We start from the raw sequence: 112090 nt of genomic DNA, 5'->3' as shown, positions 1-112090 counted from the left end.
GGAGGCGGACGTGGCCGACGGCTCCTTCACCGGCACCATCGCCGACGAGGACGTGCACACCGCGCTGGAGCGCGGCCTGCTGGAGCGGCTCGGCCCCGACCTGGGCGGCAAGCTGCGGGCCGGCCGGTCCCGGAACGACCAGGTCGCCACCCTCTTCCGGATGTACCTGCGGGACCACGCCCGGATCATCGGCGGTCTGATCGCCGACCTGCAGGACGCGCTGGTGGGTCTCGCCGAGACCCACGCGGACGTGGCGATGCCGGGCCGGACCCACCTCCAGCACGCCCAGCCGGTGCTCTTCGCGCACCACGTGCTGGCCCACGTCCAGTCGCTGTCCCGGGACGCCGAGCGGCTGCGCCAGTGGGACACCCGCACCGCGGTCTCCCCGTACGGCTCCGGCGCCCTGGCCGGCTCCTCGCTCGGGCTGGACCCGGAGGCGGTCGCCGCGGACCTGGGCTTCGAGCGCGGCTCCGTCGGCAACTCGATCGACGGCACCGCCTCGCGCGACTTCGTCGCCGAGTTCGCCTTCGTCACGGCCATGATCGGGATCAACCTGTCCCGGATCGCCGAGGAGATCATCATCTGGAACACGAAGGAGTTCTCCTTCGTGACCCTCCACGACGCGTTCTCCACGGGCTCCTCGATCATGCCGCAGAAGAAGAACCCGGACATCGCCGAGCTCGCCCGCGGCAAGTCGGGCCGCCTCATCGGCAACCTGACCGGCCTGCTCGCCACCCTCAAGGCGCTCCCGCTCGCGTACAACCGGGACCTCCAGGAGGACAAGGAGCCGGTCTTCGACTCCTGCGACACCCTCGAGGTGCTGCTCCCGGCCTTCACCGGGATGATGGCCACCCTCACGGTCAACCGGGACCGGATGGAGGAGCTCGCCCCGGCCGGCTTCTCCCTCGCCACGGACATCGCGGAGTGGCTGGTCAAGCAGGGCGTCCCGTTCCGGGTGGCGCACGAGGTCGCGGGCGAGTGCGTGAAGGTCGCCGAGTCGGAGGACAAGGAGCTGGACGAGCTCACCGACGACCAGTTCGCGAAGATCTCCGAGCACCTCACCCCCGAGGTCCGCACGGTCCTCAACGTGCCCGGAGCACTGGCCTCCCGCAACGGCCGCGGCGGCACCGCCCCCTCGGCGGTCGCCGTCCAGCTCAACGAACTCAAGGCGGACCTGGTCATCCAGCACGCCTGGGCCCAGCACAAGCAGTAGCGGGCAGCGGCACGCGGCAACACCACAGGACCCCCGAGGGGGCGGCCGGGGCGGACGGGCCCCGACCGCCCCCTCGGCGCGTTCCGCTCCGCCCTACACCGCCCAGGCCGCCAGCGCGTCGAAGTCGGCCCGTGTGAGGCCGATCCGCTCGTCGATGTGCATCAGCAGGGTCTTCGCGGGGTGCCGGTGCTCCACGTACTCGCGGCGCTCATTTTCTCGGTCGTGTGGGTCTCTGCTGCCTCGAATGAGACGTCGGTGTCTCATTCGAGGTATGCTTGTCTCATGGCCATGGATCGTGACCAGGTGCTGCGCGCTGCCGCCGCCCTGCTCTCCCGCAAGTCGACCGCCACGATGGACGAGGTGGCGAAGGCCGCCGGCATCGGGCGGGCGACCCTGCACCGGCACTTCGCCGGGCGGGACGCCCTCGTCCGCGCGCTGGAGGGCCTCGGCATCCGGGAGTTCGAGGGCGCCTTCGACCGCGCCCGGCTGGACGACGGCTCCGCCGTCGACGCGCTGCGCCGGCTCGTCGCCGAGTCCGAGCCCAACGCCCAGCTGCTCGCCTTCCTCGTCACCGAGAACCAGCTGTTCGAGGGCGACCAGGTCAACGAGGGCTGGTCGCGGCTCGACGCCAGGGTGTCCGCCCTGTTCAAACGGGGCCAGGAAGAAGGCGACATCCGCATCGACCTGAGCCCGGCATGGCTCACCGAGGCCCTCTACGGCCTCATCGGAACCTGCGCCTGGGCCGTCATGGACGGCCGGGTCGCAGCCAAGGACTTCCAGTACATGATCACCGAGCTGCTGCTCGGTGGCGCCCGACGGAGTGTGGAGAAATGAGCGGGACCCAAGCACTGACCAGCCCGAGCGGGACGGAGGTCAAGAGCCCCGGACGCTGGCTGGCCCTGTCCGTACTCGTGCTCGCCGTGCTGCTGGTCGCCGTCGACGCGACCGTGCTCGGCCTCGCCACGCCCTCCCTCTCCGAGGACCTGGAGCCCTCCGGCAGCCAGCTGCTCTGGATAGGTGACATCTACTCCTTCGTCATCGCCGGCCTGCTCGTCTCCATGGGCTCCCTCGGCGACCGGATCGGCCGCAAGAAGCTGCTGCTCACCGGTGCCACCGCGTTCGGCGCCGTGTCCGTCCTCAACGCGTACGCGACCAGCCCCGAGATGATGATCGTGGCCCGGGCGCTGCTCGGCGTGGCCGGCGCGACCCTGATGCCCTCCACCCTGGCGCTGATCCGCAACATCTTCCACGACCCCAAGGAGCGCAGCCTCGCCATCGGCATCTGGGGCGCCACCGCCTCCGCCGGTGCCGCCGTCGGCCCGGTCATCGGCGGGTTCCTGCTCCAGCACTTCTACTGGGGCTCGGTCTTCCTGATCAACCTTCCCGTGATGGCCGTGCTCGTCCTCGTCGGCATCAAGCTGCTGCCCGAGTCGAAGAACCCGGTCACCGGCCCCTGGGACCTGGTGAGCGTCGCGCTCTCGCTGGTCGGCGTCATCGGCGTCGTCTACGCCGTCAAGGAAGCCGCCACGCACGGCCTGACCCGGGAGGTCTGGGCCGCCGCGGTGATCGGCGCGGGTGCCCTGTACGCCTTCGTACGGCGCCAGTACACCCTCGCCTCCCCGCTGCTCGACATGCGGCTGTTCCGGCACCGCGGCTTCTCGGGCGCCGTCCTCGCCGACCTGCTGACCGTGTTCGGCCTCTCCGGACTGGTCTTCTTCCTCTCCCAGTTCCTGCAACTGGTCCAGGGGCGCGAGCCGTTCGAGGCCGGCCTGGCCGAACTCCCCGCCGCCATCGGCGCCGTGGTCACCGGTCTCATCGCCGGCCGCTACGCCCGGAAGTACTCGGTGCGCACGATCGTCTCCGGCGGTCTGGCCGCCATCGGCCTGGCCCTCGGCGCGCTCACCCTGGTGCACAAGGAGACCGGCTACCCGCTGCTCGGCGCGGCCCTGCTGGTCGTCGGCCTCGGCGCCGGCTTCTCCTTCACCGTCACCGCCGACGTGATCCTCTCCAGCGTGCCCAGGGAGCAGGCCGGTTCGGCCTCCGCCGTCTCCGAGACGGCGTACGAACTCGGCGCCGCGCTCGGCATCGCCCTGCTCGGCTCCATCGTGACCGGTGTCTACCGGGGCTTCACCGCCCCGGCCGGAGTCCCGGCCGACGCCGCCCGCGCCGCCCACGAGTCACTGGGCGGAGCCGTCGAGGCCGCGCACGGCCTGGACCCCGCCACGGGCGCCACCATGGTGGAGGCCGCCCAGGAGGCCTTCACCGACGGCCTCCGCCTCGCCTCCGGAGTCGGCGCCCTGGTCCTGCTCGCGACCGCCGTCGCGGCCTGGTTCCTGCTGCGCGGCCAGAAGCTCCAGGACGGCGTCGAGCACTGACCGCCCCTGCGGACGGGGCACCGGCGAAATCCGGACGCCCCGTCCGCCGGACGGTCCGGGTCCGTGGTTGACACCATGATCACGGGCGCGACACCATCCGGCCAATGGAGATCACCGATCTGACTCCGGCCGAGCGCCGCCTCTGGGACGCCTTCCCGCGCGGTGAGGGCGTCGACTTCCGCGAGGACCCCGAGGAGCCCTCCACCGAGGGGGCCTCCTGGGGCCCGGAGCGCACCGTGCGCGCCGAGGTGCTGCGGGCCCTGCTGGTCAGCGGCCCGGCCACGGACGGCCATATCGCCGGGCTGAAGGTCTACGGCGCCCGCATCACCGGCAAGCTCGATCTGAAGTACGCCGTCGTCGACCACCCGATCAGGCTCCGCGGCTGCTGGTTCGAACGCAAACCCCTGATGTACGGCGCACAGTTGCGCACCCTGGTCCTCGCCGGCTCCACCCTGCCCGGCCTCACCGCCGCCACCCTGCGGGTGGAGCTGGTGCTCCGCCTCTCCGACTGCCGGATCGACGGCCCCGTCCGGCTGGCAGGTGCCAGGATCTCCGGGGGCCTCTTCCTCCAGTGCGCGGTGATCCGGCCCTCGGCCGAGGCCGACGAGGCCCACGAGCCCCCGCTCCAGCTCAACCACGCCGACATAGGGACGGACATCATCGCCAACGAGCTCACCGTCCACGGTGAGTTCCGGATCAACGGCAGCACGGTGGCCGGGCAGGTCAACCTCGATCGCGCCCGACTGCTGAACCCCGGCGGCTCGGCCCTGCACGCCGAGACCCTCGCCGTCGGCACCGACCTGCGGGGCCACCGGATGGAGGCCGAAGGGCTGGTCAACCTCGCGGGCGCGCGCGTCCCCCGGCAGCTCGACCTCACCCGGGCCCGGCTCGCCAATCCCGGAGGCGTGGCACTGCGCCTGAGCAGCGCCGGCATCGGCGAGTTCTGGCTGCGCAACTGCGATCCCATCCAGGGCATCGTCAACCTGCGGCGCAGCCAGCTGGACATGCTCTACGCAGAGCCCGGCGTATGGCCCGAGAAGGTCCGCATGGGCGGACTCACCTACCGGGTGCTGCATCCCACCCTGCCCGCCGCGGCACGGCTGCCGCTGCTGGACCGCGAGGACGACGGCTACCTGCCGTACTCCTACGAGCAGCTCGCGGCCGGCTACCGCACCGTCGGCGACGAGGCCGAGGCCCGCACCGTCCAGCTCGCCAAGCTCCGCCGGCACCGGCGGACCCTGCCGCGGCACACCAGGCTCTGGGGGCTGATGCAGGACGTCACCGTCGGCTACGGCTTCCGCCCCCTGCGTGCCGCGGCCTGGCTGCTGGCGCTCCTGCTCATCGGGACGGTGGCCTTCTCGGCCCATCACCCCCGCCCGCTCAAGGCCGACGAGGCCCCCGACTTCAACCCGGTCTTCTACACCATCGACCTGCTCCTGCCGATCATCGGATTCGGCCAGGAACAGGCGTTCGCGCCGTCGGGCTGGCAGCAGTGGCTGTCCTACCTGCTGATCGTCACCGGCTGGATCCTGGCGACCACCACGGCGGCCGGAGTCAGCCGCTCCCTGCGCAGGTCATAGCAGGAGCCCCGGGGCGCACCCCGGGGCTCCGTCGTGACCGGTGCGGTCCGCGGCTCAGGCCGCCTTCGCCTTGGTCGCGTACATGTCGACGTACTCCTGGCCGGAGAGGCGCATGACCTCGGCCATCACCGAGTCGGTGACCGCGCGCAGCACGTAGCGGTCGCGGTCCATGCCCTCGTAGCGGGAGAACTCCTGCGGCTCGCCGAACCGGACCGTGACCCGGCCCGGACGCGGCATGCCGGCGCCGCCCGGCTGCAGCTTGTCCGTGCCGATCATCGCGAACGGCACCACCGGCGCGCCCGTCATCAGGGTGAGCCGGGCGATGCCGGTGCGGCCCCGGTAGAGGCGGCCGTCGGGGGAGCGGGTGCCCTCCGGGTAGATGCCGAAGATCCGGCCCTCCTCCAGCACCCGGCGGCCGGTCATCAGGGCCGCGACACCGCCGTTCGCGCCGTCCCGGTCGACCGGGATCATGCCGGCGCCGGTGAAGAACCAGGCCATCAGGCGGCCCTTGAGGCCCTTGCCGGTCACGTACTCGTCCTTGCCGATGAAGTGCACCGTACGGTCACAGACCAGCGGAAGGATCATGGAGTCGATGAAGGTCAGGTGGTTGCCCGCGAGGATGACCGGACCGGTGCCCGGGATGTGCTCGGCCCCCTCCACGCGGATGCGGAACATCATGCGCATGACGGAACCGACAGTGGCTTTCAGAAGCCTGGTACGGAACAACGGTGAGCCCTCCGGCATCGACAGGCGGGTGCGCACCGCGCGCGGGCCGTGCAGGGGTACGGGTGCGGCAGTGCAGGTGTGGACGATACTCGCGGGTCAGTCCGGCGCGCACATCGGGTTCACGTGATGGATACGTCGTGTTGACGCACGTTTCCGCCATGTTCCGGCGGGGGTGGCCCGTTCGACACACCCCGCTGCCTACGATCGCGGCGCCGATTCGGGCCCGAGGGTCGCGGTGGGCCGGTGATCCCGGCACCTCCGGACCGCGGGCGGACAGGGACGACCGGGAGACGACGATGACACAGGGCGGGGCGGCACGGCGCACGGTACTCGGGGCGGCGGTGCTCGCGGCGGGCGGCGGCACGCTGGGGCTCGGCGCGGGTACGGCGCACGCGGACGGACCGGCCGCGGCCGGCGCGGGTGCAGCGGGCGCAGAGGGTGCAGGGGCCGGGGCGGCCGGCGTGGCCGAAGCGGGCCGCGGGCCCGGCGGGGGAGGCTACCGCGACCTGCCGTACCCCACGGTGATCGGCCATCGCGGCGCCAGCGGCTACCGCCCCGAGCACACCATCGGCTCGTACCAGCTGGCCCTGGACCTGGGCGCCGACGTCATCGAGCAGGACCTGGTCCCCACCCGCGACGGCCACCTCGTGTGCCGCCACGAGAACGAGATCGGCGGCACCACGGACGTCGCCGACCACAAGGAATTCGCCTCCCGCCGCACCACCAAGACCGTCGACGGCGTGGCGGTGACCGGCTGGTTCACCGAGGACTTCACCCTCGCCGAGCTGAAGACCCTCCGGGCCAAGGAGCGCATCCCCGCCCTCCGCCCGCGCAACACCCTCTACGACGGCCGCTGGCCCGTGCCCACCTTCGAGGAGGTGCTGCGCTGGGCCAACCGGGAGGGCCGCCGCCGCGACCGGCAGATCTGGCTGCACGTCGAGACCAAGCACCCCAGCTACTTCCGCTCCCTCGGCCTCGGCCTGGAGGAACCGCTCGCCCGGCTGCTGCGCCGCCACGGCCGCGACCGCCAGGACTCGCCCGTGTTCCTGCAGTCCTTCGAGCCCTCCAGCATCCAGCGCCTCTCCCGCCTGGTCTCCGCACCCCGGGTGGTCCTGCTCTCCCAGGCGAACACCCGTCCCTGGGACTTCGAGCAGGCCGGGGACCCCCGCACGGTCGCCGACCTGGTCAGGCCCGAGGGCCTCAAGTGGATCGCCGGCTTCGCCCAGGGCATCGGCCCCACCCTCGACCTCGTCATCCCCAAGGACGCGGACGGGAAGCTCGGCACGCCGACCACGCTGGTCCGCGACGCCCACGCGCGCGGCCTGGTGCTGCACCCGTGGACCGGACGCAACGAGAACGCCTTCCTGCCCGCCGACTTCCGCAAGGGCACCGACCCGGCCGCCTACGGAGACGTGTTCGGCGCCTACCGGACGTACTTCGAGCAGGGCATCGACGGCATCTTCAGCGACAACCCGGACACCGCACTGCTCGCCGCCGAGGACTTCCGCCCCGGCCGCCGCCCCGTCAACCGGTAACCGGATCCTCCCGTACGAGTGGGGCGCGGCCGGCGGGGAAACCACCGGCCGCGCCCGCCGCGTCCCGCCGGGCATGAAACCGGTGAAGGTGGAAGAAGCCGCTCCGGGACCGGCGCCCGCGGGGCAGGCGGACCTGGTGACGGAACTCGGCCCGCTGCTCTCCGCGGAAGCGGAGGCGGAAGCCCAGGCCGCGGGAATGGACCCGGCCGACATCGAACAGGAGGTCTGGGTACGCCTCCTGGAACGGGGCCCGGCCCGCCCGCAGGAACCCGCCCGCTGGCTGCGCGGTGCCGTGCGCGCCGAGGCCCGCCGCGCCCGGCGCCGGGCCCGCCGGGAGGTCCCGTGCCGCGAGGTGCCGCACCGCGAGGACGCGTACGGCACCCCGCCGGGCGCCCGTACGGTCCCCGAAGAGGAGCTGCTCGACCGGGAGACGGGGCTGGTTCTCCGAACGGCGGTCGCCCGATTGCCGGGACGGTGTCCGGAGCTGATTCGGGCACTTCTCTCGCCCAGGGACCTTACCTACCGTGAAATCGCAGGAGAGTTGGGTATCTCACAAGGAAGTTTGGGGCCCATACGTTCCCGTTGCCTGGGATGTCTGCGCAGAATGCTGGCTGCAGAGGTTGCGGCACCCGGTCCGTGGGGAAGGGAGCCGTAGAACGACGGGCCATCAGGGTGAGCGGAGGCATGCGCACATGGGCATGAGCGTGACCATTTCGTCGGCGGCCGCCGAGGACGCGGAACAGATCTTCAAGCTCCAGTACCTCGCCTTCCAGAGCGAGGCCGAGCTGTACGGCAACTACCGCATCCAGCCCCTCACGCAGACCTTCGAGTCGCTCAAGGAGGAGCTGGCCTCGGACACCGTGCTCGTGGCCCGGCTCGGCGACGAGGTGGTCGGCGCGATCCGCGGCAGGACCGACGACAAGGGCACGGGCAGCATCACCAAGCTCTGCGTCCACCCGCGCATGCAGGGCCACGGCCTGGGCAACCGCCTGCTGCGCGCCATGGAGGACTCCCTGGCCGGCACCGCCAAGGCCGCCCGCTTCCGCCTGCACACCGGCCGCAAGAGCGAGTCCAACCTCCGCATGTACCGCAAGGCGGGCTACGTCGCGGTCGGCGGCCGCACCGCCTCCGACGGCATCGAGCTGGTCATCCTGGAGAAGGACGCCAAGGACGCCGCCGACTACGCGGTCAGCGCGTAACGGCAGAACCGGGAAGCAGGACCGGGAAGGGACCGGGAAGGCGAACCGGGAAGACGGAAGAGGAAGGGGCCGGCCCGTGGCGGGCCGGCCCCTTCCTCCGGTTCTCCGGGTGTTCGGTCCGTCGGCTCTTCAGCCGCGCGCCCGGCGCAGCCACAGCATCCCGGTGACCGGAAGGATCACCGGGATGAACAGGTAGCCCATCCCGAAGTCCGACCACACCGTCGCGTCGGGAAACGCCTCCGGGCGCACCAGCGTCCAGGTGCCCACCGAGAGCACGCCCGCCAGCTCGGCACCGCAGCACACCAGCGCCGCCCTCCGGGCGGTCTCTCCGCCGCGCACCAGCGAGTACGTGATGAAGGCGTAGACCAGGGCGGCCGCCGCCGACAGCGAGTAGGCCAGCGGCGCCCGGTCGAACTCCGTGGCGATCTGGTAGACCGAGCGCGACAGCGCGCCCACCACCATCACCCCGTACAGCCACACCAGCAGCAGTCCGGGTCCCGACACCAGACGTTCCGGCCTTCCGGCCGCGTCCGCCGCCGGCGCCCGCCCGTCCTGCGGGGTCGCGGCCGCCCCGGGCGCCCCTGCCCCGCCGGATGTCGTCTCAGGCACCGGTGCCTCCCCAGATGTCGTGCAGCCGTACTTCGAGGACGGCCAGGACCACCGCGCCCGCGGCCACGGTCACCGACCCCCACTTGGTGCGCTCGGACAGCGAGAGCATCCCGGCGGCCGGGACCGCCGCGAACGCGCCGAGCAGGTACGCGGTGAAGATCACCCCGCCCTCGTCGGGCTTCTCGCCCTGCGCCAGCTTGACCAGCCCGATCACCAGCTGCGCCAGGGCCAGCACGGTCACCACGGCCATGCCGATGAAGTGCCAGTCCTTGGTCGGCTGGTCGCGGTAGGCGGCGAAACCGCACCACACGGCGAGGGCCAGTGCGGCCGTGCCGAGGGCGATCGTCAGGGCGTCGAGCATGCAGCGAGAGTATTACGGCCCCGGGGACCTGCTGCGGCCGCCCCTGGCCCGCCTCCCCGCACACCGTGGTCTTGACCACACGGCATCCGGCCGACGGCCTCCGCGCGGGCCCGGCCGCAGACGGGTCCTATACGGCCTCCGGGCGGTGTCCGCGCAGGTCAGGACGGGAAGACCGGGGACCGGGCCCTTCGGGTGACAACGTCCCCGGTGTCCGGAATGTGGCCGCCATTCGTCCGCTATCCGGACATTGTTGATCGGTCAGCGATTCCTTCTGCTTTACTGGGGCCCATGACCACGACGAGCAGCCGCACCCTTGCGACCGAGGCGATGATGACGCCCGGTGCTCGTTGTATGTGTCGAATGTGCGCCTTCTGAGGGCCCTTCTCCCACGCGCCTCGCGCCCCGAAGCGAGACCCCGGCCGAGCCTGTCCGCATCCCGGACGGCTCCTGCCCGCGTCCCCCCCCCCAGATGATTCGCCCCGTGCCCGGCTGCCCGCCCGCGCCGCGCACTCGACAGCGACGGAAATCCTGTGATCACCACATCGGGCCTCACGAAGGTCTACCAGTCCCGTGGCCGCGAGGTCACCGCCCTGGACGGCATCGACCTGCACGTCCGAGAGGGCGAGGTCTACGGAGTCATCGGCCAGAGCGGCGCCGGCAAGTCCTCCCTCATCCGCTGCGTCAACCTGCTGGAACGCCCCACCACCGGCACCGTGACCGTCGACGGAGTCGACCTCACCGCCCTGGCCGGCCGCGGCCGGCGCGCCGGCAAGGAGCTCCGCAAGGCCCGCAGCCGGATCGGCATGGTCTTCCAGCACTTCAACCTGCTGTCCTCGCGGACCGTGCAGGACAACGTCGAACTGCCCCTGGAGATCCTCGGCGTCTCCGGCCGCGAGCGCTCCCGCAAGGCCCTCGAACTCCTGGACCTGGTGGGCCTCGCCGACAAGGCCAAGGCCCACCCCGGCCAGCTCTCCGGTGGCCAGAAGCAGCGCGTCGGCATCGCCCGCGCCCTGGCCGGCGACCCCAAGGTGCTCCTCTCCGACGAGGCCACCAGCGCCCTGGACCCCGAGACCACCCGCTCCATCCTCCAGCTGCTGCGCGACCTCAACCGGCAGCTCGGCCTGACGGTCCTGCTCATCACCCACGAGATGGACGTCGTCAAGTCGATCTGCGACTCGGCCGCCCTGATGAAGAGGGGCCGCATCGTGGAATCCGGCCGGGTCTCCGAACTGCTCGCCACCCCCGGCTCCGAACTCGCCAGGGAACTCTTCCCGCTGACCGGCACCGCCACCGGCGCGGAGCACACGGTCATCGACGTCACCTTCCACGGCGACAGCGCGACCCAGCCGGTCATCTCCCAGCTGGCCCGCACCTACAACATCGACATCTCGATCCTCGGCGCCGCGATGGACACCGTGGGCGGCCGGCAGATCGGCCGGATGCGCATCGAGCTGCCCGGCCGCTACGAGGACAACGTCGTCCCGGTCGGCTTCCTGCGCGAGCAGGGCCTTCAGGTGGACGTGATCGACGCGGTTGACGCGGTGGATGTGACCGACGCAGACAGCGAGCTCGCCGAGCTCGTCAAGGACGGTGCCCAGTGACCTGGTCGGAAATGCAGCCCCTGCTCAACCAGGGCACGTACGACACCCTCTACATGGTCCTCTGGGCCACCGTGGTCACCGTCCTCGGCGGCCTGCCGCTGGGCGTGCTGCTGGTCCTCACCGACAAGGGCGGCCTGCTGCAGAACCGTCCCTTCAACAAGGTCCTCGGCGTGGTCGTGAACATCGGCCGCTCGCTGCCCTTCATCATCCTGCTGATCTGGCTGATACCGGTGACCAAGTGGGTGATCGGCCTGATCACCGGCATCCCCACCTACATCGGCCCCACCGCGATGATCGTGCCGCTCTCCATCGGCGCCATCCCGTTCTTCGCGCGCCTGGTGGAGACGGCCGTCCGCGAGGTCGACCCCGGACTCGTCGAGGCCGCCCAGGCCATGGGCGGCGGCATCCCGACCGTCGTGTGGAAGGTCCTGCTCCCGCAGGCCCTGCCCTCCCTGGTCTCCGGCCTCACCACCACCGTCATCGCCCTCATCGGCTACTCGGCGCTCGCCGGCGCCGTCGGCGGCGAGGGCCTCGGAAGCCTCGCGATCACCTACGGCTACCAGCGCTTCGAGGGCGACTTCATGCTCGTCACCGTCGTCGTCCTCATCGTGATCGTCACCGCCGTCCAGCTGATCGGCGACGGAGCGGTACGGCTCCTCGCCCGCCGCGGCCGGACCGCCTGACCCGGGGACCCGCCACCCGGACCCACCACCCGGCGGCCCCCGCCACCGCGCGGATCCAGCCACCCGGCGGACCCCGCCACCGTGCGGATTCCGCCGCCCCACAGACCACACCCCACACACAGCCCGCACTTGTCGTGCTCGGGCGTAGACCGCACCACCCAAGAAAGAGGCACTCTTCGTGCGCAACAACATCAAGCTCACCGCCGTCGCCGCCGTCACCACCGCGCTCGCCCTCGGCGTGACCGCCTGCGGCAGCTCCTCCGACCCGGCCTCCGCCAAGAAGGCCGACGGATCCGTCGACACCAGCGCACCGCTCGTCGTGGCCGCCTCGCCGACCCCGCACGCCGACATCCTGAAGTTCGTCAAGGACAACCTCGCCGAGAAGGCCGGCCTCAAGCTGGACGTCAAGGAGTTCACCGACTACGTCCTGCCCAACAAGGCCACCGAGGACGGCCAGGTCGGCGCCAACTTCTTCCAGCACAAGCCGTACCTCGACGACTTCAACGCCAAGAACGGCACCCACATCGTGCCCGTCGTCAACGTGCACCTGGAGCCGCTCGGCCTCTACTCCAAGAAGGCCAAGGCCCTCGCCGACATCAAGGCCGGCCAGACCGTCGCCGTCCCCAACGACAACACCAACGAGGGCCGCGCCCTCCAGCTGCTCGCCGAGAACAACCTGATCACCCTCAAGCAGGGCGTCGGATCCACCGCGAAGCTCTCCGACATCACCGACGCCAAGGGCCTGAAGTTCAAGGAGCTGGAGGCCGCCACCCTGCCCCGCGCCCTCGGCGAAGTCGACGCCGCCGTGATCAACGGCAACTACGCCATCGAGGCCGACCTCAAGCCCAAGGAGCAGGCCCTGGCGCTGGAGAAGGCCGAGGGCAACCCGTACGCCAACTTCCTCGCCGTGAAGAAGGGCAACGAGAACGACCCGCGCGTGGTGAAGCTCGCCGAACTCCTGAACTCGCCCGAGGTCAAGAAGTTCATCGAGGACAAGTACGCCGGCTCCGTCATCACCGCCTTCGGCAAGCCGCAGTCCTGACCCGCGGCACCCCGGGGGACCGGCGGCCCCGCACCCCACGAGCCAGGGGTGCGGGGCCCAGCCATGCACACCGCCCGGCGCATGCTGCATGCTGTGGCTCTACGGCCGCACAAACCGTCCCGCAACGCTGTCTCACGGCATGGAGCTGCGCATGACTACCACCTTCCCGGACGTCTCCATCAGCACGGACCGGTTGGTGCTGCGCCCGTTCGAGGAAGCCGACGCCGCCGCGTTCGCCGAGATGATGAACGACGAACTCGTCACCGCCTGGACCAGCACGCCACACCCCTGTACCCGCGCCGACGCCCGCCGGTGGGCCACCCGCGACGCCCACGCCGAACGCACCGAGGGCCGCGGCATCGTCTTCGCCGTCGCCGAGTTCCTCACCCAGAGACTCGTCGGCGCCGTCCACCTGCAGAACACCGACTGGCGGACCCTCACCACCGAAGTCGGCTACGTCACCGCCCCCTGGGCCCGCGGCGAGGGCTACGCCAGCGAATCCGTCCTCGCCGTCGCCCACTGGCTGTTCCGCGACCGGCACTTCGAACGCCTCGAACTGCGCACCGCCGCCGACAACACCGCGGCCCAGCAGGTGGCCCAGAAGATCGGCTGCATCAGTGAGGGCGTCCTGCGCAACGCCTGGATAGTGCGCACCCAGTCGGCCGACGGCCAGTGGACCGAGGTCCGCACCGACCTGATCGTCTGGAGCCTGCTCCCCGAGGACCTCGACGACCCGGACGAGCTCGACGGGTACCGCGGCCATCCGGCCGAAGCGGGCGGCTACGCCGTCTCCACGCACTGGAACTGACCCGGTCACCGGGTAGTCTCGTTCGGCTGCGACCGTGACCGTCACCGCGCCCCGGGTGACCGCACTCCCACCCCCACCAGGATCTGGAGACTGACGACGATGGCCGACCGGGTCACGGTGATCGGCTGGGACGGCTCGCCCCTCACCGCGGCCGCCCGGTCCGCGCTCTCCGCCGCCACCCTGGTGGCCGGCGCCGCCCACCACCTGGCCCTGCCCGAGGTCCCGCCCTCCGCCGAACGCATCCGGCTCGGCAGCCTCGGCCTCGCGGCCCGCCGCATCGCGGGTCACCGCGGCACCGCCGTCGTCCTCGCCGACGGCGACCCCGGCTTCTTCGGCATCGTACGGACCCTCCGCGCGCCCGAACACGGCCTCGAAGTCGAAGTCGTCCCCGCCGTCTCCTCCGTCGCCGCCGCCTTCGCCCGGGCCGGGATGCCCTGGGACGACGCCCAGGTCGTCGTCGCCCACCGGCGCACCCTGCGCCGCGCCGTCAACGTCTGCCGCGCCCACCCCAAGGTCGCCGTCCTCACCTCGCCCGGCGCCGGCCCCGCCGAACTCGCGCTGCTCCTCGACGGTGTCCACCGCACCTTCGTCATCTGCGAGGAGCTCGGCACCGACCGGGAACAGGTGACCGTACTCACCTCCGACCGGGCCGCCGACCACACCTGGCGCGACCCCAACGTGGTCATCGCCATCGGCGGCGGCGGGCAGGTCGGACAGGACGCCAACGAGGCCGGCTGGCTGCTCGGCCACCCCGCCCGCGACACCCCCCGGGGCTGGGCCCTCCCCGGCCCCGACACCACCGAGGGCGGCTCCGCCCAGCTGCGCGCCGCCCAGCTCGCCCGCCTCGGCCCCCGCACCGGCGACCTCCTCTGGGACATCGGCACCGGCTCCGGCGCCCTCGCCGTGGAAGCCGCGTCCTTCGGCGCCGCGGTCATCGCCATCGACTCCGACCCGCGCGCCTGCGAACGGGCAACTGCCGCCGCCCGCAAGCGCGGAGTCCAGCTCCAGACCGTGCACGGCACCGCCCCCCACGTCCTGGAGTCCCTGCCCGAACCCGACGTCGTACGCATCGGCGGCGGGGGAGTCCCCGTGGTCCGCGCCTGTGCCGACCGCCGCCCCGAACGGATCGTCACCCACGCCTCCACGCGCGACGAGGCGGAGGCCCTCGGCCGGGCCCTGGCCGAAGGCGGATACACGATCGAATGCTCACTCCTCCAGTCCGTCGGCCTCGACCCCCGCACCTGGGACGAACAGGACCGTTCCGTGGTGTTCCTGCTGGCAGCGGTCCGCCCCGCGCCCCGCTGACCGCGCCGCCCGGGGTAGGCTGGCCGATCGTCGTACCGGGAAGACGCCTGACGTGGCACGTGGCACGTGGCACGTGGCGCAGTCCACAGTGGACCGGGGCGGTAATGGCCGACACCGCGCCGAACGGGCGCGACAATGCTTAGTGGTTGTCGGCGGTGGGGTGCGCGAGCGTCCGCGCCGCGCGGCGACCGCGCTCGTTCGCCGTGGCCTGCCGGCCATGGCGCCCGGCCCTGCCGGCCGTGCGGGCGCCGGGCGACGGAGGAAGTACAAGCGATGGGCGAGGGGTACGCATGACCGACACCGGCCGGGTTCCGGGCGAGGGCCTTCCGGACAACGCGGACATGATGGATCAGCAGGGCATCCCCGCGCCGATTCCCCCTCAGGCGTCCGTCCCTCCGCAGTCTCCCCTTCCTCCGCAGGCACCTGCACCTCTGTCTCCACAGGCACCTCTCCCTCCCCAGGCACCTCTTCCTCCGCAGGTGCAGGCGCCGGTTCCCGGTGCGTACGCCTTCCAGGACCTCGCGGACAACCCCGAGGACGAGGACGAACTGCTGCTGATGCCCAGCGGCCAGGGCGTGGGCGGCTCGTGGAGCGACCCGCAGGTGGTGCCGCAGGCCCCCGCCTACCCGGCCGAGGGCTACGCCGAGGGATACCCGGTGGGCGCCTACCCGGAGGGGTACCCGGCCGAGGGCTATGCCGCTCCCGAGGGCTACCCCGTTCCCGAGGGTTACCCGGTGGAGGGCTACGCCGAAGCCCCCTATGTGGACGGGGCTCACGAAGCGGGCGGCCGGGACTCCGGTTCGCTCGACCTCGGCGGTGTCCACCTCCCCCAGTCGCCGATGGCCCCGCCCGCCCCCGCCGCTCCCATGGCCCCGCCCGCCCGGCGCCCGCTGCACATGGGCCCGCCGATGCCGGAGGCCTCCGGCGGCGTCGTACGCTCCCTGGCCGACCGCGGCCCGGCCCCCACGCCCGCGCCCGTCGCTCCCGCGGCGGCCGCCCCGGCTCCTCAGCCCGGAGCGGGCCCGGAGTACCTCGACGTACCCGTCCAGCCGGGGGTGCCGTGGTCGGCCGCGCCGGTGGAGTCGGGTGTGCCTTCGGAGGCTGCCGTGCCTTCCGAGTCCTCCGTGCCCGTGGTTGTCGCTCCCGAGTCGGTAGGGGAGCCGGTCGCGCCGGTCGTGGATGCGCCGGCGGAGGCTGCCGCGCCCGTGGAGTCCGACGTGCCCGTGGTGGCGTCGGCGCCGGATGCTGCAGAAACGGTGGTGCAGGAGCAGCAGGCGGAGGTGGAGCAGCCGGTGTCGGTGGATGCCGCCGTGCCGCCGGTTGCGCCGGTCGCACCCGTGGACGTCGTTCCGGGCGAGCCCGTTGCTGCCGAGGCCGTTCCTGTGGAGCCCGCTGTTGCTGCCGCGCCGGTCGAGGGCGTTGTCCCGGCCGAGGGTGTCGTCCCGGCCGAAAGCGGCGTTCCGGGTGAACTCCCGGTGACCGAGGCCGAGATGCCCGTTGCGCCCGTGGGGGAGCAGGCGCCGGAGTCGGCCGTCGCCCCGGCCGTCGCCCCGGGCGCGCCCGAGGAGGCCGTCCCGGCGGTCGCCGAGCCGGTTGCGGTCGCCGAGCCCGCCGTTGCTGCCGAGTCCGTTCCGGTCGTCGAGGCGGTCCCGGTCGTCGCCTCCGTCCCGGTCGTCGAGGCGGTCCCCGCCGAGGCCGGCGGTCTGTTGGCCGCCGCCGTGCCGGCCGCTCCCGTCGGACCGCAGGTCCCGGTCGCCGAGCAGGTCGTCGAGCAGGTCGCCGAGGCGTCCGCCGCGCCGCTCGCCGAGCAGGCGGCGGCACAGGCCGCCGAGAAGGCTGCCGAGAGCGCAGCCCAGAGCGCCGAGGCGACCGACGCCGTGCCGGTGGCCGAGCAGGTCGCCGAGGCCGCGGCCCCGGAGGTGCCCGAGGCGCACCCGCAGCCCGACCCGGCTGCCGCTGCCGTCCCGGCCGAGGGTGTCGTACCGGCCGAGGGCGTCGTACCGGACGGCGCCGCCGTCGAGGCCCCCGCCGTACCCTCCGCGCCCGAGGCCGTTCCGGCCGTCGGCATGCCTGCCGAAGCCGTGGCGGTCCCGGAGGCCCCCGAGGTCCCGGAGGCCCCTGAGCTCCCTGAGGCGCAGGAGCTCACCGAGGCTCCGGAGACGGCGCCGGAAGAGGCGGAGACGGAGCCGCAGGCCCCGGTCGGTGAGCCCGCGCCCGGTTACGCCGACGCCGAGCGCGAGGCCGTCCTCCGCGTCATGCGCGAGCGCCGCGACATCCGCAACGGCTTCCGCAAGGACCCCATCCCGCACGAGGTGCTGCTGCGCGTCCTCGAAGCCGCGCACACCGCCCCGAGCGTCGGCCACTCCCAGCCGTGGGACTTCGTGGTCATCCGGTCCGCCGAGACCCGGCGGACCATGCACGAACTGGCCGAGCGTCAGCGCGAGGCGTACGCCAAGTCCCTCCCCAAGGGCCGGGCCAAGCAGTTCAAGGAAATGAAGATCGAGGCCATCCTCGACACCCCCGTGAACATCGTGGTCACCGCCGACCCCACCCGGGGCGGCCGCCACACCCTCGGCCGGCACACCCAGCCGCAGATGGCCCCGTACTCCGCCGCCCTGGCCGTGGAGAACCTGTGGCTCGCCGCCCGCGCCGAGGGCCTCGGCGTCGGCTGGGTCTCCTTCTTCGACGAGCGCGAGATGGTCCGCGCCCTCGGCCTGCCCGAGCACCTGGAGGTCGTCGCCTACCTGTGCGTCGGGTACGTGGACGAGTTCCCGGACGAGCCCGAGCTGATGCAGGCCGGCTGGTCCAAGCGGCGCCCGCTGTCCTGGGTGGTCCACGAGGAGACGTACGGCCGCCGGGCCCTGCCGGGCGAGGAGCCGCACGACCTGCTCGCGGAGACCGTCGGCAGCATCCGCCCGCTCGACGCCAAGGCGCTCGGCGAGGCGTGGGAGCGGCAGAAGCGCATGACCAAGCCGGCCGGCGCGCTCGGCATGCTGGAGATCATCTCCGCGCAGCTGGCCGGTCTGTCGCGGGTCTGCCCGCCGCCCATCCCGGAGCCGGCGGCCGTCGCCATCTTCGCCGGTGACCACGGCGTCCATGCCCAGGGCGTCACCCCGTGGCCGCAGGAGGTCACCTCCCAGATGGTGGCCAACTTCCTGGGCGGCGGGGCGGTCTGCAACGCGTTCGCCAACCAGGTGGGCGCCGAGGTCTGCGTGATCGACGTGGGTGTCGCCGGGGACCTCCCGGCCACTCCCGGGCTGCTGCCGCGCAAGGTCCGGCCGGGCACCGCCGACCTCGCCACCGGCCCGGCGATGACGCACGAGGAGGCCGTCGCCGCGATCGAGGTGGGCATCGAGACCGCCCGCGACCTGGTCGCGGCCGGCAACAAGGCGCTGCTCACCGGCGAGATGGGCATCGCCAACACCACCGTCTCCGCGGCGCTCATCTCGGTGTTCACCGGGGTGGACCCGGCGGAGGTCACCGGTCGCGGCACCGGCATCAACGACGAGACCCACGCCCGCAAGGTCGACGTGGTGCGGCGCGCGCTGGAACTGCACCAGCCCGACCCGGCGGACCCGATCGGCGTCCTCACCGCGATCGGCGGCCTGGAGCACGCGGCGATCGTCGGCCTCATCCTGGGCGCGGCCTCGCTCCGTACGCCGGTGATCCTGGACGGCGTCAGCGCCGGTGCGGCGGCGCTGGTGGCCCGCGCCATCGCCCCGGAGTCCCTCTCGGCCTGCATCGCGGGCCACCGCAGCGCCGAGCCGGGCCACGTCGCGGCCCTGAACAAGCTCGGCCTGCGCCCGCTGGTCGACCTGGACCTCCGCCTCGGCGAAGGCACGGGCGCCCTCCTCGCCCTCCCGCTGGTCCAGAGCGCGGCCCGCGCGATGCACGAGGTGGCGACCTTCGACTCGGCGGGCGTCACGGAGAAGTAGCCGGGCGCGGGGCGCCACGCCGGGGAGCCGTACCACGGCCCCGGGCGTGGCGCCCTGCTGCATTTTTGAGGTCTGGTGGGTGGTTGGGGGCTACGGTTCCGCTCTTGCGGCCCGCTCCACCCCCAGAGCCCTGACGGGCTCGGACGGGGGTTGCCCGCCCGCCCCCCGGCACCGTGCGGACTGGGCGGACGACGCGGTGGGGCGGGTCGGGGCAGCGAGCGGACTCCACCGGAGGCCGACGTGTCGGCGGGCGGGGGCGGGGCAGCAACCGGACTCTTGTCGAGTGGGACCGGTCGGCGGGTGGGGGGTGTGGGTGTGCCGGGGCGTTGCCTGGGCGGCGTCACGGGGGTGCCCGGGGGCTGCCCGTCAGTCCCAGTGTCATTACGGGTCCGTCAGTCCTGTCAAGGGCGCTCCTTCGTCGCGTCGCCCGGAGGGCGATGGCCCTTTGGGCCACCCTTGACAGGCCTGACGGCCCCGGAACGACAAGGACTGTCGGGCGGCCCCCGGGGGAATGGCATGGGGGACCGAGGATCCATCGACTTTGGCGTTGGCGGGCACGGGCAGCGGCTGCCGCTCGGCCGGCCGCCCTCCGGGCGGGAAGCAGGATCGCGGTGAGGGGATGACTGCACGCCAGCGCGTCCAGGGCGCGTCAGATCGCTACGTGCTCCTGTTTCTCAGCGGATTGGGCCCGTCAGTGGCCGGACATAAGCCGCCATCGATCGCTACACGGTTCGGGCCGTCTCGGCGGCCGACGGGCTGGTGGGTCTGATGCATGCAGATGGCGGCAGACGCCCACGATCGCTACGCGGTTCGGGCCGGTCTCGGCGGCCGACAGGCCGATGGGGCTGGTGCATGGCAGATGGCAGATGGCAGATGGCAGACGGCGGCGCGGGCGACCGCTACTCGCTTTGGTTTGTCGGCGGATGCGGCCTGCCAGGGGTTGGGGAGATGACGCAGATGATCGCCGTTTGCTGCTGCCGGGACGGCGGCAGACAAGCCGACCCGGGCCGGGGCCTTCTGAGGCCCGGGGCAGAGACGCACGCGCAGTGGCCGCAAAACGCGGAAGCGCGCGCGGAAGCGACACGCCCGCACCGGCACGGCGCAGCCGCGCGGCCTCGGGAGCCCCCCGGTCCCCGAGGGCGCGCAGGCCGCGCCGTATGGTTGAGCTCGCAGGACAACACCGCACGTCAGTAGCACCCCCCAACGACATCAGCACCCCTCGGTACCACCCCCAGCACGACCCTCAGTACCCCCGCCGCTCCAGTGCCGCAGCGGCAGCCGAAGCACCACCGCCGCCCTCAGGAGCCGCACCGTCATGGCCGAACACCCCGCCTACCCCGTAGGGCTTCGTCTCGCCGGCCGCCGCGTCGTCGTCATCGGCGGCGGGCAGGTCGCGCAGCGCCGTCTTCCGGCCCTCGTTGCGGCCGGGGCCGACGTGCTGCTGATCTCGCCCTCGGCCACCCCCTCCGTCGATGCCATGGCCGAGACCGGTGAGATCCGCTGGGAGCGCCGCCGGTATCGGGAGGGTGACCTCGCCGACGCCTGGTACGTGCTCATCGCCACCCAGAACCGCGACGTCAACGACCTGGTCTCGGCCGAGGCCGAGCGCAACCGGGTCTGGGCCGTCCGTGCCGACGACGCCTCCGCCGCCACCGCCTGGACACCGGCGACCGGGCGCAGCGAGGGCGTCACGGTCGCCGTGCTGACGGGGAACGACCCGCGCCGCTCCGCCGCCGTGCGGGACGCCGTGGTGGAGGGGCTGCGGGACGGTTCCCTCAACGCCCCCGCCCAGCGCCGGTCGCACGCCCCCGGCGTGGCGCTCGTCGGCGGAGGCCCCGGCGACCCGGACCTGATCACCGTGCGCGGACGCCGGCTGCTCGCCCAGGCCGACGTGGTCATCGCCGACCGGCTCGGCCCCCGCGACCTGCTCGACGAACTCCCGCCGCACGTCGAGGTCATCGACGCGGCGAAGATCCCGTACGGCCGGTACATGGCCCAGGAGGCCATCAACAACGCGCTCATCGAGCACGCCAAGGCCGGCAAGGCCGTGGTCCGGCTCAAGGGCGGGGACCCGTACGTCTTCGGGCGGGGCATGGAGGAGCTCCAGGCGCTCGCCGAGGAGGGGATCCCCTGCACCGTGGTCCCCGGCATCTCCAGTTCCATCTCGGTGCCCGGCGCGGTCGGCATCCCGGTCACCCACCGGGGCGTCGCCCACGAGTTCACCGTGGTCAGCGGGCACGTGGGTCCGGACGACCCGCGGTCCCTGGTCGACTGGGAGTCGCTGGCCAAGCTCACCGGCACGCTGGTGGTCCTGATGGGCGTCGACAAGATCGGCCGGATCGCCGAGGCGCTGGTCCGCCACGGGCGCTCCGCCGACACCCCGGTCGCCGTCATCCAGGAGGGCACCACGGCCACCCAGCGCCGGGTGGACGCCACGCTGGCCACCGTCGGCGAGACCGTGGTGGCCGAGGAGGTCCGGCCGCCGGCCGTCATCGTGATCGGTGACGTGGTGAACGTGCACCGGGCCGGGGACACCGCGTCCGGAGCCGGCGCCGCCGGCTGACCGGAACGGCATCCGTCGACCGCACCACCGGCCACCGGGCCGTTGGCACCGCACCCAGGACAAGGCAGTATCACCCTGTGGCAGATCTCATCACCGTCGAGGACCCCGACGACCCGCGCCTGCGCGACTACACGGGCCTGACCGACGTCGAACTCCGGCGCAAGCGCGAGCCCGTCGAGGGCCTGTTCATCGCCGAGGGCGAGAAGGTCATCAGACGGGCGAAGAACGCCGGGTACGAGATGCGGTCCATGCTGCTCTCCTCGAAGTGGGTCGACGTCATGCGGGACGTCATCGACGAGCTCCCGGCACCCGTCTACGCCGTCACTCCGGAGCTGGCGGAACGCGTCACCGGCTACCACGTGCACCGGGGCGCCCTCGCCTCGATGCAGCGCAAGCCGCTGCCCACGGCGCAGGAACTGCTCACCGGTGCCCGCCGGGTGGTCGTCATGGAGGCCGTGAACGACCACACCAACATCGGGGCCATCTTCCGCAGCGCCGCCGCGCTCGGCATGGACGCGGTGCTGCTGTCGCCCGACTGCGCCGACCCGCTCTACCGGCGCTCCGTGAAGGTGTCGATGGGAGCGGTCTTCTCCGTTCCCTACGCCCGGCTGGAGACCTGGCCCAAGGGGCTGGACTCGGTCCGCGAGGCCGGGTTCAAGCTGCTCGCCCTGACCCCGCACGAGAAGGCCTCGCCGATCGACGAGGCGGCCCCGCAGGACCTGGAGCGGGTCGCGCTGATGCTCGGTGCCGAAGGGGACGGGCTGTCCAGGGAGGCCCTGGTCGCCGCCGACGAATGGGTACGCATTCCCATGGCGCACGGGGTGGACTCGCTGAACGTGGGCGCGGCGGCGGCCGTGGCCTTCTACGCGGTGGCCGGCCCCGGCCGTCCCACCGGCTGAACGGAGCCGGCGCGGCCACTCGCCGCGCCGGCCCCTCCGGCTCGGGCACCCCCGTCTCAGAACGTGAAGGCGCCGGACCGCACCTTGGCGAAATGGTTCATGACCCGGATCCCGGGCGCGGGGGCGGCACCGTCCGTGTAGGCCACGGCGGTGCCGAGGCCGTCGGCCAGGGTCCTCAGTTTCTGCAGCACCACCCGGTCGTCGACGAGCTCCTCGACCGGAAAGCTCCGGTAGGTCTGCTGCAGGACCTCGATGTGCTGGTCGAGGCGGCGCCCGGCGGCCTCGCGGTCGTTCTCGTACAGGTCGTCGAGCGCGCGGTACGTGACCTCGCTCGTCCGCAGCCCCACCGCGTGCACGATCACGGTCTCCTCGGCCAGCGTGGTCCCCTCGGACAGCGCGAGCTCCCGGCTCCGGCTCTGCCGCGCGAGCGTGTCGGCGTACTGGACGGTGGCCGTGCCGAGTCCGTCCGCCGGCTCCCACCCGTCCGGGACGCGGACTTCGAGCACCACCCAGTACGTCTCGCCGAAGGCCAGGTCCGGGGCGAAGATCCGGATCCCCTTGTCCCCGGTGATCAGATCCGGCAGCACCTGCGTGCCGTGCTGCTCCCGCGCGATCCGGGCGGCCTGCGCGGCCTCCCGGTACACCCGGATCCGCTCCCTGGGGTCGGAGACGAGGTCGTGCCCGTACAGGTGCCACACCTCGACCTCGGGATCGAGGTCGATCCTGAGCTGGATGTCGATGGCCGCCAGGTGGTCCCGTCGTTCCAGGTCCTCCAGCAGCCCGGCGCCGACGTCCTCGGGGCGGGTCACGAACACCGAGCTGCCGCCGGCCGTCCCGGCGAGCGCCGACAGCTCGGTCATCCGTGCGTCCGCGCCGAAACCGAAACAGGAGAGGGTCAGGTCACCGCGGAGCCTCGCCGCGAGGTTCCGGCGGATCACCGTCCAGTTCAGCTCGCCCGAGGTCGGGTCGCCGTCCGAGAAGAGGTAGAGCCGGTTCACGGTACGGGCGGTGCTCGCCCGGCGGCCGATCTCGGCGATCCCGTACTGGACTCCGCGGTTGATGTCCGTGCCGCCGCCGACCGCCATCCCCGACACGATCCGGGCGAACCGCTCCTCCGGCAGGTCGGCCTTGCGGGTGCCGGGGAGCAGCGTGGCCACCTCGGTGGCGAAGGTGACGATGCCCAGGCAGTCGGTGGGGCGCAGGTTCCGGTAGATCTGCTGGAGCGCGGCCTTCACGGTGTCGAGTTTCGCGCCCGCCATGGAGTAGCTGGTGTCCACGACGAAGACCAGGTTGACCGGCAGCGGCTCCTGGACCGGGGCCTCCCCGGGGGGAGCGGCAGCCGACTTCAGGGCGATCTCGACGAAGTGGGTGGTCGCCTCGCGGGCTTTCGAGTCACCGGGCACGGCCGCGATCCCGTGGCTGACGGCGACGGCCTCGTCCGCGGGCGGCCCGGGTACCTGGTCGGTGCGGGAGGCGACGAAGTCGTCGAAGCGGATCTGGTCCTGCCCGATGAGCACGCCGTTCTCGATCAACTCGGGGATCCCGAGCAGCGACCGCGTGCCGTAGGCGGTACTGCGGCGGATGAAGAGCCCGTCGTGGGGGAGCGGACGACCGGGGTCCCGGCCGGGGCCGGCGCCGACGGGCGGGACCCGGGCACTGCGCATGGCATTGCCGGGGGCGCCCCGGTAGCCCGAACCCACCATGCCGGTGTTGGCGGCGCCGCCTGAAATGTGCACGCCGTGGCTGTCCCCGCCGAGGGCTACGGAGCGATCCCCGGTGGCGGTCACGGGGCCGGTGGCACGAGGACGCGGTGCCGGGTCCGGGTCCACTGTGTCCTCGTGCAGGAAATCGGGCACGTCGACGTTGCCGATCCGCAGCCCTCCCCCGAGCCTGCGCTCGTACGCGCGCTCCTCCTCGGCCTCGCGCAGCTGTTCCAGCAGCCTGCTGCGCCGTTCGATGTCCAGACGTCGGTGGTGCTCGCGCTCCAGATGTTCGTGGTGGTCGCGCTGCGCCTCCATCGCCCGCTCTTCGATCTCCCGGATCCGCCGGGGCTCCTCGGCATCGGTCGGCCGCACCCGGTGTGTGGAGTGGATGACCGTCCCGCGCTCCAGCCAGCGCCACAACGGGCTCCGACGGTGCGGGCCGGAGCCCGCGCGGCTGCGCCCCAGCCAGCGCCGGAGCACGCTCCGGTCGGCGGGGACCCGCCCGTCCGGGCCGAGGCCGGGGCCGGCGGCGAAGGCCTCGCGGTGGATCACCACCGTGACCCCGGGATCGAGGGGGTCGGCGTCGAGTTCCCGGTCGACGAAGCGCTCGTACGTCGCCAGGTCGTGCACGACCTCGCACTCGTGGGCCAGGTGTGCGGCGTAGCGCCGGCAGGCCTCCTCGCGCCGGGCCTGCAGGTCCTGCCGTAGCGGGCCGAACGGGTCGAACGGGTCCGCAGGCAGCAGCACCGCCCGGCGCCCCGACCAGTCGTCGCGGACGGGCCGGTCCGCTCCGGTCCGCTCGTCGCAGAGCCGCAGCGTGGCACCCAGCGTGAGGAGGTCTTCGAGGAGGTCATGGTCCCTCCGCGCCAGCCTTTCCCCGGGCGTCCCGCCGCCGAGCGAGGGCCGGACGAGCACCGCGGCGCCGGGATACCGGTCGAGTAAGTCGTCCACCTCCTGCGGATCGCTGACCGCCTTCCTCGCAAGGCACAGCCCCCGGCTCCGGGCCCGCTGCCGGATCCCGTCCTCCGTGGCCGTGGAGTCCGCGGGGTCCCCCGGAACCGGCGGCGGCAGGTAGAGCAGGGTCCGGAACCCGTTCGTGCCGTCCCAGAAGTCATCCGTCATGCGCGTTTCCTCCGGTATCGGTGTGTCAGCGGGACGCGGCACGGCCGTGCCGGGCCGGCAGCGGGCAGCGTTCGTCCAGGTGGGTGTTGGTCCGTACGCCGACCTCGAACATGCCCTCCGCGCGCAGGCGCCCCAGCCACACGTCCAGCTCTCCGTCCAGGCCTTCGGACGCCTCGGAGAGCTGCACCGCCCGGCCGAGGTCGGCGGGATCCTGGGAGACGAGCAGGATCCTGATCTTCAGTGCGATCCCGTGCGGATTGCGCGGCTCGCGCCGCAGGGCCTCCTCCACGTACCCCGAGGCCACCGCGGTGTTCCCCCTGACCAGGGCGATCCTGGCCATCCAGTACCAGAACTCCTCCGACTCCCGGTCCGTCCCGGGTGCCTCCAGGGCGCGTTCGGCCTGCGCGGGCTCGCCGGCCGAGACCAGCCTGGCCACGCGCGGGAAGGTCCGCTCCTCCACGGGCCCCCGGAGCGCCGGGCTCATGAACCGCACCGCCACCACCAGGACCGCCAGCAGGAACAGCAGCACCGTCCCGACCATGACCATGAAGTTCAACGCCCCGGCGCCGTCCGCGAGCGTGGCGAAGATGCCCAGCACCGCGATGGCGAAGGTGAAGGTGATCACGGCCCCGAACAGGCCCGTGGCCTGCGCGGGCGTGAGCGTCCGGAACATCTTGGTGCGTATGAGGTTCCGGATGAAATCCCGGTAGATCATGAACAGGACGCCGAGGGCCACGCCCCCGAACCCGGCGATGGCGCCCAGGATCTGAAAGTCCAACATGCCACGGACTGTAGGACCTTGGGCCACGGCGACGCAGGTATACGGCCGGAGAATCCCCTCCGGAGGGAGTCCGGCGTGATCGGGAGGGAGCCCGGCGGGATCCGCAGGGCGCGGCCTAGAACTGCTGCGCCGCCGCGATGCCCAGTGCCACGATCAGGGTGACGACCACGAACACGATCAGCCGCTGGCGCAGCAGCCGCCGGTCGGGCCCTGCCGGCCGGCGCCCGCCCGTGGTGCTCCGGGGCCCGGGCCGCCCGTTGGTCCGGGGACCGGTACGCGGCCCCGTGCGCGCGGTGTCCCGGCCGGTGCCCTGCCGCACCTGACCGCCGTCCCGGACCGGGTTGCGGGTGCCGCTGGGGGTGCCGCCCTGCGACCGCGGGGCGGGGGTGCCCGCGGGGCGCCGCTCGGTGCGCTGTTCGGCGTACTGCTCCGCCAGCCGGCCGGTGGGGCGCTCGGCCCGTTCCGGGCGGTCCGTCCGCGGGCGCCGTTCCGGGATCCGGGCGTCGGTCAGGCCCTGTGCCTCGCGCGCCGCGATCTCCTTCAGCCGCATGGACAGCTGGAGGGTGCTCGGCCGGTCCTCCGGGTCCTTGGCCAGACAGGCCCGGATCAGCGGGGCGAGCGCGTCCGGGACCCCGTGCAGCTGAGGTTCCTCGTGCACCACGCGGTACAGCATCACCTCGGAACTGCCGTGTCCGAAGGGGGAGTCGGCGGTCGCGGCGTAGGCGAGGGTGGCACCGAGGGCGAACACGTCGGTGGCCGGGGTGACCGCGGCGCCGCGCACCTGCTCGGGGGCGAGGAATCCGGGCGATCCCACGGCCGTCCCCACGTGCGTGAGGGTGCTCGCGCCGGTCGCCCAGGCGATGCCGAAGTCGATGATCCGCGGGCCCTTGGGGGACAGCAGGATGTTGGAGGGCTTGAGGTCGCGGTGGACCACGCCGGCCTCGTGCACGGCGACCAGGCCCTCGGAGAGCGCGGCGCCCACGGCAGCGATCTGTGCCGCGATCAGCGGGCCGTCCTCCGCCACCCGGTCGTGCAGCGAGGGGCCGGGAACGTACTGGGTCGCGAACCAGGGGCGCTCGGCCTCCAGGTCGGCGGCCACCAGGCGGGCCGTGCAGCCGCCGCGGATCCGCCGGGCGGCGGACACCTCGCGGGCGAACCGGGACCGGAACTCCTGGTCCTCGGCCAGATCGGGCCGGATCACCTTGAGCGCGACCCGCTGGCCGCGCCGGTCCGAGCCCAGGTAGACCACACCCATCCCGCCGGCGCCGAGCCGTCGGTGCAGCCTGAACGAGCCGACGACACGCGGGTCCTCGCGCCGGAGCCGCATCATCGCCATGTCCACCCCGCTGACTGACCGGTCGTCCTGTTGACGTGGCACAGCTTACGGACCATCCGCCACGTGCGCTCAGAGGCCGCGCCCTCATCGGGAGATTCGATTGTCAGTGCGGTGTACGACACTTGAGGGGTGTTCAGAACTCGTCGGCCGGGGCCGTTCCGGTTCCGTCCGCGAGGTCAAAGGTCCATCACGCAAGGGGGATTGGCGATGAAGGGCGACAAGGTCGAGATCGTCGTGGACGCGGGCGACACGACACGGACGTACGAGGTGGCGGCGACCAGGGCGGGACGCCGGGTGGAGACGGCGGTCCGCCGAGGAGTGGTCGAAGTGAGCGAAGTCACTCGGTCGGGGCGTGCGGTGCGTACGGCGCGTTTCATGGCGAACCGGGTGGTCGCGCTGGTGGAACAGCCCCTTCCAGGGGAACCCCTGGGGGATGACCCCCAGGAGGGGTGAGGGATCTACACCCAGGGGAGTACACGGGCGGTGCGCCCGTCATCCTCCTGGATGCCCGCCAAAGGGTACGAAGGCATGAGGCCCCGGCGGTTGCGCGCTCCTAAGGTTGAAGTCAGGCGGTGGGCGGACAACTCGTCCCCCGAGGTCAAAACGTCCACCGCCGCAGACGACAGGGAGAGGACGATGGCCGACACCGCACGGCAGGGACGCAAGGCTTTCGCCTTCCATGCGCACCAGTCCGCGTCCGGTACGCGCCACCCACTGGTGGCCGCGGCCATGGTCCTCCCCCTGGCCACCCTGCTCGTCTTCCTCTTCGGAGGCTGGGAGCAGGTGGTGACACAGGCGTCGTCCGTGGGTGCGTTGCTGGGGCGCTGAGCGGCGCCCCGGGTCCGGGAGAGCGGCCCGGGCCGGGACACGGCCCATACCCCGTGGGGACGGGGGTGCGGCGGACGGCTGAGAAAGGGTGCCGGCCGTACGACTGGGGAGTCGTACGGCCGGCACCCTTGCCCTTTTCCCCCTCGGTACGATCCCGGGGGCGGCAGGCGCCCGTACGAAACCCCGGGGGGCCATGTGACAGAGACGCTGAGCGCGGCGCTGGCCCGCGGCGCGCGCGAGGTGGCCGGGGAAGCGGCCGGGGGCCCGTCCGGAGTCGGGGCCGGGGGCGGTTCCGGGCGGTCGTACGCCGTCCTCGCCGACCGCGACGACGGCGTGGTGGTGCGGTACGGGGACGTGGTGGCGAAGGCCCACCCGGCCGACGGCGACCCGGTGGAGCTGGACCAGCGGCTCCGCACGGCCGCGGCGCCCGAGCTGGCAGGCGTAGTGCTGGCGCCGCTGCGGCCCGCCGCCCGGGAGCTCGGGGGCAGGGCCGTGACCTTCTGGCCGTACGGCGTCCCGGTCGACCCGGAGCGGCCCGGGGACGCCCCCTGGGAGGACGCCGCCCGGCTGCTGGCCGCGCTGCACCTGACGCCGGTGGACCGGCTGCCGGGGCCGGTCCCGCCGATGCGCGGGCCCGCCAAGGTGGCCCGGGCGCTGCGCCGCATGGCCGGGGCCACCTCCGGGGAGGCCGCTGCACGGCAGGCAGCCGCCCGGCAGGCCGGCACCCGGGAGGGCGCCGTGGGCGGCGCCGCCGCCGCGTCCGCCCCGCCCGGCGCCGTACCGGTGCAGGACCCGGCGGGGGCGGCCGCCGTCGTGCTCGCCGCCGCCCGGACCCTCCCGGCCTGGGCCATGGGAGCCGCGCCCGCGCCCCCGTCCCGGGTGCTGTGCCACGGGGACCTGCACCTCGGCCAGCTGGTCCGCCCCGTCGGAGGCGTCGGGGGCGCGGGCTGGCGCCTGATCGACGTGGACGACCTGGGCGTCGGCCTGCCCGCCTGGGACCTGGCCCGCCCCGCGGCCTGGTACGCGGCCGGACTGCTCGCCCCCGAGGTGTGGTTGCGGTTCCTCGACGCCTACCGGGCGGCCGGCGGCCCTGCCGCGGGACCGCCCGGCACCGACCCGTGGCCGGAACTGGACCTGGCCGCCCGCGCCTTGACCGTCCAGACCGCCGCGCTGGCCGTCGCCAAGGCGTGCGCGGAGGGCCGCCGACTCGACGACGTGGAGCGGGCGATGACCGATTCTTGTGGCCGAATAGCGACAATCCCGCATGAGTTGGAGCGGGGTGCTCCGGCGTAAGGTGAGCTCACGCCACCGGCACTGCCTGTCGGCGGCACGTCCGACCGGCGAGGAGTGAGCCGATCATGCAGTGTCCGAAGTGTCACGCGATGATGCATACGTACAACCGCAGCGGTGTCCAGATCGAGCAGTGCAGCGGCTGCCGCGGCATCTTCCTGGACTACGGCGAGCTGGAGGCCCTGACCCGCCTCGAATCCCAGTACGGCCAGGTTCCGCCGCCGCCCGTGCCGCCGGCCTACCCGGCGCAGCACTCCGCGCCCGCGCCCGCCTGGGGTGCCCCGCAGCACGGCCACCACGGCAGCCACGGCCACGGCCACCACCGCGGATTCGGCCGCATGCTCTTCTCCTCCTGAGGATCCGGCCACGGGGGCCCCGGCAACGGGGTGCCCCCGTCCGGCCGGCGCAACGCAGAAGCCCCGACCGTCTCGACGGCCGGGGCTTCCGGGTGGTGCGCGATACTGGGATTGAACCAGTGACCTCTTCCGTGTCAGGGAAGCGCTCTCCCGCTGAGCTAATCGCGCGGGTCATGCCGCGTGCGGCACGGGTACTGCGGTACTGCGTGCGCGATACTGGGATTGAACCAGTGACCTCTTCCGTGTCAGGGAAGCGCTCTCCCGCTGAGCTAATCGCGCGGGGGATCCGTGGATCCGGGATCCGAAGATCCAGTGGACGATACTGGGATTGAACCAGTGACCTCTTCCGTGTCAGGGAAGCGCTCTCCCGCTGAGCTAATCGTCCTTGGAGGTGGAGACGGGATTTGAACCCGTGTAGACGGCTTTGCAGGCCGTTGCCTCGCCTCTCGGCCACTCCACCAGGAGTGATTTCGGGGGTTCGGGAAGATCCCCCACATCGAGCGGACGACGAGATTCGAACTCGCGACCCTCACCTTGGCAAGGTGATGCTCTACCAACTGAGCCACGTCCGCATGTCGCCGTGTTGCTCCGGGTTTTTTTCCTTCGCTCCCCGGCGACGTGTTGAACTCTAGCGGATTCCCGGGCCAGCTCAAAAACGCGTTTCCGCAGCGTGCTGCCGCTCGATCACCTCAGGTCACCCGACGGTCACCTCTCCGGCGCCTCCCGGCCACCGGTCATAGACTCACAGCCGTGCAAGACCTGCAGCCCATGGCCCGCTTCGGCGGGCTCGTCGCAACCGATCTCCGCGACGTCACCAGTGATGCCTCCGCCCTCGACTCCACCGGGTTCTGGGCGGTCTCGGCCGACTTCGAGGGGCGCCTGATCTGCGCCCGCTTCGGGGACATACGCCCCGACCCCGTCCCGGCCCCCGTGCCGGGCGCCTGGCAGGGCCCCACCGCGGAGCTGTGGACCTCCTCGCTGGACCGAGAGGGCTACGTGGCCGGCGTCCGGCGCATCCGCGAGCACATCGCCGCGGGGGAGGTCTATCAGGCCAACCTCTGCCGGGTGATGTCCGCGCCGCTGCCGGAGCCGGAGACCGCCGATGTCGACGCCCTGACCGCATTGCTCGCGCGCGGCAATCCCGCGCCCTACGCAGGAACGATTCGGCTCCCGGCCCACGGCGTGGAGATCGCCACCGCCTCCCCGGAGCTCTTCCTCCGCCGCTCCGGCCGGCACATCGAGTCCGGACCCATCAAGGGCACCGGCCGCACCGCCGACGACCTGCTGGAGAAGGACCACGCCGAGAACGTGATGATCGTGGACCTGGTCCGCAACGACCTCGGCCGGGTCTGCACCACCGGATCCGTGACCGTGCCCGAGCTGTGCGCGATCGAGGAGCACCCCGGCCTGGTCCATCTGGTGTCCCTGGTCAGCGGGGAGCTCGCCGAGGGCGCGGGCTGGCCCGAGCTGCTCGCCGCCACCTTCCCGCCCGGCTCGGTCACCGGTGCCCCCAAGTCCTCCGCCCTGCGGATCATCGAATCCCTGGAGACGGCGCCGCGCGGCCCGTACTGCGGGGGCATCGGCTGGGTGGACGCCGACCGCGGCACGGCCGAGCTCGCCGTGGGCATCCGCACCTTCTGGATCGACCGCCAGGCCCCCGGCGGGCCCCGGCTCCGCTTCGGCACCGGCGCCGGCATCACCTGGGGGTCGGACCCCGAGCGGGAGTGGGCGGAGACCGAACTGAAGGCCGCCCGGCTGCTGGCTGTAGCGTCGGGTACCTACCAGGCGAGTGAAGGGACCGTACGGTGAGGATCTGGCTCGACGGTGAGCTGCGCGACGCGGACGGAGCGCGGGTGTCCGTCTTCGACCACGGTCTGACGGTCGGCGACGGCGTCTTCGAGACGCTCAAGGCGCAGCACGGCAGGGCCTTCGCGCTCACCCGCCACCTGGAACGGCTGAGCCGGTCGGCCCGCGGGCTGGGGCTGCCCGAACCGGACCACGACGAGGTCCGGCGCGCCTGCGCCGCCGTCCTGGAAGCCAACCCGATGCCCCTGGGCCGGCTCCGCATCACCTACACGGGCGGCCTGTCCCCGCTCGGCTCGGACCGCGGCGAGGCCGGCCCCACGCTGGTGGTCGCCCTGGCCGAGAGCGCGCGGCGGCCGGACAGCACCGCGGTGATCACCGTGCCGTGGGTGCGCAACGAGCGCAGCGCCATCGCGGGCCTGAAGTCCACGTCGTACGCCGAGAACGTCGTCGCCCTGGCCGAGGCGCACCGGGCGGCGGCCTCCGAGGCGCTGTTCGCGAACACCCGCGGGCGGCTGTGCGAGGGCACCGGCTCCAACGTCTTCGTGGTCCTGGACGGCGAACTGCACACCCCGCCGGTCACCTCCGGCTGCCTGGACGGCATCACCCGCGCCCTGGTCGTCGAGTGGACCGGGGCCAAGGTGACCGACCTGCCCTTCGAGGCGCTGGAGCAGGCCGAGGAGATCTTCCTGACCTCCACCCTGCGCGACGTACAGGCCGTCCGGCGGATCGACGGGCGCGACCTGCCCGCGGCCCCGGGGCCGGTCACCGCCAAGGCCGCGCGCATCTTCGACGAGCGCTCCGGCGCCGACCTGGACCCGTAGGAGCCGCATCCCCTCCCGGACTCCCCGGGTGCGTCCGGGACCCGTCCCGGGCGGTGAGGATGGCCGAGAGGGGCCGTACGGGGCCGCCGCGGGCCGTAAACGGGCTGACGTACGGCCCCGGGGTGGGTAGAACCATCCTGATGACCACCACCCTGCGGCCGAGCGGGCCGCTCCAGGAGAGCAGCGGGGGCGCGCGCTCGCGCCCGTACGAGGTCCGGGTCAACAGCCGGCGCGTCGGCGCGCTGCTGCTGGCCTCGGACACCCCCTTCGGCCCCTCCGTCGGCGAGATCCGGGACCTGAGCATCGACGGACCCGACCGGCGGCGCGGCCGCGGCACGGTCGCCGCGCTGGCCGCCGAGGAGGTGCTGCGGTCCTGGGGCTGCCGGCGGGTGCGGATCGCGGTGCCGGCGGACTCCCCGGCAGGCCTGCGCATGGCGACCGCGCTCGGCTACGTCGAGTACAGCCGCAACATGGCCAAGACCCTGCCGGCCGATGCCGGGCCCCCGGCACTGCCCGCGGGCGTGCGCGGCCGCCCGATGACCGAGGCCGAGTACGGGCCGTGGCTGGCCCGGGCGGTCGTGACGTACGCCGAGGAGTGGACCAGCCGGGGCATGCCCGAGGAGGCCGCCCGGGCCAAGTCGGAGGCGGACCACGCCGCGTCCCTGCCGCAGGGCCTCCGGACCCCCGGCGCGGACCTGGTCGTGCTGGAGGCGGACGGCGAGCCGGTCGGCCACGTCTGGCTGGCCCGGCCGGGCGGCGAGGCGTACGTCTACGACGTCGAGGTCGCGGCGGCCCACCGGGGCCGGGGGCACGGCCGCAGCCTGATGCTCCTGGCCGAGCGCACCGCCCTGGCCACCGGCCACCGCACCCTGGGCCTCCAGGTCTTCGAGGGCAACACCCCGGCCCGCCGGCTCTACGAGTCCCTCGGCTACGCCCCCACCTCGGTCAACTTCGCCAAGGACCTGATCTAGACGCGGCCCGGGCCGGGTGCCGGGCCGGTTGCGCGGCGCCCCCGGCCGGGGTCAGTTCCCGGCGAGCAGGCGGTCGGCGATCTCCTCGATGCGGGCGCGCAGACCGTCCTGGGACTTGCCGCCGTCCAGGCGCTCGCCGCCGATCACGTACGTCGGGGTGCCGGTCACCCCGATCGCCTTGCCCTCGGCCTGGTCCGCGTCCACGGTGAGGATGTGCCGGCCGTCGATCAGCGCGGTGTCGAACTCATCGGCGTCCAGGGAGAGTTCGCGGGCCACGTCGAGCAGCAGCGCTTCGCCCCGGCTGCCCAGTTCCGCGGTCCGGGCGAGTACCGCCTCGACGTACGCCCAGCCCTGGCCCTGCTCCACCGCCTCCTCGGCGGCCTGCGCGGCCGCGAAGGCGTACTTGTGCTTCTCCAGCGGGAAGTGGCGCAGCACGATCTCCAGCCGGTCCCCGTAACGGGCGCGCAGGGCGTGGACGTCGTCGAGCGCACGGTGGCAGTCCGGGCACTGGAGCTCGCACCAGACCTCGAGGACGACGGGACCGGCGGGGGCGGCGGAAGCGGAGTGGGTCATGGGGACAGTCTCCCAGCCCTCCCGCACCGGAGGGGGACCGGGACCTGCGGAGGAGCCGGGACCCGGAGTTCTCCCGGAGATCCGTCCCCGGACCGCCCGGTGCGTGGCCCGGGACGCCGCGGCCGGTGCAGGATGGATAGCGGACGCATCACCCAGGGCTGGAGGACCGCATGCTTGCCGAGACCATATGTTCCGCGGTGTCCGCGGCGGGCCTGGGCTTCGCCGCGCTGACCGCGTACCGCAAGCGCTTCCTCGCCGCGACCCGCATCGCCGCGTACTCGCTGATCCCGGTGGGTCTGGTGATGACCGGGGTGGTGGAGTGGCTGACCGGGATCGTCTTCAACCCGACGGTGTGGGTGGGCTTCGGCCTGCTCGGTCTGGCCTGGCTGCTCCTGATGACCACCCGGGCGGTGGAGCGCCGCAGGATGGGTGAGGGCAAGGAGCGGGCGGAGGTCGGCTCCGGGCGGGGGAAGAAGGCCGGGGGAGGGCGGGAGGCCGTCGAGCCCGGCGCCTCGGCGCCCTCGCTGGGTGCGGGGGGCGGCCGGAAGCCGGCGGCCCCGCAGCGGTCCGCCGCCCCGGAGGAGGACTTCTCCGACATCGAGGCGATCCTCAAGAAGCACGGGATCTAGCGGCGCGGGATCCGGCACCACAGGATCCCGCAGGGCCCGTGATCGCAGGTGATCGGGAGTGTGACCGGCTCGCAAGCGTTCCGGTCAGGAAGCGCGGGAAACAGTCAACTCCCGTGCACGTCCTGGCGTGTTGGAGGGGGCGGGTGGCGTCCTGCGCCATGATCGGCCCGACATGCTCGACACAACGAAGAGCGAGCCGCCGGGACCGACTTCCGTCTCCGCGGCCGCCGAGGAGCCGCGCGGATGCCTGTTCGCGCTCTCCCAGCCGCCGCTGATGATCTTCCTGGCCGTGATCGGCACCCTGCTGCTGCTCGCCGCCGTGCACGACCTGTTCCTGCTGTGACGCGGTGAGGCGGCCGGTGAGGCCGGTGGCACTGCCGGCGCCGGTGGCGCCGTGACCGGGCGCGCCGCCCGGAGCTACTCCGCCGCTTCCTTGCGCCGGGCCCGGTAGGCCGCCACGTGCAGCCGGTTCCCGCAGGTGCGGCTGTCGCAGTAGCGGCGGGAGCGGTTGCGGGAGAGGTCGACGAAGGCGCGGCGGCAGTCGGGCGCCTCGCAGCGGCGCAGCCGTTCCTCCTCGCCCGAGACCACGATGAAGGCCAGCGCCATGCCGCCGTCCGCGGCCAGGTGGTCCCCGACCGAGGCGCCCGGCGCGAAATAGTGCACGTGCCAGTCGTAGCCGTCGTGGTTGGTCAGCTGCGGGGTGGTGCCCGCCGTCGCAACCAGCTCGTTGATCAGCCCCGAGGCGGCCCGCGCGTGGGGCGCGGCGAACACCTGGGCGAACTTGCCGCGGACGGTGCGCACTCCGGCGAGGTCGCGCGCGCCCAGCTCGCCGACGTCGCTGATGGAGTACTCGTCCACGAAGGCGCGCAGTGCCCCGACGTCCGTCAGCCCGTCCGGCTCTTCGCCCTCGGGCGCGGTGTTGACCAGGGCGACGACCACGTCGAGCGCCCGGCGGGTGTCGTGAGGAATCTGCACGTCGTCGACTCTAGCGCTTCGTGCGGAAAGCGCACCGGCGCTGTCCCCGCGGACGGCTTCCGCGGGAACAGCGCCGGTGGTGCCATGTGTGGCTGGCCGTCGCGACACCGTCGCCCCGAGTCGGACGGTGTCGGCCGGTGGTCGGGCCGGCTCGCTCAGAAGAGCGGAGTCAGCTTTCGGCCAGGATGTGGGAGAGCTCCTTGTCGAGGTCGAAGTGCCGGTGCTCGGTCCCGGGTGGGACCGCGGCGTCCGTCCGCTTGAGGAACGATTCGAGAGCTCGGGCGGGTGCTTCGAGCAGGGCTTCTCCCTCCGGTGAGCTCAGGGCGATGCAGACGACGCCCTGGCCGTGGCTGCGCGACGGCCAGACGCGGACGTCTCCGGTACCGGTGGGCCGGTGCAGGCCCTCCGCGAGGAGATCGCGGGCGAAGACCCACTCGACCGTCTCCTCGGCGCCGGTGTGGAAGGTGGCGTGCACGGCGTAGGGATCGGCCGTGTCATACCGCAGGCCCGCGGGAACAGGCAGTGAGGACTCGCTCGACACAACGAGGCGCAGGTGCAGCTCGCAGCTGACCGTGGTGTTCATAAGCGCCAGGGCCTTTCGCTCAGTGTGCGCTCGGGGATTCGCACGTCGGCGAAATCGACATGCCACCTACGGTGCCGTTGTAAACCCCTCTGACCGTTTTGCGGACCTTCGGGTCCCTCGTACGGCGGATCCAAAGGACCATTCACGTGTGCTTCCGGCTCCGGTAGATTCGAGTCCATGAACACGGGGAGTGACGAAGAGAAGATGGCGGAGACGCCCGAAACGGAGCAACCGCTCGGCTCGAAGGCCCCGGCCTTCATCCAGGCGCGCAGGACCCTCCACCTCAGCTGGCAGGTCGGTGTCTTCATCGTCGGCCTGGCCGTCGTGGTCGCGGGCGTCATCATGCTGCCGCTGCCCGGTCCCGGCTGGGTGGTCATCTTCGCCGGCATGGCGATCTGGGCGACCGAGTTCGTGTGGGCCCAGCTCGTCCTGCGCTGGACCAAGCGCAAGGTCACCGAGGCGGCCAGGAAGGCGCTCGACCCCAGGGTCCGCCGCCGCAACATCATCCTCACGAGCATCGGCCTGGTGATCTGCGGAGCGCTGCTCGCCGTGTACGTGTACAAGTACGGCATGGCCATGCCCTGGGACCTCAAGGGCCGGTGAGCCCCGCCGCCCGCCCCGGTCCGGACGGTGGTCAAAGGCGCCGCTGACATGCGGTAATGTTTGCGGTGCGCCCGGGCGATTAGCTCAGTGGGAGAGCGCTTCGTTCACACCGAAGAGGTCACTGGTTCGAACCCAGTATCGCCCACCCGGACCAAGGCCCGGAGACTTCCCGAAGTCTCCGGGCCTTCGGCATTCCCGGACCCGCCCGGACCCGCCCGGGCCGGTCGTACCGGACCCGGCCGGACCCGGCCGGACCCGCCCGGGGGCCCGGACCTCAGTGCAGCCGCCCCAGGGCCTCCCGGAGCCGCCGCGCGTCCCGCAGCCGCTTCTCGTACGTCGCCCCCACCGCCAGCAGCAGCAGACCCGCCAGGGCCGGCGGCACCCAGCGCGGCAGCGCGTCGGCCACCTGCACCACGTACGGCGTCAGCTCGTGCAGCGCGTCCAGAGCCAGCACCGCCCCGCCCAGCACCAGCGGTGCCTGCAGCCGCCGCTGCGCCCCCGCCAGGGTCACGCCGAGCGCGGCCAGCCCCAGCAGCAGCGGCCGCTGCCAGTGCTGGTCCCCCCAGGCCGCCAGCAGGCTCGGGAGCAGCGTCGCCGCCAGCCCCGGCCCGTACGCCGTCCAGGACGAGGCCGCGGGATCACGCCGGCGGCGCAGCAGCCCCACCACCAGCGCCGGCACCGTCACCGGCAGGGTGTACGCCTCCGGCACCGCCACCCCGGAGGCGGCCAGCCGCACCCAGGTTGCCGCCACGAACAGCACCCCGGCCGCGTACCCGGCCCGCCGCCGGTCCGCACGCACCGCCGCACCCGCACAGACCACCCCGGCCAGCGCCAGCAGCAGCGCCAGCCACACGGCGTCCCCGGCCGCCAGGGCCACCGCGAGCAGCCCCGCCCCGGCCGCCGCCAGCTCCACCGGCACCCGCGGCACCGGACCCCCGGCCCGTCCGGGCGGCCGCACGGCCACCACCGCGGGCACCACCAGCACCAGCAGCCCCCAGCGGTGCACCGGCAGCTCCAGCAGCGCCCCCAGGGCCACCGTCAGCGCCGTGGCGTACCCGACGGCCGCCACCGCCGAGCAGGCCCGCAGCCAGGCCGGGGCGGGCCCGTACGCCGACCCCGCCGCGCAGGCCGCACCCAGCACGCCGAACACCGCGAAGGTCGCCGTCCGCCCGTCCAGTGCGGCCACCGACACGGCACCGGCCCCCAGCCCCGCGCACACCGCGGCCGCCACCCCGGCCGCCCGGACCCCGGCCCGCCCGGACCACCGCAGCGCCGCAGCCACCGCGGCCACCACCACGGCGACCTGCACCCCCCGCGCCGCACCGGCCGGCAGTTCCACCGCCACCGGCGCCGTGAACAGCCCGGCCCAGCCCAGCACCACCGCCACCACGCCCGGCTCCGGTCGGCGCAGCACCCGGCCGAGCCAGACCGCCGCTGCCGCGGCCGGCAGCAGCACCACCGGTACGGCCGCGCCCGGCCACAGCGGCGCCCCGGCCGGGACCGACGCCTCCCACACCTCGTCCAGCACCCCGAGCGGAGCGGCCAGCGCCGCCACCACCGCGGGCAGCACGAGCAGCACCGTCACGGCGGCCGCCGCCGCCCCCGCCGCGGCCAGGCCCCGCCGTACCGGCGCCGGCCAGGTCGCCGCCCGTACCGCCGCCGTCAGCGGCAGCGACACCGCGAGGAACACCGCCGGCAGCCACGGCGAGTCCAGCGGCGGCCGCAGCACGCCCCCGACCGCACCCACCAGGGCGAAGCCGCCCGCGACCGCGAGCCCGTACCCGGCCACCCGGCCCGCGGCCGGCCCGGCAGGCGCCCGCCAGGCCACCGCCAGGCAGCAGCCCGCCAACGCCGACAGCAGTGCCCCCGGCGCCGCCGCGTCCACGCCCGCCCCGGAAGCCACCGACACGGTCAGGCCGGTCAGCAGCACACCCGCACCGAGCACCGCGCCCGACACCCCCGCACACCACCGCACCACCGCGCCCGGCCGGGCCCACAGCGCGAGCGCCGCGTCCGCCGCCGCGGTCAGCAGCAGCGCCCAGCCCGTCCCCGTCGCTCCCGCCGCAGCGGCCAGGGCCGCCAGCGGCAGCGGCAGCTGAGCGGCGAACACCGCCGCCGGCAGCGGGCTGCGCAGCCCCGGCAGGAGCAGCCCGTACGCCGCCCAGACCGCGGCCAGCACCGCGGCGGCCCCCGCCGCGTACGCCGTGCCGTCCACCCCCGACAGGCCCACCGCGTACACCGCGTACGCGTCGAGCACGGTCAGCACCATGCCCACCACGGCCACCGATTCGGCGGTGGACCGCAGCCCCCGGCGCAGCAGGCCCGCGGGCGCGGCCAGCGCCGCCGCAGTCACCACGCCCAGCACCGCCGCCCGGCCCCCGATGCCCATCGAGCCCCAGCTCACCAGCGTGAACGCGAGCGCCGCCACCGCAAGGAGCACCGCCCCCAGCGTCAGCAGCAGGTTCTGCGCACCGGGCGCCGAGGCGTCCCGGCGCGGACCGGGCGGGGTCCAGGGCGTGCCCGGAACGGCCGGAGCCGGCGCCGCGGCGGCCGCCGGGCCCCGCAGCACCCCCAGCAGCCAGGCGCGGCGTGCCAGCAACCAGGTGCGCCGGGCATCGAGTTGGGCCAGTTCACGGTCGATGAGCGCCAGCTCCTCGGCCGGCGGCAGTGGAAAGTCCATGCTTCGCAGTGTGGTGCCGGTCACGCGTCCGGGACATGGGTACGGATACTCAGATCCATGGATTGGAGTCACTACCGCTTCCGTAGTGTCTGGGACCTGCCGGCACCGCCCGGGAGGGTCTACGCCGCGCTGGAACGCCCGACCGACTATCCGCTGTGGTGGCCCCAGGTCCGCCGCGTCGACCCCGACCCCGACGACGAGCGGGCCGGCACCGCAGTCTTCCGGTCCTTCCTCCCCTACGAGCTCCGCGTCACCGCCCGCGAACGGATCGCCGACCCCGACCGCGGGGTGCTGGAGGTCGCGCTCCACGGCGACCTGGAGGGCTGGGTGCGCTGGACCCTCGGGCCCCTCGGCGCCGGCGGCACCCGGGCCCTCTTCGAGCAGGAGGTCTCCGTGCGGAAGCCGGCGCTGCGCCGGCTGGCGGTCCCCGGAAGGCCCTTCTTCCGGCTCAACCACGCCCTGATGATGCGGGCCGGACGGCGCGGGCTGGCCGCCCGGCTGGAAGCGGTTTGAACGAACCCCCGCGGCATGTGTATTGTTCAGTCCGTTCCCGGGCGATTAGCTCAGCGGGAGAGCACTTCGTTCACACCGAAGGGGTCACTGGTTCGATCCCAGTATCGCCCACCGGGAGAAGCCGGTCCGTCTCAGACGGACCGGCTTTTTCGTGTGCTCACGCCGCCGTGGACATCTCCGGCCGGACCGGCCAGTGCGGATCCACCGCCTCCTCCGAGCCGTTGCGCGCGAACCACGCCTGCAGGCCCCGTGCCTGTGCCGCGTGCCACACCGCCTGCAGGGTGTGCAGCTCCGCCGGGCTCAGCCGCTCCAGGCGCGCCGAGAAGCGGCGGCCCACCGCGCGGACCACCTCCAGCGAAGCCAGTGCGTCCGCCGCCGCGTCGTGCGCCTCCGTCAGCTCTATGCCGTAGTGCGCGCACAGGTCGGTCAGCGTCCGGCGGCCCTTGCGGTACCGGTCCAGGTGCTTGTCCAGCACCCGCGGATCGAGCACCGTCAGCGGCCGGTTGTCCAGGTACCGGGTCAGCGAGGAGGCCCGGTGCCGGCGCAACTCCCGGTCCAGCAGGGTCAGATCGAAAGGCGCGTTCATCACCACCACCGGCCGGCCCGCGGTCTGCTGCTCCGCCAGGGAGCGGGCTATCTCCTCCATCACCGGGGCCGGCCAGCGGCCGTTGTGCCGGAGGTGGTCGTCGGTCAGGCCGTGCACCTCGGTGGCGCCGGGCGGCACCGGGATCCCGGGATTGACCAGCCAGCGGGTCACCCGCGCCCGGCCTCCCGCGCACTCCTGGACGACGACGGCGGCGGACACGATGCGGTCCTGCTCGACGTCCACCCCGGTGGTCTCTGTGTCGAATGCGGCCAGCGGGCCCTCGTACCAGCGCGTCATGGCGAACTCCTCGTTCCCGAAGGGCAGGCGAGGCCTGCCCGCATCCGTGATACCCGGGAGGTTTGCCCCGTACGCCGTTTGCGGCGGGCCGACTGCGGAGACAACACCCTTGGGGGACCGCACGGGTGAGCGGTCATCAGGGCCGGGCGGAGTCGGTGCCGGTCGGGTCGGCCACGCGCGTCAAACCAACGGGTCGACCTACGCCGACGAATCGGTCAAGCCATCACGTCGGCCGGGTCATCAGGTCGGGCAGGCCATCAGGTCGGTCAGGCCGTCCCGTCGGTCCAGCCATCACGTCGGCCATGCCGGCCGAGCCGCTCGCCCCGGTCGGGCGAGTCGATCCGTTCGTCCGAGTCGAGCCAGGAGGCCTGGGGGAGCCATGGCGCTCACGCATCCCGAGCCGGGCGAGGTGCTGCGCGGCAGCCTCGCCACCACCGCCTGCATGGAGACCCTGCAGGTGGCGTACCTGCACGCCGTGGCGGCGGCGGCCGGCTGCTCGCTCTCCCAGCCGTTCCCCGACAACGGGATCGACTGGCACGTCAGCCACGGCGCGGCCGCACACACGGTCGACGACGAGGTCACCGTCAAGGTGCAGTTGAAGGCCACCTACCAGACCCCCGCCCGGCCGCCCGGACCGACCTTCCCCTTCACCCTCGACAACGAGCACCTGGTGAAGCTGGCCAGGACACCGGTCGCGGTCCACAAGATCCTCGTGGTGATGCTCGTGCCCCGCGACCGGGCGGACTGGCTGCGCGCCGGGCACGACGGGCTGGACCTGCGGCACTGCTGCTACTGGACCAATCTCGCCGGTCATCCGGTGACCGGCCGCAACCGCACCACCGTCCGGATCCCCACCGCGCGGATCTTCGACGACCGGGCGCTCTGCGAGATCATGACCCGGGTCGGGTCGGGAGGGACACCTTGATGCACTGGCACCCGCAGGACCCGGCACGGTATCCGGCGCGGCTCCCGGCCACGCACACCGCGCTCCCCCCGCTGCCGGACTCGGCGTCCGCCCCCGCGCCGGATCCGGCCCGGGTCGACCCGGCGGTGCTCTCCGCGCTGTTGCGCCGCCACGGCTGGCAGCGGCGCGGCGGCGCACCCGGCCGGTACGGGCGCTGGACCCCGCCGGACGGGCGGGGCGGCACCAGTGTCCTGGTCCCGGAGAGCCGTGCCTTCCCGGACTGCGCCGACTTGCTGGAGGAGACCCTGGCGGCGCTCACCCGCAGCGGGCTGACCTCGGCGCGGGAGGTGCTCTACGGGCTGACGGTGCCCAGCGACGAGGTGCGCTGGGCCCGGGAGACCGGCGCCGAGGAGGAGGCGTCCTGGCCCGCCCAGGAACGACTCCGCTCGGCGGCGCGGCAGCTGCTGCTGGCCGGAGCCCTGGCGGACCGCGCCAGGGCCGGCTACCACGGCGCGCGCTGGCGCGCCCAGGCCGAGCGGGCGCTGGACGACGTACTGGTCGGACCGGTGCCCGGCGGGCGGCGGCTGACGGCGTACGTCCCGGTGGACGGCGGCCGCGGCACGGTCACCCGGCTGCACCACGCCCTGCACGCCGCCCGGGAGGCGGTCGACTACCGGCGGGCCACCGGAGGCATGGAGGCGTTCGACGCCGCCGTCGCGGCGGGGGTCAGCCGGGAGCTCGCCGAAGCGCTGATCGCCCTGGTGCACGGGAGCGAGGGGGCGACGGTCGCGCTGGCGTGGGCGCCCGCGGCCGGTGTCCCGGCGGGCTGCGCGGCCCGGCCCGAGCCGGTGGACTTCTCCCCGGGCGACCTGCCCGCGCTCCGCGAGGCGGCGGCCCGCTACACCCGCGACGAGCCGGCCGTCCCGGTGCGGCTGGCGGGGGCGGTGGTCCGGATGCGGCGGTCCGCGCCCGGGGGCGGGGGCACGGTCCGGCTCCGGGTGCTGTCCGGCGCGGAGATCCCGTACGTCCGCGCCGCGCTCGACGAGGCGGCGTACCGGGTGGCGGGCCACGCCCACCTGGCCGGGGTGCCGATCCGGGTCAGTGGGCGGCTGGAACGGCGGGGCGGCTTCCGCCGGCTGACGGAGGTGTCCGAGGTCGCCCCGGTCCCGCTGGACGGCGTCGACCGGGACCGCCTGCGCAAGTCCCTGGAGGACGACCTGGCAGACCCCGGCCCGGCCTTCCCGGACGATTGACCGCGCTGCGGTGTGCGTGCCGGCCGTTGCCTCGGCCGGGCGGGCCTGCGCCGTTCACGCCGAGGTGAGGGCGGGGGCCTGCCCAGACCTCGGTGGGGCCGCGCCCAGACCTCGGCGGGGCGGCGCCCGCCCATCGGGCGGGGCGAAAGGCCTTGCGGAACGCCGGCCCAGGCCTCCGCGGAGCCGCGCCCGCGCCTTCGCGGAGGACTCAGGGGGCCGGCGCCGGCCGGAGGGCGGCAGCCAGTGCGGCGGGCGAGTCCGCCGAGGCGTACACCACCGTGGCCTCGACGACCCCGGCCCGCCCCAGGTCGAGGCGGACCGGAGGCTCCAGCCGGACCGCCACGTCGAGGGAACCGTCCAGCGAGCAGGCCACGGCGCCCGGCTCGCCCGGCACCGGACGCGGTCCACGGCCCGGGACGGTCCGCACCACGGGCGCGGCGGACCGCACGGCCGCCCGGGGCAGGGTCACGTCCCCGAGGAAGCCGGTCCGGAGGACCACCCGGTCGGAGTGCACTTCGTGCGGATGGCGGACCACCGCGGCCACCAGGCCCAGCCCGGCCAGCACCAGCAGGAGTTCCAGCACGGCGTGCACCGGCCGGGCGGCCGGCGGCAGCATCGAGGACATCGGGAACGCCACCACGGCCTCCGTGCCCGCCAGGATCAGCACCAGCTGCCGGATCCCCGCCGAGTGCCGCAGCACGGTGCCTGTGGGGCCGGGGCGTCCGGGCCCGGCGCGCCGGGTCGCCACCGCCAGCAGCGAACGCGCCCAGACGATGCCGATCCCGGCCTTCGTCAGCCTGGCCGTCACCGTTCCCCCAGTGTGCTCCGTCGCCGCCACCGGCCGTCCCCCTGTCTGTTCGTCCCTCACTGCCCCGCCCCTTCCCAGGGTCCGGCCGGGTCGGCCGCGCGGACAGTGACGGATGTCATCGATCCGTGTGAGACCTCGGCGGCCGCGTGAACGAGGCCAGCCACAGGCCCGGCTCGGCTTCCACGTCGTCCCCGCGGGTGAAACCCAGCCGTTCGTAGAGGGCCACGGCGGGGGCGTTCGCCGCGCCCGTGGTCACCGCGACCCGGCGGCCCGCGGCCACCTCCGCCAGCAGGTGCCCCAGCAGCAGGGAGGCGATGCCCTGCCGGAAGCGGCCCGGGTCCACGCACAGCCGGTCGATCACCATGCCGCCGTTCCCGTGGCCGTGGCCGTCTGCGCCGTCCTCCCAGGCGACGAACCCGGTGAGCTCGCCGTCGGGGGACAGGGCCCCCAGCCAGGAGAGGGGACGGGTCCGCAGCTCGCCGGGGGTTTCGCGGAGCGCCGGCATGGCGGTGGAGCCGATCAGCTCCGCCTCCACGGCGTAGGACGCCCGCCCGAGCGCGTGGAGGGCCTCCACCACCCCGTCGTCCCTGAGGTCCAGCGGGCGGATGACCACAGCGGGCTCGGGCACGGGCGCGGGCGTAGGTGCGGGCATGGGCGTGCGGCCCCTTCACTGCTCGGCGGAGGGAAGACCTGGTGGGGTCACTCTCGCCGCGATCGCGCCCCACCGGTAACCGTTTAGCGGACGCCCCGCCCTGCTCGGTACGATTCAGGCTGCGCGCAGTGTCCGCTGCCGCACCCCTGATTCGAGGAGAGACCGGTGTCAGACGTCCGTGTGATCATCCAACGCGATTCCGAGCGGGAAGAGCGCGTGGTGACCACGGGCACCACTGCGGCCGACCTCTTCTCCGGTGAGCGCACCGTCATCGCCGCCCGCGTGGCCGGCGAGCTCAAGGACCTGTCGTACGAGGTGAAGGACGGCGAGACCGTCGAGCCCGTGGAGATCTCCTCCCAGGACGGCCTCGACATCCTCCGCCACTCCACCGCGCACGTCATGGCCCAGGCCGTGCAGGAGCTGTTCCCCGAGGCCAAGCTGGGCATCGGCCCGCCGGTCCGGGACGGCTTCTACTACGACTTCGACGTCGAGAAGCCCTTCACCCCCGATGACCTCAAGGCCGTCGAGAAGAAGATGCAGGAGATCCAGAAGCGCGGCCAGCGCTTCGCGCGCCGCGTCGTCACCGACGAGGCCGCCCGCGAGGAGCTCGCGGACGAGCCCTACAAGCTGGAGCTCATCGGCATCAAGGGCTCGGCCTCCACCGACGACGGCGCCAGCGTCGAGGTCGGTGCCGGCGAGCTCACCATCTACGACAACCTGGACGCCAAGACCGGCGAGCTGTGCTGGAAGGACCTCTGCCGCGGTCCCCACCTGCCCACCACCCGGAACATCCCGGCGTTCAAGCTGATGCGCAACGCGGCCGCCTACTGGCGCGGCAGCGAGAAGAACCCGATGCTCCAGCGCATCTACGGCACCGCCTGGCCGTCGAAGGACGAGCTGAAGGCCCACCTCGACTTCCTCGCCGAGGCCGAGAAGCGCGACCACCGCAAGCTCGGCAACGAGCTCGACCTCTTCTCCATCCCGGACGAGATCGGCTCCGGCCTCGCCGTCTTCCACCCCAAGGGCGGCATCATCCGCCGCACCATGGAGGACTACTCGCGCCGCCGGCACGAGGAGGAGGGCTACGAGTTCGTCTACTCCCCGCACGCCACCAAGGGCGCCCTCTTCGAGAAGAGCGGCCACCTGGACTGGTACGCGGAGGGCATGTACCCCCCCATGCAGCTCGACGGTGGTACCGACTACTACCTCAAGCCCATGAACTGCCCGATGCACAACCTGATCTTCGACGCGCGCGGGCGCTCCTACCGTGAGCTGCCGCTGCGCCTGTTCGAGTTCGGCACCGTGTACCGGTACGAGAAGTCCGGCGTGGTGCACGGCCTGACCCGGGCCCGCGGCTTCACCCAGGACGACGCGCACATCTACTGCACCCGTGAGCAGATGGCCGAGGAGCTCGACCGCACCCTCACCTTCGTGCTGAACCTGCTGCGCGACTACGGCCTGACCGACTTCTACCTGGAGCTGTCCACCAAGGACCCGGAGAAGTTCGTCGGCTCGGACGAGGTCTGGGAGGAGGCCACCGCAGTCCTCCAGCAGGTCGCCGAGAAGCAGGGCCTCCCGCTGACCCCCGACCCGGGCGGCGCGGCCTTCTACGGCCCGAAGATCTCCGTGCAGGCGCGCGACGCCATCGGCCGCACCTGGCAGATGTCGACCGTCCAGCTCGACTTCAACCTGCCGGAGCGCTTCAACCTGGAGTACACCGCTCCGGACGGCTCCCGCCAGCGCCCGGTCATGATCCACCGTGCGCTGTTCGGCTCGATCGAGCGCTTCTTCGCGGTGCTCCTGGAGCACTACGCGGGCGCCATGCCGCCGTGGCTGGCCCCCGTCCAGGCGGTCGGCATCCCGATCGGCGACGCGCACGTCGGCTACCTGCAGGAGTTCGCCGCCGAGGCGAAGAAGAAGGGCCTGCGGGTCGAGGTGGACGCCTCCTCCGACCGGATGCAGAAGAAGATCCGGAACCAGCAGAAGCAGAAGGTCCCGTTCATGATCATCGTCGGTGACGAGGACATGGCCGCGGGCACCGTCTCCTTCCGCTACCGCGACGGTTCACAGGAGAACGGCATCCCGAAGGACGAGGCCCTCGCCAAGCTGGTGAAGGTCGTCGAGGACCGCGTCCAGGTCTGACGCACCGCCGGTTCGTGTGGCGGGGCCCCCGGGATCACTCCCCGGGGGCCCCGTCCTTTTCGTCCTCCCGCGTGAACACCTGGACCAGCCAGGACGAGAACGAACCGGTGACCGCTCCGAGCAGCGCCACACCACAGATCATCATCCCCACCGCGATGGTGCGGCCCCAGGGGGTCACCGGGGTGACGTCCCCGTAGCCGGTCGTGGTGATGGTGGCGGCCATCCACCACACCGAGTCCCCGAAGGTCAGGATGGTCGCGCCGGGAGCGTCGCGCTCCGCCTGGTACACGGTCAGCGCCCCCGCGAACCCGAGCAGCACGGCCGTCAGGCTCGCGTACGTGATCACGCGGGTGTACAGCCCGAGGCGCGCACGGCCGCCGCGGCGCTGGATCGCCGTGTTCACCTTCACCACCCGGAGCGGCCGCAGCAGGGGCAGCACCAGCACGATGGTGTCCAGCCAGTGGGTGCGGACGAAGCGGTGCAGCCGGAGCCGGCTGAGCCGGTAGCGCACCAGGTAGTCCACGAGGAACATCAGCCACGTGACGCCCACGGCGATCAGGCCGGCGTCGTGGACGAACAGGGCGCCGTTCGGCACCAGGACGTGGACCGCGTAGCCGGCCAGGAAGATCAGGGACGCTCCGAGCAGGGGCAGCTCGGCCCACGTCTCCCAGCGTTCCAGCCGGGGGTCCGGGTCCACGGTGGCTTTCGGCGATCGGCGTCTCATCGAGCCAGGATCGCTGGCCGGTGGAGGATCTCCGCCCCGGCGACACGCCGCCCCGGGACAAGGTCATATGCTGCATGCCATGACGACTGAGCCGGAGCAGCAGAACGGCGTTGGCACGCGGGACGCCTTCCAGCGCCTGTGGACCCCGCACCGGATGGCCTACATCCAGGGCGAGAACAAGCCCACCGGCCCGGATGCCGGGGACGGCTGCCCCTTCTGCGGGATCCCGGAGATGTCCGACGAGGACGGGCTGGTCGTCGCCCGCGGGAAGCACGTCTACGCCGTGCTGAACCTCTACCCGTACAACGGCGGGCACCTCATGGTCGTCCCCTACCGGCACGTGGCCGACTACACCGAGCTCGACTCCGCCGAGACCGCCGAGCTGGCCGACCTGACCAAGCGCGCCATGGTGGCGCTGCGGAAGGCGTCGGGCGCGCACGGCTTCAACATCGGCATGAACCAGGGCGCGGCCGCCGGCGCGGGCATCGCAGCACACCTGCACCAGCACATCGTGCCGCGCTGGGGCGGGGACACGAACTTCATGCCGGTCGTCGGCCACACCAAGGTCCTGCCGCAGCTGCTCGCGGACACCCGCCAGATGCTTGCCGACGCCTGGCCGACGGGCTGATCCCGCCCGGTTCCTCTTCCCGCGGGCGGGCCTCCGCACGGCCCCGCCCGCTCCCGCCCGCCCCGCCGTGATCAGCCGGTGCGCCCGCGCAGCCGCCGTACGGCCTGGACGGTCAGCAGGAGACAGACCACACCCAGGCCCGCCGGCAGCAGGAACCACCAGGTGAAGCCGGTCGTCAGCAGGACCGCCGCGGAGGCCGCCGAGGCCGCGGTGAGCGTGCCGAAGGTGGCGGTGTTCCACGGGGCGGCGTCCCGTACGGGGTCGAGCCTGCGGTCCACGATCCGCTCGGCTTCGGCCCGCAGGACCTCCCGCCGGTGGAGCATCTCCGCCATCCTTCCCTGCTGGACCGCCCGTTCGAGGTCCCCCCGATCGCCGGACTCCGGAAGGTCGGACTCCGGATGTCCGGGATCCGCGTGCTCGAATTCCGCCTGTCCGGACTGCTCGCCCTCGGACCGTTCGCCCTCGGACTGCTCGCGCTCGTAGGGCCCGTACCCCTCGCGCTCCTCCTGTCCGCGACCCCGCCCGAAGAGCCGCCGGAACGCCCCGAACCGGCTCATCAGGGAACGTCCAGCACCAGAGAAGCGGCCACCACGTGCCCCAGCGTGGCCATCAGGTCCCGGTGGGTGCTGCTGAAGTCCTCGTATTCGGGGGCGTCCACGGTCAGCACCCCGAACAGTCTGCCGCCGGAGCGGACCGGAGCGACGATGACCCCCTTGTAGCCAGGGGTCGCCCCGGAGGCATCCAGCTCGATGTCGTCACCGGGCGCGTTCTTCGGGCGCAGATGTGCTCGGTCCATCTGGAGGACCGCCAGCAGTTTCGCGCCGCAGGCGTCGCCCTGCCACGGGATGCGCCGTCTGATCGTCGTGGTCCGGTCCCCGTGCGCGATCCCCTGGAGGTCGAAGACCTTCCCGGAGTCGTCCCACCGGTAGAAGGCGCTGCGGGCCCGCGGCAGGTTCGCCGGGGCGGGCGTCCCCGGCGCGGTGAGGGTCGCGGCTCCGTCCAGCGCCTTGCGCAGGATCAGTGCCCGGTGTCCCGCCTGAACTCCCGTGACCGGAGGCGTGGTCTGCGGATTCTCGTCGGCGTACGCGGCGGCCAGCTCCTGCAGCTCCCGGGTCAGCGGCAGCAGCGCCTGGTTGTACGAGTTGGCCAGGCTCGACAGCGCCTCGACGGCGAGCTCGCGGGCCTTGCGCCGGGCGGACTCCGCCCGGTGGTTCTCGTACGCGGCCACGGCGACCACGGCGATGGCCACGATGGTGCCCAACGCGGTCCAGCGGAGCTTGGCGGCTCCCTTCGCGTCGTCCGCGAGGATCGACAACGTGAAGACGCCGCCACCCAGCAGGCCCGACAGCGCAAGCACGGTGATGCGCTTGAGCTTGTCGATTCCGTCCGTGCCCACCCCGTGCCCCTCCGCCCCGCCCCGCCCCCCGGTCCCTGCCCTCCGCGCAGTGCCGCGTCAGGCGTCGTAGACGTCCGCCTTGCGCGGGGACGGTTCCTGGACCATGCCGCTGACGATCATGGAGCGGTTGGTGAAGCGATCGGTGTCGCAGCCGTTCTCCTCCAGGACCCGCATCGCGGCCGCGTGCACCACCCTCAGCACCGGCGTCGCGGCGCGCATCGCGTCGTCCGCCATGAAGCGGTGCCGCCACATCGAGCCCGCCCACACGTGCCGGGCCCCGAAGGGCTCGGGCAGCACCAGCTTGCCGCCGAGCCATTCCAGGATCGGCGGGTACCAGGTCAGCGGGGCCCGGACCATCAGGCGGACCACCTCGGAGGTGTCGCAGACGGGCAGCACGCGTTCCACCGTCTCCCAGAAGCGGACGCTCTTGGGCACCTCGATCTTCTGGGCCTCGGACTTGGTGGTGAACAGGCCGTGCACCGGCCCCAGGGCGTGGCCGGTGACCTCGATCCGCAGGGTCTCGTGGAGCACGGTGACCGTGACCATCATGGTGATGACCAGCTGGCCGTCCCACAGCGGCCACTGGATGCCCAGGTAGTGGCGGTTGCCGGCGCCGAACTGCTGCTCGTTGCAGATCCGGATGATCTCGTGCGGCTTGATCTGGAAGGTGTCGACCACGTCCCCGGACGGCCTGGTGACCTCCGCGGCGCCCTCGCCGACCGGGGTGACGATCCAGTGCTTGACGTCGGGAACGGGGAAGCCGCCGGTGTGCAGCGGGCCGCGGTGGATCTGGGTGAGCCGGTCGTGGATGGCGCGGACCACGTCCCAGCTGCGGAACGGGTGGATCTCCGCGCTGCCGTCCTTGGGGACCAGCTCCTCCGCCAGCTGCCAGTTGCCCCAGCGGGTGCCCATGCCGAGCACGCCCTTGGGGCCCGCGTAGAAGACGGAGTTGCTGCGGTCCTCCGCGGTGAGCTTGGCGAGCTGGTGCCGGAGCTCCTCGGCGGCCTTCTCCCCGGGGTTGCCCGGGACCGCCTCGGGGATCTTCGCGGCGATGCCGCCGCCGGAGAGCAGCCCGTCCCAGCGGGACCGCAGGTCCACGGCGGTGGCGGTGCAGATCCGCCGGGCCAGGAACCAGCCCAGCGCCGGGGCGATGATCATGCCGCGCAGGTAGTACGCCCAGAAGCCGGTGTAGGGCAGCCGGAACATCAGGACCAGGGCCGCCAGCGCCACCCCGACGAGCATGGCCGTGCCCATCCAGGAGGCGCTCTTGCCCTCCTTGCCCGCGAGCAGCTTGCGGAGCTGGAACAGGCCCAGCCACAGCAGCATGCCCGGCAGGAACACCACCCCGCACAGGAAGGTGATCCAGCGCAGCTTGCGGTCCCGCTCGCGGCGGATGCGGGAGGCGGCGAGGCAGTGCTCGACCACCGTCTGCGGGTCGGCTCCGAAGCTCTGGATGAGCGGCTTGCGCGCGCCCCCGAGCATCCGGGCCTCCACGGCCCGGCAGAAGGCCTCGCCGAGATTCGGCTTGAAAATGCTGGCCCAGGCCTTCGGAGGCTTGATCGTTGACTTGTGGTACTCGTTGTCGGCCTTGAGTATCGTGTCCAGCCCGGCGTCCCAGCCGTCCCGGTAGGCGGCGGAGGCGAGCGCATTGGTCGCGGCGGTCTGCCCGCCCGCCCCCGCCAGCGGGACCTGCGCCCCCGGCCTGAAGTCGAAACCGTCGTCCGCCACCGCTGCCGCCCCCATCGTTTCGTGCTGTTCTGGTGCTGTCCCGGCCCCGGATCCATGGGACAGGGAAATGCCGCCCACCGCAAGCGCGTTGGGTGGGCGGCCGGTCACACGCTATGACAACTAACTTCCCCCCTCCGCCTGTTCGCGAATCTTGTCCGCCAGCTGCGGCGGCATCGGCTCGTGCCGGGCGTAACCGCGGTCGAACCGGCCCGTGCCGTGGGAGACCGAGCGCAGGTCAAGGGCGTACCGGTCGATCTCGATCTCCGGGATCTCGGCCCGCACCAGAGTCCGGCCGGGGCCCGCGGGCTCGCTGCCGACCACCCGGCCCCGGCGCCCGGCCAGGTCGCTCATCACCGGCCCCACGTACTCGTCGGGGACCATCACGGCGAGCTCGGCGACCGGTTCGAGGAGGTGGATCCGGGCCTCCGCCGCGGCCTCGCGCAGGGCCAGTGCCCCGGCCGTCTGGAAAGCGGCGTCGGAGGAGTCCACCGAGTGCGCCTTGCCGTCGACCAGTGTGATCCGTACGTCGACCAGCGGATAGCCGGCCGCGACGCCCTTGGCCGCCTGGGACCGGACGCCCTTCTCCACGGAGGGGATGAACTGGCGCGGCACGGCACCGCCGACGACCTTGTCGACGAACTCGATGCCGCTGCCCGGCGGGAGCGGCTCCACCTCGATCTCGCAGATGGCGTACTGGCCGTGCCCGCCGGACTGCTTGACGTGCCGTCCGCGCCCGGTCGCCCGGTCGCCGAAGGTCTCGCGCAGGCTGACCTTGTGCGGGACGGAGTCGACCTGGACGCCGTACCGGTTGCGCAGGCGCTCCAGGGCCACGTCCTGGTGGGCCTCGCCCAGGGACCACAGCACCACCTGGTGGGTGTGCGGGTTCTGCTCCAGCCGCATGGTCGGGTCCTCGGCCACCAGCCGGGCCAGGCCCTGGGAGAGCTTGTCCTCGTCCGCCTTGGAGTGGGCCTCGATGGCCAGCGGGAGCAGAGGCTCCGGCATCACCCAGGGCTCCATCAGGAGCGGGTCGTCCTTGGCGGACAGGGTGTCGCCGGTCTCGGCCCGGGTGAGCCTGGCCACGCAGGCCAGATCGCCCGCGATGGCGCGGGTCAGGGTGCGCTGCTGCTTCCCGAAGGGCGAGGACAGCGCTCCGATCTTCTCGTCCACATCGTGGTCCTCGTGGCCGCGGTCGGTCAGACCGTGCCCGGAGACGTGCACGGTCTGGTCGGGGCGGAGCGAGCCGGAGAAGATCCGGACCAGCGAGATCCGGCCGACGTAGGGGTCGGACGAGGTCTTCACGACCTCGGCCAGCAGGGGGCCGTCGGGGTCGCAGGCGAGCTCGGGCCGGGTCCGGCCGTCCGGGGTGGTGACCGCGACGGGCGCGCGTTCGAGGGGTGTGGGGAAGCCGCCGGTGATCAGTTCGAGGAGTTCGACGGTGCCCAGGCCCTGGCGGGCGCCCTCGGCGGCCGGGGCCGCCATCAGCACCGGGTGGAAGGTGCCGCGGGCCACGGCCCGCTCCAGGTCGTCGACCAGCGTCTTGATGTCGATGTCCTCGCCGCCGAGGTACCGGTCCATCAGGGACTCGTCCTCGCTCTCGGCGATGATCCCCTCGATGAGCCGGGCCCGGGCCTCGGTGATCCGGGTCAGCTCCTCCGGCTCGGGGTCGCGTTCGACGCGGCTGCCGGAGGTGTAGTCGTAGACCCGTTGGGAGAGCAGGCCGAGCAGGCCGGCCACGGGGGAGTGGCCGTCGGGGCCGGGAGGTCCGTACAGCGGGAGGTAGAGCGGGATGACGGCGTCCGGGTCGTCCCCGCCGAAGATCTCGCCGCAGACCGCGGTCATCTGTGCGTAATCGGCGCGGGATGCCTCCAGATGGGTGACGACGATGGCCCGGGGCATGCCGACGGCCGCGCATTCCTCCCAGACCATGCGGGTCGCGCCGTCGACCCCGTCGGCGGCCGAGACGACGAAAAGGGCCGCGTCCGCTGCCCGCAGACCGGCCCTGAGTTCCCCGACGAAATCGGCGTATCCGGGGGTGTCCAGGATGTTGATCTTGATCCCGCCCCATTCGACGGGGACCAGGGAGAGCTGGACCGAGCGCTGCTGGCGGTGCTCGATCTCGTCGTGGTCGGAGACGGTCCCGCCGTCCTCGACCCGCCCCGCCCGGTTGACCGCACCCGCGGTCAGGGCGAGGGCCTCGACCAGCGTGGTCTTCCCGGAGCCGCTGTGGCCGACCAGGACCACATTCCGTACGGAGGCGGGCCGGTCGGCCGTCAGTGCCCTGCCGGCGGCTCCGGGCTGCTGCTGTCCGCGCTGCGCCGCCTGCTGCGCATCGCGTGCGTGTGACTTGTCGCCCATGTTGCTCGTGCCTCCCGGTGCGACGGTGAGGAGGGGGTCCTTGGTGAGGTGGCCGGGGCCCGTGGCCGGGGCCGGGGCCGTGGCTGTGGCCCGTGGGCCTGGAGTGCCTGTGGCGTGGTGAAGCTCCTTGAAGCTTTGCACCGGCGTCACCCTCCGTCCATACGTGAGTGACACAACGGTGGGTGCGCGGCAATGGCCGCCCGGGGCGCTGGCTACGATGGGCCAGCCGGTGGCCGTGGTGGCCGTGCGGCCCAGCTACCCCCTGGGAAGGCCATGCTGAACAAGTACGCGCGTGCGTTCTTCACGCGTGTTCTCACGCCGTTCGCCGCGTTTCTGCTCCGGCGGGGGGTGAGCCCGGACGCGGTCACACTGATCGGCACGGCCGGAGTGGTGGCGGGCGCGCTCGTCTTCTTCCCCCGAGGCGAATTCTTCTGGGGAACCATCACCATCACCGCGTTCGTGTTCTCCGACCTCGTCGACGGGAACATGGCCCGGCAGGCCGGGGTCTCCAGCCGATGGGGCGCGTTCCTGGACTCCACCCTCGACCGGGTCGCGGACGCCGCCATCTTCGGCGGCCTCGCGCTCTGGTACGCCGGCCTCGGCAACAACGAGATGCTCTGCGCGGTCGCGATCTTCTGCCTGGCCAGCGGCCAGGTCGTGTCGTACACCAAGGCGCGCGGCGAATCGATCGGACTGCCGGTGGCCGTCAACGGCCTGGTCGAGCGGGCCGAACGGCTGGTGATCACGCTGGTCGCCGCCGGTCTGAGCGGGCTGCAGACCTTCGGGGTGCCCTCGTGGATCGGTGTGCTGCTGCCCATCGCCCTGTGGGTCGTGGCCGTCGGCTCGCTGGTCACGCTGATCCAGCGGATGGTCACCGTACGGCGCGAGTCCGCCGAGGCGGACGCCGCGGCGGCAGCGGACGCGGCCGCCGTCGAAGGCGCGGCCGAGGCCGACGGATCCGGTACCGCCTGATGGCCGGCGTACGGGACCGGCTCACCGACGGGCTCTACGGGCTCGGCTGGGCCGGGGTGAAGAAGCTGCCGGAGCCCGCGGCCGTGGCCCTGGGCCGGCGGATCGCGGACTCCGTGTGGAAGCGCCGCGGGCCGAGCGTGCTGCGCCTGGAGTCGAACCTCGCCCGGGTCGTCCCCGGGGCCGGCCAGGAGCGGCTGCGGGAGCTGTCCCGGGCGGGCATGCGCTCGTACATGCGCTACTGGATGGAATCCTTCCGCCTGCCCACCGTGCCCAAGGAACGCTTCGGGCAGGACGTCGTGATGCACGACGAGCACATCCTGCGCGACGCCCTCGCCTCCGGCCGCGGCGTGGTCGTCGCCCTGCCGCACCTGGCCAACTGGGACCTGGCCGGCGCCTGGGTGACCGCCCATGTCGGCATCCCCTTCACCACCGTCGCCGAACGCCTCAAGCCGGAATCCCTGTTCGACCGCTTCGTCGCCTACCGCGAGAGCCTCGGCATGGAGGTGCTGCCGCACACCGGCGGCGCGGCCTTCGGGGTGCTCGCCCGCCGGCTGCGCGCGGGCGGCCTGGTCTGCCTGGTCGCCGACCGCGACCTGTCGGCCTCCGGAGTGGAGGTCGACTTCTTCGGCAGCCGGACCCGGATGCCCGCGGGACCGGCGCTGCTGGCCCAGCAGACCGGGGCGGTCCTGCTCCCGGCCACCCTCTGGTACGGGGACGCGCCCCGGATGTACGGGCGGATCCATCCGCCCGTGGAGGTCCCGGGCACCGGGACCCGGGTGGAGAAGACCGCGGCCATGACCCAGGCGCTGGCGGACGCCTTCGCCTCCGGCATCGCCGAGCACCCCGAGGACTGGCACATGCTGCAACGGCTCTGGCTGGACGACCTCCAGGACACCCGGCGGGGGCAGGGCACCGGGCACGGGCCGGAAACCGGGCAGGAGCAGGAATCCGGGAGCGAGCGGGAACCGGGGCAGGAGCGGGAAGCCGGGAGCGAGCCGGAACCGGGGCAGGAGCGGGACACGGAGGGACGGTCGGCATGAAGATCGGGATCGTCTGCCCCTACTCCTGGGACGTGCCGGGCGGCGTCCAGTTCCACATCCGTGACCTCGCCGAACACCTGATCAGGCTCGGCCACGAGGTGTCCGTGCTGGCCCCGGCCGACGACGACACCCCGCTGCCGCCGTACGTGGTCTCCGCCGGCCGGGCCGTCCCCGTGCCGTACAACGGCTCCGTGGCCCGGCTGAACTTCGGCTTCCTGTCCGCGGCCCGGGTGCGCCGCTGGCTGCACGACGGCACCTTCGACGTCATCCACATCCACGAACCGACCTCGCCCTCGCTGGGGCTGCTGTCCTGCTGGGCGGCGCAGGGACCGATCGTGGCCACCTTCCACACCTCCAACCCGCGGTCGCGCGCGATGATCGCGGCGTACCCGATCCTCCAGCCGGCGCTGGAGAAGATCAGCGCCCGGATCGCGGTGAGCGAGTACGCCCGGCGCACGCTGGTGGAACACCTCGGCGGCGACGCGGTCGTCATCCCGAACGGCGTGGACGTCGACTTCTTCGCCTCGGCCTCCCCGAAGGCCGAGTGGCAGGGCAACACCCTGGGCTTCATCGGCCGCATCGACGAACCGCGCAAGGGCCTGCCGGTGCTCATGGCGGCCTTCCCGGCCATCGTGGCGGCCTGCCCGGACGTACGACTGCTGGTGGCGGGACGGGGCGACGAGGAGGAAGCCGTCGCCTCGCTGCCCTCGGAGCTCCGGGCCAGGGTGGAGTTCCTCGGCATGGTGTCGGACGAGGACAAGGCACGGCTGCTGCGCAGCGTCGACGTGTACGTCGCACCGAACACGGGCGGCGAGAGCTTCGGCATCATCCTGGTCGAGGCGCTGTCGGCGGGCGCGGCGGTGCTGGCCGCGGACCTGGACGCGTTCGCGCAGGTGCTGGACCAAGGGGCCGCGGGCGAACTCTTCACGAACGAGGACGCGGAAGCCCTGGCCACCGCCGCCATCGCCCTCCTGCGCGACCCCGACCGCCGGGCCGCCCTGTCGTCCCACGGCTCGGCGCACGTACGCCGCTTCGACTGGTCCACGGTCGGCGCGGACATCCTCGCCGTCTACGAAACGGTCACCCTGGGCGCGGCCGCGGTGGCCACGGACGAACGCGTCCCGCTGCGCACGAGACTGGGCCTGAGCCGGGAGGGCTGAGGGGCGTACGGCGCTACCCGCGCGCGCCCCGCTCCACCCCCTGAGCCCCGCCGGGCCGGGCGGGGGTTGCCCACCCACCTCCCGGCGCCGTGACATCGGGCCGAAGCGAGGCGGTGGGGCGGGGCAGGGCCCCAACCGGACTCCCAGGGGACGGGACCGGTCGGCGGGTGGGGTTGGGACATCGACTGGAGTCCGTCGGGGCGGGGCCACGGGGCCTGGCGGGGTGGTGGGTGTGCAGTGGCTCCGCCTGGGCGGAATCGCGGGGGTGCCCGGGGGCTGCCCGTCAGTCCTGATTGTCCTTCCGTGCCGGCCGTCGGCGTCAAGGGCGCTCCTTCGTCGCGTCGCCCGTTGGGCGATGGCCCTTTGGGCCACCCTTGACCCCGACGTCCGTCACGGAACGACAAGGACTGTCGGGCGGCCCCCGGGGGAACGGCATGGGGGACCGAGGACCCCTGAGCTCTGGCGTTGGCGGGCACGAGCAGCGGCTGCGCTCGGCCGGCCGCCCTCCGGGCGGATGCAGGATTCCCGTTCAGGGGATGACTGCACGAAAACGACGCCCAGGGCGCGTCAGATCGCTACGTGCTCCTGTTTCCCGGCGGATTGGGCCCGTCAGGGGCCGGACATAGGCCGCCATCGATCGCTACGTGGGCATTCAGAGCATGGCGGCCGACAGGCCGTCCGTGCTCGGGCCGAGGAGAGGGCGGCAGGCAGCTCGCCATTGATCGCTACGCGCTCCGGCCGTCTCGGCGGCCGACGGGCGGGATGGGGTTGATGCACGGATCAGGGCAGGAGTTGCCGCCCGAGGTGGGCGGGGAGGGCGGTGAGGTGGAGTGGAAGCTCTGGAGTTGCTCAAACCATGCTTGGGGTGACGGGTGGGTGGGGGATCCCCCTCACAGAACCGAACCGAACGGGGGCTGAAGACATGGAGCACTTGGCGTTCTTGGGGGTCGTCTTCATCGTGATTCTTCTGCAGGTGTTGCGCGGGCGCGGCAAGCCGGCGAAGAAGCGACGGCGTTCGATCTCGTGGGACATCGGCGACGGCGGCGGCTCGTCGTGCGGCTCGTCTTGTGGTGGCGGAGGCGACTGAAACGGCGGCCAGTCTGCGGCGATGGCGGGTCGCCCACCCCTCTGATCGCCCACCCCTTTGGTCGTCCGCTCCTCTGATCGTCCGTACGGACGGCCTGTCGGCCGCCATGCTTTGAATGCGCACGTAGCGATCGATGGCGGTCTATGTGCGGCCCCTGACGGGCCGGATCCGCTGAGAAACAGGAGCACGTAGCGATCTGGCGCGCCCTGGACACCCTTTCGTGCAGTCATCCCGACGACAGAGATTCTGCTTCCGCCCGGAGGGCGGCCGGCCGAGCGGCAGCCGCTGCCCGTGCCCGCCGAAGCCGATGACGGCTGGCCTCGGTCCCTCCCATGCCGTTCCCCCGGGGGCCGCCCGACAGTCCTTGTCGTTCCGGGGCCGTCAGGTCTGTCAAGGGTGGCCCAACGGGCCATCGGCTTGCCGACGCGACGAAGGAGCGCCCTTGACAGGGCTGACGGACCCGGAATGACACTGGGACTGACGGGCAGCCCCCGGGCACCCCTGTGACGCCGCCCGGGCGAAGCACCGGCACACCACCACCCCGCCCACCGACCGGTTGGCCTCCGGTGGGGTCCGGTTGCTGCCGCGGTCCCGCCCGACTGCGTCGGTCTGCCTGGCGGCACGGTGCCCGGAGGCGGGTGGGCAACCCCCGTCCGAGCCCGGTGGGGCTCGGGGGGTGGAGCGGGCCGCAACGGCAGCGCCGTACCCCCGCCCCCACCAATCGAAGCCCCCAACCCGAAGGCCCCGGCAGCCATGCCGCCGGGGCCTCCCGTGTCGTGTCTTCCGCGTCGTACGCCGCCGTCCGCGGCGCCTCGTCAGAGGCGCTCGGGCGTCCGGATGCCCAGGAGGGACATGCCCTTGTCCAGGGTCCGGGCGGTCAGGTCGATCAGGAAGAGGCGGTTCTCCCGCAGCTCCGCCGTCTCGGCCTGGGCGACCGGGCACTGGTCGTAGAACGCGGTCAGGTGCGAGGCCAGCTGGTACAGGTACGCGGCCAGCTTGTGCGGGGCGTAGTCCGCCGCCGCGTCCGCGACCAGTTCGCCGAAGCCGTCCAGGTGCAGGCCCAGCGCCCGCTCGGCCGGGGCCAGCGGGAGCTCCGGGTGGGCCGCGGGCGCCACGTCGGCCAGCCGGCGCTGGATCGACCGGATACGGGCGTACGCGTACTGGAGGTACACGGACGTGTCGCCGTTCAGCGACACCATCTGGTCCAGGTCGAACTTGTAGTCGCGGGCCGCCGACGTGGACAGGTCGGCGTACTTCACCGCGCCGATGCCCACGTACTGGCCGTTCTCCACGATCTCCTGCTCGCTCAGGCCCACCTTCTCGGCCTTCTCGCGCACCACGGCCGTCGCCCGGTCCACCGCCTCGTCCAGCAGGTCCACCAGCCGCACCGTCTCGCCCTCACGGGTCTTGAACGGCTTGCCGTCGGCGCCCAGCACCGTGCCGAACGCCAGCTGGTAGGCGTGGGTGTCCTCGTTCAGCCAGCCGGCCCGGCGGGCCGTCTCGAAGACCATCTTGAAGTGCAGCGACTGGCGCGCGTCCACGACGTACACCAGGCTGTTCGCCTTCAGGTTCGCCACCCGGTCGCGGATCGCCGACAGGTCGGTCGCCGCGTAGCCGAAACCACCGTCCGACTTCTGCACGATCAGCGGGGTCGGGTTGCCGTCCGGGCCCTTGACGTCGTCGAAGAACACGCACAGCGCGCCGTTGGAGCGGACGGCCACGCCCGACTCCTCCAGCAGCCGGCAGGTCTCCACCAGCATGTCGTTGTAGCCGGACTCACCGACGATGTCGGGGTCCTGGATGTCCATGTCCAGCTTGTTGAAGACCGAGTAGAAGTAGATCTTCGACTCGTCCACGAACTTCTGCCACAGGGCGAGGGTCTGCTCGTCGCCGGCCTGGAGGTCCACCACCCGGGCGCGGGCGCGGGTCTTGAACTCCTCATCGGAGTCGAAGAGCGCCCGCGACGCCTTGTACAGCCGGTTCAGGTTGGACATGGCCTCCTCACCGGAAGCCTCCGCGTCGGACCCGGCCGCCTTGTGGTCCAGCTCGTGCGGGTGCTCCAGCAGGTACTGGATGAGCATGCCGAACTGGGTGCCCCAGTCGCCGATGTGGTGGCGGCGGACCACCTGCTCGCCGGTGAACTCCAGGATCTCGACCATCGCGGCACCGATCACCGCGGACCGCAGGTGGCCGACGTGCATCTCCTTGGCCACGTTCGGCTGCGCGTAGTCGATCACCGTGATGCCGGCGTTCTCGTTCACCGGGACGCCGAGGCGGTCGTCCGCGGCGCGCGCGGCGAGGGTCTCGACGATCGCCCGGTCCGCGACGGTGATGTTGAGGAAGCCGGGGCCGGAGACCTCGATCTCCTCGATGACCCCGCCCTTGTCCAGGCCCTCGACCACGGTGGTCGCCAGCTCGCGCGGGTTGGCCTTGGCCTTCTTCGCGAGCGCCAGGATGCCGTTGGCCTGGAAGTCGGCCCGGTCGCTTCGTCGCAGCAGCGGGTCGGCAGCACCGGCCTCCGGCAGCGCGGAGACGAGGGCTGCGGCGACGCGCTCATTGACGGACGAAGCGAGGGAAGGGACCGAGGCCATGGGCTGCCGTTCCTGTGAGGTCGGTATGCGGGCCCGTGCGCGGGTGTGCACGCGGACCCGGACTTGTCGGTTCTGACGAAAGTCGAGTATCCCACGCGGCGGCCCCCGGCCTCACGGCATAAACCGGGGCCTCCCGCGGGACCAAGCGCAGCCCCCGCAGCGCAAAGGGCGTAAAGAGGGAGCGGGGAGCAACCCCGGGGCGGCACCATCCGTCTGGGAGAATGCCTGAAGAGCAGCATTCGAGATAGAAGGACGTGTCGTGGCTCAGAGCGCCCAGAGCAGCACCGAGACCGACTGGGTCTCCCGTTTCGCGGACGAGGTCATCGCCGAGGCGGAGCGGCGTGCGCCGGGCAAACCTGTCGTCGTCGCGTCCGGCCTCTCCCCCTCCGGACCCATCCACCTCGGCAACCTCCGCGAGGTCATGACCCCGCACCTGGTCGCGGACGAGATCCGCCGCCGCGGCTTCGAGGTCCGCCACGTGATCTCCTGGGACGACTACGACCGGTACCGGAAGGTGCCCAAGGGCATCCCCGGCGTCACCGAGGAGTCCCACGCGCAGCACATCGGCCGCCCGCTGACCGCCGTGCCCGCCCCCGAGGGTTCCGACCACCCGAACTGGGCCGAGCACTTCAAGGCCGCCATGGTCGAGGCGCTGGCCGAGCTGGGCGTCGAGTACGACCCGATCAGCCAGACCGAGCAGTACCTGGCGGGCACCTACCGCGAGCAGGTCCTGCACGCGATGAAGCACCGCGGCGACATCGACGCCGTCCTGGCCCAGTACCGCACCAAGCCCAAGGCCGCGAAGAAGTCGCAGAAGCCGGTCGACGAGGCCGAGCTGGAGGCCGCCGAGGGCTCCGGCGCGGCGAGCGAGGACGACGGCAGCGCGGAGGGCTCGGAGTACTTCCCGTACAAGCCGTACTGCGGGGCGTGCAACAAGGACTTCACCCAGGTCACCTCGTACGACGACGAGACGACCGAGCTGACCTACGTCTGCACCGAGGACGAGTTCACCGAGACCGTCAAGCTGTCCGAGTTCAACCGCGGCAAGCTGGTCTGGAAGGTCGACTGGCCGATGCGCTGGGCCTTCGAGGGCGTCATCTTCGAGCCCTCCGGCGTCGACCACTCCTCGCCGGGCTCCTCCTTCCAGGTCGGCGGGCAGATCGTGCACCTCTTCGGTGCCGAGCAGCCGATCGGCCCGATGTACGCCTTCGTCGGCATCAGCGGCATGGCCAAGATGTCCTCCAGCAAGGGCGGGGTGCCCACCCCGGGCGACGCGCTGAAGATCATGGAGCCGCAGCTGCTGCGCTGGCTGTACGCCCGCCGCAAGCCCAACCAGAGCTTCAAGATCGCCTTCGACCAGGAGATCCAGCGCCTGTACGACGAGTGGGACAAGCTGGAGGCCAAGGTCGCCGACGGCTCCGTGCTGCCGGCCGACGCCGCCGCGCACACCCGTGCCGTCCGCGTCGCCTCGCACGAGCTGCCGCGCACCCCGCGCCCCCTGCCGTACCGCACGCTCGCCTCGGTCGTCGACATCACCGCCGGCCACGACGAGCAGACCCTGCGCATCCTGGCCGACCTGGACCCGACGCAGCCGTTGGCCTCGCTGGACGACGTACGGCCGCGCCTGGACCGCGCCGAGAACTGGATCACCACCCAGGTCCCGGCCGACCAGCGAACCCTGGTCCGTGAGGAGCCCGACACCGAGCTGCTCGCCTCGCTCGACGCGGACGGCCGCCGCTCCCTGGAGCTGCTGCTCGACGGCCTGGACGAGCACTGGTCCCTGGACGGCCTGACCACGCTGGTCTACGGCGTGCCGAAGGTCATGGCGGGCCTGGAGCCCGACGCCAAGCCGACGGCGGAGCTGAAGGTCGCGCAGCGCGAGTTCTTCGCCCTGCTCTACCGCCTGCTGGTGACCCGGGAGACCGGGCCGCGGCTGCCCACGCTGCTGCTGGCGGTGGGCGCGGACCGGGTGCGCAAGCTGCTGGCCGCGTAACGCGGCCGGTCCCCGGACCTGCCATGCATGAGGGCCCGCACCCGGACGGGGGTGCGGGCCCTCACCGCGCTCGGCGGCTGCTCGTGTCCGTCAGTCGGTGTGGCGGACGACCGTGTCCGGGCCCGGTGACATCAACGTCTCGTGGCCGTCCTCGAAGCGCACCCGGTAGGGCGGGGAGCCGTTCTCGCCGAGTACCTCGATCACCTCGGCCGTCCGGTCGTGCTGTCCGACGATCCGGCCGTGCACCAGCAGCCGGTCGCCCACGCTTGCCTGCACCTGTCTGCCCTCTTTCCTGCGCTTGCCGCGCTGTCCGGGGAACGGACTCCCCGGGGCGGCGCGCAGGTATGCGCGAGGTCGCCGGAATGGCGTACGGCTTCCCTACGGCGCTCGCACGGCTTCCGTACGGCGGCTGCCCGGACGGTCAGGCGGTGTGGGCGGCGTCAGGCGATGTGCTCGGCCTCGGCCTCGCGCTCGTAGCGGTGGCGCAGCTCGGGCATGATCCGGCGGAGCAGCGAGGCGCTGCGCGGGTGGGTGACGCCGTAGCCGTCCGCGAGGTGTATCTCCAGCGCCTCGGGGGTCGGGAAGTTGCCGTGTTCGGCGAGGAAGGTGCGGAGCACCTTGTACGCCGCCTCGCCGAACTCCTGCTCGCTGATCGTGTCCGGCTCGTCCTCGGCACGCGGGCCGGGGATGGGCAGCTGCTGCTGCTCGCCCTGGCCGGGGCCGGTGGCCGGGACCGGCTGGGGGGCGGGCTGCGGGGCGGCGGCCGTTCCGTCCGGTTCCCCGGCCGGGCCGGCCGGGGGCATCACGGGGATGGGCTCCAGGCCCTCGACGTACTGCGGGTTGTAGCCGCCCTGGTAGCCCGCCTGCGGAGCCTTCGGCCCGGCGAACCACGCGCTGTCGTGGGCGGCGGGCATGGCGGTCGGGTCGACGGCGAAGGCGGCGGCCTGGTGCTGCTGCGCCTGCTGCTGCGCCTGCTGGGCTGCATGGGCCTGCTGGGCCGCCTGCGCCACCTGTGCGGGTGTGGGCTGCGCCTGCGGGCCGGCTGCCTCGGCCCCGGTCCGGGCGAGCGGGTGCGGGCCCTGGGGGCCGGTCGGGGCGGCACCCTGTGCGGCCTGTACGCCCTGCACGCCCTGCACGCCCGGCTGGGCGCCGGCCGGGGACCCGGAGGTCTGCGCCGCACCGGCGGGGGTGCCCTGGCCAGGGTCCGTCAGAGGTGCGGAGCCGGGACCGCCGGGGTTCCCGTACGCCTGCGCCCCATCCGATCCCGCGGGCACAGACACGGCAGCAGCCGCCACGGCAGCAGCGGCACCGGCACCGGCCGCCGCCGGCTCCGTCTCCGCCCCGGCGCCCGAGGGAAGCCCCGGGCGGGTCGGGGCCGGGGGCAGCAGCACCGGGTCGATGCCGGCCGCCGCCAGGCCCTCCGGCGCAGTCTGGGACAGCGGTACGCCGATCCGGGCCAGCCGCAGCGGCATCAGCGCCTCCACCGGCGCCTTGCGGCGCCAGGCCCGCCCGTAACGGGCCTGCAGACGGGCCTGGTAGATCAGCCGGTCCTGCTCCATGCCGACCGCCTGCTCGTAGGAGCGCAGCTCCCACAGCTTCATCCGGCGCCAGAGCTTGAAGGTGGGAAAGGGGGAGAGGAGCCACCGGGTGATCCGGACGCCCTCCATGTGCCGGTCCGCGGTGATGTCCGCGATCCGGCCGACCGCGTGCCGGGCCGCCTCCACGGTGACCACGAACAGCACCGGGATCACGGCGTGCATGCCGACGCCCAGCGGGTCCGGCCAGGCCGCCGCGCCGTTGAACGCGATCGTGGCGGCCGTCAGCAGCCAGGCGGTCTGGCGCAGCAGCGGGAAGGGGATCCGGATCCACGTCAGCAGCAGGTCCAGCGCGAGCAGCACGCAGATGCCCGCGTCGATGCCGATCGGGAAGACCAGCGAGAAGTCGCCGAAGCCCTTCTTCAGCGCCAGCGCGCGGACCGCCGCGTACGAACCCGCGAAACCGATTCCCGCGATGACGACCGCACCGGCGATCACCACACCGATGAGTATTCGGTGGGTTCGAGTCAGTTGCATCGCGGCCACCCGCGACCCCCTCTCCCTATCCGCTGAAACGAGCTCTGGCAGGGGCCAGAGTACGGGTGACCGCCCGGAGTTACTGCTGGGGCTGCTGGTTCGCGCTTCCGATCGTGCCCACGGCCTCCTTGGCCGCGTTGATCGCGCTCTCCAGCAGCTTGGCGTGGTCGGGAGCCTTCGCACCCTCGTACGAGGCACCGTTGTAGTCGAGGGCGATCACGACGTTCTGGGTGCGCGCCACCACGGTGGTGTTGAAGAAGTCCACTCCGTCCTTCTTCGTGGTGTAGATGATGCTCGTGGCCTGGTCGCCGACGCCGCCGGCCTCCTCGGCCTTGACGTTCTCCGCGCCCTGGGAGGCCTTCGCCGCCTCGACCTGCTTGGTGTACTGCTCGCCGGCACGCTGGTTGCCGCTGCCGAGGGCGGCCTGCGAGTCGTAGCGGACCAGCGAGACCGCGAGCCAGCGGTAGTTCGAACCCTGGAGGCCGTCCTCGTCGAGGCCGTTCCAGGAGCAGCCGCCGCGGCTGGCCAGGTCGTTCGACTTGGTCGCGGTGCCGTTCTTGTCCTTGACCTCGGGGACCAGGGTCTCGATGGTCTTCGCCTGGACCACCTTGCAGGGCTCGGGCAGCTTGTCGAAGGCCGCCTTCTCCAGCTTCGGCTCGGCGGAGGCCTTGGCGCCGCCGCCGGGAGCAGAGGAGGCGGAAGCGGACGAACCGGACTTCTTCTTGTCGTCGCCGGAGCCCGAACCCTTGCCGGAATCGGAGGAACACCCGGCCACGGTGAGGATCACCGGGACGGCTGCGCAGGCGAGAACGCGGGTGAGGCGCGAGGCTGATCGGTGCATGTTTCCTTCAATGACTCGTCGGCGGGACCCCGCAACCGTAGCCCGACCGGGTGACCCGCTGCTGTGCGCGCCGTCACGCCGGGGGTGTCCGGAGGGGGCGTCAGTCGCTGAACCGGTCGGCCAGTGCGTCCGCCAACTCGCGCGCCAGTTCCTGGGTTTCCTCGCTCGACGGGACGGCGCCGAGGGTCGTCGGCTGGACGGCGTAGTCGACCGTGACGATGACGTTCGAGGTGCGGAACACGATCCGTACGGTGCGGGACTGCGGGGCGGTGGCGCCCGCGGCGGGGGCGAGCCGGTCGTCGAGGAACGCCTCGCCGGCGAGGTCGTCGAGCCGGCGGGAGCCGGGGGTGACGGTGCCGGGGGTGGCGCCGGGAGCGGTTCCGGTGCTCGTGCCGGGGGTGGGGGTACCGGCGGTGGTGGAGCCCGGGGTGGTGCCGGGGGCCGTTCCGGGGGCGGACGCCGCCGGGGTGGGAGCGCCGGTGGCGGGGGGTGCCTTCGTGCCGGGGGAGGTGCCCGCGGCGGTGCCGGGCGTCGCGCCTGTCGGGGCTCCGGAGCCGCCCGGGGTCGGGGTGGCCGCGGCGGGCAGGCCGGCGCCGACGAGCTGGCGCTCGTACACCTGGTGGGCCTTGTCGTCGTCGCTGGTGGTGGCGCGGTCGTAGGAGACGACGCGCTCGAAGCCCACGAACAGCAGCCGGGTGGTGCCGGCGTCCTCCGTCTTCCAGCGGCAGCCGACGCGCCGGTCGCTGTCGTAGGAGGTGTCGGCCACTCCGGCGTAGAGCTGGCCCTTCTCCTCGTCCGTGAGGGTGGGCGCGGCGGGCAGTATCGCCTTCAGGCGCTTGCCGTCGACGGCCTTGCAGGGCATCGGCAGCATCCGGTACTTGCCGGGCGGCGCGGCCGCCGGTGCCTTGGCGCCGCTCTTGGCGTCCCCGTCACCGGCTTTGTCCCCGTCGCCCCCGGTGCACCCGGCGGCGAGCAGGGTGAGCATCGCGAGGCCCGGCAGGGCCAGCCGTACTGCCTTGCGCTGCACGTCCTGTCGCTCCCTCGGTCGGAAAATCCGTTGCCGCGGTGAGGCGGCGGCTGGACACAATGTCTACCGCACGCGCTGGTGCTGACGCCGGTCCCCTGTCCTGTTTGGGACCAAGAGCGAGGCTTTTTGCGTAATCAGATCTATCTTTGATTCATGGGGATTTAAGGGCTGTGGGGACGATATGTCGTATGTAGAGGTGCCTGGGGCGCAGGTTCCGATCCGGATATGGGCGGACCCGGCGACGGTCGAGGACCAGGCCATGCAGCAGCTCCGCAACACGGCCACCCTCCCGTGGATCAAGGGCCTGGCGGTCATGCCGGACGTGCACTACGGCAAGGGTGCGACGGTCGGTTCGGTGATCGCGATGAAGGACGCGATCTGTCCGGCGGCGGTGGGGGTGGACATCGGCTGCGGCATGTCGGCGGTGAAGACCTCGCTGACCGCGAACGACCTGCCGGGCGACCTGTCCAAGCTCCGCTCGAAGATCGAGCAGGCGATCCCGGTCGGCACGGGCATGCACCGCGAGGCGGTGGACCCGGGGCGGCTGTACGGGTTCGGGGCGACGGCGTTCGACGACCTGTGGACGCGGTTCGACTACCTGGCGGACGAGGTGAAGTTCCGGCGGGACCGGGCCATGAGGCAGATGGGAAGCCTTGGCCAGGGAAATCACTTCGTGGAGCTTTGTGTTGATATGTCCGATTCGGTGTGGCTCATGCTGCACTCGGGATCGCGGGGCATCGGCAACGAACTCGCCTCGCACCACATCTCGGTGGCCCGCGGCCTCTCGCACAACCAGGGCCTGGTCGACCGGGACCTGGCGGTGTTCCTCGCGGCGACCCCGGAGATGGACGCGTACCGCAGCGACCTCTTCTGGGCGCAGGAGTACGCGAAGTACAACCGCGCGGTGATGATGAGCCTGTTCAAGGAGGTCGTCCGGCGGGAGTTCCGCAAGGCGAAGGTCTCCTTCGAGCAGGAGATCAACTGCCACCACAACTACGTCGCGGAAGAGCGCTACGACGGGATGGACCTGCTGGTCACCCGTAAGGGTGCGATCCGGGCCGGCGGCGGAGAGTACGGGATCATCCCGGGCTCGATGGGTACGGGCTCGTACATCGTGAAGGGTCTCGGGAACGAGAAGTCCTTCAACTCGGCCTCGCACGGAGCGGGGCGGAAGATGAGCCGGACCGCGGCGAAGAAGAGGTTCTCCGCGCGGGACCTCGCGGAGCAGACGCGGGGTGTGGAGTGCCGCAAGGACGCCGGCGTCGTCGACGAGATCCCCGGCGCCTACAAGTCGATCGACCAGGTCATCCACCAGCAGACCGACCTGGTCCAGGTGGTGGCCAAGCTCAAGCAGGTCATCTGCGTGAAGGGCTGACCACCGCCCAGCGGGCGCAGCCGTCGGGGGAATGGAGGAGCCCGGACCCGGGTGAACCGGGTCCGGGCTCCTCCGTCTGGTCGGGTGGGTCGGACCGGGGCGGGCCGCGGTCCGGTGCTGTGGTGCGCGCGGCTCCGGGCGGGGTCAGTCCTCGTCGCCGTCGAGGAGGCGGTCCACCGGGAGGTCCAGGGCGATGCCGATGGACTCGGGGAGGGGGACGGACATGCCGCGCTTGAACGGCTTGCGGGAGCGGTACTCGCCCTCGCGCGGGTCGGTGTAGAGGATCACCTCGTCGTGGCGGCGGTCGGCGATGAGGTAGACGGGAATCCCGGCCTGTGCGTAGCAGTCGACCTTGGGGCCGAGGTCGTCGGCCCAGTTCGACGAGGTCACCTCAACAACCATGCGGAACACATGGGGAGCGTAGTAGTTGCTCACCAGGTGGGCGTCCCTGTAGTCCGCGTCGACCACCGAGAGATCCGGAATGGCGGCATCGTCGCCGGTGGGTAGCCGAATGCCGATGGCCTGCAGATACTTGATGCCGGCCTTCCTGGCCCCTGCTGCGGCGAACGCCTCGATGAGCCACGTCAGTGTCTCCGAGTGGGGGCCGTCGGCGGGCGGTGTCACGATGAGCCTCCCCTGGAGAATCTCCACGCGGTGTCCGGGAAGCTCCTTGGAGAGACGGTCGGCGGCCTCCGCGATCGTGGTCTCGTGCTGTATCACGGCCATAGCTTCATCCTTTTCGAGGCTCACGCTTCCGTGAGCGTATCCCCGGCCGCCGACATTCCGTGCGAGTTCACCCATACGGGCGCCGAAGGGCGCGGAGTGCGAACTCCGGTCCAGGCATGGGGGGTTGACCGGAAGTTTGGTCTAGACCAAGGTGTGGCGCATGCGGAGATCTCGTGTGGTTCTTGCCGTGCTCGCGTCCTGTGCGCTGAGCCTGGGGATGGTCGGGCCGGCGGAGGCCGGGGTGGGGCTGCCGCCGGTCGTGGCGAAGGTGCCCACGCAGGAGAAGGTCGTCTTCATCACCATCGACGACGGGTGGTACCACGATCCGGCGGTGGCGCGGACTCTGGTCGAGGAGCGGGTGCCGGTGTCGATGTTCCTGCTGCCGGGGGCGACGTCGTACGACACGCAGTACTTCACCGGGCTCGTCGAGGAGGGCCGGGCGACGGTGGAGAACCACACCGTCAACCACCCCGATCTGACCGCGCTGGATGCGGCCGGGAAGGACGCCGAGGTGTGCGGGGCGGGGGAGCAGCTGAAGGGCGTGTTCGGGCGCGCGCCGAAGCTCCTGCGGCCTCCGTACGGGGCGGTGAACGACGAGGTGCGGCTGGCCGCCAAGGCGTGCGGGGTGAAGGCGCTGGTGACCTGGACGCACGACTTCACCACGTGGGGCGATGTCCCGCCGCCCACGCCGGAGTTGAAGTCGGGGGACGTGGTGCTGCTGCACTTCACGCCCACGCTGGGTGCCGACCTCCGGCGCGCGCTGGACGCGGCGAAGGCGGCCGGGCTGAAGCCGGCCGCGCTGATGCCGCACCTTAAGGCGGCCGGGCTGGTGTGACCGTCCGGTCGGCCCCGGATTTCGGAAGTGCAATGGCCGGCGGCGCCGGTTTCACGGCCCGGGCGGCCGTGCTTTCGAGGACACCGCGGTCCGGTCCGGGCCGGCCTCGGGGGGCGGGCCGGGCCGGGCCGCAGTCATGTGTCCGTACGGTGGCGGGCCGGGGCCCGTCCGGCGGACCAGGGCCGATGATCCCTAGAGCTCGCGGTGGAGCTTGGTGTTGGAGGCCTGGGCGCGGGGGCGGACGACCAGGAGGTCGATGTTGACGTGGCTGGGGCGGGTCACGGCCCAGGTGATCGTCTCGGCCACGTCGTCGGCGGTGAGGGGCTCGGCCACGCCTTCGTAGACCTTGGCGGCCCGCTCCTTGTCGCCGCGGAAGCGGGTGGTGGCGAACTCGTCGGTCTTGACCAGGCCGGGGGCGATCTCGATGACCCGGACCGGGCGGCCGACGATCTCCAGGCGGAGGGTCTCGGCGAGGACGCGGGCGCCGTTCTTCGCTGCGACGTAGCCGGCGCCGCCCTCGTAGGTGGCGTGCCCGGCGGTGGAGGAGAGGACGACCACGGTGCCGTCGCCGGAGGCGTCCAGGGCGGGCAGCAGGGCCTGGGTGACGTTGAGGGTGCCGATGACGTTGGTCTCGTACATGGTGCGCCAGTCGGCGGGGTCGCCGGTGGCGACGGGCTCGGCGCCGATCGCGCCGCCGGCGTTGTTGACCAGGAGGTCGCAGCGGTCGAGGGAGGCGGCGAGGGCGTCCACCGCGGTGCGGTCGGTGACGTCGAGGGGGTGGGCGGCGGCGGAGTGTCCGGCGGCGCGGATCTCCTCGGCGATGGCCTCGATGCGGTCCTTGCGGCGGGCGGTGAGGACGACGTGGTAGCCGGCCGCGGCGAGCTGCCGGGCGGTGGCCGCGCCGATGCCGCTGCTCGCGCCGGTGACTACTGCGGTGCGGGTGGCCGTGCTCATGTGCTCGCTCCTCGGTGGCCTTGCTGCGTGACCTTGTGGGCCCCGCGTGCGTGTGCGGTCCTGGTACGTCTGTACGGCTGTACGTCCGTCCAGGCCAGGATAGGCGGGCGGGCCGGACGTCAGCGGCTCCGGGGCATGTACATGATTACCGCTACGCCGGCCAGGCAGACCAGGGCGCCGGTCACGTCCCAGCGGTCGGGGCGGTAGCCGTCGGCGACCGCGCCCCAGGCGAGCGAACCGGCGATGAAGACGCCGCCGTACGCGGCGAGGACGCGGGCGAAGTCGCCCTGCGGCTGGAGGGTGGCGGCGAAGCCGTAGAGGCCGAGGGCGATGACCCCGGCGCCGATCCAGGCCCAGCCGCGGTGTTCGCGCACGCCCTGCCAGACGAGCCAGGCGCCGCCGATCTCCAGGAGGGCGGCGAGCAGGAACAGGGCGGTGGAGCGGAGGATCAGCATGGCGGAAACACTTCCATACCGGGGGGAAGGGGGCGTGCGCGGTTGGCGCAACGACCTGACCTCGTTCGTGTGACGGTCCGATGATCGGACCGATGGGGTGGTTAGCGTCCGCGGGTGGAGGTGGTCGCGGTGGGCGTTCGTCGAGCGGTGCGCAAGGCCGTGCGTGGTGCGGCGCGTGGTGCGGTGGTGCGCGGTGGAGTGGTGCGTGGTGCGGTGGTGGCCGGGGCGGTGGCCGTGACGGCCGTGGCGCTTTCGGCCGGGGCGGCGGCGGCAGCCGGTGGGCCTGCGGCGGTGGCAGCCCGTGGGCCTGCGGCGGTGGCCGGGGTGGGCCCGGCGGCCGAGGTCGAGGCCGATGTGGCGTACCACGGGCGGGTTTCGCTCACCGGGGGCCGGCTGGCCGTACTGCTGATCCCGGAGAACGAGGGTCCCGCCGCCGTGCCCGCGGCCACGCTGCGGCTGCGCCTGTCGGCGGACCTGGCCGCCGAGCAGGCGCTCGCCGAGGGGTGTGCGCGGTCGGGGCCGCGGGTGGTGGTGTGCGAGACGGGCGCGCTGCCGCTGCACGGGCAGGGCCGGCACATCGCGCTGGTGCTCCGGCTGAAGGAGCGGCCGTCGGAGGTCACCGTACGGGTGGACACCTGGTGGAACGGCGGCGCGACGGACCGGAACCTGGCCAACAACGAGCATGCCGTGCTGGCGCTGGACACGGGCGACATCTACGCCTTCTGATCCGGCGCCTGGTGTGGGGCGGGACGATATCCACACCTGTGGACAGCGCGTGGGCCCGGCTCCGCCGAGCCCACCCCGGCCGGCCCAACGGCCGGGCTACGGCGTCGGTTGGCGGGTGATGCCCAGGCCGCCGAATTCCTCGACCGCCTCGGAGACGATGCGCTCCAGTCGTGCGTGGTGCGCGCCCCGCCAGTAGACGCGTTCGCACTCGGAGCACTGCGCGAAGACGTCGTACGAGCGGTGCGTACCGCCCTCCACGCGATCGCCGACGCTCGCCTTGTCCGCGGAGCGCAACGCCCCGTTGCAGGCGGTGCACCGGGTCCACGGTTCCATCCGCGGCGCGAACCGCCCCAGCACGTCCCGGAGCTGCTCGTCCGGGCGGTCGCTGTAGACGTACGCGCCGGCCCAGATCTCGCGGCGCCGCAGCAGCCCCCGGTCCCGGGAGAGCAGCACCCGCCGCTCGGCGGCCGAGCGGGTGGCGAGGGCGGGGTCGCCGATGTCCTCGTTCTCGTACGCCGCGTCCACGCCGAGCAGGCGCAGCCGCCGGGCGAGGGTGCCGAGGTGTACGTCGAGCAGGAAGCGGAGCGGGGCGCCGGGAACTTCCTGGGGCCGGACGACCCCCTGCACCTCGACGTGCTGACCGGCCTGCGGAACGTACGAGACCGGCACCTCCTGCCCGTCCACGAGCAGTCGGCCGACCTCCGTGAGCGGCACGCCGAAGGACTCCACGACGTGGCCGAGGCTGGAGGCGCCGTCGGTCGGGGTCGGGATGCGGTCGGACCGCCGGGCCGGCGGGGCGAAGAGCCGCAGCTCGGGGGCGAGGGTGAGGTGGATGTCGGGTCCGTTCACGGCCCCAGCATGCCACCGTCGGGGGCGCGGGCGGGCCTGCTTTTCCGCCCGCGGGAGCGCTACGAGGCCGGCCCGGTGCCCGCTCCGGCGGCCACCATGGTGTCCGCCCCGGCGTCCGGCCCGGTGGCCGGCGCCGCCTCGTCGTCGTAGGCGGTGCGGGCCGCGTGGACCTCGTCGAAGTGGTTCTCCGCCCACGCCTTCACCTGGGAGAGGAGGCAGGCGAGGTTGGCGCCGAGCGGCGTCAGCGCGTAGTCGACGCGGGCCGGGACGGAGGGGGTGACGGTGCGGGAGACCAGGCCGTCCCGTTCCAGGGAGCGGAGGGTCTGGGTGAGCATCTTCTGGCTCACGCCGGGGATCGCGCGGCCGAGGTCGCTGTAGCGGAGGCTGCCGGACCCGCTGTCCCGCAGCACCCCGACCACGATGCCGACCCACTTGTCGCTGATCCGGGCGAGGAGATGGCTGGTCGGGCACTCCCGGAGGAACGCGTCGTAGGCGGCGCGGGCGTCGGCGCGGCGGGCGGCGGCGGTCTGCGTGGCCATGGAGGTCCTCACTTCCGGGTGCGGTACGCACTCCCAAGTGCGTACTTACGAAAGGAAAGTAACTCTCCCTAGGTTAGTGGTCATCGGCAGGACGAGACGGCCGAAGGTGACAAACCGAGGGAGGGTCCGATGAGCAACGAGACGATGCACGCGGTGGTGGTGGACGGCTTCGGCGGTCCGGAGGTCGTGCGGGTCGCCGAGGTGCCGGTGCCGCGGCCCGCGGCCGGCCAGGTCCGGGTCCGGGTCCGCGCGGCGGGCCTGAACCCGGTCGACGGGGCGGTCCGGATCGGCGTCTTCGGCGGTGCGGGGGAGCGGATCGGCCTCGGCTGGGACGTCGCCGGCGAGATCGACGCGGTGGGCGAGGGCGTCGACGGCTGGACCGTCGGGCAGCGGGTGATAGCCCTGCACTACGGAACGGTGAAGCCGCTGGGCACGCACGCCGAGTACGCCGTCCTGGACGCGGACGCGCTGGCCGCGGCTCCCGCATCGGTGGACGACGTGACGGCGGCGGTGGTGCCGCTGAGCGCGCTGACGGCCGCCCAGGCGCTGGACCTGCTCGGGCTGGAGGCCGGGGACTCGGTGCTGATCACCGGCGCGGCCGGGGCGGTCGGCGGCTTCGCGGTGCAGCTCGCGGCCCGGGCCGGCCTGGTGGTGAGCGCGCTGGCGGGCGCGGCGGACGAGGAGCTCGTACGCGGGCTGGGCGCGGCGCACTTCGTGCCGCGCGGGTCCGGCCCGGCCGGGCCGGTGGACGGCGTACTGGACGCGGCGGTCCTCGGCGAGCAGGCGCTGGCGTTCGCCCGGGACGGCGGTTCGTACGTCGGCTTGCGCCCGGGCGCGGCCCCGGAGCCGGTGCGGGGCGTCCGGGTGGCCGAGCAGGAGGTCGCGGCGGACGGCGCGCACCTGGCCCGGCTGGCGGCGCTGGTCGACGAGGACGTGCTGACGCCGCGGGTGGGCGAGACGTACGCACTGGCCGACGCGGCCAAGGCGCACGCCCGGCTGGCGGAGGGCGGCCTGCGCGGCCGGATCGTCCTGACGCCCTGAGGTCCTGATTCCCTGATGTGTGCTGTCGGCGCGCGATTGTCCCCCCGGACGGCCGGGGGGACGGGCGGGCGCGCCGGGTTTCGCGCGCATGGACCTGTGCGGGGTGCGCCGGACGTGGGAAACGGTTGCGTGCCTCGTGGGCTCGCGCCGGGGCGAACCGAATGATTCCGGTGGGAGATTGAACGCTTTACATGGAATCATCCAATTCGTCCTGCGTAAGGAGCACGTGCATGAGTCCGGAGTCCAGGGCCCGTTCCCGGTCCTCGCTCGGCCCGCTGCCGCGCCGGAGGGCGGTCGCCGTGTCCGGCGCGCTGGCTTCGCTGGCACTCGTACTGACGGGCATGGCCGGCCCCGTGGTCGCGCAGGCGCATGCGGCGAAGTCGGCCGCGGCGGCCCCTCCGGTGGGCCCGGCGGGCGGCGGGGAGCGCTGCGAGGACGGACACGGGCGTACGGACCGTCCCCGGCCGGACCGGCCGCACGCACCGCAGCGGGCGCAGTCCGGCGACGCGGGCAGGGCCGTGCCGCAGGCGGGTTCGGGCGGCGGTCACGACGACCGCGACGAGTGCAAGCACCACGACAAGGCCGGCCCCACGGGCCCGACGGGCCCCGCCGGTTCCAGGGGCGACACGGGCCCCACGGGTGCTGCGGGCGCCGCGGGCCCGACCGGCCCGCAGGGTCCGACGGGAGCGGACGGCGCGACGGGCGCGACGGGTGCGAGTGGCGCCGCGGGCGCCACGGGCGACACCGGTCCGACGGGCCCGACCGGCCCGGCCGGCGCGACGGGCGACACCGGCGACACCGGCGCGACGGGTCCGCAGGGTCCGACGGGGCCCGGCGGCACGGGCAGCGTGGGACCGACCGGACCCACAGGGTCCCAGGGCCTGCAGGGCGACACCGGTGCGACGGGCCCGACCGGTCCTGTGGGCGCGACGGGTGCCCCGGGTGCCGCGGGCGAGACCGGTGCGACGGGTCCGCAGGGCCCGACGGGCCCCGGCGGCACCGGCAGCGTGGGCCCGACGGGTCCGACCGGCCCTCAGGGCAACACGGGCAACACGGGTGCCACGGGTCTGCAGGGCACCCCGGGTGACACGGGCGCCACCGGTCCGCAGGGCGACGTGGGTGACACGGGTCCGACCGGCCCGACGGGTCCGCAGGGCGACGTGGGCGACACGGGCGCGACGGGTCCCACGGGCCTGCAGGGCAACGTGGGTGACACGGGTCCGACGGGTCCGACGGGCCTGCAGGGCGACACGGGCGCGACAGGCCCCACGGGTCCGCAGGGCAGCGTGGGTGATACCGGTGCGACGGGTCCCACGGGTCCGACCGGCCTGCAGGGCGACACGGGTGCGACGGGCGCGACCGGTCCCACGGGTCCGCAGGGCGACGTGGGTGACACGGGTGCGACGGGCCCCACCGGACTGCAGGGTGAAACGGGTGACACCGGTCCGACGGGTCCGACCGGTTCCACGGGTCCGCAGGGCAACGTCGGTGATACGGGTCCGACCGGTCCCACGGGTCCGCAGGGCGACGTGGGCGACACGGGTGCGACGGGCCCGACCGGCCTGCAGGGCAACGTGGGTGACACGGGTCCGACGGGGCCGACCGGCCCGCAGGGCAACATCGGTCCGACGGGTCCCACCGGCCTGCAAGGCAACACGGGTGACACCGGTCCGACCGGTCCGACCGGTCCGATCGGCCCGACGGGTCTGCAGGGCAACGTCGGTGACACCGGTCCGACGGGTCCCACCGGCCTGCAGGGCGACACCGGCGCGACCGGTCCGACCGGACCGACCGGCCTGCAGGGCAATGTCGGCGCGACCGGCCCCACCGGTCCGACCGGCCTCCAGGGCAACATCGGTCCGACGGGCCCCACCGGCCTGCAGGGCAACACCGGCGCGACCGGCCCCACCGGTCCGACCGGCCCGCAGGGCAACACCGGCAACACCGGCCCCACCGGACCGACCGGCGCCACGGGTGCCAGCGGCACGACCGGCCCCTGCCAGGACGTCGACTCCTTCAACCCCAGCGGCTCGACCCACGTCAAGGCGATCCTGACCACCGACGGCCGCGCCATCGGCGGAGCCCGGGGCAACGGCGCGTCGTGGAACTGGACGCTCCTCAACCCGGCCGGCTCGAACTTCCCCGCCAACGCCTGCCACATCGCCGTCGCCTCCCAGTCGGGCGGCGTCGAGTTCGAGGTCCTGACCACCACCAACCTGCTGTACCAGGCGCGCTGCTCGTACGTCACCGCCAGCGACACCCTCACCATGTGCACCGGCTGGACCCAGGCCACTCCGGTGCTGCCGACCCTGGTCCAGCGCTCCGGCGCACCACACGCACCGCGGAAGCCGGTGGCGGACGCCAACCACCAGCGGAAGGACCTCGGGAAGAAGGCCGTTCCCGCGAAGGCCGTGAACAGAAAAGCCGTCAGGAAATGACCGGCTGACCTGTGTATATCGGGTGAGCGAGGGCTGATCGCGTGGGCCGTGTCCGGAGCCGCCGGGCACGGCACAGGCGCATTTCCGGGCCGGGGCGGTGGCGCCACACCGTGTCTTACCCCTCATGGCCCGCTCCGGGTGGGCCGTTGTGTTGAAGTTGCTGCGAGCCTGGCTGTCTTGGACGTGGCCGAAAACGAATGATTCCGGGGGAAGTCCGAACGTCTTCCACCGAATTCCCCCTCCATTCGGTTCCGTAAAGGAGCAAGTGCATGAGTCCTGAGTTCAGGACCCGGTCGTCGCTCGGCCCGCTGCCCCGCCGCAAGGCGATGGCGGTGTCCGGTGCGTTCGCATCGCTGGCCCTCGTACTGACGGGTATGGCAGCCCCCGCTCTCGCCCAGGCGAAGGCCGTGCAGACGGCCGCGGTCAGCAAGGCCACCCCGTCGGGCGGCGGCGAGTGCAAGGACCACGACGGCAAGGACGAGCACGGTCGGCCCGACCGCCCGCACGGCCCGGACAAGGCCAAGCCCGGCATGCCGCGCGGTGACGAGGACGGCAAGCACAACGGCAAGCACGACGACAAGTGCAAGGACAAGGGCAAGGTCGGTCCCACCGGCCCGACCGGCCCGACGGGTCCGCAGGGCCCGACCGGCGACACCGGCCCGACGGGCCCCGCCGGCGACACGGGTGACACCGGCGCCACCGGTGACACCGGCCCCACCGGCCCGACGGGTCCGCAGGGCCCGACCGGCCCCGGCGGTGAAGGCAGTGTCGGCCCGACGGGTCCGACCGGCCCGCAGGGTGCGACGGGTGACACCGGCCCGACCGGCCCGACGGGTCCGCAGGGCCCGACCGGCCCCGGCGGCACGGGCAGCGTCGGCCCGACGGGTCCGACCGGCCCGCAGGGTGCGACGGGTGACACCGGCCCGACGGGCCCGACGGGTCCGCAGGGTGCCACGGGTGACACCGGCGCCACCGGTGACACCGGCCCGACCGGCCCGACCGGCCCGCAGGGTGACACCGGTGCGACCGGCGCCCCCGGCCCGTGCAGCGACGTCGACGCATACAACCCCAGCGCCTCGAACGAGGTCAAGGCCGTGCTGACCGGCGGCACCGCGTGGGGCGGCGTCCGGGCCCTCCAGCCCGACGTCGGCCCGTTCACGTGGGAGAACCTCGGCGCCGTCGAGACCTTCCCGGACAACGCCTGTGCCATCTCCGTCGCGTCCCAGGCCAACCTGGTCTCCTTCCAGGTGCTGACCACCGACGGCGATCTGTTCGAGACGACGTGTGAGATCGACAACGACACCGACACGCTCGACAACTGCACCGGGGTCTGGACGGAGGTCACGTTCCCGGAGAACCCGCCGCTCAACCGGGCGGCCAGCGAGCCGCTGATCCCGGGCATGAACCCGAACCACCGCCCCAAGAGCATGAAGTAGTGGTGCTCTGAACGGCTCTGACCCTCCAGAGCAACACCGCCTGTGCCGCGCCCGGGTCCGCCCGGGCGCGGCACACGCGCGTCACGACCGGGGCGAGGACCGCCGGATCAGCCCCACACCAGGCAGTACGGCTGGTGCCCCGCCTCGTGCAGCCGCTGCGAGAAGTCCTGCCACTCGTGCAGCAGCCGGTAGACGTTGAACGCGTCGCTCGGGCCGCCGCGGTCGGGGACCGTGGACCAGATGAAGGCCGCCGCGCCCACCGACTCCTCGCCGATGTCCCGCAGCGGGTCCACCACCGTCATCGGCAGCTTGACCACCGCGTAGTCGGGGTGCAGGACGACCAGCTCCAGCGGCGGCACCTTGTGCAGGGGTATGCCCTCGATGCCGGTCAGGACCATCGCGGCCACCGTCTCCGGCTTGATCCTGGTGAACATGCCGCCCATGCCGAGCTCGTCGCCGCCGAGCTCCTCGGGGCGCATCGAGTGCGGCACGCGGGCCGCCGTCGCGCCGTCCGGGGCGCCGAAGTACTTGTACGTCACCCCCATGCCGCGGCTGCCCCCGGCCTTGCCGCGGAGGTCGCCGAGGGCGGGGACGGGGTCCGCGCCCGGCCCGGGCACGGGCAGCGGGGTGATGTCGGGCGCGGGAGGAGCAGGTGCGGCAGGCGCGGGCGAGGGGGGAGCGGGTGCCGGGGGAGCGGGTGCCGGCGTCGGGTCCGCAGAGGGCGACGCGGCCTCCGCCTGCTCGGCCTGGGCGCGGCGGTGCTTGCCGCGCCGGCGCGCTTCACGGGCTTCGCGGGCGCGCTTCGGGTCGAGGCCGTCCATACCCTCGCCCGGTCCACCACCGCGTTGCATATCTCCACCCGACTGGTCTTGCCTGCGCCTGTGACTGCCCCGGCCTCGCGGCCGCCTGTCCCGGCCCTGCGGCCGTATGCCCCGGTCCCGCGGCCGTCTGCCCCGGCCCCGCGACCGTACGTCCCGGCCCCGTGGCCGCCTGACCCGGCCCCGCGGCCCCCGCCACGCAGCCTGATCATCATGGCAGTGACCTCCCCCGCGCCGCAGCGGTGAAACGCCCGTCCGCAAGCGAAGTCGCGGCCTCTGAGACCATGGCTGGTGTGAGCTACCCGTACACGTATGAAGCCCCAGTTTCGCAGACGCTCTTCGAGCGTGCGTCCCTCGTGACCCCCGGCGGCGTGAACTCTCCGGTCCGCGCCTTCCGCGCCGTGGGCGGTACGCCCCGGTTCATGGTGTCCGGTACCGGTCCGTACCTCACCGATGCCGACGGGCGCGAGTACGTCGACCTCGTGTGCTCGTGGGGGCCGATGATCCTCGGCCACTCCCGCCCCGAGGTGATCGAGGCGGTGCAGGCGGCCGTCGCCCGCGGCACCTCCTTCGGCACGCCGGGTGAGGGCGAGGTCGCGCTCGCCGAGGAGATCGTCGCCCGCATCGAGCCCGTCGAGCAGGTCCGCCTGGTGTCCTCCGGCACCGAGGCGACCATGTCGGCCATCCGCCTGGCCCGCGGCTTCACGGGCCGCGCGAAGGTCGTGAAGTTCGCCGGCTGCTACCACGGCCACGTGGACGCGCTGCTGGCCGCCGCCGGTTCCGGCCTGGCCACCTTCGCGCTGCCGGACACCCCGGGCGTGACCGGCGCCCAGGCCGGCGACACGATCGTGCTCCCCTACAACGACCTGGACGCGGTCCGGGCGGCCTTCGCCGCGCACCCGGGCGAGATCGCCTGTGTGATCACCGAGGCGGCGCCCGGCAACATGGGCGTGGTCACCCCGGCGCCCGGCTTCAACCAGGGTCTGGCGGACCTGTGCCGCCAGGACGGCGCGCTGTTCATCTCCGACGAGGTCATGACCGGCTTCCGCACCTCGCGGGCCGGCTGGTACGGCGTCGAGGGCGTCAAGCCGGACCTGCTGACCTTCGGCAAGGTCATGGGCGGCGGCTTCCCGGCCGCGGCCTTCGGCGGCCGCGCCGACGTGATGGCCTACCTGGCTCCGGCCGGCCCGGTCTACCAGGCGGGCACGCTCTCCGGTAACCCGATCGCGACCGCCGCGGGCCTGGCGCAGCTGCGGCTGCTCGACCAGGCGGCGTACGACAAGGTCGACGCCGTGTCGGCGGAGATCCAGGGCCTGGTCACCCGGGCGCTGGCCAAGGAGGGCGTGGCGCACCGGCTGCAGACGGCCTCCAACATGTTCTCGGTGTTCTTCACCCCGGACGAGGTGAAGGACTACGAGGACGCGAAGAAGCAGGAGAGCTTCCGCTTCACCGCGTTCTTCCACGCGATGCTGGCCAACGGCGTGTACCTGCCGCCGTCCGCCTTCGAGTCCTGGTTCGTGTCCACCGCGCACGACGAGCGGGCCGTGGAGCGGATCGCCGCCGCGCTGCCCGCCGCCGCCCGTGCCGCCGCGGAGGCGACGGCATGAGCGACACCACGGGCGGCTCCGCGGCCGGATCCGCGGGCGGCGGCGAGATCACCGTCGTCCACCTGATGCGGCACGGCGAGGTGCACAACCCGGACGGCGTGCTCTACGGCCGCCGGTCCGGCTACCACCTCTCCGACCTCGGCCGGCAGATGGCGGACCGGGTCGCCGAGCACCTGGAGGGCCGGGACGTCACGTACGTCGTCTCCTCCCCGCTGGAGCGGGCGCAGGAGACGGCGGCGCCGATCGCCAAGAGCCACGGCCTGGACATCGCGACGGACGACCGGCTGCTGGAGGCGGAGAACGTCTTCGAGGGCAAGACCTTCGGCGTCGGCGACGGCGCGCTGCGCAAGCCGTCGAACTGGAAGCACCTCACCAACCCGTTCAAGCCGTCCTGGGGCGAGCCGTACGTCGAGCAGGTCGTGCGGATGATGGCGGCGCTGGACGCGGCGAAGGACCGGGCGCGCGGGCACGAGGCGGTGGCGGTCAGCCACCAGCTGCCGATCTGGATCGTGCGCAGCTTCGCGGAGAAGCGGCGGCTGTGGCACGACCCGCGGCGCCGCCAGTGCACGCTGGCGTCGCTGACCTCCTTCACGTACCGGGGGGACAAGCTGGTGTCGGTGGGCTACAGCGAGCCGGCCCGGGACCTGGTGCCGGCGCACCTGCTGGCGGGCGCCAAGCCGGTGAAGGGGAAGTCGAAGGCGTTCGGCGCGTAGCGGTGAGCGCGGGTCGTGCCCGCGTCTCCGTCCGCATGCGTCCGTCCGCATGCGTCCGTCCGCATGCGTCCGTCCGCACGCGTCCGTCCGCCCGTGTCCGTTCGGTGCACGCCTGTTACGGCCCCGGGTCATTAACAGCCGGACCGGGCGGGAATCCCCGTGTCAGGTTCACGGCCACTCCGACATGTCCGGTTATATGGACAGCGGATGGCGCGTGGGACGGCATCGGGGAGGGTGACATGCGCGGGGTCAGTCGTATCAGTCGCAGGGGCGTGCTCGGTCTTGGTCTCGGCGCGGCGGCCGCGCCGGTGCTCGCGGGCTGCGGCACCGGCGGTGGCGGTGGTGGCGGAGGCAAGTCCGGGTCCGGTGGCGGCGGCGGGGGCGGCAAGCAGGGCGGCGGCCCCGAGCCCAGGCTCATAGGCGACGGTTCGACTGCCGACACCGGGCCGCAGCCGAACCAGCCGGACAAGCCCGTGCCGCTGCAGCCGGGCGAGACCCCGCCGCAGTTCGTGGTGTTCAGCTGGGACGGCGCGGGAGAGGTGGGCAACGGCCTCTTCCCGCGCTTCCTCAAGCTGGCCAAGGACCACCACGCGGCCATGACCTTCTTCCTCTCCGGGATATACCTGCTCCCCGAGTCGAAGAAGTCCCTCTACAAGCCGCCGAGGAATCCGGTCGGCGCCTCCGACATCGGCTACCTCAAGGACGAGAACGTCCGGCTGACCCTGCAGAACGTCCGGCAGGCGTGGCTCGACGGCCACGAGGTGGGCACCCACTTCAACGGCCACTTCTGCGCCGGCTCCGGCTCCGTCGCCCGCTGGACCCCGCAGGACTGGCAGAGCGAGACAGACCAGGCCGTGTCCTTCGTCACCAACTGGAAGACGAACACCGGCTTCACCGACCTCCAGCCGCTGCCGTTCGACTACACGAAGGAGCTGGCCGGCGCCCGTACGCCGTGCCTGCTGGGCCAGGACAACCTGCTGCCGACCGCCGGGAAGCTCGGCTGGCGCTACGACGCGAGCTCGCCGGGCGGGCTCCAGCAGTGGCCGGTGAAGAAGGGCGGGGTCTGGGACCTGCCGCTGCAGGCGCTGCCGTTCCCCGGGCACCGCTTCGAGGTCCTGTCCATGGACTACAACATCCTCGCCAACCAGTCGAAGAACACCACCCGGGGCGTGCCCTCCAACTACCCGGCCTGGCGCACCCAGGCCACCGCCACCTACCTGGGCGGCTTCAAGCGGGCCTACGAGACGAACCGGGCGCCGCTGTTCATCGGCAACCACTTCGAGGAATGGAACGGCGGCATCTACATGGACGCCGTCGAGGAGGCCCTCAAGGGGATGTCGGACAAAAAGGATGTAAGGCTCGTATCCTTCCGGCAGTTGGTCGACTGGCTCGACGTCCAGGACCCCAAGATCCTCGCGAAGATGCGTGCGCTCCACCCCGGCCAGGCCCCGGCCGGCGGCTGGAAGACCTACCTGACGGCCGCCTGAGCTGCGGTTCGTCAGCGCCGCGGGGGGTGCGGAAGATCCCCGATATGCTCATGCGAAACTTTTCACATGAGAACTGGCCGCGCCCCCATCCTGCTGACCGCGGTGACCCTCGCGAGCGCCCTCACCCTCACGGCGTGCACCGACGGCGGCGGCAGCTCCACCGGCTCGTCCGGCGGCAACTACGTCACCGGACCGAGCGGTATCTCCACCGTCGCGCGGGGCAAGCGCGTGGCCGCGCCCAAGCTCGACGGCGAGACCGTCGAAGGCGGCACCCTCGACACCTCCACCCTCAAGGGCAAGGTCGTCGTCATCAACGTCTGGGGCTCCTGGTGCGGCCCCTGCCGGACCGAGGCCCCGTACTTCAAGAAGGTCTCCGAAGAGCTGGCCAAGGACGTCGCCTTCGTCGGGATCAACACCCGGGACAACAGCAAGCAGAACGCGCTCAACTTCGAGAAGGACTACGGGATCGGCTACCCGAGCCTCTTCGACCCCGCGGGCAAGCTGGTCCTCCGCTTCCCCACCGGCACCCTCAACCCGGCGGCCATCCCCTCCACGATAGTCCTCGACCGGGAGGGCAGGATCGCAGCCCGCGCCCTCACCGCGATCGACGACAAGCGGCTCCGTCAGATGATCGACCCGCTGCTCGCGGAGAAGTGACCCCGTGATGCTCCTCGCCGCCCAGGACGTCGGCGTGAACGAGACCGTCCTGAGCGGAGGTCTGCTGCTGGCGGTGCCCATCGCACTGCTCGCCGGACTGGTCTCGTTCTTCTCGCCCTGCGTGCTCCCGCTCGTCCCCGGCTACCTCTCCTACGTCACCGGAGCCAGCGGCGCCGACCTGGCCGAGGCCCGGCGCGGCCGGATGCTCCTCGGCGCGAGCCTGTTCGTCCTCGGCTTCACCGCCGTGTTCGTCTCCACCGGGGCGCTCTTCGGACAGTTCGGCAACACCCTCCAGGCCAACCGGGAGATCATCTCCCGGGTCATGGGCTTCCTGGTGATCCTCCTGGGGTTCTTCTTCATGGGCTGGATCCCGGGCCTGACGATGCGCGAGTTCCGCTTCCACAAGAAGCCCGCGGCCGGCCTGGTCGGGGCGCCCCTGCTCGGCGCGCTCTTCGGCCTGAGCTGGGCCCCCTGCACCGGCCCCACCCTCGGCGCCCTGATCACGCTCTCCTTCAACGAGGCGAGCGCCGTGCGCGGCGCCGGACTGACCGCCGTGTACTGCATCGGGCTCGGGCTGCCCTTCATCGTCACGGCCGTCGCCTTCCGCAAGGCGCTGGGCGCGTTCGGCTGGGTCAAGAAGCACTACGCGTGGGTGATGCGGATCGGCGGCGGCATGCTGATCCTCACCGGCCTGCTGCTCGTCACAGGAATCTGGGCCAGCATCGTGTCGGACATGCAGGGCTGGGCCAGCACCTTCACGGTCGGGATCTGAGGACGACAGGCACATGAGTACGACGGACAACACCAAGGCGGCCGGCGAGGCCGACGCGGACACCGCCGGTCACGATCCGGGCCCCGCCGACGGCGGCCCCGGCACCGAAACCGGCGACGGCGGCCCCGGCGACAGCGGCCCCGACACCGGCGACAGCGGCCTCGGCGACGCCGGGGCGCAGCTCTCCACGGCCCCCGCCGAGGACGCCGCGCCCACCGGCATCGGCGTGATCGGCTGGATCCGCTGGTTCTGGCGGCAGCTCACCTCCATGCGGGTGGCGCTGCTCCTGCTGCTCCTGCTCTCGCTGGGCTCCATCCCGGGCTCGCTGATCCCGCAGACCCAGGTCGACCCGATGAAGGTCGAGCGGTGGAAGCTGGAACACGACTTCTGGGTGCCGGTCGCCGAGAAGCTCCAGCTCTTCGACGTCTACACCTCGTTCTGGTTCTCGGCGATCTACCTGCTGCTGTTCATCTCGCTGATCGGCTGCATCGTCCCGCGCACCTGGCAGTTCGTCGGCCAGCTGCGCGGCCGCCCGCCGGCTGCGCCGAAGCGGCTGGACCGGCTGCCCGCGTACACCACCTGGCGCACCGGGGCCGCCCCCGAGGAGGTCCTCGCCCACGCGAAGAGCCTGCTGGCCGGGCGCCGGTTCCGCACCGACGCCGCCGAGGGCTCCGACGCCGCCGGGGGCTCCGTCGCCGCCGAGAAGGGCTATCTCCGCGAGGCCGGCAACCTGGCCTTCCACATCGCCCTGATCCTGATGCTGGTGGCCTTCGCCACCGGCCAGCTCTTCAAGTCCGAGGGCGGCAAGCTGGTCCTGCGCGGCCAGGGCTTCTCGAACACGCTCACCCAGTACGACGACTTCAAGTCCGGCAGCCTCTTCGACACCGACACCCTGCCGAAGTTCAGCTTCACCCTGGACGAGTTCGACGCCACCTTCGAGAAGACCGGCCCGCAGAAGGGCACCCCGCGCGACTTCAAGGCGTACGTCTCCGTCAGCGAGGGAGCCGACGGCGCGCCCCGGAAGGCCGAGATCGAGGTCAACAAGCCCCTCGACATCGACGGCGCCAAGGTCTACCTGCTCGGCCACGGCTACGCGCCGGTCATCTCGGTGACCGACCGCCAGGGCAAGGTGATCTTCAAGGACGCCGTGCCGATGCTGCCGCAGGACTCCCACCTCACCTCCTCCGGCGCGGTCAAGGTCACCGACGGCTACCGGGACAAGGACGGGAAGAAGACCCAGCTCGGCTTCGCCGCCTGGTTCGTCCCCACCTTCGCGGGCCAGAACAAGGGGAACATGTTCTCCCAGTTCCCGGACCTGGACTTCCCGGTGCTCGCGCTCAGCGCGTACCACGGCAGCCTCGGCGTCGACTCCGGCCTGCCGCAGAACGTGTACCAGCTCGACACCCGCAAGATGAACAAGTTCCTCGGCCCGGACGGCCAGCTGTTCAAGCAGATGCTCCGGCCCGGCGAGACCATGACCCTGCCCGACGGGGCCGGCTCGGTGAAGTTCGAGGGCATCGAGCGCTGGGCGACCTTCCAGGTGTCCCACCAGCCCGGCAACGGACTGGCCCTGGCCGGGGCCATCGCCGCCATCCTGGGCCTGGCCGCCTCCCTGTTCATCCAGCGCCGCCGGATCTGGGTCCGGGCGGAGGCGCTCCCGGACGGCGTGACCGTCGTCCGGATGGCCGGTCTCGGCCGCAGCGAGTCGGCCCGGCTCGCGGAGGAGCTCGCGGAGCTGGCCGCCGAGCTGCACGACAAGGCGCCCACCGCGCCGAAGTCCACCGAAGGTCCCGCCGACGGCACCGCCGCCGACGCTGCCGAAGAAGACCCTGAAGGAGAGCGGGAATGAGCACGCTCGCAGTCGCAGCCAACGAGAACCTGGCGCAGATCAGCAATTACCTGATCTATTCGTCGATGGCGGTCTACACGCTCGCCTTCCTCGCGCACATCGCCGAGTGGGTGTTCGGCAGCCGCAGCAAGGTCGGCCGTACGGCGGCCGCGCTGACCGGTGCCGCGGCGCAGGCGCCCGCGGTGCAGGTCCGCACCAAGGGCGGCGGGACGGCCGTCCTGGAGAAGCCGAAGGTGGTCACCCGGTCCGGCAACGGCACCCGGGACGTCCCCGACGGCCCCGGCGCCGCCGGTGACACCGAGAAGGGCGACCTCTACGGGCGGATCGCGGTCTCCCTGACCGCACTGGCCTTCCTGATCGAGGCCGGCGGCGTGGCCGCCCGTGCGCTGTCGGTCGAGCGGGCCCCCTGGGGCAACATGTACGAGTTCTCGATCACCTTCTCCACGGTGGCCGTCGGCGTGTACCTGGCGCTGCTCGCCGCCAAGAAGAACGTGCGCTGGCTCGGCCTGATCCTGGTCACCACCGTCCTGCTGGACCTGGGCATCGCCACCAAGTGGCTCTACACCGACAGCGACCAGCTGGTCCCGGCCCTGGACTCGTACTGGCTGTGGATCCACGTCTCCACCGCGATCTTCTGCGGCGCGGTCTTCTACGTCGGCGCCGCCGGCACCCTGCTCTACCTCTTCCGCGACTCCTACGAGGCCAAGCTCGCGGCCGGCGGCAAGCCCGGCGCCTTCGCCACCTCGGTGCTGGAGCGGCTGCCCTCCGCCGCCTCGCTGGACAAGCTCTCGTACCGGATCAACGCGGCCGTCTTCCCGCTGTGGACCTTCACCATCGTGGCCGGCGCCATCTGGGCCGGCGACGCCTGGGGCCGCTACTGGGGCTGGGACCCCAAGGAGGTCTGGTCCTTCGTGACCTGGGTGGCCTACGCCGGCTACCTGCACGCGCGGGCCACGGCCGGCTGGAAGGGCCGCAAGGCCGCCTACCTGGCGCTGTTCGCGTTCGCCTGCTGGATCTGGAACTACTACGGCGTGAACATCCTGCTCAACGGCAAGCACTCGTACGCGGGCGTCTGACCGGAGCGGCGTACGACCGGCGCAAGTGCGACGCTGGTGTCATGTCTCCCGTGAGCCATGGCACCAGCGAGCGGCGCGACGGTGACCACTGGCTGCTGCACATCGCGCCGCACGTGGCGCACGCGTACGAAACGGTGTGGCAGGCCCTGACCACGCCGGAGGGCCTGCACGGCTGGCTGGCGGAAGCCGAGACCCTGGAACGGCACCTCGGCGGGGCCGTCACCCTGCACTGGCCGGACCCGGACACCAGGGCCTCGGGCCAGGTCACCGCCTGGGACGTGGAACGGGTCGCCGAGTACACCTTCCCGGTGCACGGCCGGATGCGCTTCCACCTGGAGCCGCTGGGCACCGACTCCACCCTGATCCGCTTCACCGCCGAACTCCACGGCGACGGGTCCTACGCCCTGGACCGCCTGGCCGGCTGGCACGACCACTTCCTGCTGCTGGAGGACTACCTCGAAGGCCACCCGGTGTACTGGCCCACCTGGACCCCTTCCCGCCGAACCGCCCTCCGCACCGAATACGCGGCCCAGCTGCAACCCCACTGACCCCGCCCGGTGGGGCAGGCGTCCCGCCGAGGTGTGGGCAGGCGTTCCGCCCCGGTGTGGGCAGGCGTTCCCCCTCGGTGTGGGCAGGCGTTCCGCAGGGCGGAACGGGTGGGCACACCGGAACACCCGCTCAGCGCTCGTACCCCCGCCCCAGCCCAGCGGGCCTGGCCCCCGGACCCCGCCCGGCTACCAGACGGGCCGCAACGGCGGCAACGGCCCACCCCCGCCGAGCGCCCCCAGCAGCCGCGCCAGCTCCGCCCGCAGCAGCGAAACGTCGACCGGCCCGGCCAGCTCGCCCTCCAGCTCATGGAGGATCCGCCCCGCCACGGCAAGATGCGCATACGCCGCCCCCGTGAGCACGACCAGCTTCCGCCGGCCCCCCGCAGGGTGCGGCTCCCGCCGCACGTACCCCCGCCGCTCCAGGTCGTCGACGAGCTGCCCGGCCGCCTGCTTGGTCATCCCCAGCCGCTCCCCGAGCTCACTGCTCGTCGCGCCGTCGCCCTTGAGGATCTGGAAGGCCATGCCGTGCACCGGCCGCAGGTCCGGGTACCCGGCCTCGGCGACCCGCCGGGTGAACTCGGCCAGCATCATCTGGAAACCCAGCCCGAGCAGGAAGGTCAGTTCGGGGCCGGGCCCGCTCTCGTGGTTCATCACGCAAACATGGTGACACAGGCAAGTCAAGATGCTTTACTTGCTCCTGCATCCACCGAGTAAAGCAACTTGACTCAAGTGGACCCACTCATTCTGTTACGAGGAGCCGCCGCCTTGCGCGTCATCACCACCACCCCCGAGCACGTCACCGTCTCGCCGAACGCCACCATGACCGGCCTCGCCGCCCCCAGCCGCGGCAGCGCCGAGCTCAGCACCTGGCACGTCGACATGGCCGCCGGCGCAACCGGCCCGGACCACTCCGTCAGCCGCGAGCAGGTCTGGACGGTCACCGCCGGATCCCTGGAGATCACCTGGGACGGCGGCCGCACCGAGGAGGTCACCGCCGGCCAGACCATGGTCCTGCCGCCCGACGTGGTGCGCCGGATCACCGCCGTCGAATCCTTCCAGGCGTACGTCGCCATGCGCGCGGACGGGGTGGCCTCGGTCCCCGGGACCGAGGGCACCCGCGTCCTGCCCTGGGCGCAGTGACCCGGTCCGCTCAGGACCGGGAGGGCTCCGGAGAAGGCAGCTCCGCCGGGGCGGGCTCCCCGGCGGCCACCCGCCGCCCCGCCCGGGACCGCAGCCCCGGCGCGGTCACCGCCGCGGCCAGCAGCACCGCCGCGAAGGGCACCCACAGGGCTGCCCGGTAGCCGTCCAGCGCCGAGCCGGACACCGCACCGGAGACCGCGGTCACCGCGGACAGACCGAGCGCCGCGCCGAACTGGAACGAGGTGTAGAGCAGGCCGCCCGCCAGCCCCTGGTCCTCCTCCGCCACGCCGTCGGTGGCGACGATCGTCAGCGGGCCGTAGACCAGGGCGAACGCCAGGCCCACCAGCACCAGGCCGGGCAGCATCACCGGGTACGACCAGTCCGCGCCCAGCGGCAGGAACAGCCCGTAGGCCACCGCGGCCAGCAGCAGCCCGGCGAGGATCAGGCGGGCGTTGCCGAAGCGGGCCACCAGCTTCGGCACCACCGTCGGGGAGAGCGCCGCGTCGATGCCGATCACGACCATCGCCAGGCTGGTCTGCACGCTGGACCAGTCCCGCAGTTCCTGCAGGTAGAGCACCAGCAGGAACTGGAAGCCGAAGAAGGCGCCGGAGAACAGCACCGCGGCCAGGTTCGTGCGGACCAGCGGCCCGGAGCGCAGCACCGACAGCTTCACCAGCGGGGCGGGCACCCGGCGCTCCACCGCCGCGAAGACCGCCAGCAGTACGAGCCCGGCCCCGAGCGTGGCGGCGGTCGCGGCCGCCGGGGCGTGCGCCGCCCGCTCCACGCCGAGCACCAGCAGCACCAGCGCGGCGGTGACGGTCAGCCCGCCGGCCAGGTCGATCCGCCGGCCGGGCGTCCGTACCGGCGCCGCCGGCTTCGGTACGAGGGCCAGTGCGGCCACCAGGATCACCGCGGACAGGCCCACCGGGGCGAAGAACACCCAGCGCCAGCCCACCGAGGACAGCAGCCCGCCGACCACCAGGCCGATGGAGAACCCGCCGGCCGCCGTGCCGGAGTACACCAGCAGGGCCTTGTCGCGCTGTGGGCCCTCCGTGAAGCCGGTGGTGATGATCGAGAGCCCGGCCGGGGTCATGAAGGCCGCGGCCACACCGGTCACGAACCGTGCGGTGATCAGCATCCAGCCCTCGGTGGCCAGCCCGCCGAGCCCGGAGAACAGCAGGAAGACGGTCAGCCAGCCCAGGAACATCCGCCGGCGCCCGAAGAGGTCCGCGGCCCGCCCGCCCAGCAGCATGAAGCCGCCGTAGCCGAGCACGTAGGCGCTCATCACCCACTGGAGTTCGCCGGTGGACAGGCCCAGGTCCGCCCGGATGGACGGCAGGGCCACGTTCAGCATGGCGACGTCGATGCCCTCCAGGAAGATCGCGCCGCAGAGGACGAGCAGGACGCCCCACTGGCGGCCGCGGATGGTGTCGTTCGATTCCATGGGAACCCCCGGACGAAGAATCGAGGAATGAAGGAAGGTTGGTTGCCGGCTCAACCAACCTTCGTCCGCGGGGTCTTGGGGAACAACGCCGAAGACCGCAACGTTCGGTAAGCCGTGCTTACCGAACGCGATGAACTGGACGCCTTCCTGATCCTGGCCGACGAGCTGCACTTCGGCCGGACCGCCGAGCGGATGCTGCTGTCCCGCGCCCGGGTCAGCCAGATGATCGGCCGCCTGGAACGGCGCGTGGGCGCACCGCTGTTCCTGCGCACCAGCCGCAGGGTGTCCCTCACCGCGCTGGGCGCGCAGCTGCGCGCCGACCTCGAACCCCACCACCGGGGCGTCCGGGACGCCCTGGAACGCGCCGCGGCCACCGCCCGGGCCGTCCACGGCACGGTGCACGTCGGCTTCCCCACCCCGCCCACGGGGGAACTGGTGCTGCGGGCCGCCCGGCAGCTCCGCACCGGCCATCCGGAGCTGGAGGTGACGGTGTGCGAGGTGCCGCTGTCGGATCCCTACGGGCAGCTGCGCAGCGGCGACTTCGACGTCGCCTTCGCCGAGTTCCCGGTGCGCGAGCCCGACCTGGAGGCCGGGCCGGTGCTGCTGAGGGAACGCCGGGTCCTGGCGGTGGCGGCCGACGACCCGCTCGCCGCGCGCACCGCGCTGACGCTGGAGGACCTGGCGGGCGTACGGCTGCTGCGGACCGGCGGGGAGGTGCCAGTGCACCTGCGGGAACGGTCCGCCCCTCAGCGGACGCCCGCGGGCCGGCCGATCGGGCGGGGGGCGGAGGTCACCCACACACAGGAAGCGCTGATGCTGGTCGCGGCCGGAGAGGGCGCCCTGCTGCTCCCGGAACACGCGACGACGTACCACGCCCGCCCCGGGGTGGCCCATCTTCCGGTGACCGACGCCGAGCCGGCCGAGTACGGGCTGGTGTGGCGAGCCGCCGACCACAATGCGGTCGTAAGGGCCCTGGTCCGGGCGGTGCGCCGGGAGGCGGCGTCCCGCCCCCTCCGGGCGGCGGCCCGAACGGCCGCCTGACGGGGGCTACTCCCGGTTGTCCCGGTCCTTGCCCTTGTCGCCGTCCTTGTCCCCGTCCTGGTCCTGCTCGCCGTCTTTGTCGCCGTCCTGCTCGTCCTGCTCGTTCTGCCGCTTCTCGTCCCGCTGCTTCGCGCGCTGCTGCTCGCGGAGCGAGTTCAGGAAGTCGGGGTTGTCGTCCGGGGCCACCCACTGGGTGCGGCCGCGGCCCCGCCCGGCCCCGCCGCCGGAGGCCACCCGCTTCTTCCCCGCGAAGAGCCAGACAACCGGTCCCACGATCGAGAACAGCAGGATGATGATCACCCACACCACCTTGGGGAGGTGCTTGACCTCTTCCTCGGGGGTGTTCAGGCAGTCGATGAAGGTGTAGATGGTCAAACCGATGATCAGCAGGAACGGCAGATAGCGCAGCACGGTGTGGGTCCGACCCCCAGGCAGTGGCGGCGGGCCGCGGCGGGCCCCGGTGACGCCTTCAGGGTAGTCCGTGCCGGATACTTGCCCCCATGGCTTACGACGATCTCCGCTCGCTGCTCCGGGCCCTGGAGCGGGAGGGCGACCTCAAGCGCATCAAGGCCGAAGTCGACCCGTACCTGGAGGTCGGGGAGATCGTCGACAGAGTGAACAAGGCGGGCGGTCCGGCCCTCCTGTTCGAGAACGTCAAGGGCTCCGACATGCCCCTGGCGATGAACGTCTTCGGTACCGACCGCCGGCTGCTCAAGGCCCTCGGCCTGAAGTCCTACGGCGAGATCAGCGAGAAGATCGGCGGCCTGCTGAAGCCGGAGCTGCCGCAGGGCTTCATCGGCGTCCGCGAGGCGTTCGGCAAGCTCGGCTCGATGGTGCACGTCCCGCCGAGGAAGGTGAAGGGCGACTCCGCGCCCGTCCAGGAGGTCGTCCTCACCGGGGACGACGTGGACCTGGACCGGCTGCCGGCGCTGTTCACCTGGCCCAAGGACGGCGGTTCCTTCTTCAACCTGGGGCTCACGCACACCAAGCACCCGGAGACGGGCGTGCGGAACCTCGGCCTGTACCGGCTGCAGCGCCACGACAAGCGCACCATCGGCATGCACTGGCAGATCCACAAGGACAGCCGCAACCACTACGCGGTCGCGGCGGCGCGCGGCGAGCGGCTGCCGGTCGCGATCGCCTTCGGCTGCCCGCCGGCCGTGACCTACGCCTCCACCGCCCCGCTGCCCGGCGACATCGACGAATACCTGTTCGCCGGCTTCGTGGCGGGCAAGCGGATCGAGATGGTCGACTGCAAGACCGTCCCGCTCCAGGTCCCGGCGAACGCCGAGGTCGTGGTCGAGGGCTGGCTGGAGCCCGGCGAGATGCTGCCGGAGGGCCCCTTCGGCGACCACACCGGCTTCTACACCCCGCAGGAGCCCTTCCCCGCGCTGAAGATCGACTGCATCACGATGCGGAAGCGGCCGCTGCTGCAGTCCATCGTGGTGGGGCGCCCGCCGACCGAGGACGGCCCTCTGGGCCGCGCGACGGAGCGCTTCTTCCTGCCGCTGCTGAAGATCATCGTGCCGGACATCGTGGACTACCACCTGCCCGAGTCGGGCGGCTTCCACAACTGCGCGATCGTCTCGATCGACAAGAAGTACCCCAAGCACGCGCAGAAGGTCATGCACGCCATCTGGGGCGCGCACATGATGTCGCTGACCAAGCTGATCATCGTGGTGGACAAGGACTGCGACGTCCACGACCTGCACGAGGTGTCCTGGCGGGCCCTGGGCAACACCGACTACTCCCGCGACCTCACGGTGGTCGAGGGACCGGTGGACCACCTGGACCACGCCTCGTACCAGCAGTTCTGGGGCGGCAAGGCGGGCATCGACGCCACGAAGAAGCTGCCGGAGGAGGGCTACACCAGGGACGGCGGATGGCCTGACATGGTGGAGTCCGACCCGGCGACGGCGGCCCTGGTGGACCGCCGCTGGAAGGAGTACGGGCTGTGAGTCCCATGGCCGTGGGCGGTCCCGCCCTGTTCCTCGGTGCCGACACGCCCTGCGTGGCGCTGCTCCGCCCCGAGCTCGACGTCAACGACCCGGAGCTGCGGCTCGCCGCCGAGCGGGCCGGGGTCAGCGCGGAGGAGTTCGCCGGGGAGTCCGGCGTCTGGCAGGTGATGGCCGACCGTACGGACGGCCAGGGCCGGTCCTTCGAGCTGCCGGAGCTGACCGACGGCGAGGTGGCGGCCTTCACGGAGGAGCTGCTGCACGCGCTGGTGTTCGGCGACGCCGACGGGAACGGTGCCGGCGACGGCGACGGCTGGTCGGTGGAGCTGGGCACCGGCGCCCTCCTGGTCACCGTCCGCGACGCCGGGGACGACCGGGCCGCCCTGACCGTCCGGGTCGTGCCGCCGGCCGGGGCGGGAACCGGTGCGGAAGCGCCGGAGGGCCCCTCGGACACCGGCCCGCTGGACGTGGAGCTCGCCACCCTTCCGGTCGCGGAGCTCCGCGCCGAGGTGGCGGACTTCCGGAGGAGCTTCGCATGATGACCACCGCCGACGGGGTCGTCGGCCCCGGGCCGGGCCCCGCCGTCCCGCAGGCTCCCGGCAAGGTGAAGGCGTTCCTGCGGCTGGTGATGATCGAGCACTCGGTCTTCGCGCTGCCCTTCGCCTACATCGCCGCGCTCACCGCCATGTCCGTGGAGAGCGGCAGCGTCCACTGGGCGGAGCTGCTGCTGGTCACCGTCTGCATGGTGGGTCTGCGCACCTTCGCGATGGCCGCGAACCGGATCATCGACCGCGAGATCGACGCACGGAACCCGCGCACCGCCACCCGCGAGCTGGTGACCGGCGCGGTCTCCGTGCGGACCGCGTGGACCGGCGCGGGGATCGCCGTCGCGGTCTTCCTCGGCTCGGCCGCGCTCCTGAACCCGCTCTGCCTGGCCCTGGCGCCGGTGGCCGTGATCCCGATGGTGGTCTACCCGTACGGCAAGCGGTTCACGAACTACCCGCACGCCATCCTCGGCATCGCCCAGGCGATGGGTCCGATCGGCGCCTGGCTGGCGGTGACCGGCACCTGGTCCTGGGACGCGGTGATCCTCGGCCTGGCCGTGGGCGTCTGGATCGGCGGCTTCGACCTGATCTTCGGCTGCCAGGACGTGGCGGCGGACCGCGCCGAGGGCGTGAAGTCCGTCCCGGCCCGCTTCGGCGTCCCGGCCGCCCTGTGGGGCGCCCGCGTCTGCCACGTCCTCACCACGGCCCTGCTGGTCTGGTACGCGGTGGCGACGGACGCGGGCGCGCTGTTCTGGGCGGGGCTGGCCGTGGTCGCGGTCGCCTTCGTCTACGAGCACACCATCGTGCGGCCGCACGACCTGTCCCGGCTGAACCGGGCGTTCTTCACGGTGAACGGCTTCATCGGCATCGCGCTCTTCGTGTGCGCGCTGCTGGACCTCGTGGTCCGCGGCCTGACCCTGTAGGGGTGCCCTCCGGGGCGGACGTACGGCGGACGTACGGCGGACGTACGGCGGTTGTGCGGCCGTCGTACGGCGGACCTTGGCGAGTGCCCGGACGAGGTGGCCGGATAGTCTCGGTGTCATGACTGACGGCAAGCGCACCCCGTGGGTGGTCGGGGTTTCCGGGGCGTCGGGGACGCCGTACGCGGCGGCGGTGCTGCGCGGCCTGCTGGCGGCCGGGGAGAGCGTGGACCTGGTGGTCAGCCGGGCGTCGCGGCTCACTCTGCTGGACGAGACCGGCATCGCCTTCCGGGACGCGCACTGGCGCGAGGACCTCGCCGAGTGGCTGGCCCGGGGGGCCGACGGGAAGCCGGGCACCTTCGAGGTGTCCGTCGACGACGTCCGGCACTGGGGTGCCGGGGACCTGGCGGCGGGGCCGAGCAGCGGTTCGTACGCCGTCAAGGGAATGCTGATCGTGCCGGCGTCCACCGCCTGTGTGGCGGGCGTGGCGCTCGGACTGTCGAAGGACCTGTTGCAGCGGGCGGCGAGCGTGACGCTCAAGGAGCGGCGCCGGCTGGTGGTCGCGGTGCGGGAGACCCCGCTGAACGGACAGACGCTGAAGCATCTGGTGGCGCTGGACGAGGCGGGCGCAGTGGTGCTGCCCGCCTCTCCGGCGTTCTACGCGGGTGCGACGCACATCCAGGATCTGGTGGACTTCGTCGCGGGGCGGGTGCTGGACGCGGCAGGGGTGCCGCACCGGCTGTACCGCCGATGGGAGGGAGAGCTTGGCCGCTCTCGGACCGCGGGTTAGCGCTTCTTGGCGTTGCGCGGCTTGGTGCTCTTGTCGGCGCGCCGGGCGGCGACTGCCTGCTGGTGGGCACGGGATCGGCTGGCCTGCTCCTGGAGCTGCCGCATCTGGGCATAGGCCATCTCGATCGTGTACACGGTGAACCACTCCTGAAGATCGTCATTGATCTGTTGAAAGATTCACAGGGCGTTGACCCTGTGCGCCTTTGATTCTATACCTAGTCTCGCAGGATTGCCGAATAATAGAAGGGTCCAGATACATGGACGCGGTGGACAGGCAGCTCATCCAGGCACTCCGGGAGAACGGACGTGCCTCGTACGCGGAGCTGGGCCGGCTCGTGGGTCTCTCCGGCCCCAGCGTCACCGACCGCATCAACCGGCTGGAGACCGCCGGGGTCATCACCGGGTACCGCGCGACCGTCGACTCGGCCTCCCTCGGCCTGGGCGTGACGGCGCTCATCGGCATCTCGCTCTCCGACGCCGCCGACCACGAGGACGTGGCGCGGCGGCTGCGCGACCTCGCCGAGATCGAGGACTGCTGGTTCATCGCCGGCGACGACTCCTACATGCTCAAGGTGCGCGCCAGCGACGTGGACGGCCTGGAGCGGATCATCCGGAAGCTGTCCGGGACCAAGGGCGTCTCCCGGACCCGGACCACGATCGTGCTCTCCACCAAGTGGGAGAACCGGGTCGGAGCGCTCCCGGAAGAGGACTGAGAGTACGGTTGGGCGGGGAGTGCCCCCGGGTGAATCGAAGCCTGGGGGAGCCGGCAGACATCGATCAGGAGGCGACCGGCACATGGACGCTGGGCTCAAGCGCGAGCTGGAGGAGAAGGTCCGCTCCGGTGAGCGGCTGACCCGTGAGGACGGCATCGCCCTCTACGAGTCGGACGATCTGGCCTGGCTCGGTGGCCTCGCCCACGAGGTGCGCACGCGGAAGAACGGCGACGTCGTCCACTTCAACGTCAACCGCCACCTCAACATGACGAACGTGTGCACGGCCTCGTGCGCGTACTGCTCGTTCCAGCGGAAGCCGGGCGAGAAGGACGCGTACACGATGCGCATCGAGGAAGCCGTCCGGCTGGCCAAGGCCATGGAGAACGAGAACCTCACCGAGCTGCACATCGTCAACGGCCTGCACCCCAACCTGCCGTGGCGCTACTACCCGCGCTCGCTCTCCGAGCTGAAGAAGGCGCTGCCGAACGTCTCGCTGAAGGCGTTCACGGCCACCGAGATCCACCACTTCGAGACCATCTCCGGCCTCTCGGCGTCCGACATCCTGGACGAGCTGATCGAGGCGGGCCTGGAGTCGCTGACCGGCGGCGGCGCGGAGATCTTCGACTGGGAGGTCCGGCAGCACATCGTCGACCACCGCACCCACTGGGAGGACTGGTCGCGGATCCACCGCCTCGCGCACGAGAAGGGGCTCAAGACCCCGTGCACGATGCTCTACGGCCACATCGAGGAACCGCGCCACCGCGTGGACCACGTACTGCGCCTGCGCGAGCTCCAGGACGAGACCGGCGGCTTCCAGGTGTTCATCCCGCTGCGGTACCAGCACGACTTCGTGGACATGAAGGACGGCAAGGTCCGCAACACCCTGCAGGCCCGGACCTCCATGGCCACCGGCGCCGAGGCGCTGAAGACCTTCGCGGTCTCCCGCCTGCTCTTCGACAACGTCCCGCACGTCAAGGTCTTCTGGGTGATGCACGGCGTGCAGACCGCCCAGCTCGCGCTGCAGCACGGCGCTGACGACATGGACGGCTCGGTGGTCGAGTACAAGATCACGCACGACGCCGACAACTACGGCACCCCCAACAAGCTCACCCGGGACGACCTCCTGGAGCTCATCCGCGAGGCCGGCTTCCGCCCGGTCGAGCGGAACACGCGGTACGAGATCATCCGCGAGTACCCGGGGCCGGACGCCTCGCTGCGGGAGTCGCCCCAGCCGATGCGCGTCTGACGCACCGCTTCGCCGTACGGCCCTCGACGCCCTGGTCCGCACCCCGGACCAGGGCGTTCTCGTGTGCCGAAGTCACTGGCGCAGACGAGCAGGTAATAGATAATCTCGCCCTATGACCCTTACTGAGCTTGCTGTCTCGGCCGTCACCCCAGGAGCCATCGCCTTCGCCCTGGATCCGTCGGTCGATCCCGCCCTGCACGAGGGCATCCTCGACCTGTGGACGGACGTCTCCAACGCGGGCGGCGCCGTCGGCTTCGTCCCGCCGGTCGTCCGGGACGACATCCGCCCGCAGCTGATCAAGCAGCTCGCCGCGGTCGCCGAGGGCGGCAGCAGGCTGGTCGTCGGGCGCGACACGGACGGCCGCGTCCTCGCCACCGCCTTCCTCACCCTCAACACCCACCGTCTGATGGAGCACTGGCTCTGGGTCTACACGGTGATGGTCCACCCCGACCTCCAGGGCCGGGGCGCCGGCCGCGCCCTGATGGCCGCGGTCGCCGACGCGGCCCGCACCATCGACGGCATCGAGGCCATCCGCCTCACCTGCCGCGGCGGCCTGGGCCTCGAACGCTTCTACGAGTCCTGCGGCTACCGGGAGGTCGGCCGCGTCCCCGCCGCGATCCGCGTCGCCCCGGGCGACGACCGCGACGACGTCACCCTCGTCCTCCCGCTGGCCTGATGGCGGGGCGGGGGGCATGGGACCAGCGGGTGGTGGCCGCCGACGTACTGACGGGGACGGCGACCGACCGAGGTCTCCTGGAAGAGGGGGTTGCGGCCGCGGGCTGGGAGGTGCTGGTCCGGGAGGGGCCGGCGGAAGCCTCCGCGACCACCGAGGGGGTCTGGCAGTACCTGGTGGAGGTGCGGTTCCCGGGTTCGGCGTACCGGGCGTCCACCGGCGGGCGCGAGCGGCTGGAGACGCTGGCCGACGAGCTGGGTGTGGACCTGCTGGTGGAGGTCGTGGAGCCGGTGGACCGGGATCCGGCCGACCCCCTCGTGTGGTACGCCTACGAACGGCCGGACCTCGGGACCTGTACCACGCCGCTGCCGCTCCGCGAGCGGGTACGCGAGCGTCTCGCCGACGCCGCCGGGCGCAGGCTCGGCGCCTACGACACCGGGCGACAGATCCGGGCGGCGGACGAGGTCACGGCCCGGCGGCTGGCGGGGCGCGATCTGCCGGGGGCGCGAACCGCCCTCCCCGGACGTCTTTCGGTGCGCCTGCCGGAGGGTCGGCGGCATGCACCCCGGGCTGTGCAGCGCGACCGGCCCGTCCCGCGGAGGCGGCAATACGGGCGAAGGTCCGGTCTGCTGCGCTACCCGGTCCTGCTGGCGATGGCCTGCGGGGCCTTCACCGGTCTGCTGTGGGACCGGGGCATGGGGACGTGGTGGTTCGTGATCCCGCTGTTGCTGCTGGCCGCGATGGCCTCCTTCTGGATCATCCGTTCCGCGGTGCCCGCGAAGTCGGTGCCTCAGACCGCGGTCGCAGCTTTCCTGCTGATCGGCACCATCGCCGCGCTCAGCGCCCATTCGGTCAGGGCGGCGCCGGACATCGTGACCGGCTTCCTGTTCGTCGTCGTCGGCCTTGGCTTCGGATACCTGGTCGGTGCCGGCCTATGGCTGCTGGCCAGGCAGTCGAGCTGGCGCCGAACGCTCCCGTGGTTGCTGCCGGCTCTGGTGACGGCCGTTCCGCTGCTGTTTCCCGGGCTCGGCCTGACCTTGCCCGCCCTGTACCTCGATGCCTTCGACGTCGACCTGGAGGATGTCGACGTCCCTGCCGTCTGGCGCCTGATCGGCGCCGTGCGGGTGCTGGCCGTCAGTCTGATCTGGCTGGTGGCCCCGGCACTGCTCGGGTACGCGAAGCACCTGCACTACATGGTCCGGGACCGCTGGATGGGCTATGCCGTCGTCGCACTGGTCTACGTCCTCGGGATGCTGCTGTCCGCGGCGGGACTGGTCTTCGCACCCCCCGCGCAGGCCGGGCGCACGGCGGTGACCGACGCCGCCGCCGGTCGCACCCCGTCCTTCTACTACGGCATCAAGCCCGAGTGGATGTGTGCGACCCCCGTCACCGACCCGGTCAAGGTGCCCGTGGAGGGCGGGGAGCTGGACCCCCGCAAGGCATACGTCCTGCTGGGCGACGCCGATGGCAGGGCCGTCCTCTGGGACGCGCAGGAGAAGGGAGCGCTCAAGATCCCCCTTTCCTCGCTGCGGCTCGTGCCCGCCGAGGCCCCCCGGCGCCCGTGCCCGTAGGCGGCGCGTGCTTCACTGGACGGGCATAACCGACACCGACAGAGAGAGGTCAGCGTGGCCGGCAAGCCGAACGCAGCCATCCGTTACACCGCGATGCGGCTCGGCATCTTCGCCGGGTGCTTCCTCGCCGTCTTCGTCCTCGTGCGGCTCCGGTGGGTGCCGGCCGGGCTGGGCGACGCCAACCTCGCCTGGGTCGTGCTGCTCGCGCTGCTGCTGTCCGCGCCGCTGTCCTTCGTACTGCTCCGCCGGCAGCGCGACGAGATGTCGCAGCAGATCTCCGGCCGGGTCGAGGGCGCCAAGCGCAAGCTGGCCGACAACCGCAGCCAGGAGGACGCGGCCGACGAGGCCGCGCGCGCCGGCTCGTAGGGTCCCCGCCGCCGTCGGCGGCGGCCGAGGCGCCCTCCGGCCCCGGTTAGCTTCATCACACACCGAACTGCCCCGGTGCTGGGTCATACCGCCCCAGTACTGGGGCAGCGGCGTTTTTGCGGCCCTCCGGTGCGCCCGCGGCTCAAAGTAAGCCTTTGAGATTCTCAAAGGAGAAGTGTTAGCGTCATCGCCATGTTGACGACAGCCGCGCCTCCCATGGTCATGAGCACCCTGCTCGTGACGCGCCTGCACGTCGATCTCTGCCGCCGCGTGTCCGCGGCCTGTTGCTGACCAAAGCACGCTGCGCCTGCCGCGTTTCAGCAGCGGTCCCGGCCGGGCATTCCTGGCTGCCGCACCGCAACACCACCTCGCAGAAATCCCGCTTCTCCACGCTTTGCCGTGCGTCAAACCCGGAGTGTGCCCGTGTCCGCGACAGCGACCACGCCCCCCAAGTCCCCCGCCAGGCCCTCGCTGAAGTTCCCCTTCTGGGCCCAGATCGTCACCGGCCTCGTGCTCGGTGTCCTCCTCGGCTGGCTCGCCCGCAGCCAGGACGTCAGCTGGCTGGCCACCACCCTGGAGAAGGTCGGCGACATCTTCGTCCAGCTGCTGAAGCTGGCCGTGGCCCCGCTGGTCTTCTTCGCCATCCTGGTGTCGATCACCAACCTCCGGAAGGTCAACAACGCCGCCCGGCTGGCCTCCCGCACACTGCTCTGGTTCATGATCACCTCGCTGATCGCGGTGGGCATCGGCCTCGCCATCGGCCTGCTGACCGACCCCGGCGCCGGCACCGGCCTCACCCCGGCCGACGGCAAGGAGCCCAAGCGGACCGGCTCCTGGATCGACTTCCTCACCGGCATCGTGCCGACCGACGTCGTCACGCCCTTCACCGAGCTGAACGTCCTGCAGATCGTCTTCATGGCTGCCGTCGCCGGCATCGCCGCCCTCCAGCTCGGCGCGAAGGCCCAGCCGGTGCTGACCCTCGCCGAGTCCGTCCTGGAGCTGCTGCAGAAGGCCCTGTGGTGGGTCATCCGCCTCGCCCCCATCGGCACCGTCGGCCTGATCGGCACCGCCATCGCCTCGTACGGCTGGGAGCTCATCGGCAAGTACGCCACCTTCACCGCCGACGTCTACATCGGCTCCGCGCTCGTGATGTTCGGCGTCTACCCGCTGCTGCTCGCCACCGTCGCCAAGGTCAGCCCGCTGCAGTTCTTCAAGGGCGCCTGGCCCGCCATCCAGCTGGCCTTCGTCTCCCGCTCCTCGGTCGGCACCATGCCGGTCACCCAGAAGGTCACCGAGCGCCTCGGCGTCCCGAAGGAGTACGCCTCCTTCGCCGTGCCGTTCGGCGCCACCACCAAGATGGACGGCTGCGCCGCGATCTACCCGGCGCTCGCCGCGATCTTCATCGCGAACATCTTCGACGTGCAGCTGGGCATCAAGGAGTACCTGCTCATCGTCTTCGTCTCGGTGGTCGGCTCCGCCGCCACCGCCGGCCTCACCGGTGCCACGGTCATGCTGACCCTGACCCTGTCCACGCTGGGCCTCCCGCTCGCCGGCGTCGGCCTGCTGATGGCCATCGACCCGATCCTGGACATGATGCGCACGGCCACCAACGTGGCCGGCCAGGCCCTCGTGCCGGTCGTGGTCTCCGCCCGCGAGGGCATCCTGGACAAGGAGGCGTACGCCTCGGCCTCCGCCTCCCCGCTGGACGGCGCCGCCCCGGCGGCCGCCGCGGCCTGACGCCGGCCCCGCCACGCGCACGCGCCGCGGCCCCCGCCCCGTCCGGGCGGGGGCCGCGGCGCGTGCGCGGCCGTTCGCACCGGGCGGGCCGTGCCCGCCCCGCCCGGCTCAGACCGTTCCCGCCCGGACCGCCGCGACCGCGCCGAGCAGCAGGGGGAGCACGTACCACCAGCGGCCCATGGTGCGGCGGAAGACCGGGGTCAGGCTGATCAGCAGGCCGGCGGCGCACAGCACCGCCGACAGCGCGCCCAGGACCTGGACGTCCTCGCGGAAGGGATCGTCCCGGGGGCCCGGGCCGGCGATCAGGGCGAGGGCGCAGAAGTAGACGGCGGGCGCGTAGAGAAGCGCGAGGGGGACGCCGAGGACCCAGCGCAGGCAGCCCTGGTCCTCGGGCAGGTCGATGTTCTCGCGTGGCATCAGCGCATGGCCTTCCGTACCGCTTCCCTCACCGCATGGCCTCCCTCGCCTTGCCGGGGGATCGGCGGCCGGCGACCAGGCCGTTCCCGTCCTCGTCGGCAGTCCCGGGGTCGGTTCCGGTTACCGGCCGGATCCAGCCGGGTGGCGGGCGGCCCGGCCGCCGGTCCGGTACGGGCGGCGGCCCTCTGCCGTGCCCATTCCGCTTCGAACGACATGCTGTTGTTCCTCGTCCCGGTCCTGGAACCCTGTTCTGATTCCCCGTCGGTGGCGTCCGGAGGCGTCCGGTGACGATCGTGATCACCGGCCCCGGTAGCTGTGTCCACGCCAAGCGGTGGGGTTCCGGTTGCAGGGCGCGGACTTCGTGCGGACCTTGCCCGGGCCGGCCCCGGACCGGCCCGGGACCAGCCCCGGACCTCGCGTGGACCTCGCGTGGACGTGCCGTGGGCGTGCCGGGTGCGTGCCGGGGGCATGCCGTGCACGTGCCGTGCGAGGGGTGTTCAGGGCGGCCGCCGGGTACGTAAATTACCGGCGGTAACCCCCGTGTGCGGCGGGGGTGTGCCCGAAGTGCGAGGAGGTCCCGCCGTGGAAGCCATGGCTGCAGAGCCCGTGAAGACCGTGCTCGGCGGTGTGGTCCGGGAAGTGGCGGTGCCCGCGCTGGCGCCCGTGCCGATGGCCGGATCGCTCGGCGACATCCCCTACGACAACGACCGTGCGGCACCCGGCGAGGCCGTGCTCGCCCGCAGACAGGAGGACGGCTCCTGGCGGGACGTCACCGCGGCCGCGTTCGCCGCCGAGGTCACCGCCGTGGCCAAGGGGCTGATCGCCGAGGGGCTCCAGCCCGGCGACCGGATCGCCATCATGGCCCGCACCACCTACGAGTGGACCCTGCTCGACTTCGCCGCATGGGCCGCGGGCCTGGTGACCGTACCGGTCTACCCCACCTCCTCCGCCCTCCAGACCCGCTACATGCTCCAGGACTCCGGGGCCGTCGCCTGCGTGGTCGAGGACACCGACCAGGCCCGGATGATCAGCGCGGACCGCGCCGCCCTGCCCGGCCTGCTCCACCTGTGGGCCTTTGACACCGGTGCCGTCGGCATGCTCGCCAGGGCCGGGGCGCACCTGCCGGACGCGCTCGTGCACGAGCGCCGCCGGGCCCTTACGCCCGAATCCGTGGCCACGATCGTCTACACCTCGGGCACCACCGGAGCACCCAAGGGCTGCGTGATCACCCACGGCAACTTCTTCGCCGAGGTCGACAACGCGATCGAGCTGCTGCACCCCGTCTTCAAGGCGGTCAGCACCGATCCGGCGTCGACCCTGCTCTTCCTGCCGCTCGCCCACGTCTTCGGCCGGATGGTGGCCATCGGCTGCCTGCGCGCCCGGGTCAAGCTCGCCCACGCGCCCAGCATCGACAGCGAGGCCCTGCTGGCGGACCTGGCGAGCTTCCGGCCGACCTTCCTGCTCGCCATCCCGTACGTCCTGGAGAAGGTCTACAACACCGCCCGCGCCACCGCCGAGAAGATGGGCCGCGCCTCGTCCTTCGACCGTGCCGCCCGGCTCGCGCAGCGGTTCGGCGGGGCGGACGGGGACAAGGCGCCGGGACTCGGGGCGCGCGCCGCGCGGGCGCTCTACGATCCGCTGGTCTACCGGCGGATGCGGGACGCGCTCGGCGGCCGCGTCAAGTACGTGATCAGCGGCGGCTCCCCGCTCGGGAAGCGCCTGGCCGCCTTCTACACCGGGGCCGGGATCGAGGTCTTCGAAGGCTACGGACTCACCGAGACCACCGGCGCCAGCACGGTCACCCCGCCGCGGCAGCCGCGGCTGGGGACGGTGGGCCGGCCACTGCCCGGCACGGCCGTACGGATCGCCGACGACGGCGAGGTGCTGCTGTACGGGCGGCACGTCTTCGCCGGGTACTGGAACGACCCGCAGTCCATGCCGCCGGGCCACTGGCTGGCCACCGGGGACATCGGGGAACTCGACGCCGACGGCTACCTCACCATCACCGGCCGGAAGAAGGACCTGATCATCACCTCCGGCGGCAAGAACGTGGCCCCCGCGCCCCTGGAGGACTGGCTGCGGGCCCACCCGCTGGTCGGCCAGTGCATGGTCTTCGGCGACAACCGCCCGTACGTCACCGCGCTGATCACCCTCGAACCGGACGGGATCGCGCACTGGCGGCAGATGCGCCGCAAGGAGGGGCTGTCCACGGCCCGGCTGGTGCGCGATCCCGAGCTGCTGGCCGAGATCCAGCGGGCCGTGGACGAGGCGAACCAGCTGGTGTCCCGGTCGGAGTCGATCCGGCGCTTCGCCGTCCTGCCGGGGCAGTTCACCGAATCCCGCGGGCACCTGACCCCGTCCATGAAGATGCGCCGGGCGGCGATCGCCCGCGACCACGAGCACGAGATCGAGGCCCTGTACGAAGCCTGAGCCGGCGGGCCGCGTCCGGCTCGGCAGGTTCAGCAGGTTCGGCAGGTTCGGGCACCGCTCGGGTACCGCCCGGGCATATCGCTCCTCAACGCCCATTCCGGGCGGGCGGCGTGAGGAGTGGATCAGGTCACCGGCGCCCGGCATCCGCAGAGTTGGGGAAAGGTGGGCCACAATCTGCCGGGGGGACGGCGAGTCGCGGCCGACCACCTGATAAACAGGGGATATTCACAGCTCGTCTTGGGGGGATCGCCGCACTGTGAAGCCTCTTTCCCGACACCTCGTCAACACATCGCGCAAGGTGCTCTGCACGGCCGCGCTCGCGGCCAGTCTGACCACGGCCGCGGTCGTCACCAACGCCCCGGTCGCCGACGCCGGCGAGTCCGAGCCCACGCCGGACAGCCCGCAGGCGAACGACCGCGGCAACGCGCGCCTCGACCTGCCGGACCTGGTAGCCGACCCGAAGAAGCCGGGCGCCGACAGCCCGCCCGGAACGGGGCAGGGGGGCACGGGCATCCCCGCGACCGCGCTGCAGGCGTACCAGCGGGCGGAGAACTCGGTCGCCGCCGCGCTGCCCAACTGCAAGCTGCCGTGGCAGCTGCTCGCCGGCATCGGCCGGGTCGAGTCGGTGCACGCCTCCGGGTACGGGCTGAAGGAGGACGGCTACACGACCAAGCCGATCCGCGGCCCCCGCCTGGACGGCAACGGCTTCGCCGAGATCCGGGACACCGACAAGGGCGAGTGGGACGCCGACAAGGAGTACGACCGTGCCGTCGGCCCGCTCCAGTTCATCCCGTCCACCTGGGCGACCTGGGGTGCCGACGGCAACGCCGACGGCAAGCGGGACCCGAACAACATCTTCGACGCGGCGCTCGGCGCGGGCCTGTACCTGTGCGCGGGCGACAAGAACCTCTCGAAGCCGGAGAGCCTCGACAAGGCGATCCTCAGCTACAACCGGTCGCGCGAGTACGTGAACACCGTGCTCGCCTGGATGAAGCGGTACCAGGGCGGCATCGACAGCGTGCCGAACCCGCCCGCCGGCGAGTACCCCACCCAGCCGCCGACCGCGCCGCTGCCCAACCCGGTGCCCACCCCGCCGTACACGCCCCCGGTGCAGACCAAGCCGGCGAAGCCCAAGCCGCCGGCCAAGCCGGCCAAGCCGAAGCCGCCGACGAAGCCGTCCAAGCCCAAGCCGCCGCAGGCCACCGTGCGCAGCCTGGAGGCGGTCGGCGACGCCACCCTGTCGGCCGAGGCCGGCACGGTCTTCCAGCCGGGCTCGAAGGTCAAGGCGGTCCTGAGCGACGGCAAGCCCGCCGTCCGCGAGGTCGTGGTCTTCGACATCGAGAAGGACACCACCGGCGGCACGGTCTTCGCCAAGGACGGCAAGAACCACTTCGTCGTCCAGACCGACGCCGAGGGCTTCGCCGCGGTGCCCAAGATCAAGACCGGCCCGGAGGCGGGCACGTACACCCTGAAGGCCAAGCTCTACGGCACCCGGGTGTTCTCGGTGGCCTTCGAGGGCAAGGTCACCGAGAAGCCGGCCATCACCCGGGTGGGTGACAAGCCGCTGGAGGTCCTCGCGGGCGCCAGCTTCCACGAGCAGGAGCTGCTGCTCACCGGGGCCGACGGCAAGCCGGTCGCCGGTTCCGTGCTCACCGCCGCCATGGTCGAGAAGAACGACAAGGGCGAGTGGGTGCCCGTCGCGGCGGACGCGAAGGGGCCGTACTTCGAGGGCGAGGACGGCAAGCAGCTCCGCACCCTGGAGCTGGCCGCCACCGACGGGGACGGCAAGACCACCCTGCCGTGGATCCTGACCAAGGGCCTCACCCCGAAGGAGCCGGTGACGTACCACCTGCGGGTGACCACCGCCGAGGGCCTCGAACTGATCCTCGATCTGAGGGTTACGCCGAACGAGGGCTGACCCCGGGACCCCGGGACGGGACGGGACGAGACGGGACGGGACAAGACGGCGGAGGGGCCGTGAGCGCTGCTCACGGCCCCTCCGTGCGTCCGGGCGACCCGGATGCCCGCCCGGGGCGGGAAGGCCCCGGGCAGGCAAAAGGCAGGAGCCCCGGCGCTTCCGTGTGCACGGAAGTTTCGGGGCTCCTTGGGTACTGCTAGATCCAACCGCGATCCGGTCGGGTGGGCGATTAAGCCGGCGTGACGTTCTCCGCCTGCGGGCCCTTCGGACCCTGCGTGACGTCGAAGTTCACCTGCTGGTTCTCCTCGAGGGAGCGGAAGCCAGAGGCGTTGATCGCGGAGTAGTGGACGAAGACATCCGGGCCGCCGCCGTCCTGGGCGATGAAGCCGAAGCCCTTTTCAGCGTTGAACCACTTCACGGTTCCGGTAGCCATGAGCCCTCCTATGGGCCAAAGGGTCGCCCTGCTCCAGAACCTGCTAAGAAGTCTGAAAACTACAAAAGCCTGCGGGTTACATGCTCCGCAGGCTTCGTACTGCAAGGGAAACCAAACTGCAACTTGCGGTCGAGCCTAGCACGCACTGTCCTTGGCAGACCAGAGGGAAAGATCACGTCACCCGGACGTTTGAGACCCTGAGCGATGCTGACGCGCCCCTGGCGGCTAGTCTCGCGATGTGGACCCCTATCGCAGCCGGCCCCGGGTCGGCCACATTCAGTTCCTGAACTGCCTGCCGCTCTACTGGGGCTTGGCCCGCACCGGCACGCTGCTGGATCTGGAGCTGACCAAGGACACCCCCGAAAAGCTCAGCCGGCTGCTGGTCGACGGGGAGCTGGACATGGGTCCCATCACACTCGTGGAGTTCCTCAAGAACGCCGACGAGCTCGTCGCTTTCCCCGATCTTGCCGTCGGCTGCGACGGCCCGGTCATGTCCTGCGTGATCGTTTCGCAGCTTCCCCTGGATCAGCTGGACGGCGTCCGCGTCGCCCTCGGCTCCACCTCCCGCACGTCCGTCCGGCTGGCCCAGCTGCTGCTCGCCGAGCAGTACGGCGTACGGCCGGACTACTACAGCTGCCCTCCCGACCTGGGGCTGATGATGCAGGAAGCGGAAGCGGCGGTGCTGATCGGGGATGCCGCGCTGCGTGCTTCGCTGCACGACGCACCCCGGCTCGGGCTCGCCGTCCACGACCTCGGGCAGATGTGGAAGGAATGGACCGGGCTTCCGTTCGTCTTCGCGGTCTGGGCCGCCCGCCGGGAATATCTGGAACGCGAACCGCTGGTGGTCCGGAAGGTCCACGAGGCGTTCCTCGCCTCCCGCGACCTCTCGCTGGAGGAGGTCGGCAAGGTGGCCGAACAGGCCGCCCGCTGGGAGGCGTTCGACGCGGAGCTGCTGGAGCGGTACTTCACCACGCTCGACTTCCGGTTCGGTCCGGATCAGCTGGCCGGCGTAAGGGAATTCGCGCGTCTGACCGGGCCGACGACGGGGTTCCCGGCGGATGTCCGGGTGTCGCTGCTCAGCGGCAATTCATGAACGACGCCTTGATTATTCATATGTAATTCCTTGTTTCCTTGTTCCCCGTGGTTCGCCGTCCCACGGGTGCGGTGATCGCGGGCGGCGTGAAGCGGAATTCCGCGGGGCAGGCTCCCGGCGGGCCGTCCCGGCCGTCCCCCGCCGGCTGCCCCGGCGGGAACCGGGGCGGGGCCCCCGGCCTGGCGCTACTGTGCGGACGACCGGTTCGTCGTTTCGGGGAGGGGACGTCATGCAGCCGCTGGAGCCCGGGGAGCCGCGGACGATCGGGGCGTACCGGCTGCTGGGCAGGCTCGGCGCGGGCGGCATGGGCCGGGTCTACCTGGGGCGCAGCGAGGGCGGCCGGACGGTCGCGGTCAAGATCGTGCACCCGCACTTCGCCTCCGACGACGAGTTCCGCGAGCGGTTCCGGCGCGAAGTGGCGGCCGCCCGGCGGGTCGGCGGCGCATGGACGGCCCCGGTGCTGGACGCCGACCCGGAGGCCCCCGTTCCGTGGGTGGCCACCGGCTATGTGGCAGGCCCCTCGCTGGACCGGGCGGTGTCCTCGCACGGCCCGCTGCCCGCGGCCGCGGTGCGCGCGGTCGGGCTGGGACTGGCGCGGGCCCTGGCGGCGGTGCACGGGCTGGGCCTGGTGCACCGGGACGTGAAGCCCTCGAACGTGCTGCTGACCCTGGACGGGCCCCGGCTGATCGACTTCGGGATCGCCCGGGCCACCGACGGCACGGCCTCGCTGACCTCCACGGGCGTCTCGATCGGCTCGCCGGGCTACATGTCGCCGGAGCAGATCCTCGGCAAGGGGGTGACGGGGGCGGCCGACGTCTTCTCGCTCGGCGCGGTGCTGGTGTTCGCGGCGACCGGGCGGCCGCCGTTCAGCGGCGACAACTCCGCAACCCTCCTCTACAAGGTGGTGCACGAGGAGCCGGACCTGGCCGGGCTCCCGGCGGCCGGGCTGCGCGAGCTGGCCGCCGCCTGTCTGGCCAAGGCGCCGGGTGACCGGCCGGCCCCGGCCGACGTCGCGGAGGCCCTGGAGGACGCGCTCGCGGTGCCGGGCTGGCTGCCCGCGCCGCTGGTGGAGGAGGCCAGCCGGGCGGCGGTCCGGCTCCTCGACCTGGACGTGCCGGGCACCTCCGGCGCTCCGGACGCCTCCGGTGCCGCCCCGGCCCCGTCCGGTTCCGGCGCGGCGGGGGCCTTCGGCCCGCCCGGACCCGTGTCCGGACCCGTGTCCGGCCCGGTTCCCTTCACGGAGTCCCCGTACGGCGGTGGCGGCGGTGCGGCCGGCACCCCGGCGGGAGCCGGCCCGGCCGGTGCGGTGCCCGACCCCACCCCCGGCTACGGCTACCCCGGCGCGGCCACCCCGACCTACGGCGGCCCGGCCGGGCCGGTGCCGGGAGGGTCCGCGGCGGGCGGCTCCGGGGCCGGCCCCGGAGCCGGTGCGGGGTTCGGCTCCGGTGCGGGGTTCGGCACACCCGATCCGTCGTACGGCGGCCGGTCCGGCGGGCAGACGTACGGCACGCCGTCCGGCAGCCAGGCCGGAGGCCCGTACGGAATGCCCACCCAGACCTCGCCCGGTGAGGGACGGCAGGTGACGGTCCGGGCCGCCGGCCGGCGGTTCAGCTGCACCGTGGTGGTCGCCGCGGCCGCCGTGCTCGCCGCCCTGGCCGGCGGGCTCTACGGGATGGACCTGCTGCCCGGCACCGGAGGGGACCACCGGGACACCGCGAGCGGGAGCGACGCGAAGACGCCGGCCGCCACCCCGCCCGCGGGCGGGACCGGCCAGACCGGCCCCCGGCCGAGCACCACCCCCACCGGCCGGCAGAGCAGCAGCCCGGCCCCGAGTGCGACCGCGGGAGCCCGGAACGACGTGCCGCAGGCGCTCGTCGGCACCTGGAAGGGCACGGTCACCACCTCGCGCCTCGGCGTCCCCTCCGCCTTCGAGATCACCGTCCGCGGGGGCAGGGTGGGCGAGGTGGTCGGCCGAGACAAGACCGTCCTGGACGTCATCGGCACCGACTGCAGCGGCGACTGGAAACTCACCTCAGCCACCGACACCTCGCTGGTCCTGGACACCACGGGCAACACCAACCCGGCGCCCGGGATCTGCTCGGGCGGTTCGGCCGACGAGCGACTCACCCTCAACCCGAACGGCACGCTGCACTACAAGTCCGGTGACGCGGCGGCCGGGAACCCCGAGGGAGACCTCAGCCGCGTGCGTTGACGGCACTGGCGTAGGCTGGCCCGGTCCGGACCTCTTGACACACCGCCGAAGGGTGACGCACCGGTGACCGACCAGGCCGCACTCCAGTCTGTCCTCGACCGTGCCGCCGAAGGAGGCCGGATCTCCGCGGAGGAGGCCCTCGACCTCTACCGCCACGCGCCGCTGCACGCGCTGGGCTCGGCCGCCGACACCGCGCGCCGCCGCCGCTACGCGGGTACCGAGCACATCGCGACGTACATCATCGAGCGGAACATCAACTACACCAACGTCTGCGTGACGGCCTGCAAGTTCTGCGCCTTCTACGCGGCCCCCAAGGACACCAAGAAGGGCTGGACCCGGGACCTCGACGACATCCTGCGCCGCTGCGCGGAGACCGTGGAGCTCGGCGGCACCCAGATCATGTTCCAGGGCGGCCACCACCCCGACTTCGGCGTGGAGTACTACGAGGAGCACTTCGCCGCCATCAAGAAGGCGTTCCCGCAGCTGGTCATCCACTCCCTCGGCGCGTCCGAGGTCGAGCACATGGCCCGGATCTCCAAGGTGAGCGTGGAGGAGGCGATCCAGCGGATCCACGCCGCGGGCCTGGACTCCTTCGCGGGCGCCGGCGCCGAACTCCTGCCCGCCCGGCCGCGCAAGGCCATCGCCCCGCTCAAGGAGTCCGGCGAGCGCTGGCTGGAGATCATGGAGATCGCGCACGGCCTCGGCGTGGAGTCCACCTCCACCATGCTGATGGGCACCGGCGAGACCAACGCCGAGCGGATCGAGCACCTCCGCATGATCCGCGACGTGCAGGACCGGTCGGGCGGCTTCCGGGCCTTCATCCCGTACACGTACCAGCCCGAGAACAACCACCTCAAGGGCCGCACCCAGGCGACGATCTTCGAGTACCTGCGGATGATCGCGGTCGCCCGGCTCTTCCTCGACAACGTCGCGCACATCCAGGGCTCCTGGCTGACCGTCGGCAAGGAGGCCGGCCAGCTGTCGCTGCACTACGGCGCCGACGACCTGGGCTCGATCATGCTGGAGGAGAACGTGGTCTCCTCGGCCGGGGCCAAGCACCGCTCCAACCGGCACGAGATCATCGACCTGATCCGCAAGGCCGGCCGGGTGCCCGCCCAGCGCGCCACCACCTACGAGCACCTCGCCGTGCACGAGGACCCGGCGAACGACCCGGTCGACCACCGCGTCGTCTCGCACATCTCCTCCATCGCCATCGAGGGCGGCACGGCCCACCCCGAACTGAAGCTGATCTCCGCGAACTGAGCCACCGCCGATGCTCACGCTGCACACCGCCGACCTGCTGGTGCCCGGGGCCGGCGCCGTACCGGTGCCGGGCGGGGCGGTCCTCGTCGAAGGCGACCGGATCGCCCGGGTCGGCCCGTACGAGGACCTGGCCGTCGCCTACCCGCACGCCCGGGCCCGGCGCTGGCCGGGGCTGCTGACGCCGGGGATGCTGGTGCGGTCCGGCGACGAGCTGCTGGAGCGCACCTACTACCCGGACGACCCGTACGAGATCACCGAGCTCGGCGCGGAACCGATCACCGGCCGGGCGCTGGACGACCTGAAGCTGACCGAGGCCCGCTGGGGGCACAGCGCCCGGCGCGGCACGCAGCGGCTGCTGGCGCGGGGCGTGGTCGCGGTGGCGGGACGCTTCACCGTCCCGGCGGTCCGCACGGCCGTGCTCCGCTCGGGCCTGACCGTGGTCCCGCCGACGGCGTCCCCGTCCCCTTCACCGGCCCCGGCGTCGCTGGACCCCTTCGCGGGCCGGTCGGCGCCCGCCGAGGCGTACCACGGCACCCTGGAGCCCGGCTCCCCGGCGCGGTTCGCCGCCTTCGCGGTCCCGGACGAAGCGGCCCTGCTCGCCGAGGGCGCCACGACCTGCGTCGCCACCGTCATCGCCGGCCGCCTCCTCCACCGCCGCCGCTGACCGCTCCGCGGCCCGCTTCGGCGCGGTCGGCGCTACGGCACCGCGGGGCCCGAGAGGTACTTGCCGGAGCGGTCGTAGGGCCAGGCGTTGGCCTTGCAGCCCTGTAGGCCCCTGAGCTGCTGCATCATCGCGGGGGCGGGCTTGCCCCGGCCCGGGCAGGTCTCGTGGCCCCGGCCTATCTCGTGTCCCACCTCGTGGTTGATGATCAGCGCCCGGTACTCGGAGACCGGCCCGTCGAACTGCGGCGAACCCTGCTGCCACCGCTTGAGGTTGACCACCACGGTGTGGCCCACGCTGCAGTTGGTCTCGCCCACCAGCTCGGGGGTGGTCACCTCGCACAGCCGGTCGGTGGTCTGCGG

At 72.5% G+C, this 112090-nt stretch carries 102 protein-coding genes, 7 tRNA genes and 1 pseudogene (2 of these 110 cut by a window edge); 69 read left to right on the top strand and 41 right to left on the bottom strand.

What is annotated here, in order from left to right; translation table 11 throughout:
• The 4 genes from argH to AB0O36_RS08500 form a co-directional block, all read left to right on the top strand.
• On the top strand, positions 1–1213 hold the 3' portion of the coding sequence (gene argH, locus AB0O36_RS08515) for an argininosuccinate lyase (RefSeq protein ID WP_365105949.1). 215 nt of this gene lie to the left of the window's left edge; 1213 of the gene's 1428 nt are visible here — the last part of the coding sequence; its start codon lies beyond the left edge, outside the window; it ends in the stop codon at positions 1211–1213.
• A gap of 282 nt (positions 1214–1495) precedes the next feature.
• Complete coding sequence (locus AB0O36_RS08510; RefSeq protein WP_365105946.1) at positions 1496–2047, top strand: helix-turn-helix domain-containing protein; 552 nt, start codon at positions 1496–1498, stop codon at positions 2045–2047.
• The gene (locus AB0O36_RS08505) at positions 2044–3588 is read left to right on the top strand and encodes an MFS transporter (protein WP_365105943.1); all 1545 of its coding nucleotides are present in this window, start codon (positions 2044–2046) and stop codon (positions 3586–3588) included. The genes AB0O36_RS08510 and AB0O36_RS08505 overlap by 4 nt, the downstream gene beginning before the upstream one ends.
• 104 nt (positions 3589–3692) lie before the next feature.
• Positions 3693–5168 carry a membrane-associated oxidoreductase gene (locus AB0O36_RS08500; RefSeq protein WP_365105940.1) on the top strand — a complete coding sequence of 492 codons (1476 nt, stop codon included), beginning with the start codon at positions 3693–3695 and terminating at the stop codon, positions 5166–5168.
• A gap of 54 nt (positions 5169–5222) precedes the next feature.
• Here AB0O36_RS08500 and AB0O36_RS08495 read toward each other — a convergent pair whose 3' ends face one another.
• Positions 5223–5912 (bottom strand): lysophospholipid acyltransferase family protein, encoded by a 690-nt coding sequence (locus tag AB0O36_RS08495; protein WP_365106179.1) that lies wholly within the window; start codon positions 5910–5912, stop codon positions 5223–5225.
• Between the two features lie 278 nt (positions 5913–6190).
• Between AB0O36_RS08495 and AB0O36_RS08490 the strand changes: the two genes are divergently transcribed.
• The 3 genes from AB0O36_RS08490 (at position 6191) to AB0O36_RS08480 (ending at position 8628) form a co-directional block, all read left to right on the top strand.
• Positions 6191–7429, top strand: coding sequence for a glycerophosphodiester phosphodiesterase (locus AB0O36_RS08490; RefSeq protein WP_365105937.1), 1239 nt, complete (start codon positions 6191–6193; stop codon positions 7427–7429).
• 73 nt (positions 7430–7502) lie between these two features.
• Positions 7503–8084 (top strand): sigma-70 family RNA polymerase sigma factor, encoded by a 582-nt coding sequence (locus AB0O36_RS08485; RefSeq protein ID WP_365105934.1) that lies wholly within the window; start codon positions 7503–7505, stop codon positions 8082–8084.
• Between the two features lie 37 nt (positions 8085–8121).
• Complete coding sequence (locus AB0O36_RS08480; RefSeq protein WP_365105931.1) at positions 8122–8628, top strand: GNAT family N-acetyltransferase; 507 nt, start codon at positions 8122–8124, stop codon at positions 8626–8628.
• Positions 8629–8757: 129 nt separating this feature from the next.
• Here the strand turns inward: AB0O36_RS08480 and AB0O36_RS08475 are convergent, their stop codons facing one another.
• Positions 8758–9135 carry a hypothetical protein gene (locus AB0O36_RS08475; RefSeq protein WP_365106176.1) on the bottom strand — a complete coding sequence of 126 codons (378 nt, stop codon included), beginning with the start codon at positions 9133–9135 and terminating at the stop codon, positions 8758–8760.
• Positions 9136–9229: 94 nt separating this feature from the next.
• Positions 9230–9598 (bottom strand): hypothetical protein, encoded by a 369-nt coding sequence (locus AB0O36_RS08470; protein WP_365105928.1) that lies wholly within the window; start codon positions 9596–9598, stop codon positions 9230–9232.
• Between the two features lie 530 nt (positions 9599–10128).
• Here AB0O36_RS08470 and AB0O36_RS08465 point away from each other — a divergent pair.
• From AB0O36_RS08465 to AB0O36_RS08430, 8 genes are all read left to right on the top strand, one after another.
• Positions 10129–11199, top strand: a complete 1071-nt coding sequence (locus AB0O36_RS08465; RefSeq protein WP_365105926.1) for an ATP-binding cassette domain-containing protein — start codon at positions 10129–10131, stop codon at positions 11197–11199.
• On the top strand, positions 11196–11882 hold the full coding sequence (locus tag AB0O36_RS08460; protein ID WP_365105923.1) for a methionine ABC transporter permease: 687 nt from the start codon (positions 11196–11198) through the stop codon (positions 11880–11882). Before AB0O36_RS08465 ends, AB0O36_RS08460 begins: the two co-directional genes overlap by 4 nt.
• 178 nt (positions 11883–12060) lie before the next feature.
• Positions 12061–12924, top strand: a complete 864-nt coding sequence (locus tag AB0O36_RS08455) for a MetQ/NlpA family ABC transporter substrate-binding protein (RefSeq protein WP_365105921.1) — start codon at positions 12061–12063, stop codon at positions 12922–12924.
• 151 nt (positions 12925–13075) lie between these two features.
• Positions 13076–13732: a GNAT family N-acetyltransferase gene (locus tag AB0O36_RS08450; protein WP_365105918.1), complete on the top strand. Its 657-nt coding sequence runs from the start codon at positions 13076–13078 to the stop codon at positions 13730–13732.
• Positions 13733–13831: 99 nt separating this feature from the next.
• The gene (gene cbiE / locus AB0O36_RS08445) at positions 13832–15037 is read left to right on the top strand and encodes a precorrin-6y C5,15-methyltransferase (decarboxylating) subunit CbiE (protein ID WP_365105915.1); all 1206 of its coding nucleotides are present in this window, start codon (positions 13832–13834) and stop codon (positions 15035–15037) included.
• A 290-nt stretch (positions 15038–15327) separates the two neighbouring features.
• Positions 15328–18972, top strand: coding sequence for a nicotinate-nucleotide--dimethylbenzimidazole phosphoribosyltransferase (gene cobT, locus AB0O36_RS08440; protein ID WP_365105913.1), 3645 nt, complete (start codon positions 15328–15330; stop codon positions 18970–18972).
• A 1315-nt stretch (positions 18973–20287) separates the two neighbouring features.
• Entirely contained in the window at positions 20288–21535 is a 1248-nt protein-coding gene (gene cobA, locus AB0O36_RS08435) for a uroporphyrinogen-III C-methyltransferase (protein WP_365105911.1), read from the top strand.
• A 77-nt stretch (positions 21536–21612) separates the two neighbouring features.
• Complete coding sequence (locus AB0O36_RS08430) at positions 21613–22434, top strand: RNA methyltransferase (RefSeq protein WP_365105908.1); 822 nt, start codon at positions 21613–21615, stop codon at positions 22432–22434.
• 56 nt (positions 22435–22490) lie between these two features.
• Here the strand turns inward: AB0O36_RS08430 and AB0O36_RS08425 are convergent, their stop codons facing one another.
• The 3 genes from AB0O36_RS08425 to AB0O36_RS08415 all read right to left on the bottom strand — a co-directional run bounded on the left by AB0O36_RS08425 (position 22491) and on the right by AB0O36_RS08415 (position 27376).
• Entirely contained in the window at positions 22491–25259 is a 2769-nt protein-coding gene (locus tag AB0O36_RS08425) for a VWA domain-containing protein (RefSeq protein WP_365105905.1), read from the bottom strand.
• A 25-nt stretch (positions 25260–25284) separates the two neighbouring features.
• The gene (locus AB0O36_RS08420) at positions 25285–26040 is read right to left on the bottom strand and encodes a hypothetical protein (protein WP_365105903.1); all 756 of its coding nucleotides are present in this window, start codon (positions 26038–26040) and stop codon (positions 25285–25287) included.
• Between the two features lie 115 nt (positions 26041–26155).
• Entirely contained in the window at positions 26156–27376 is a 1221-nt protein-coding gene (locus AB0O36_RS08415) for a protein kinase (protein WP_365106173.1), read from the bottom strand.
• Between the two features lie 207 nt (positions 27377–27583).
• Here AB0O36_RS08415 and AB0O36_RS08410 point away from each other — a divergent pair, with 207 nt between their 5' ends.
• From AB0O36_RS08410 to AB0O36_RS08395, 4 genes are all read left to right on the top strand, one after another.
• Entirely contained in the window at positions 27584–27829 is a 246-nt protein-coding gene (locus tag AB0O36_RS08410) for a hypothetical protein (protein WP_365105900.1), read from the top strand.
• Between the two features lie 183 nt (positions 27830–28012).
• Complete coding sequence (locus AB0O36_RS08405) at positions 28013–28204, top strand: hypothetical protein (protein WP_365105898.1); 192 nt, start codon at positions 28013–28015, stop codon at positions 28202–28204.
• A 195-nt stretch (positions 28205–28399) separates the two neighbouring features.
• A complete protein-coding gene (locus tag AB0O36_RS08400) occupies positions 28400–29497 on the top strand; it encodes a phosphotransferase (protein WP_365105895.1) in 1098 nt (365 codons plus the stop codon).
• Between the two features lie 65 nt (positions 29498–29562).
• The gene (locus tag AB0O36_RS08395; protein ID WP_365105892.1) at positions 29563–29850 is read left to right on the top strand and encodes a zf-TFIIB domain-containing protein; all 288 of its coding nucleotides are present in this window, start codon (positions 29563–29565) and stop codon (positions 29848–29850) included.
• A 93-nt stretch (positions 29851–29943) separates the two neighbouring features.
• On the opposite strand, the gene AB0O36_RS08390 is transcribed toward AB0O36_RS08395, so the two are convergent.
• The 5 genes from AB0O36_RS08390 to AB0O36_RS08370 form a co-directional block, all read right to left on the bottom strand.
• Positions 29944–30018: transfer RNA gene (locus AB0O36_RS08390), tRNA-Val, on the bottom strand.
• A gap of 39 nt (positions 30019–30057) precedes the next feature.
• Positions 30058–30129, bottom strand: a tRNA-Val gene (locus tag AB0O36_RS08385).
• A gap of 34 nt (positions 30130–30163) precedes the next feature.
• A tRNA-Val gene (locus AB0O36_RS08380) sits at positions 30164–30235 on the bottom strand.
• A gap of 1 nt (position 30236) precedes the next feature.
• Positions 30237–30310: transfer RNA gene (locus AB0O36_RS08375), tRNA-Cys, on the bottom strand.
• 39 nt (positions 30311–30349) lie between these two features.
• Positions 30350–30422, bottom strand: a tRNA-Gly gene (locus tag AB0O36_RS08370).
• A gap of 178 nt (positions 30423–30600) precedes the next feature.
• On the opposite strand from AB0O36_RS08370, the gene AB0O36_RS08365 reads away from it, so the two are divergent.
• From AB0O36_RS08365 to AB0O36_RS08355, 3 genes are all read left to right on the top strand, one after another.
• On the top strand, positions 30601–31659 hold the full coding sequence (locus AB0O36_RS08365) for a chorismate-binding protein (protein WP_365105889.1): 1059 nt from the start codon (positions 30601–30603) through the stop codon (positions 31657–31659).
• Positions 31656–32477, top strand: coding sequence for an aminodeoxychorismate lyase (locus AB0O36_RS08360; protein ID WP_365105886.1), 822 nt, complete (start codon positions 31656–31658; stop codon positions 32475–32477). Before AB0O36_RS08365 ends, AB0O36_RS08360 begins: the two co-directional genes overlap by 4 nt.
• Positions 32478–32617: 140 nt before the next feature.
• Positions 32618–33448: a GNAT family N-acetyltransferase gene (locus tag AB0O36_RS08355; protein WP_365105885.1), complete on the top strand. Its 831-nt coding sequence runs from the start codon at positions 32618–32620 to the stop codon at positions 33446–33448.
• Positions 33449–33499: 51 nt separating this feature from the next.
• Here AB0O36_RS08355 and AB0O36_RS08350 read toward each other — a convergent pair whose 3' ends face one another.
• Positions 33500–34021 carry a DsbA family protein gene (locus AB0O36_RS08350; protein WP_365105882.1) on the bottom strand — a complete coding sequence of 174 codons (522 nt, stop codon included), beginning with the start codon at positions 34019–34021 and terminating at the stop codon, positions 33500–33502.
• A 170-nt stretch (positions 34022–34191) separates the two neighbouring features.
• Here AB0O36_RS08350 and AB0O36_RS08345 point away from each other — a divergent pair, with 170 nt between their 5' ends.
• A complete protein-coding gene (locus AB0O36_RS08345; RefSeq protein ID WP_365105879.1) occupies positions 34192–34650 on the top strand; it encodes a hypothetical protein in 459 nt (152 codons plus the stop codon).
• A gap of 172 nt (positions 34651–34822) precedes the next feature.
• Positions 34823–34993, top strand: a complete 171-nt coding sequence (locus AB0O36_RS08340) for a hypothetical protein (RefSeq protein WP_365105876.1) — start codon at positions 34823–34825, stop codon at positions 34991–34993.
• 74 nt (positions 34994–35067) lie between these two features.
• Here AB0O36_RS08340 and AB0O36_RS08335 read toward each other — a convergent pair whose 3' ends face one another.
• Positions 35068–35625: a CGNR zinc finger domain-containing protein gene (locus tag AB0O36_RS08335; RefSeq protein ID WP_365105873.1), complete on the bottom strand. Its 558-nt coding sequence runs from the start codon at positions 35623–35625 to the stop codon at positions 35068–35070.
• Positions 35626–35794: 169 nt separating this feature from the next.
• A complete protein-coding gene (locus AB0O36_RS08330; protein WP_030011909.1) occupies positions 35795–36208 on the bottom strand; it encodes an SsgA family sporulation/cell division regulator in 414 nt (137 codons plus the stop codon).
• 177 nt (positions 36209–36385) lie between these two features.
• On the opposite strand from AB0O36_RS08330, the gene AB0O36_RS08325 reads away from it, so the two are divergent.
• Together AB0O36_RS08325 and AB0O36_RS08320 are read left to right on the top strand one after the other, a co-directional pair.
• Entirely contained in the window at positions 36386–36811 is a 426-nt protein-coding gene (locus tag AB0O36_RS08325) for a TIGR02611 family protein (RefSeq protein WP_365105871.1), read from the top strand.
• A 73-nt stretch (positions 36812–36884) separates the two neighbouring features.
• Positions 36885–36956, top strand: a tRNA-Val gene (locus tag AB0O36_RS08320).
• 129 nt (positions 36957–37085) lie between these two features.
• On the opposite strand, the gene AB0O36_RS08315 is transcribed toward AB0O36_RS08320, so the two are convergent.
• Positions 37086–39491 carry a hypothetical protein gene (locus AB0O36_RS08315; protein WP_365105868.1) on the bottom strand — a complete coding sequence of 802 codons (2406 nt, stop codon included), beginning with the start codon at positions 39489–39491 and terminating at the stop codon, positions 37086–37088.
• Between the two features lie 57 nt (positions 39492–39548).
• Here AB0O36_RS08315 and AB0O36_RS08310 point away from each other — a divergent pair, with 57 nt between their 5' ends.
• Positions 39549–40004: an SRPBCC family protein gene (locus AB0O36_RS08310; protein WP_365105866.1), complete on the top strand. Its 456-nt coding sequence runs from the start codon at positions 39549–39551 to the stop codon at positions 40002–40004.
• A gap of 39 nt (positions 40005–40043) precedes the next feature.
• A tRNA-Val gene (locus AB0O36_RS08305) sits at positions 40044–40115 on the top strand.
• Between the two features lie 46 nt (positions 40116–40161).
• On the opposite strand, the gene AB0O36_RS08300 is transcribed toward AB0O36_RS08305, so the two are convergent.
• On the bottom strand, positions 40162–40887 hold the full coding sequence (locus AB0O36_RS08300) for a 3'-5' exonuclease (RefSeq protein ID WP_365105864.1): 726 nt from the start codon (positions 40885–40887) through the stop codon (positions 40162–40164).
• Between the two features lie 379 nt (positions 40888–41266).
• Here AB0O36_RS08300 and AB0O36_RS08295 point away from each other — a divergent pair, with 379 nt between their 5' ends.
• Positions 41267–41812, top strand: a complete 546-nt coding sequence (locus tag AB0O36_RS08295) for a DUF4365 domain-containing protein (RefSeq protein ID WP_365105861.1) — start codon at positions 41267–41269, stop codon at positions 41810–41812.
• Entirely contained in the window at positions 41812–43044 is a 1233-nt protein-coding gene (locus AB0O36_RS08290; RefSeq protein WP_365105858.1) for a hypothetical protein, read from the top strand. Before AB0O36_RS08295 ends, AB0O36_RS08290 begins: the two co-directional genes overlap by 1 nt.
• A 208-nt stretch (positions 43045–43252) precedes the next feature.
• Here AB0O36_RS08290 and AB0O36_RS08285 read toward each other — a convergent pair whose 3' ends face one another.
• Positions 43253–43852, bottom strand: a complete 600-nt coding sequence (locus tag AB0O36_RS08285; protein ID WP_365105855.1) for a hypothetical protein — start codon at positions 43850–43852, stop codon at positions 43253–43255.
• A gap of 115 nt (positions 43853–43967) precedes the next feature.
• Positions 43968–44480: a GNAT family N-acetyltransferase gene (locus AB0O36_RS08280; RefSeq protein WP_365105852.1), complete on the bottom strand. Its 513-nt coding sequence runs from the start codon at positions 44478–44480 to the stop codon at positions 43968–43970.
• Positions 44481–44669: 189 nt separating this feature from the next.
• Between AB0O36_RS08280 and thrS the strand changes: the two genes are divergently transcribed.
• Complete coding sequence (gene thrS / locus AB0O36_RS08275; RefSeq protein WP_365105850.1) at positions 44670–46646, top strand: threonine--tRNA ligase; 1977 nt, start codon at positions 44670–44672, stop codon at positions 46644–46646.
• A gap of 34 nt (positions 46647–46680) precedes the next feature.
• Here thrS and AB0O36_RS08270 read toward each other — a convergent pair whose 3' ends face one another.
• Positions 46681–47370: a potassium channel family protein gene (locus AB0O36_RS08270; RefSeq protein WP_365105847.1), complete on the bottom strand. Its 690-nt coding sequence runs from the start codon at positions 47368–47370 to the stop codon at positions 46681–46683.
• A gap of 67 nt (positions 47371–47437) precedes the next feature.
• On the opposite strand from AB0O36_RS08270, the gene AB0O36_RS08265 reads away from it, so the two are divergent.
• A complete protein-coding gene (locus AB0O36_RS08265; RefSeq protein ID WP_365105844.1) occupies positions 47438–47998 on the top strand; it encodes an HIT domain-containing protein in 561 nt (186 codons plus the stop codon).
• Between the two features lie 71 nt (positions 47999–48069).
• Here the strand turns inward: AB0O36_RS08265 and AB0O36_RS08260 are convergent, their stop codons facing one another.
• The 4 genes from AB0O36_RS08260 to AB0O36_RS08245 all read right to left on the bottom strand — a co-directional run bounded on the left by AB0O36_RS08260 (position 48070) and on the right by AB0O36_RS08245 (position 53477).
• Positions 48070–48555, bottom strand: a complete 486-nt coding sequence (locus AB0O36_RS08260) for a hypothetical protein (protein WP_365105841.1) — start codon at positions 48553–48555, stop codon at positions 48070–48072.
• Entirely contained in the window at positions 48555–49394 is an 840-nt protein-coding gene (locus tag AB0O36_RS08255; RefSeq protein WP_365105838.1) for a GAF domain-containing protein, read from the bottom strand. The genes AB0O36_RS08260 and AB0O36_RS08255 overlap by 1 nt, the downstream gene beginning before the upstream one ends.
• Before the next feature lie 57 nt (positions 49395–49451).
• Positions 49452–51137: a hypothetical protein gene (locus AB0O36_RS08250; RefSeq protein WP_365105835.1), complete on the bottom strand. Its 1686-nt coding sequence runs from the start codon at positions 51135–51137 to the stop codon at positions 49452–49454.
• Between the two features lie 105 nt (positions 51138–51242).
• Positions 51243–53477 (bottom strand): elongation factor G-like protein EF-G2, encoded by a 2235-nt coding sequence (locus AB0O36_RS08245; protein ID WP_365105832.1) that lies wholly within the window; start codon positions 53475–53477, stop codon positions 51243–51245.
• 273 nt (positions 53478–53750) lie between these two features.
• On the opposite strand from AB0O36_RS08245, the gene pgsA reads away from it, so the two are divergent.
• From pgsA to AB0O36_RS08225, 4 genes are all read left to right on the top strand, one after another.
• A complete protein-coding gene (pgsA, locus tag AB0O36_RS08240; RefSeq protein WP_365105829.1) occupies positions 53751–54449 on the top strand; it encodes a phosphatidylinositol phosphate synthase in 699 nt (232 codons plus the stop codon).
• Positions 54449–55489 carry a phosphatidylinositol mannoside acyltransferase gene (locus AB0O36_RS08235; RefSeq protein WP_365105826.1) on the top strand — a complete coding sequence of 347 codons (1041 nt, stop codon included), beginning with the start codon at positions 54449–54451 and terminating at the stop codon, positions 55487–55489. Before pgsA ends, AB0O36_RS08235 begins: the two co-directional genes overlap by 1 nt.
• Positions 55486–56649: a glycosyltransferase family 4 protein gene (locus tag AB0O36_RS08230; RefSeq protein WP_365105823.1), complete on the top strand. Its 1164-nt coding sequence runs from the start codon at positions 55486–55488 to the stop codon at positions 56647–56649. Before AB0O36_RS08235 ends, AB0O36_RS08230 begins: the two co-directional genes overlap by 4 nt.
• A gap of 922 nt (positions 56650–57571) precedes the next feature.
• On the top strand, positions 57572–57736 hold the full coding sequence (locus AB0O36_RS08225) for a hypothetical protein (protein ID WP_365105821.1): 165 nt from the start codon (positions 57572–57574) through the stop codon (positions 57734–57736).
• An 815-nt stretch (positions 57737–58551) separates the two neighbouring features.
• On the opposite strand, the gene argS is transcribed toward AB0O36_RS08225, so the two are convergent.
• A complete protein-coding gene (gene argS / locus AB0O36_RS08220) occupies positions 58552–60327 on the bottom strand; it encodes an arginine--tRNA ligase (RefSeq protein ID WP_365105818.1) in 1776 nt (591 codons plus the stop codon).
• A gap of 259 nt (positions 60328–60586) precedes the next feature.
• On the opposite strand from argS, the gene lysS reads away from it, so the two are divergent.
• Positions 60587–62320 (top strand): lysine--tRNA ligase, encoded by a 1734-nt coding sequence (lysS, locus tag AB0O36_RS08215; RefSeq protein WP_365105815.1) that lies wholly within the window; start codon positions 60587–60589, stop codon positions 62318–62320.
• Positions 62321–62410: 90 nt separating this feature from the next.
• Here the strand turns inward: lysS and AB0O36_RS08210 are convergent, their stop codons facing one another.
• The 4 genes from AB0O36_RS08210 to AB0O36_RS08195 form a co-directional block, all read right to left on the bottom strand.
• Entirely contained in the window at positions 62411–62596 is a 186-nt protein-coding gene (locus AB0O36_RS08210; RefSeq protein WP_365105812.1) for a DUF1918 domain-containing protein, read from the bottom strand.
• Positions 62597–62760: 164 nt separating this feature from the next.
• Positions 62761–64401: a DUF2637 domain-containing protein gene (locus AB0O36_RS08205; protein ID WP_365105810.1), complete on the bottom strand. Its 1641-nt coding sequence runs from the start codon at positions 64399–64401 to the stop codon at positions 62761–62763.
• Between the two features lie 70 nt (positions 64402–64471).
• Positions 64472–65233 carry a DUF3558 domain-containing protein gene (locus AB0O36_RS08200; RefSeq protein WP_365105807.1) on the bottom strand — a complete coding sequence of 254 codons (762 nt, stop codon included), beginning with the start codon at positions 65231–65233 and terminating at the stop codon, positions 64472–64474.
• 100 nt (positions 65234–65333) lie between these two features.
• Entirely contained in the window at positions 65334–66260 is a 927-nt protein-coding gene (locus AB0O36_RS08195) for a DUF3558 domain-containing protein (RefSeq protein WP_365105804.1), read from the bottom strand.
• A 181-nt stretch (positions 66261–66441) separates the two neighbouring features.
• Here AB0O36_RS08195 and AB0O36_RS08190 point away from each other — a divergent pair, with 181 nt between their 5' ends.
• Positions 66442–67635 (top strand): RtcB family protein, encoded by a 1194-nt coding sequence (locus AB0O36_RS08190; protein WP_365105801.1) that lies wholly within the window; start codon positions 66442–66444, stop codon positions 67633–67635.
• 144 nt (positions 67636–67779) lie between these two features.
• Here AB0O36_RS08190 and AB0O36_RS08185 read toward each other — a convergent pair whose 3' ends face one another.
• A complete protein-coding gene (locus tag AB0O36_RS08185; RefSeq protein WP_365105799.1) occupies positions 67780–68385 on the bottom strand; it encodes a Uma2 family endonuclease in 606 nt (201 codons plus the stop codon).
• 136 nt (positions 68386–68521) lie between these two features.
• Between AB0O36_RS08185 and AB0O36_RS08180 the strand changes: the two genes are divergently transcribed.
• Positions 68522–69196 (top strand): polysaccharide deacetylase family protein, encoded by a 675-nt coding sequence (locus AB0O36_RS08180; RefSeq protein ID WP_365105797.1) that lies wholly within the window; start codon positions 68522–68524, stop codon positions 69194–69196.
• Between the two features lie 192 nt (positions 69197–69388).
• On the opposite strand, the gene AB0O36_RS08175 is transcribed toward AB0O36_RS08180, so the two are convergent.
• On the bottom strand, positions 69389–70150 hold the full coding sequence (locus tag AB0O36_RS08175) for an SDR family NAD(P)-dependent oxidoreductase (protein WP_365105794.1): 762 nt from the start codon (positions 70148–70150) through the stop codon (positions 69389–69391).
• A gap of 119 nt (positions 70151–70269) precedes the next feature.
• On the bottom strand, positions 70270–70605 hold the full coding sequence (locus tag AB0O36_RS08170) for a YnfA family protein (RefSeq protein WP_365105792.1): 336 nt from the start codon (positions 70603–70605) through the stop codon (positions 70270–70272).
• Positions 70606–70734: 129 nt separating this feature from the next.
• Here AB0O36_RS08170 and AB0O36_RS08165 point away from each other — a divergent pair, with 129 nt between their 5' ends.
• Complete coding sequence (locus AB0O36_RS08165) at positions 70735–71331, top strand: hypothetical protein (protein WP_365105789.1); 597 nt, start codon at positions 70735–70737, stop codon at positions 71329–71331.
• Positions 71332–71427: 96 nt separating this feature from the next.
• Here AB0O36_RS08165 and AB0O36_RS08160 read toward each other — a convergent pair whose 3' ends face one another.
• Positions 71428–72180 (bottom strand): Mut7-C RNAse domain-containing protein, encoded by a 753-nt coding sequence (locus AB0O36_RS08160; protein WP_365105786.1) that lies wholly within the window; start codon positions 72178–72180, stop codon positions 71428–71430.
• A gap of 125 nt (positions 72181–72305) precedes the next feature.
• Positions 72306–72719 (bottom strand): annotated as a pseudogene (locus AB0O36_RS08155) (helix-turn-helix domain-containing protein); the annotation flags it as partial.
• A 144-nt stretch (positions 72720–72863) separates the two neighbouring features.
• On the opposite strand from AB0O36_RS08155, the gene AB0O36_RS08150 reads away from it, so the two are divergent.
• From AB0O36_RS08150 to AB0O36_RS08140, 3 genes are all read left to right on the top strand, one after another.
• Entirely contained in the window at positions 72864–73760 is an 897-nt protein-coding gene (locus AB0O36_RS08150; RefSeq protein ID WP_365106170.1) for an NADP-dependent oxidoreductase, read from the top strand.
• Between the two features lie 230 nt (positions 73761–73990).
• Entirely contained in the window at positions 73991–76198 is a 2208-nt protein-coding gene (locus AB0O36_RS08145; protein ID WP_365105783.1) for a hypothetical protein, read from the top strand.
• A gap of 269 nt (positions 76199–76467) precedes the next feature.
• Positions 76468–77634, top strand: coding sequence for a hypothetical protein (locus AB0O36_RS08140; protein WP_365105780.1), 1167 nt, complete (start codon positions 76468–76470; stop codon positions 77632–77634).
• Between the two features lie 107 nt (positions 77635–77741).
• Here AB0O36_RS08140 and AB0O36_RS08135 read toward each other — a convergent pair whose 3' ends face one another.
• Positions 77742–78179, bottom strand: a complete 438-nt coding sequence (locus tag AB0O36_RS08135) for a hypothetical protein (protein WP_365106168.1) — start codon at positions 78177–78179, stop codon at positions 77742–77744.
• A 557-nt stretch (positions 78180–78736) separates the two neighbouring features.
• Here AB0O36_RS08135 and hemL point away from each other — a divergent pair.
• The 8 genes from hemL (at position 78737) to AB0O36_RS08095 (ending at position 87161) form a co-directional block, all read left to right on the top strand.
• Entirely contained in the window at positions 78737–80059 is a 1323-nt protein-coding gene (gene hemL, locus AB0O36_RS08130) for a glutamate-1-semialdehyde 2,1-aminomutase (RefSeq protein WP_365105778.1), read from the top strand.
• Entirely contained in the window at positions 80056–80772 is a 717-nt protein-coding gene (locus AB0O36_RS08125; protein WP_365105775.1) for a histidine phosphatase family protein, read from the top strand. Before hemL ends, AB0O36_RS08125 begins: the two co-directional genes overlap by 4 nt.
• Positions 80773–81011: 239 nt before the next feature.
• Positions 81012–82259, top strand: a complete 1248-nt coding sequence (locus tag AB0O36_RS08120; RefSeq protein ID WP_365105772.1) for a hypothetical protein — start codon at positions 81012–81014, stop codon at positions 82257–82259.
• A 66-nt stretch (positions 82260–82325) separates the two neighbouring features.
• Positions 82326–82916 carry a TlpA disulfide reductase family protein gene (locus AB0O36_RS08115; RefSeq protein WP_365105769.1) on the top strand — a complete coding sequence of 197 codons (591 nt, stop codon included), beginning with the start codon at positions 82326–82328 and terminating at the stop codon, positions 82914–82916.
• Between the two features lie 7 nt (positions 82917–82923).
• Positions 82924–83688, top strand: a complete 765-nt coding sequence (locus tag AB0O36_RS08110; RefSeq protein WP_365106166.1) for a cytochrome c biogenesis protein CcdA — start codon at positions 82924–82926, stop codon at positions 83686–83688.
• A 13-nt stretch (positions 83689–83701) separates the two neighbouring features.
• Entirely contained in the window at positions 83702–85537 is a 1836-nt protein-coding gene (locus AB0O36_RS08105; RefSeq protein WP_365105766.1) for a cytochrome c biogenesis protein ResB, read from the top strand.
• On the top strand, positions 85534–86613 hold the full coding sequence (gene ccsB, locus AB0O36_RS08100; protein WP_365105763.1) for a c-type cytochrome biogenesis protein CcsB: 1080 nt from the start codon (positions 85534–85536) through the stop codon (positions 86611–86613). The genes AB0O36_RS08105 and ccsB overlap by 4 nt, the downstream gene beginning before the upstream one ends.
• A gap of 41 nt (positions 86614–86654) precedes the next feature.
• Positions 86655–87161 carry an SRPBCC domain-containing protein gene (locus tag AB0O36_RS08095; RefSeq protein ID WP_365105760.1) on the top strand — a complete coding sequence of 169 codons (507 nt, stop codon included), beginning with the start codon at positions 86655–86657 and terminating at the stop codon, positions 87159–87161.
• A 186-nt stretch (positions 87162–87347) separates the two neighbouring features.
• On the opposite strand, the gene AB0O36_RS08090 is transcribed toward AB0O36_RS08095, so the two are convergent.
• The gene (locus AB0O36_RS08090) at positions 87348–87812 is read right to left on the bottom strand and encodes a MarR family transcriptional regulator (protein WP_365105757.1); all 465 of its coding nucleotides are present in this window, start codon (positions 87810–87812) and stop codon (positions 87348–87350) included.
• 114 nt (positions 87813–87926) lie between these two features.
• Between AB0O36_RS08090 and AB0O36_RS08085 the strand changes: the two genes are divergently transcribed.
• A complete protein-coding gene (locus AB0O36_RS08085; protein WP_365105754.1) occupies positions 87927–88301 on the top strand; it encodes a cupin domain-containing protein in 375 nt (124 codons plus the stop codon).
• A gap of 10 nt (positions 88302–88311) precedes the next feature.
• Here AB0O36_RS08085 and AB0O36_RS08080 read toward each other — a convergent pair whose 3' ends face one another.
• A complete protein-coding gene (locus AB0O36_RS08080; RefSeq protein ID WP_365105751.1) occupies positions 88312–89745 on the bottom strand; it encodes an MFS transporter in 1434 nt (477 codons plus the stop codon).
• Positions 89746–89859: 114 nt separating this feature from the next.
• Here AB0O36_RS08080 and AB0O36_RS08075 point away from each other — a divergent pair, with 114 nt between their 5' ends.
• Positions 89860–90786, top strand: a complete 927-nt coding sequence (locus tag AB0O36_RS08075; protein WP_365105749.1) for a LysR family transcriptional regulator — start codon at positions 89860–89862, stop codon at positions 90784–90786.
• A gap of 6 nt (positions 90787–90792) precedes the next feature.
• On the opposite strand, the gene AB0O36_RS08070 is transcribed toward AB0O36_RS08075, so the two are convergent.
• Positions 90793–91197 carry a PLD nuclease N-terminal domain-containing protein gene (locus tag AB0O36_RS08070; protein WP_365105746.1) on the bottom strand — a complete coding sequence of 135 codons (405 nt, stop codon included), beginning with the start codon at positions 91195–91197 and terminating at the stop codon, positions 90793–90795.
• 89 nt (positions 91198–91286) lie between these two features.
• On the opposite strand from AB0O36_RS08070, the gene AB0O36_RS08065 reads away from it, so the two are divergent.
• From AB0O36_RS08065 to AB0O36_RS08050, 4 genes are all read left to right on the top strand, one after another.
• Positions 91287–92744 (top strand): menaquinone biosynthesis decarboxylase, encoded by a 1458-nt coding sequence (locus AB0O36_RS08065; RefSeq protein WP_365105743.1) that lies wholly within the window; start codon positions 91287–91289, stop codon positions 92742–92744.
• A gap of 5 nt (positions 92745–92749) precedes the next feature.
• On the top strand, positions 92750–93280 hold the full coding sequence (locus AB0O36_RS08060) for a hypothetical protein (protein ID WP_365106163.1): 531 nt from the start codon (positions 92750–92752) through the stop codon (positions 93278–93280).
• On the top strand, positions 93280–94209 hold the full coding sequence (gene mqnP, locus AB0O36_RS08055) for a menaquinone biosynthesis prenyltransferase MqnP (protein ID WP_365106161.1): 930 nt from the start codon (positions 93280–93282) through the stop codon (positions 94207–94209). Before AB0O36_RS08060 ends, mqnP begins: the two co-directional genes overlap by 1 nt.
• Positions 94210–94327: 118 nt before the next feature.
• Positions 94328–94996, top strand: a complete 669-nt coding sequence (locus AB0O36_RS08050; RefSeq protein WP_365105741.1) for a UbiX family flavin prenyltransferase — start codon at positions 94328–94330, stop codon at positions 94994–94996.
• Here AB0O36_RS08050 and AB0O36_RS08045 read toward each other — a convergent pair.
• Positions 94993–95130: a hypothetical protein gene (locus AB0O36_RS08045; protein WP_365106193.1), complete on the bottom strand. Its 138-nt coding sequence runs from the start codon at positions 95128–95130 to the stop codon at positions 94993–94995. The genes AB0O36_RS08050 and AB0O36_RS08045 overlap by 4 nt on opposite strands.
• A gap of 122 nt (positions 95131–95252) precedes the next feature.
• On the opposite strand from AB0O36_RS08045, the gene AB0O36_RS08040 reads away from it, so the two are divergent.
• The 6 genes from AB0O36_RS08040 (at position 95253) to AB0O36_RS08015 (ending at position 101301) form a co-directional block, all read left to right on the top strand.
• On the top strand, positions 95253–95708 hold the full coding sequence (locus AB0O36_RS08040; protein ID WP_365105738.1) for an Lrp/AsnC family transcriptional regulator: 456 nt from the start codon (positions 95253–95255) through the stop codon (positions 95706–95708).
• A gap of 82 nt (positions 95709–95790) precedes the next feature.
• Positions 95791–96954: an aminofutalosine synthase MqnE gene (mqnE, locus tag AB0O36_RS08035; protein WP_365105735.1), complete on the top strand. Its 1164-nt coding sequence runs from the start codon at positions 95791–95793 to the stop codon at positions 96952–96954.
• A gap of 112 nt (positions 96955–97066) precedes the next feature.
• The gene (locus tag AB0O36_RS08030) at positions 97067–97630 is read left to right on the top strand and encodes a GNAT family N-acetyltransferase (protein WP_365105733.1); all 564 of its coding nucleotides are present in this window, start codon (positions 97067–97069) and stop codon (positions 97628–97630) included.
• Positions 97630–99198: a hypothetical protein gene (locus tag AB0O36_RS08025; RefSeq protein WP_365105730.1), complete on the top strand. Its 1569-nt coding sequence runs from the start codon at positions 97630–97632 to the stop codon at positions 99196–99198. The genes AB0O36_RS08030 and AB0O36_RS08025 overlap by 1 nt, the downstream gene beginning before the upstream one ends.
• A 54-nt stretch (positions 99199–99252) precedes the next feature.
• A complete protein-coding gene (locus AB0O36_RS08020) occupies positions 99253–99564 on the top strand; it encodes a DUF4229 domain-containing protein (protein ID WP_365105727.1) in 312 nt (103 codons plus the stop codon).
• Between the two features lie 423 nt (positions 99565–99987).
• A complete protein-coding gene (locus AB0O36_RS08015) occupies positions 99988–101301 on the top strand; it encodes a dicarboxylate/amino acid:cation symporter (protein ID WP_365105725.1) in 1314 nt (437 codons plus the stop codon).
• Positions 101302–101409: 108 nt separating this feature from the next.
• Here AB0O36_RS08015 and AB0O36_RS08010 read toward each other — a convergent pair whose 3' ends face one another.
• On the bottom strand, positions 101410–101718 hold the full coding sequence (locus tag AB0O36_RS08010; RefSeq protein WP_365105722.1) for a hypothetical protein: 309 nt from the start codon (positions 101716–101718) through the stop codon (positions 101410–101412).
• Between the two features lie 591 nt (positions 101719–102309).
• Here AB0O36_RS08010 and AB0O36_RS08005 point away from each other — a divergent pair.
• The gene (locus AB0O36_RS08005; protein ID WP_365106159.1) at positions 102310–104148 is read left to right on the top strand and encodes an AMP-dependent synthetase/ligase; all 1839 of its coding nucleotides are present in this window, start codon (positions 102310–102312) and stop codon (positions 104146–104148) included.
• 256 nt (positions 104149–104404) lie between these two features.
• A complete protein-coding gene (locus AB0O36_RS08000) occupies positions 104405–106066 on the top strand; it encodes a lytic transglycosylase domain-containing protein (RefSeq protein ID WP_365105721.1) in 1662 nt (553 codons plus the stop codon).
• Positions 106067–106295: 229 nt separating this feature from the next.
• Here AB0O36_RS08000 and AB0O36_RS07995 read toward each other — a convergent pair whose 3' ends face one another.
• Positions 106296–106499, bottom strand: coding sequence for a cold-shock protein (locus AB0O36_RS07995; protein WP_007265804.1), 204 nt, complete (start codon positions 106497–106499; stop codon positions 106296–106298).
• A 238-nt stretch (positions 106500–106737) separates the two neighbouring features.
• Between AB0O36_RS07995 and AB0O36_RS07990 the strand changes: the two genes are divergently transcribed.
• The 4 genes from AB0O36_RS07990 to AB0O36_RS07975 all read left to right on the top strand — a co-directional run bounded on the left by AB0O36_RS07990 (position 106738) and on the right by AB0O36_RS07975 (position 111731).
• The gene (locus AB0O36_RS07990) at positions 106738–107592 is read left to right on the top strand and encodes a menaquinone biosynthesis protein (protein WP_365105719.1); all 855 of its coding nucleotides are present in this window, start codon (positions 106738–106740) and stop codon (positions 107590–107592) included.
• 229 nt (positions 107593–107821) lie between these two features.
• Positions 107822–109804 carry a serine/threonine-protein kinase gene (locus tag AB0O36_RS07985; protein ID WP_365105716.1) on the top strand — a complete coding sequence of 661 codons (1983 nt, stop codon included), beginning with the start codon at positions 107822–107824 and terminating at the stop codon, positions 109802–109804.
• A gap of 63 nt (positions 109805–109867) precedes the next feature.
• A complete protein-coding gene (gene mqnC, locus AB0O36_RS07980; protein WP_365105714.1) occupies positions 109868–111067 on the top strand; it encodes a cyclic dehypoxanthinyl futalosine synthase in 1200 nt (399 codons plus the stop codon).
• Between the two features lie 10 nt (positions 111068–111077).
• Entirely contained in the window at positions 111078–111731 is a 654-nt protein-coding gene (locus tag AB0O36_RS07975; RefSeq protein ID WP_365105712.1) for a hypothetical protein, read from the top strand.
• A 32-nt stretch (positions 111732–111763) separates the two neighbouring features.
• Here AB0O36_RS07975 and AB0O36_RS07970 read toward each other — a convergent pair whose 3' ends face one another.
• On the bottom strand, positions 111764–112090 hold the final stretch of the coding sequence (locus AB0O36_RS07970; protein ID WP_365105710.1) for a DUF3152 domain-containing protein. The gene runs 579 nt beyond the window's last position; only the last 327 of its 906 coding nucleotides appear in the window; its start codon lies beyond the right edge, outside the window; the stop codon is at positions 111764–111766.

Origin of the sequence: Streptomyces sp. NPDC089799, from assembly GCF_040684755.1 — a bacterium.
GTDB lineage: Bacteria > Actinomycetota > Actinomycetes > Streptomycetales > Streptomycetaceae > Streptomyces.
This window is presented reverse-complemented; position numbering and strand designations above follow the sequence as displayed.

Bases quoted from the DNA above. Each gene is read 5' to 3' on its own strand.
- AB0O36_RS08105 (WP_365105766.1), top strand. From the start codon at position 83,702: ATGAGTACGACGGACAACACCAAGGCGGCCGGCGAGGCCGACGCGGAC.
- mqnE (WP_365105735.1), top strand. From the start codon at position 95,791: ATGGACGCTGGGCTCAAGCGCGAGCTGGAGGAGAAGGTCCGCTCCGGT.
- AB0O36_RS08355 (WP_365105885.1), top strand. From the start codon at position 32,618: ATGACCACCACCCTGCGGCCGAGCGGGCCGCTCCAGGAGAGCAGCGGG.
- AB0O36_RS08200 (WP_365105807.1), bottom strand. From the start codon at position 65,233: ATGCACCGATCAGCCTCGCGCCTCACCCGCGTTCTCGCCTGCGCAGCC.
- mqnP (WP_365106161.1), top strand. From the start codon at position 93,280: ATGACCACCGCCGACGGGGTCGTCGGCCCCGGGCCGGGCCCCGCCGTC.
- cobA (WP_365105911.1), top strand. From the start codon at position 20,288: ATGGCCGAACACCCCGCCTACCCCGTAGGGCTTCGTCTCGCCGGCCGC.
- AB0O36_RS08310 (WP_365105866.1), top strand. From the start codon at position 39,549: ATGGATTGGAGTCACTACCGCTTCCGTAGTGTCTGGGACCTGCCGGCA.
- AB0O36_RS08325 (WP_365105871.1), top strand. From the start codon at position 36,386: ATGAACACGGGGAGTGACGAAGAGAAGATGGCGGAGACGCCCGAAACG.
- pgsA (WP_365105829.1), top strand. From the start codon at position 53,751: ATGCTGAACAAGTACGCGCGTGCGTTCTTCACGCGTGTTCTCACGCCG.
- AB0O36_RS08290 (WP_365105858.1), top strand. From the start codon at position 41,812: ATGCACTGGCACCCGCAGGACCCGGCACGGTATCCGGCGCGGCTCCCG.
- hemL (WP_365105778.1), top strand. From the start codon at position 78,737: ATGGCTGGTGTGAGCTACCCGTACACGTATGAAGCCCCAGTTTCGCAG.
- AB0O36_RS08225 (WP_365105821.1), top strand. From the start codon at position 57,572: ATGGAGCACTTGGCGTTCTTGGGGGTCGTCTTCATCGTGATTCTTCTG.
- AB0O36_RS08090 (WP_365105757.1), bottom strand. From the start codon at position 87,812: ATGAACCACGAGAGCGGGCCCGGCCCCGAACTGACCTTCCTGCTCGGG.
- cbiE (WP_365105915.1), top strand. From the start codon at position 13,832: ATGGCCGACCGGGTCACGGTGATCGGCTGGGACGGCTCGCCCCTCACC.
- AB0O36_RS08150 (WP_365106170.1), top strand. From the start codon at position 72,864: ATGCACGCGGTGGTGGTGGACGGCTTCGGCGGTCCGGAGGTCGTGCGG.
- AB0O36_RS07985 (WP_365105716.1), top strand. From the start codon at position 107,822: ATGCAGCCGCTGGAGCCCGGGGAGCCGCGGACGATCGGGGCGTACCGG.
- AB0O36_RS08250 (WP_365105835.1), bottom strand. From the start codon at position 51,137: ATGGGGGCGGCAGCGGTGGCGGACGACGGTTTCGACTTCAGGCCGGGG.
- AB0O36_RS08025 (WP_365105730.1), top strand. From the start codon at position 97,630: ATGGCGGGGCGGGGGGCATGGGACCAGCGGGTGGTGGCCGCCGACGTA.
- AB0O36_RS08125 (WP_365105775.1), top strand. From the start codon at position 80,056: ATGAGCGACACCACGGGCGGCTCCGCGGCCGGATCCGCGGGCGGCGGC.
- AB0O36_RS08080 (WP_365105751.1), bottom strand. From the start codon at position 89,745: ATGGAATCGAACGACACCATCCGCGGCCGCCAGTGGGGCGTCCTGCTC.
- AB0O36_RS08145 (WP_365105783.1), top strand. From the start codon at position 73,991: ATGAGTCCGGAGTCCAGGGCCCGTTCCCGGTCCTCGCTCGGCCCGCTG.
- AB0O36_RS08265 (WP_365105844.1), top strand. From the start codon at position 47,438: ATGCTGCATGCCATGACGACTGAGCCGGAGCAGCAGAACGGCGTTGGC.
- AB0O36_RS08030 (WP_365105733.1), top strand. From the start codon at position 97,067: ATGACCCTTACTGAGCTTGCTGTCTCGGCCGTCACCCCAGGAGCCATC.
- AB0O36_RS08410 (WP_365105900.1), top strand. From the start codon at position 27,584: ATGAAGGGCGACAAGGTCGAGATCGTCGTGGACGCGGGCGACACGACA.
- argS (WP_365105818.1), bottom strand. From the start codon at position 60,327: ATGGCCTCGGTCCCTTCCCTCGCTTCGTCCGTCAATGAGCGCGTCGCC.
- AB0O36_RS08110 (WP_365106166.1), top strand. From the start codon at position 82,924: ATGCTCCTCGCCGCCCAGGACGTCGGCGTGAACGAGACCGTCCTGAGC.
- AB0O36_RS08345 (WP_365105879.1), top strand. From the start codon at position 34,192: ATGCTTGCCGAGACCATATGTTCCGCGGTGTCCGCGGCGGGCCTGGGC.
- AB0O36_RS08060 (WP_365106163.1), top strand. From the start codon at position 92,750: ATGGCCGTGGGCGGTCCCGCCCTGTTCCTCGGTGCCGACACGCCCTGC.
- AB0O36_RS08120 (WP_365105772.1), top strand. From the start codon at position 81,012: ATGCGCGGGGTCAGTCGTATCAGTCGCAGGGGCGTGCTCGGTCTTGGT.
- AB0O36_RS07975 (WP_365105712.1), top strand. From the start codon at position 111,078: ATGCTCACGCTGCACACCGCCGACCTGCTGGTGCCCGGGGCCGGCGCC.
- AB0O36_RS08315 (WP_365105868.1), bottom strand. From the start codon at position 39,491: ATGGACTTTCCACTGCCGCCGGCCGAGGAGCTGGCGCTCATCGACCGT.
- AB0O36_RS08420 (WP_365105903.1), bottom strand. From the start codon at position 26,040: ATGTTGGACTTTCAGATCCTGGGCGCCATCGCCGGGTTCGGGGGCGTG.
- ccsB (WP_365105763.1), top strand. From the start codon at position 85,534: ATGAGCACGCTCGCAGTCGCAGCCAACGAGAACCTGGCGCAGATCAGC.
- AB0O36_RS08495 (WP_365106179.1), bottom strand. From the start codon at position 5,912: ATGCCGGAGGGCTCACCGTTGTTCCGTACCAGGCTTCTGAAAGCCACT.
- AB0O36_RS08230 (WP_365105823.1), top strand. From the start codon at position 55,486: ATGAAGATCGGGATCGTCTGCCCCTACTCCTGGGACGTGCCGGGCGGC.
- AB0O36_RS08350 (WP_365105882.1), bottom strand. From the start codon at position 34,021: ATGACCCACTCCGCTTCCGCCGCCCCCGCCGGTCCCGTCGTCCTCGAG.
- AB0O36_RS08260 (WP_365105841.1), bottom strand. From the start codon at position 48,555: ATGAGCCGGTTCGGGGCGTTCCGGCGGCTCTTCGGGCGGGGTCGCGGA.
- AB0O36_RS08490 (WP_365105937.1), top strand. From the start codon at position 6,191: ATGACACAGGGCGGGGCGGCACGGCGCACGGTACTCGGGGCGGCGGTG.
- AB0O36_RS08450 (WP_365105918.1), top strand. From the start codon at position 13,076: ATGACTACCACCTTCCCGGACGTCTCCATCAGCACGGACCGGTTGGTG.
- AB0O36_RS08115 (WP_365105769.1), top strand. From the start codon at position 82,326: ATGAGAACTGGCCGCGCCCCCATCCTGCTGACCGCGGTGACCCTCGCG.
- AB0O36_RS08500 (WP_365105940.1), top strand. From the start codon at position 3,693: ATGGAGATCACCGATCTGACTCCGGCCGAGCGCCGCCTCTGGGACGCC.
- AB0O36_RS08140 (WP_365105780.1), top strand. From the start codon at position 76,468: ATGAGTCCTGAGTTCAGGACCCGGTCGTCGCTCGGCCCGCTGCCCCGC.
- AB0O36_RS08340 (WP_365105876.1), top strand. From the start codon at position 34,823: ATGCTCGACACAACGAAGAGCGAGCCGCCGGGACCGACTTCCGTCTCC.
- AB0O36_RS08190 (WP_365105801.1), top strand. From the start codon at position 66,442: ATGTCGTATGTAGAGGTGCCTGGGGCGCAGGTTCCGATCCGGATATGG.
- AB0O36_RS08095 (WP_365105760.1), top strand. From the start codon at position 86,655: ATGTCTCCCGTGAGCCATGGCACCAGCGAGCGGCGCGACGGTGACCAC.
- AB0O36_RS08480 (WP_365105931.1), top strand. From the start codon at position 8,122: ATGGGCATGAGCGTGACCATTTCGTCGGCGGCCGCCGAGGACGCGGAA.
- AB0O36_RS08510 (WP_365105946.1), top strand. From the start codon at position 1,496: ATGGCCATGGATCGTGACCAGGTGCTGCGCGCTGCCGCCGCCCTGCTC.
- AB0O36_RS08170 (WP_365105792.1), bottom strand. From the start codon at position 70,605: ATGCTGATCCTCCGCTCCACCGCCCTGTTCCTGCTCGCCGCCCTCCTG.
- AB0O36_RS08180 (WP_365105797.1), top strand. From the start codon at position 68,522: ATGCGGAGATCTCGTGTGGTTCTTGCCGTGCTCGCGTCCTGTGCGCTG.
- AB0O36_RS08040 (WP_365105738.1), top strand. From the start codon at position 95,253: ATGGACGCGGTGGACAGGCAGCTCATCCAGGCACTCCGGGAGAACGGA.
- AB0O36_RS08010 (WP_365105722.1), bottom strand. From the start codon at position 101,718: ATGCCACGCGAGAACATCGACCTGCCCGAGGACCAGGGCTGCCTGCGC.
- AB0O36_RS08295 (WP_365105861.1), top strand. From the start codon at position 41,267: ATGGCGCTCACGCATCCCGAGCCGGGCGAGGTGCTGCGCGGCAGCCTC.
- AB0O36_RS08065 (WP_365105743.1), top strand. From the start codon at position 91,287: ATGGCTTACGACGATCTCCGCTCGCTGCTCCGGGCCCTGGAGCGGGAG.
- cobT (WP_365105913.1), top strand. From the start codon at position 15,328: ATGACCGACACCGGCCGGGTTCCGGGCGAGGGCCTTCCGGACAACGCG.
- AB0O36_RS08395 (WP_365105892.1), top strand. From the start codon at position 29,563: ATGCAGTGTCCGAAGTGTCACGCGATGATGCATACGTACAACCGCAGC.
- AB0O36_RS08300 (WP_365105864.1), bottom strand. From the start codon at position 40,887: ATGACGCGCTGGTACGAGGGCCCGCTGGCCGCATTCGACACAGAGACC.
- AB0O36_RS08405 (WP_365105898.1), top strand. From the start codon at position 28,013: ATGGCCGACACCGCACGGCAGGGACGCAAGGCTTTCGCCTTCCATGCG.
- AB0O36_RS08175 (WP_365105794.1), bottom strand. From the start codon at position 70,150: ATGAGCACGGCCACCCGCACCGCAGTAGTCACCGGCGCGAGCAGCGGC.
- AB0O36_RS08135 (WP_365106168.1), bottom strand. From the start codon at position 78,179: ATGGGGGTGACGTACAAGTACTTCGGCGCCCCGGACGGCGCGACGGCG.
- AB0O36_RS07995 (WP_007265804.1), bottom strand. From the start codon at position 106,499: ATGGCTACCGGAACCGTGAAGTGGTTCAACGCTGAAAAGGGCTTCGGC.
- AB0O36_RS08330 (WP_030011909.1), bottom strand. From the start codon at position 36,208: ATGAACACCACGGTCAGCTGCGAGCTGCACCTGCGCCTCGTTGTGTCG.
- AB0O36_RS08415 (WP_365106173.1), bottom strand. From the start codon at position 27,376: ATGGCGATGATGCGGCTCCGGCGCGAGGACCCGCGTGTCGTCGGCTCG.
- AB0O36_RS08505 (WP_365105943.1), top strand. From the start codon at position 2,044: ATGAGCGGGACCCAAGCACTGACCAGCCCGAGCGGGACGGAGGTCAAG.
- AB0O36_RS08005 (WP_365106159.1), top strand. From the start codon at position 102,310: ATGGCTGCAGAGCCCGTGAAGACCGTGCTCGGCGGTGTGGTCCGGGAA.
- AB0O36_RS08470 (WP_365105928.1), bottom strand. From the start codon at position 9,598: ATGCTCGACGCCCTGACGATCGCCCTCGGCACGGCCGCACTGGCCCTC.
- AB0O36_RS08050 (WP_365105741.1), top strand. From the start codon at position 94,328: ATGACTGACGGCAAGCGCACCCCGTGGGTGGTCGGGGTTTCCGGGGCG.
- AB0O36_RS08245 (WP_365105832.1), bottom strand. From the start codon at position 53,477: ATGGGCGACAAGTCACACGCACGCGATGCGCAGCAGGCGGCGCAGCGC.
- AB0O36_RS08235 (WP_365105826.1), top strand. From the start codon at position 54,449: ATGGCCGGCGTACGGGACCGGCTCACCGACGGGCTCTACGGGCTCGGC.
- AB0O36_RS08270 (WP_365105847.1), bottom strand. From the start codon at position 47,370: ATGAGACGCCGATCGCCGAAAGCCACCGTGGACCCGGACCCCCGGCTG.
- AB0O36_RS08425 (WP_365105905.1), bottom strand. From the start codon at position 25,259: ATGACGGATGACTTCTGGGACGGCACGAACGGGTTCCGGACCCTGCTC.
- AB0O36_RS08485 (WP_365105934.1), top strand. From the start codon at position 7,503: ATGAAACCGGTGAAGGTGGAAGAAGCCGCTCCGGGACCGGCGCCCGCG.